This window comes from Spirillospora sp. CA-142024, from assembly GCF_050942325.1.
Taxonomy (GTDB): Bacteria; Actinomycetota; Actinomycetes; order Streptosporangiales; family Streptosporangiaceae; genus Spirillospora.
Genome location: NZ_CP192077.1, coordinates 8,451,120 through 8,565,003, shown reverse-complemented (window position 1 = coordinate 8,565,003; position 113,884 = coordinate 8,451,120). Strand labels below are relative to the sequence as shown.

Genomic DNA, 113,884 nt, shown 5'->3' with positions numbered 1-113,884 from the left:
AGCGTCCGGCTCACGGTGAACCCGTTCCAGCGCATGCTGGGGCTGGCCACCGTCCACGTGGACGCGCCCCCCGGGCCGGTCCAGGTCGCCGCGACGGACCGCGAACTCGGCGAGGCCCGGGCCATCGTCGAATCAACCGCCCGCCGCGCCCTCGCCGCCCGCCGGGGAGGCGGCGGAGACCCCACCCGCTGGGCCCGCTGACCCGCCTCCACAGGCAAGACCGGCGCCCTGACCTACGGCGTTCACCCGGACGACGAGCCTTCGACGGCCCCCTCTCCACATCCGGGGGCTGGAGCGGCATCGGTTATCCACAGAACGCGATTCTGTTCACCCTCCTCCCCGCCGCACCCCACGATGGATCCGGTCGGCCCGCCCAAGGGGGGAGGGCGGGCCGACCCAGGCACGGTAAAGGCCCCGTCTCCGCTTCCAGCCTGGAACGGGCGCCCGCATGCCGTCGGGCCGGTCGGGCACGCCTTCCCGACCAGCCGAGGCGATGGCCCGCTCGACCAGCAGAGGCGATGGCCTGCTCGACCAGCAGAGGCGATGGCCTGCTCGACCGGCCATGGTGAGGGCTGGCCAGCTCTCTGGAGTGAGTGGGCGCCCGGCTGGCCAGCTGAGGGGGGGCCAGTTGTCCGGGTGGGGGGTAGGCCCGCCGACGGGCCGGTCGGGCGCGCCCGCTCGACCGGCCGAAGGCGATGGCCTGGTCAACCGGCCATGGTGAGGGCTGGCCAGCTCTCTGGAGTGAGTGGGCGCCCGGCTGGCCAGCTGAGGTGGCCAGTTGGCGGGGTGGGGGTAGGCCCGCCGACCGGCCAGTTGAGGGGAGGTCGACCGGCCAGGGTGACGGGCGGGCTGGCTGGTGCCCGGCACCGAGGGTTTCGGCTTTTTTCGAAATGTATCGAGATGGTGCTCGCAAACGTAGGTCGTCTCGTGGAGCGGGGTCAACGGGGGTGTGTGGTGTCTGGGATTTGAGAAGGAAGCGCCTCGCGGCGTGAAGGGGCGCCAGCGTGGCGACGTGCGGTTCACGTGCTGCGAGAACAACGGGCCTGGGGATCTGCGGAACTCGCGGCTGGCTTGGAGTTCGAGGTTAGTCCAGGGTGCCGGGTCGGCCGTGTTGGAAGGCGTTTCGGTGAATCGTTCTTGACGTGGTGATCTCGGCGACGTACGTTCGGCCAGAAGTTCGAAAGAGTTCGAAAGTTTTCGAAGGTGTGGCCCTCGTTCGCTGAGTCGATCGGAGAGCTGTGGTGAGACGTCTTCCGCTTGTCCCTGTCCGGCGCCCAGGGCGGAGAACGGGTGCCCTCGCGCAGCGGGTGAACGGGATGCCTCCGGTCGCCAGGTCGGCCGCCGTCCTGGTGCTCGTGGCCGCCCTCGTCGCGGCATCGTTCTCGGTCGCCGCCACGGGTGCGGAGGGCGCGCCTCGCACGGCGGGCGGCCGGGCCGCACCGAAGATCGGCGGCCACTGGATCGGCAGCTGGGCGTCGATGCCGCAGCTGACCGAGCCCGGCAACATGCCTCCGCCCCCGTTCACCCAGGACGACGGGGTCTTCGACGACGCGACCCTGCGCCAGACCGTCCGGGTCTCGGCCGGCGGCCGGAACGTGCGCCTGCGGTTCTCCAACGCGTTCGGCGGGGCGCCGCTCCCGATCACCAAGGTGTCCGTGGCCCTGCCCGCCGGCGGGAAGGCGGGCGTCAGCGCGATCGAGCCGGGGACGTCCCGGCCCGTGACGTTCCATGGCCGCTCGGCGACGGTCATCCCGGTCGGCGCGCAGATGGTCTCCGATCCGCTGACATTCCCGGTGGCGCCCCGGTCCATCCTGACCGTGACGATCTACCTGGCGGACGGTCAGGCCTCGACGAACATCACGTCCCACCCCGGCTCCAGGACAACCTCCTACATGCTGGCGGGCGACCATCTCGGGGACACCGATCTGCCTGGGGCGACCCACACCGACCACTGGTACTTCCTCAGCGGACTGGAGGTGTGGGCCGCTCCCACCACCGCGACGGCCGCCATGCTTGGGGACTCGCTCACCGATGGACGCGGCTCCACGACCAACATGAACGACCGCTGGCCGGACCAGTTGCTGGACCGGCTGCAGTCCGGTCCGGCCACGAGCGGCATCGCCATCGTCAACCAGGCGGCAGGTGGCAACCGCGTCCTCAACGACGGTCTGGGCCCCAACGCGCTCGCCCGGCTGGACCGCGATGTGCTCGCCCAGAGCGGCGTCCAATGGCTGGTCGTGTTCGAGGGGGTCAATGACATCGGCACCGCCGAAGCCGCTCCAGCGCCGCAGAAGCAGGTCGCGGACGATCTCATCGCGGCCTACGACCAGATCATCGTCCGCGCGCACGCGCAGGGCATCCGGGTGTACGGCGCTACGCTCACCCCGTTCGGCGGCAACACCATGTACGACGACCAGGGCGGGTACCGGGAGGAGGCGCGCCAGACCGTCAACGCATGGATCCGCGTCGGCCACCGCTTCGACGCCGTCATCGACTTCGACCGCGCGGCCCGCGACCCGGCCGACCCGCGCCGGCTCCTGCCGTCCCTCGATGTCGGGGATCACCTGCACCTGAACCCGACCGGCTACAAGGCCCTCGCCGACGCCGTCCCGCCGACCCTTTTCCGCCGGGCACCGCTTCCTCCGACCTTCGGCTTCAACTGATGCCACCCACCGAGCGATTCGCAACGCGCCCCCGCCCGCTGCCCCGCCCGACACTCCAGCCGGACTTCACGCCGCCCCCCGCCGGAATATGAGCGCGCCGGTCGCCGGATCGTCCGCCGAGTAGTGGGAGCAGAACGAGGCATGGACGCCCGGCGGCCGGTGTCCGGTGTCCGGCCCAGGCCCTCCCCACGGGGGGCGGCATCGGCCTACCGCCGCGGGCCTCCAGGCCCTCTCGCCAATCGGGACCACGGTCCGCGTCGCTGGCGCCACGACCGGTATCGGCTGGACGGTGCAAGGGCCGAAGTCGGCCATGCGTTGCGACGGCTGGCCTCGGCTGGGCCGTGCTGAGAGCGGTGCCGCGAGTTGTCGGCCGGTGCCAAGAGCGGCCCCACGGGTGGTGTTGTGGGCGGTGCTATGAGCGGTGTCGGTGTGCCTTGTCGGGTGGGCGGTAGGGCGGTGGTTTCGGGTGTCTGGGCTGTGCTGGGTTTGTGGTGTGGTGGGCTGGGCGTGATGACGGTGGTCGTCAGGGGGTTCGGGTGGGGAAGGGGGCAGGTCCGCTGCGGCCTGGGGGCGGTGGTGTGGTGCCCGGCAGAGGTTTGTCTGGGTTGGGGCGACGTCCGTCAGTTGGTCAAGAGGTCGTGTAGGCGGGCTGCGAAGGCGTTTGGGTAGGCCGTGTTGCCGTTGTGGCCGCCCGGGAACTCGACGAGCGGTGTGTTGAGGGCGGCCGCCAGTTCTTGGGCGCACTGGTAGTTCCACGCGTGGATCGAGGCGGCGCCTGCGGCCGGGATGATGCGCGTCGTCGTGGCGGCGGTGGTGATCGCGGCGGCGCCGAGGGTGTCGCGGCGCAGGCCCGCGACGTCGTTGGTCAGGTAGTAGGTCATGTTGGCCGCGCGGTCCTCGGTCATGGGGACCGCGGTGACGCCGGACTCGGTCTTCATGCTCGCGGGATCGAGGCCGGTGGCGGCGGCGACCTTCGCGACGGCGGCGCGCCAGTCGCCGGTGCGGGCGGTGCTCTCGACGTCGGCGAGGAGGCGTTCGATCCGGGTGCGGTCGGCGGGCGGCAGCAGGCAGGGGGTGGCGGGATCGTGGGCGATGAGGGTGGCCAGTTGCCCGGGGTGGGCCGCCGCCAGGTGAAGGCCGTAGAGGGCGCCGAGGCTGCATCCGAGCATAAGAGCGAGTTCGTCAGTGAGGGCGGCCAGCAGGTGGTGGACGTCCTCGGCGTGCGTCTCCGGCGGGACGAAGGCGGACGGGTCGGAGACCTTCGTCCGGGACAGGCCGCGCCGGTCATAGGTGACGAGGGTGTAGTGCTCGACCAGGCGGTCGACCATGTCGGCGCTGCGCCGGGCATCGCCTTCGCCGCTCTGGCCGATGACCAGCATCGGTCCGTCGCCCCTGACCTCGACGTACAGGTCGGCGCCGGGAACGGGAAGCATCGTGGTCTTGACGGACATCAGGTCCTCCTTGAGGGGTGTGGGTCTTCGCGAGAGGCCGCCGGGGCGGTCCTCGCGGTCGGCCCGGGGGCTCGCGGGTGATGCCACCGTAAAGCATCGAAATAGATGTATCAAGTTAGATGCATCTAGAATGATGTAAGTTGAGGCCGTGAACGGAGTCGAGCTGTTCCTGCTGGGCCGGACGCTGATGAAGATCGGCGAGGAGGCCATGCCCTCCCCGCGTGACGGGAGGAGGGGCGGGACGCGCGCGGTCCTGATCGTGCTGAGCGACATCGTCGTCCACCCGGACAGCGCCGTCGGGGAGATCGCCGAGCGCACCGGGCTGCCGCAGAGCCAGGTCTCGACCGCGGTCGCGCGGCTGCGGGAGACGGGGTCGGTGGTGGCGGCGCCCGATCCGGACGACCGCCGCCGCTCGCTGGTTCGCGTCGCGGACGAGCCGTCTGAGCGCGTGGCCGAAGTGCGCGCGACCACGATCGACGTGGCCCTCGCGGCGGCCCTCGGCGGAGACGAGCACGTCGGTGAGGTGACGGCCGCGCTGGAGACGCTGGCGCGCCGCCTTTCGCCCGGTTCGGTGTCCCAGCTTCGCTCCGGATAAGTCCGGGATGCGAATATCGTCGGCACATGAGCGATTTGGCCTATGACCCCTGGTCCCCCGCGTTCGTGGCGGACCCGTATCCGGCGTTCGAGCGACTCCGCGCCGAGCGTCCGGTGTTCTTCCACGAGCCCACCGGCCAGTGGGTGATCAGCCGGTACGAGGACGTCGACGCGCTGCTGCGGGACCGGCGCCTCGGGCGGTCGTACCTCCACATCGCGGGCCACGAGGAGTTCGGCCAGGCTCCGGAGGCCGAGTTCCTCAAGCCGTTCTGGGATCTCATCCGCGCCGGGATGCTGGACGTGGAACCCCCCACGCACACGAGGCTGCGGCGCCTGGTGTCCAAGGCGTTCACCGCCCGCATGGTGGAGGGGCTCCGCCCAACGATCAGGCGCCTGGCCGGCGAACTGGCGGCGGCGCTCGCCGACAAGGGCGGCGGCGACCTGCTCGCCGAGGTCGCCGAGCCGCTGCCCGTCAACGTGATCGCGGAGATGCTCGGCGTCCCCGTCGAGGACCGTCACCTTCTGCGCCCGTGGTCGGCCGGCATCTGCGGCATGTACGAGCTGAACCCGTCCGAGGAGGCGCAGCGGACCGCCGTGCGCGCCGCCGTGGAGTTCTCGGACTACCTGCGCGGTCTCGCCCGCACCCGGCGGGACGAGCCGCGCGACGACCTCATCACCGCGCTCACCCAGGTCGTGGACGAGGGCGACCGGCTCACCGAGGACGAGCTGATCGGCACCTGCGTCCTGCTGCTCAACGCCGGCCACGAGGCCACGGTCAACGCGACCGGCAACGGCTGGTGGTCGCTGTTCCGCAACCCCGGTGAGTTGCAGCGGCTTCGCGCCCGGCCAGACCTCGTCCGCACCGCCGTGGAGGAACTGCTGCGCTACGACACCCCGGCGCCCATGTTCGAACGCTGGGTCCTGGAGGACATCACCGTCGCCGGCGTCGGCATTTCGCGCGGCTCCGAAGTGGCGCTGCAGTTCGCGTCCGCCAACCGCGACCCCGAGGTGTTCGCGGATCCGAATCGGCTCGACCTATCTCGCGACCCGAACCCGCACATCACGTTCGGCCTCGGGATCCACTACTGCCTGGGCGCGCCTCTGGCTCGCATCGAACTCGCCGAATCGTTCGGTGCGCTCCTACGTGTGGCCCCCGACCTGCGTCTCGCCGCCGAGCCGAAATGGAAGCCCGGCTATGTCCTGCGTGGTCTGGAAAGCCTCCACGTGGAACGCTGACCACTCCGGAAGCCCGAACAGGGAGCGGCGTCCGCTCAGGCCCTCTGGCAAGGCGTGAGGGCGGCGGGGATCGGAATGCCGACGGTCTGGGTGAGCCAGCCGAAGCCGCCCAGGCCGGACGGGTCGGTCAGCTCGGCGTCCTCCCCGGCGTGGCAGAGGGCGGCGAGGTAGGCGCCGGGATCACGGCGGGCGAGGTCCAGCGGCGGGCGGGTGCCGGACAGGCCGAGGGCGCGCAGGGCGTCGCGTTGCGTGGTCAGGAGGGTGGACGTCGCGCCGGCGCGCTCCCCGGCGACGCGGCAGGCGTCGAGCGCGACATGGGCGGTGACGTCGCACGATCCGTCCGGGACGGCGGGGACGGTCGCGCCGTCCCGGTAGCCGGTCAGCGTCCCGTACACGGGACGGGCCTCACGCGAATGCGAATAGTCGACCGCGAGCGCGAGACCGCGGGACATCCGTCCCACGACCGACGCCCACGCGGCGCAGCGCGGATGTCCGATCTCGGCGCGGTCGCCCGGTTCGCGCAGCGGCCACCAGCGCTCTAACCAGTCCCGGTCCTCGTCGGTCGGCGGGGGGCCGGGGCGTTCGGTGCCGGTGGACGGTTCGACGAGCACGGTCCGGACGCCGTCCGGGGTGCGTTCCACCACGTCCAGCGGCACGTTGTCGAGCCACTCGTTCGCGACGGCGAGCCCGGTGATGCGGCCGGGCAGGTCCGGACGCCAGATGATCTGGGACGGGATCCCGTCGGGCCGCGGCGCGATCTCCACCGCCGTCGGCACGAGGCGGGAGGCCAGTTCGGGAGGCACATCGGCAAGGACGCTGCTCAGCAGGCGTCCGGACCCGGCGCCGATGTCGACCACGTCCAGCCGCCCGGGACGCCCGAGGAGCGCGTCGACCTCGACCAGCAGCCGGGCGATGGCGGCGGCGAAGCGCGGCGAGGCGTGCACCGAGGTGCGGAAGTGCTCGGCGGGGCGTTCCCCGCGCCGGTAGAAGCCTTCCTCCCCGTAGAGCGCCCGTTCCATCGCGGTGCGCCATGTCAGCCATCCGGAAATCACCGACTCCACGACTGTGACGTTACCGTGGGCGAGGGCCTCGGGACGGGCACTGCGGGCCATCCCTGCGGTGGACGTGCGTCCGACCTGCGGCCGATCTCGGACCGACCGGCGGGTACGTACGCTGTTCGGCATGGTGGCGAGCGCATGGGAGTGGCTGCGGCGTAGGAGGCCGCTCGTCGACGCGTTCTTCGCGCTGCCGGTCCTGCTGGTGTCGCTGCCCTCGCTGCTGGGGGGCTCCGCCCAGATCGACAATGCACGCTACGTGCTGCTGACGGCGGCACTGGCAGCGCCGCTCGTGCTGCGCCGGACGCTCCCCAGGACGATGTTCGGCGTGGTCGCGCTGATCTCCTTCGTTCAGTGCGTGCTGGGGGTGATCCCGGTGCCCGCGAACATCGCCGTCCTGATGTGCCTCTACACGGTCACGGCCGGATTCACGTTCCGCTGGGGGCTCGCGGCCGCGCTGACCGCCGAGGCGGGCGCGGGGATGGCGACCTTCCGCTACCCGTCCGGCGCCGACGACCGGAAGTTCACGTTCGTGATGCTGACGGTCCTGGTGGCGGGTGTGTACATCCTCGGCATGCACATGCGCACGCGCCGTGCGTACCTGCGGTCGGTGGAGGAGCGGGCCGAGCGGCTGGAGCGCGAGCGCGACAACGAGGTCAAGGTGGCCATGGCGGCCGAACGCGCGCGGATCGCCCGCGAGCTGCACGATGTCGTGGCGCACAACGTCAGCGTCATCGTGGTGCAGGCGGACGGCGCGTCCTACGCGATCGACACCGATGTGGGACGGGCCCGGCAGGCGCTCGACACGATCTCCTCGACGGGACGGCTGGCGCTGGCGGAGATGCGGCGGCTCCTCGGCGTCCTGCGGGAGAACGACGACGCGGGGGTGTTCGCGCCGCAGCCGGGTGTGGCGCAGCTGGACGACCTGGTGGAACAGGTTCGCGCGTCCGGGCTGGCGGTGACGTACGAGGTGGACGGGACGCCCGCGGACATGTCGGAGGGACGCCAGCTCACCGTCTACCGGATCGTCCAGGAGGCGCTGACCAATACGCTCAAGCACGGAGGCCCGCGGGTGGCCGTGTCCGTCCGGCTGCGGTACGCGAAGGACGCGCTGGAGATCCGGGTGGACGACGACGGCCGCGGCGCCGCCGCCCCCGACGACGGGCGGGGCCACGGCCTCGCCGGGATGCGCGAACGCGTCGCCGTGTACGGCGGCACCGTCCGCGCCGCCCCGCGCGTCGGCGGCGGCTTCGAAGTGGTCGCCCGGATTCCGGTGCACGAGGAGGTCGCGGCATGAGCGGAGCCTGCAGGGAGGGTGCATGACGGAGGCCGAGGACGTGGCGGCGCCCATCCGGGTGGTGCTCGTGGACGATCAGGAGCTGGTGCGGGCCGGGTTCCGGATGGTGCTGGACGCGCAGCCCGACATCGAGGTCGCGGGCGAGGCCGGTGACGGCGTGCAGGCGCTGGAGCTGCTGCGCGGCACACGGGCCGACGTGGTGCTCATGGACGTCCGGATGCCGCGGATGGACGGGATCGAGGCGACGCGCCGGGTGGTGGCGCAGTCCGGGCCGAAGGTCGTCATCCTGACCACGTTCGACCTGGACGAGTACGCGTTCGCGGCGATCAAGGCGGGCGCGGGCGGGTTCATGCTGAAGGACGCGGGCCCGGCCCAGCTCATCGAGGCGATCAAGGCGGTGCACTCGGGGGACGCGGTGGTGGCGCCGAGCACGACGAAGCGGCTGCTGGACCGGTTCGCCGTGCATCTGCCGGACGCGGAGGAGAAGGCGGGCGGCGCGCTGGAGAGCCTGACCGAGCGGGAGGGCGAGGTGCTGCGCCTCGTCGCGCGGGGGATGTCGAACGCGGAGATCGCCGGCCGGCTGTACGTCTCCGAGGCGACCGTGAAGACCCACATGGGGCGGATCCTCATGAAGCTCGGCCTGCGCGATCGGGTGCAGGCCGTCGTGTTCGCCTACGAGACAGGCCTGGTGAAAAGCGGCCAAAGTGGCCACTAAGCGTAACGTATTGATTACTCCGTGGTGACTTTTTGCCTTCAGCGTGGTGTTCGCTATTGGTCTACCTGAGAGTAGCTGGGTAACTACCGTACGCGACGCCGTCTTAGCGGGCGGACGTCGGCAAATGTCAGATCGGGCCTGCTAAGCCCACGTACGGGAGGACTCTCGTGTTCAAGAAGCTTGCCGCCACCGGCATCCTCGGCTTCGCTGTCGCCGGCTCGGCCTTGGCCGCGACGCCCGCCTACGCCGCCGCCTACGGCGGTGGCGACGGCCACCACCACGGCAAGGGTCACGACGACCTGTTCAGCCACAACAAGACCAGCGACAACTTCGGGATCCTGAACGGGACCCAGGTGATCGCGCCGATCTCGGTGCCGGTGGACGTCTGCGGCAACGCCGTCGCCGTCATCGGCGGGGCCAGCGCCAAGTGCAAGGGCGGCTCGTCCGTCAAGTTCGGGCACTGACACGACACAGGACGGGCCTGAGGCCCGTCGCCGAGGCGCCGGAGACCTGCGTTGTCTCCGGCGCTTCGGCGTGTGCGGGCGACGGAGCCGCGATCCCCGCGCGCGCCGCCCGCGCGCCGGGGTCGGTGGGAGGGGGGACGGGTCCGTACGACTCAGGTCGTACGGGGGCCCGCTCGATAGTCGTGAGAGTGACGCGGAGCGTGGCCCGCGGGCCGATGGCAGGGACGGCGCCGGTTCCTAGCGTGGAGCCCGATCATCCACGACCGCGAAGGAGTCACCGTGACCAGCACGTTCGCCGAGCCGCCCGGGGGAGCCCCGGCCGCGGCGGTACCGCCGGCCGTCACCGCCGAGGGCGTGTCGAAGGTGTACGGGTCGGGTGACGCGGCCGTCCACGCGCTGCGCGGGGTCGGCGTCGGCTTCGCGCGGGGCGCCTTCACCGCGATCATGGGGCCGTCCGGGTCCGGGAAGTCCACGCTGATGCACTGCCTGGCCGGGCTGGACACCGTCACCGCCGGGCGGATCGTGCTCGGCGACGCCGAGATCACCGGGATGGGCGACCGGCAGCTGACGATGCTGCGCCGCGACCGCGTCGGGTTCGTGTTCCAGGCGTTCAACCTGCTGCCGACGCTCACCGCCGAACAGAACATCCTGCTGCCCATGGAACTGGCCGGGCGCAAGCCCGACCGGGCGTGGTTCGGCCGGGTCGTGGACACGCTGGGTCTGCGCGACCGGCTCGGGCACCGTCCGAGCGAGCTGTCGGGCGGCCAGCAGCAGCGGGTGGCGTGCGCCCGCGCGATCGTCGCCCGCCCCGAGGTGATCTTCGCGGACGAGCCGACCGGCAACCTCGACTCCCGTGCGGGCGCCGAGGTCCTCGGGTTCCTGCGCGCCTCGGTCCGCGAGATGGGGCAGACGATCGTGATGGTCACCCACGACCCGGTGGCCGCCTCGTACGCCGACCGGGTGGTCTTCCTGCGGGACGGGGAGATCGTGTCGGAGATCCTCCAGCCCACCCCGGACACCGTCCTCGACCGCCTCAAGAGCCTGGGGGCGTGATGCTGCGGACGACTCTCGCGGGCCTGCGCGCCCACAAGCTGCGGCTGCTGCTGACGGCGGTGGCCATCACCCTCGGCGTCGGCTTCATCTCCGGCACGTTCGTCCTGACGGACACGATGGACAAGGGCGTCGCCAAGACGTTCGCGAAGTCCGCCGACAAGGTCGACTTCGCGGTACTGCCCAATGACGACGACCCGGACAAGGGCGTCCCCACGCACCTGCTCGGCGAGGTCCGCGCCCTTCCCGGTGTGACGGACGTCCAGGGCCTGGTGCAGGGCGATGCCGCTCTGGTCGGCAAGGACGGCAAGGCGGTCGGCGACTTCCCCACGGTCGGCATGTCCGTGCCGTCGGGACGGCTGCTGCGCTACGACGTCGACAAGGGACGGCCCCCGTCCGGCGGCGGTGAGACCGTCCTGGACACCGAGGTCGCCAAGCGTGAGGGCTACACCGTCGGCGACACCGTGACCGTCCTCGACAAGAAGGAGCGGCCGCACAGGTTCAAGGTCGTCGGGCTGGTCGACTTCGGCATCGACCAGGAGGCGAGCTTCCGCGGCGCCGTGGGCTTCGACTCCGCGACCGCGATGCTGATGACCGGCGAGAAGACCTACCGCGAGCTCGACGTCGCGGGCGGGAGCGAGGCCGCCGTCAAGGCCGCCGCGGGCGGCTCGTACGAGGTGTACACGGGCGAGGAGCTGGGCGCGCGGCTCGCCAGGGCGGCGGGCGCCGACACGAAGATCATCCGAACTGGGCTGCTGATCTTCGGCCTGGTCGCGATGCTGGTCTCCGCCCTGGTCATCTACAACACGTTCTCGATCCTGATCGCGCAGCGGATGCGGGAGATGGCGCTGCTGCGCTGCGTCGGCGCGACCCGCAGGCAGGTGTTCGGCGGGGTGGTCGCCGAGTCCGCCGTGGTCGGCCTGGTCGGCTCGGTGCTCGGCCTCCTCGCCGGGGTCGGCCTCGGGGAGGGCGCGCTGGTCGCGGTCAACAGGCTGGACGCGAACGTGTCCGTCGCCGGGCCGTCCCTGGCGGTCCGGACGATCGTCATCGGCCTGCTGGTCGGCATCGTCGTGACCGTCCTGTCGGCGCTGCTGCCCGCCCGCGCCGCCACCCGGGTCGCACCGGTCGCCGCGCTGCGCGCCGACCTGGAGCCCGGCAGCGGACGGTTCCGGCTCGGCCTCCCGCGCACCGTGATCGCCGTTCTGCTCGGCGCCGCCGGCCTGGCCCTGGGGGTGCTCGGATCGGTCGTCATGGAGAAGGGCGAGACCGCGATGTACATGGTCGCGTTCTCCGGCGGCGTCTTCTTCCTCGCCGTGATCGCGGCGATGCCGGCGCTCGTCCGCCCGCTCGGGCGGCTCGCGGGCGCGGCGCCGGCGCGGCTCGGCGGCGTCCCGGGACGGCTGGCCGTGGCGAACGCGCAGCGCGCGCCACGCCGCACCGCGACCACGACGATCGCGCTGACCGTGGGAGTCGGGCTGATGAGCCTGTTCGCGGTGGTCGCGGCGAGCGGAAAGGCGACGGCGTCGCACAAGCTGGAGGAGCAGTTCCCCGTCCAGTTCCAGATCCGGACGCAGGACTTCGACGGGACGCTCCCGCACGCGCTCACCGAGGCGCTGCGCAAGCGGCCCGAGGTCACCGGCGTCGTGGAGACGCGCAGCGAGGACACCAAGGTCGGCGGTGACGACGAGGAGATCGAGACGATCACCACGTCGGCGCTCGGCACGATCCTGAAACCCGACATGGAGCAGGGGACGCTCGCCGCCGCGCTCAAGCCGGGGACCGCGATGGTGGACGCGGAGACGGCCAAGGCGGCCGGCCGGGGCCTCGGGCAGACCCTCCAGGTCAGGACTGCGCACGGCACCGTCCCGGTCAAGATCACCGCCGTGTACGCGGCGGGCGGCAACTTCGAGGGCGTCCTCGTCCCGGAGGCGGACTTCACCCGGTACTTCGGCGTGCGGGACCCGGCCGGGATCTACGTCAAGACCCGCGACGACATCCCCGCCGCCCAGGCCCGCAGGGCCGTGGACGAGGCGGCGCGCCCCTTCCCCGCGGCGAAGGTCGCGTCCTCCGCCGAGTTCGAGGAGACGATGACCAAGGCCATCGACATGATGCTGATGATCTTCGGCGGGCTGCTCGGCCTGGCGATCGTCATCGCGCTGTTCGGCATCGCGAACACGCTGACCCTGTCGGTCGTGGAGCGGACGCGGGAGTCGGCGCTGCTGCGCGCCCTCGGCCTCACCAAGCGCCAGCTCCGCCGCATGCTGTCCGTCGAGGCGCTGGTCATGGCGGTGATCGGCGCGTTCACCGGGGTCGTCCTCGGGGTGGCGTTCGGCTGGGCCGCGACGCACGCGATGGCGGCCGACTCGATCTTCGCGCTGCCCTACCTCCAGGTGACCGGGTTCGTCGTCCTCGCCGGCGCCGCCGGGACGGTCGCCGCGGTGATGCCGGCGCGGCGCGCCGCGAAGACGTCCATCGTGGAGTCCCTCGCGCATGACTGAATGGGGGGCGGGGTGACGATCGTCACCTACCGGGCCGCGTGGCCGGGTCCCGCGGGTACCCTGGTGCGCGCACGTCCGGTACCTACCTGAGGACTGGAACGAAACCGATGGACCCACAGGTCACGCCCCCTTCCGGCGCGCCCGGAAACGGGCCGGGCCCCGGTGGGGGGACGGCCCCCCACGGCGCCCGGAAGAACGAGCCGGAGAACCCGGCGGACCGGCCCGCCCGGCTCGCGGTCGGCGTCGTCGGCGCCGGCCGCGTCGGCACGGCGCTCGGCGCCGCGCTGTCCCGCGCGGGCCACCGCGTGGTCGCCGCGGCCGCCGTCTCCGAACGGTCGCGTGCCCGTGTCGAGGATCGCCTGCCCGGCGCGGACACGGCCCCGCCGCCGGACGTGGTCGCCGTCGCCGACCTGGTGCTGCTGACCGTCCCGGACGACGAGCTGCCCGAACTGGCCGCGGGCCTGGTCTCCGCGGGAGTCCCGGTCACCGGCAAGCTCGTCATGCACACGAGCGGGCGGTACGGGACCGCCGTCCTGGACCCGCTCACCCGTGCGGGCGCGCTGCCGCTGGCCCTGCACCCGGTGATGACGTTCACCGGACGTCCGGACGACGTGAACCGGCTCACCGGCATCTCGTTCGGCGTGACCTCCCCCGAGCCGCTGCGGCCGGTCGCGGAGGCGCTCGTCCTGGAGATGGGCGGCGAGCCCGTCTGGATCACCGAGGAGGCCCGCCCGCTGTACCACGCGGCGCTGGCCGGCGGCGCGAACCACCTGGTCACGCTGGTCATCGAGTCGATGGACCTGCTGGGCCGGGCCGGCGTCGCCGAACCCGGCAGGATGCTCGGCCCGCTGCTCGGCGCCGCCCTCGACAACGGGCTCCGGCTCGGCATCGACGGCCTCACCGGTCCGGTCGCCCGCGGCGACGCGGGCACGGTGGCCGGCCATGTCGCGGAGCTGGCCAAGGTGTCGCCGGAGAGCCGCCGCGCCTACGTGGCGCTGGCCCGCCTCACCGCCGACCGGGCCCTCGGCGCCGGACTGCTCAAGCCCGAGGACGCCGAACGGCTCCTCGAAGCACTGGCCGACTGACGAGGAAGGGGACGGACTTGACACCGGTCGTCGTGCGGACGCGGGAGGAGCTGGCCGAGGCCCGGTCGCGGGTCGAGGGCACGTTGGCGCTCGTCCCGACCATGGGTGCGCTGCACGAGGGGCACCTGTCCTTGATCCGCCAGGCCGGGCGGCGGGCCGGCACGGTCGCGGTCAGCATCTTCGTCAACCCGCTCCAGTTCGGTCCGGGCGAGGACTTCGACCTGTACCCCCGGACGTTCGCCGCCGACCTCGAAGCGTGCGCGGCCGAGGGCGTGGACCTGGTCTTCGCGCCGGGCCGCGAGGTCATGTACCCGGGCGAGCCGCAGGTCACGATCAAGTCGGGGCCGATGGGCGAGGTCGTCGAGGGCGCGGCGCGGCCCGGCCATTTCGACGGGATGCTCACCGTCGTGCTGAAGCTGCTGAACCTCGTCCGCCCCGATGTGGCGATCTTCGGGGAGAAGGACGCGCAGCAGCTCGCGATGATCCGCCGGATGGTCGCCGACCTGAACGTGCCGGTGGAGGTCGTCGGCGGGCCGACCGTCCGCGAGCCGGACGGCCTGGCCCTGTCGAGCCGGAACCGCTACCTCTCCGCGGCGGAGCGCGAGACGGCCCTGGCCCTGTCGCGCGCCCTGCGCGCCGGGGCGGACGCCGCCGCCGCGGGCCCGGACGCCGTGATCGCCGCCGCGAGCGCGGTCCTCGACAAGGCCACGGCCGCCGATCCCCCCCTCGGCCTCGACTACCTGGTCCTCGTCGACCCCTCGACCTTCAAGGCGGTCGCGGGTTCACACGCCGGGCCGGCCGTCCTCGCCGTCGCCGGCCGCGTCGGCGCCACCCACCTGATCGACAACGTTCCCCTCCAGTTCGGCAAGGAGCACTGATGTTCCGGACGATGTTCAAGTCGAAGATCCACCGCGCCACGGTCACCCAGGCGGACCTGCACTACGTCGGCTCGCTGACCATCGACCAGGACCTGATGGACGCCGCCGACCTGCTGCCCGGCGAGCAGGTCTCGATCGTGGACATCGACAACGGCGCCCGGCTGGAGACCTACCTGATCGCGGGCGAGCGCGGCTCCGGCGTCATCGGCATCAACGGCGCGGCGGCCCGCCTCGTCCAGCCGGGCGACCTCGTCATCATCATCAGCTACGCGCAGATGACCGATGCGGAGGCCCGCGAGTTCGTCCCCGCCGTGGTCCACGTCGACCGGTCCAACAAGATCATCTCGCTCGGCTCCGACCCTGCCGAGCCCGTTCCCGGAACCGGCACCACGCGCGGCGACCTCGTCCGCGGCTGACCCGTTCCGGCCGTAGGCGGGGGGCCGGGGGTTCGACCGTTCCGGGGTTAGAGTCATAATGACGAGAACCTCGACCCCGGAGGAGGGCCAAGTGATCCCTTCCGTTCTCCACGCCCCCGCACCCGGCTGGACCGCCGAAACCGACGTCGTCGTCATCGGGTCCGGCATCGCCGGCCTGGTCGCCGCGCTGCGCTGCCGTCCGCAGGGCCGCGTCCTGCTCGTCACCAAGGCCCTCCTGGACGCCGGGTCCACCCGCTGGGCGCAGGGCGGGATCGCCGCCGCGCTCGCGCCCGACGACACGCCGGAGGAGCATCTGGCGGACACCCTGACCGCCGGCGTCGGGCTGTGCGACGAGGACGCCGTCCGGACGCTCGTCACCGAGGGCCCGGACGCGGTCCGCGGGCTGATCGAGCTGGGCGCCGCGTTCGACCGCGCCGGCGACGGCATCGCGCTGACCCGCGAGGGCGGCCACCACCGGCGCCGCATCGCGCACGCCGGCGGCGACGCGACCGGCGCGGAGATCAGCCGCGCCCTCCTCGCCGAGCTCAAGGACTCCGGCGTCGAGGTCATCGAGCACGCGCTGGTCCTCGACCTGCTGAAGGACGCCGCCGGACGCGCCGCCGGGATCACCCTGCACGTCATGGGCGAGGGCCAGCCGGGCGGCGTCGGCGCCGTCCGGGCCCGCGCCGTCGTGCTCGCCACCGGCGGGCTCGGCCAGGTGTTCTCCGCCACGACCAACCCCGAGGTGTCGACGGGCGACGGTGTCGCGCTCGCGCTGCGCGCCGGAGCCGAGGTCGCCGATCTGGAGTTCGTTCAGTTCCACCCGACCGTGCTCTGGCTCGGCGAGGGCGCGACCGGGCAGCAGCCGCTGATCTCCGAGGCCGTCCGGGGCGAGGGCGCCCACCTCGTCGACGACGCCGGAGAGCGCTTCATGGTGGGGCGCCACGAGCTCGCCGAACTCGCCCCGCGTGACGTCGTCGCCAAGGGGATCATGAACCGGATGCACGAGACCGGCGCGTCCCGCATGTTCCTCGACGGCCGGCACTTCGGCGCGGCGATGTGGGAGACGCGGTTCCCGACCATCCTGGCCGTGTGCAGGCATCACGGCATCGACCCGGTGACGGAGCCGATCCCGGTCAGCCCCGCCGCCCACTACGCCAGCGGCGGCGTGCGCACCGACCTGTACGGACGCACATCCGTCCCCGGCCTTTACGCCTGCGGTGAGGTCGCCTGCACCGGCGTCCACGGCGCCAACCGCCTCGCCTCGAACTCCCTCCTGGAGGGCCTCGTCTTCGCCGGCCGAATAGCCACCGCCCTGGCCCGCGATCCAGCCGCCACCCTCCCCACTCCCGGTGAGCGTTTCGGGGCGGGCGGGCTGCTCGGGGCGGAAGCGCGGGGGGAGATTCAGCGGGTCATGACCTCCTACGCGGGGGTGCTGCGCGGAGCGGAAGGGCTGGAGAAGGCCGCCGCCGAGCTGGAGCGGCTCGGGGACGGCCGGAGCGCGGAGCCCGGCGTGGAGGCTTGGGAGGCCACCAACCTGCACACCGTCGCGTCCGCGATCGTGGCGGCGGCGCGGCGGCGGGAGGAGACGCGCGGGAGCCACTGGCGGGAGGACTTCCCCGAGCGTGCGGACGGGACGTGGCGCGGCCACCTCGTCACCCGGCTGGCGGGGAACGCCCTGACGACCACCTACGAACGTCTGGAAGGAAAGCGCTCATGACACCCGAACTCTCGCAGCGGCTGAGCGCCGCCGGGCTCGATCCACAGGCTGTGGAAAACCTCGTCCGGACGGCGCTGGCCGAGGACGGGGAGGTCGACGTCACCAGCACGCCGATCTTCGCACCGGACGACACCGCGGCAGGGGAGCTGCGGGCGCGCGAGGAGGGTGTCGTCGCAGGTGTTCCGGTCGCGTGCGTCGTGTTCGAACTACTGGACGTGGCGTACGAGGCAAGGGCGGCCGACGGTGACCGGGTCGTCCCCGGGCAGGTCCTCATCTCGGTCAGCGGACCGACCAGGGCCGTCCTCAGGGCGGAAAGGACGGCCCTGAACCTCCTCACACACCTGTCCGGAATAGCGACGGCCGCGCGCAGGTGGATGGACGCCATGGAAGGCACCAAGGCCAAAGTCCGCGATACCCGAAAAACCTTCCCCGGCCTGCGGGCCTTGCAGAAGTACGCCGTGCACTGCGGCGGCGGCGTGAACCATCGCATGGGCCTGCAGGACGCCGCCCTCATCAAGGACAACCACATCGCCGCTGCCGGAAGCGTCACCAAGGCGTACGAGGCGATCCGCGCCGTGTACCCGTCCCTGCACATCCAGGTGGAGTGCGACACTCTCGACCAGGTCGAGGAGGCCCTCGCGGTGGGCGCGACGAGCATCCTGCTGGACAACATGACCGACGCCGAGATGACCGAGGCGGTGCGCCTTGTGGCGGGGGAGGCGGAGCTCGAGGCCAGCGGTGGCCTTACCCTGGAGCGGGCCCGAGACGTCGCCGTGACCGGGGTGGACTACCTTGCCGTCGGCGCGCTGACGCACTCGGCGCGCGTGTTCGACATCGGCCTTGACTTCTCCTGACCAGCGGGGACCGGATGCTGCTCACCATCGACGTCGGTAACACCCAGACCGTTCTCGGCCTGTTCGAGGGCGACGAGGTGATCGAGCACTGGCGGATCAACACCGATCCGCGGCGCACCGCCGACGAGATCGCGGTGGTCCTGCAGGGTCTGGTCCAGCAGAGCCCGCTGCTGGCGGAGACCGACATCAGCGGCATCGCGCTGTGCTCCACGGTGCCGTCCGTCCTGCACGAGATGCGGGAGATGTGCCGCCGTTACTACGGCGACGTGTCCGCGGTGATCGTGGAGCCGGGCGTCAAGACCGGCGTCCCGGTCCGGATGGACAACCCCAAGGAGGTCGGCGCCGACCGCATCGTGAACGCGCTCGCGGCCGTCCACACCCACGGCGGTCCGGCGATCGTGGTCGACTTCGGCACCGCCACGACGTTCGACGCCGTCTCCGCCAAGGGCGAGTACGTGGGCGGCGCGATCGCCCCCGGCATCGAGATCTCGATAGACGCGCTGTCGTCGCGCGGCGCGCAGCTCCACAAGATCGAGCTGGCCAGGCCGCGCAACGTGATCGCGAAGAACACCGTCGAGGCGCTGCAGTCCGGGATCATCTTCGGTTTCGCCGGGCAGGTGGACGGCATCGTCGAGCGCATGTCCGAGGAACTCGCCGAGGAACCGGACGAGGTCACGGTCATCGCCACCGGCGGCCTCGCCCCGCTGGTCCTGGAGGAGTCCCGCAGCATCGACGTGTTCGAGCCGTGGCTCACCCTCATCGGCCTCCGCCTCATCTACGAGCGGAACACTCCGTGACGGCCGTCCGCGTCCCGTAGGAGACGTAGGCGAGGCACGCCGCGGCCAGCAGCGCCATGACGATCAGGGCCGCGGTGAGCGGGACGGCTCTGGCCACGACGGTCAGGAACAGCGGCGAGAACATTCCCGCATAGACCAGTGCGTAGGCGGCGGCCGTGAGAGCCGCCAGTTCGCTCGGCGCCGCGATGCGGGCGACCTCGCCGAGCCCGTAGGTCAGCACGAAGCCGTACCCGGTGCCGAGCACGACCGCCGTGACCGCGTTGAGGACGGGCAGATCCCCGGCGACGGTCAGCGCGGCGAGGAGCAGCCCGCCGGTGATCGCGCCGAGTCCCGCGCGGGCGACGAGCCGCGGGTGCCGTGCCTCCAGCCGGCGGGCCACCGGCTGCGCGGCCATGCCGGACGCGAGGGTGAGCGCGGTGATGACGCCCGCGTACACGATCGGCAGATGGCGGACGGGAACGAGCGTCGGCAGCAGCGCGAACGCGCTGACCGGTGCGGCGAACGTCCAGATCGCGACCGGCGCGATCGTCCGCCGGAACGCCGGATGCCGGACGCCCGACAGCCTGGAGGCCCCGGTTGCACCCTCCGGCGAAACGGCCCCTCCGTCCGGCCGGACGCGGGTCTCCGGCACGCGGAAGGCCGGCGGGACCGTCACCAGCATGATCAGCAGGTGCGGCAGATAGGCGGTGACCAGCGGATCCGGCGCCCACTGCGCGACGAGCGCGGAGACCAGCGGGCCCGCCCCGAACCCCGCCGAGACGGCGAGGGCGGTCATCCAGGTCCCCGACACCGGCGTCAGTTCCTTAACCCACGCGGTCCCCGCGGCGAGGACGGCGCCGGTGACGACGCCCGCGAGGAGCCGTCCCGCGTACAGCAGCCCCGGCGCCGCGACGCCCGCCATCAGCACCAGCGTGACCAGCGCGGACAGGCACGCGAACGGCAGCGCGACGCGGCGCCTGCCGTACCGGTCGGACGCGGGCCCGCCGAGGACGAGGCCGGGCACCAGCCCGAGCGCGTACACCCCGAACATCGCCTGCGCGGCGCCGCCGCCGAGGTGCAGCCGCTCGGTGTAGAGGCCGAGCAGCGAGGCGAACTGGTTGGCGCCCCAGCCGACCCCGAACATGATCGACGCGATCGGAAACCACCGGGTCTCTGCCATGACCTCCTGTTTAGGACCCCGCGAAGTGATCCCCGCCGCCGCTTCGCGATTCGTGAACGGCCCCCGGCGGACAAGAGCGGACGAACCGCCAGTTACCGTGACGAACATGGAATTGCGCGAACTGGCCTCCTTCCTCGCGGTCGTGGAGGAGGGGCAGTTCGCCCGGGCGGCGGCACGGCTGTTCCTGTCCCCGCCCGCGGTCACCGCGCACGTCCAGCGGCTCGAACGGGAGCTGGGCGTCCGCCTGCTGGAACGCTCCCCGCTGCGGCTCACCGAGGCGGGCGAACGGCTCGTCCCGCACGCGCGGGCGGCCCTCGCGGCCGTGGACGCCGCCGCGGTCGCCGTCGCCGGCCCGCGCGAGGACGACGATCCTGCGCTGCGCGTCGGCGTGATGGGCCACGGCTCGGCCGAGCTGACCCCGGCCATCGTCCGCGCGTTCCGCCGGGCGTGGCCGCACACCCGGCTGACCATCGCGCCGCTCGACTTCACCGAGCACGTCTCGGCACTGGTCGAGCGCAAGGTGGACGTCGCCTTCGTACGCCCCGCGCCGGACGACGACCGGGTCGAGTGCGACGTGCTCACCACCGAGCCGCGGATCGTCTGCGTCCCGGCGGACGGCCGTTTCACCGAGGCCGGCGCGCTGCGGCTCGCGGACGTCCTCGACCTGCCGATCGTCGCCGTCCCCGACGGCACGCCGGCCGTGTTCACCGACTACCTGTACTTCACCACCGCCGTGAACGGCGAGCTCGGGCGGCGCGGCCCCGACCTGGCGCGCACCCCGCAGGACGTGCTGCACAGCGTCGCCGCCGGCCGCGGCGTCGGGTCCGCGCTGCGGTCGTTCGCGCGCTTCTACCCGTGGCCGGGCGTCCGGTTCCTCCCCATCGTGGACGCGCCGTGGGACAGCAGCGTCCTCGCGACGCGCCGCGGCGACCCCGATCCGCGGGTCCGCGCCTTCCGATCCCTCGCCGCCGCGCTCGCCCGCGATCTCGGCCCCGTCGTCTCCGGCGGACCGCAGCCCGGACCGGGCGACAGTGCGCAAGTCGTTCGCGGGGCACCGGACGGCCTGGATAGCCTTGCGATGTGAGTGACGAGACCTTCGACGAGCTCCCGGAGCAGATGCGCGTGCGCCGGGAGAAGCTCGACCGGCTCCGCGAGAGCGGGATCGACCCCTACCCGGTGACCTTCCCGCGGACGGCGACGACCGCCGAGATCCGCGCGAAACACACCGGCCTGGAGCCGGGCACCGAGACGGGCGAGAAGGCCGGCGTCACCGGACGCGTCATGCTGGTCCGCAACACCGGGAAGCTGTGCTTCGCCACCATCCGCGACGGCTCCGGCGACATCCAGGTCATGCTGTCGCTGGCCAAGGTCGGGCAGGAGCAGCTCGACTTCTGGAAGCGCGAGGTCGACCTCGGCGACCACATCGGCGTCGAGGGCGAGATCATCACGTCCCGCCGCGGCGAGCTGTCGATCATGGCGGACCGGTTCGCGATCACGTCCAAGTGCCTGCGGCCGCTGCCGGAGAAGCACGCCGGGCTGACCGACCCGGAGGCGCGGGTCCGGCAGCGCTACGTCGACCTGATCGTCAACGACGAGGCCCGGAAGACGGCGCGGATCCGCAGCGCCACGGTGCGCGCCGTGCGGGACTTCTGGCACGAGGAGGGCTACCTCGAGGTCGAGACGCCGATGCTCCAGCCGATCCACGGCGGGGCGGCGGCGCGTCCCTTCAAGACGCACATCAACGCCTACGACATGGACCTCTACCTGCGCATCGCGATCGAGCTGTACCTGAAGCGGCTCGTCGTCGGCGGCATCGAGAAGGTCTTCGAGGTCAACCGGAACTTCCGGAACGAGGGCGCGGACTCCACGCACAACCCCGAGTTCACGATGGTGGAGGCGTACGGGACGTACCTCGACTACAACGACATGGCCGACCTGACCCAGCGGATGTACCAGAAGGCGGTCGTCGCCGCCCTCGGCACCACGGTGGTCGTCCATGACGGAACCGAGATCGACCTCGGCCTGGCGGAGTGGCCGCGGATCACGCTGTACGGGTCGGTGTCGGAGGCGCTCGGCGAGGAGGTCATCCCGCACACGCCGATCGAGGCCGTGCGCAAGCTCGCGGACGCCCGCGACATCTCCTGGGACCCCAAGTGGGGGCAGGGCAAGCTCGTCCAGGAGATCTTCGAGGCGCTCGTCGAGCACACCCTAGTCCAGCCCACGTTCGTCATGGACTACCCGGTCGAGACGTCCCCGCTGACCCGCCAGCACCGGGAGGAGCCCCTCCTCACCGAGAAGTGGGACCTGATCGGGTTCGGGACGGAGCTGGGCACCGCCTACTCCGAGCTGGTCGACCCCGTCGAGCAGCGCCGCCGCCTCACCGAGCAGTCGCTGCTCGCCGCGGGCGGCGACCCCGAGGCCATGCAGCTGGACGAGGACTTCCTGCGCGCCCTGGAGTACGCCATGCCGCCCACCGGCGGGATGGGCGCCGGCATCGACCGCATGATCATGGCGTTCACCGGCAAGGGCATCCGCGAGACGATCCTGTTCCCGCTGGTCAAGCCCGAATAGTGACCGGAAGGTCACGCAGCCCGCGCAGGACGAGGTTGTCCCGGTAGACCAGATCGCCGGTGGCGAGGGCCAAGTCGCGTTCGAACAGCTTGCCGAGCGCGACTTGGCCCTCCAGCCGGGCCAGGGGCGCGCCGAGGCAGAAGTGGACGCCGTGGCCGAACGACAGGTGCTTCGGGGTGTCGCGTCCCTCGGTGTAGCGGAGCAGGTCGAGCCGGTCCGGATCCTCGAAAACGGCCGGATCGCGGTTGGCGGCACCGGTCAGGAGCAGGATGAGCTTGCCGCGCTCTAGGAGCGTCCCGTCCAGGTCCACGTCTTCCAAGGCGGACCGTAGCGTGAGCTGGACCGGCGGGTCGTAGCGCAGCAGTTCCTCCACGGCCGCTTGTACGTTCCCGGGCTGCTCCCTGAACAGTGCCAATTGGCCTGGGTCGCGAAGCAGCGCCAACGCGCCGTTCCCGATGAGGTTCACGGTGGTCTCATGTCCCGCTACGAGCAGCAGGACGCACGTGGCGAGTAGTTCCTCCTCCGTGAGGGCGTCTTGGCCGTCAGAGACGCTCACAAGCGCGCTCAGGAGGTCGTCCTGCGGCTCGGCACGGCGCTTCGCGGCCAGTTCCTGGAAGTACGCCCCGAATTGCGCGCGGGCCGCCTCTCGCTGCGCGATCTCGGCCTCCGGCAGCAGGAAGTCGGGGTCGAGCCCGCGCGCGAGGCTGTCCGACCAGCCCTTGAACAGGTCGCGGTCCTCGGGCGGGACGCCGAGCATCTCGCTGATCACGATGACGGGGATCGGATACGCGAGGGTGGCGATCAGGTCGACCTCGCCGGAGACGTCCTCCAGCAGTTCGTCGACGAGCTCCTCGACCCGGGGCCGGAGCCTCTCCACGAGGCGGGGCGTGAACGCCTTGCTGACGAGCCGCCGCAGCCGGGTGTGATCCGGCGGATCCATGGTCAGGAACGACCTGTTCCGCGCCACGGAGCCGCGCCACGGCTCGCCGCCCTCCGGACGGTGCCCGAACCGCGGGTCGCGCAGCACCCGCTCGCTCAGTTCGTAGGACGTGGTGACGCGCAGCCCGACGTCCGTTCGCGTCAGACTCCGCCCGCCCGCCGCGAGCGTTCGGTAATGCGCGTACGGGTCGGCCCGGAAAGCCGGATCGCCCGGATCGAACCCGAGAATCGCCGCCGCACCCGCCTGTCCCGTCCCATCGGCCATGTCCCCAGGGCACCCGAATCTCAGACGGACTGTCAATAGCGTCGGCGGACGGAACCGCTAGGCGCTCTCCCGGATCACGAGATCGGGCCGCTGGACGACCTGCCGGTGCTGGTGCGACTCGCCCTCGCTCATCTCGGCCATCGCCAGCTCGGCGGCCTCCCAGCCGAGCTCGCGGCGCGGCTGCCGGATCGTGGTCAGCGGGACGGCGGCGCTCGCGGCCAGCTCGATGTCGTCGTAGCCGATCACGGCGATGTCCTCGGGGACGCGGACGCCGAGCCGGGTCAGTTCGTTGATCAGGCCGATGGCCAGCAGGTCGTTGGCGCAGAACACGCCGTCCGGCCGCGGCGACAGCGCCATGATCTGGTGCGCCGCCGCCTGGCCCGCGGTCGGGCTCAGCCCGTCCCGGATCACGGTCGAGGGCTTGCCGAGGCCCGCCTCGGCGATCGTGCGGGCCGCTCCGGCGCGGCGCTCGACGCAGGGCTGCGGCTCCGGAACGCCGGTCACGAAGGCGATCCGCCTGCGGCCGATGCCGAGCAGGTGCGCGGCGGCGATCTCACCGCCCGCGACGTGGTCGACCTGGGCGGAGCAGGCGTCGGACGCGTCCCGGTCGATCAGCACCACGCTCATGCCCGCGGCACGGAGCCGGGAGATGTCGCGGCCGCCCAGCCCGACCGGGATGATCAGGACCCCGGCGGCGCGCTGCTCCTGCAGGATTTCCAGCGAACGGCGCTCCTTGGCGGCGGAATGGTCGCTGGAGAACCACAGGGCGTCGTGGCCCGCCGCGTTGAGCGCCGCCTCGGCGCCGTAGGCGACGTCGGTCGCGTACGGATTGGTCAGGTCCTCGACGACGACGCCGAAGGCCCGGCGCGGCTGATCGCCGAACTCGCCCGCGGTGCGTTCCGGCCCCCTGCGGAGCCGGCGCGCGGATTCGTTGCGGACGAATCCGAGCTCCTCGATCGCCGCGCGAACACGGTCACGGGTAGCTTCGGCCACGAGATCTGGCCGGTTTAGGACATTCGAAACGGTCCCAACTGAGACTCCAGCCCGCCTCGCGACCTCACGAATACTGGTCTGTGGCAACTTGCTCCTCGTCCCGGCCCAGGGGCGTTTTCCCAGGTAGTGGAGTTTTGCATGTTGTGGCGCCGAATGCACTGTCACGCATTGTGACCAATCGGGCGCATATTGCCGTTGAATGGCGCTTGACGGGCCGGATCCGGCCGCCTAGCGTTCCGAGCCGAAGCGTAGCTTGAAACGATTCACGATCTTCGTTCACTGGGAGATCGGCGGGTCCGGCGAGAAGGGGCGGGTGCGGATGGCTGGCGACCTCATCCCGTCTCCCTCGGCAGGCCAACGCCTGAATCGTCACCCGGAGTTCCCCCGTACACCCCTGCAATCGGCCATGCGGCCACCTCCGGCCAAGCTCGTGAGACAGAAAAGGAACCCGATGATCTAAGTCCGGAGGGCTCCGGACCCGGCAACCCAACGCGCGTACAGATCAAGGCCAACCCCGTGCCTGTGCAGCGGACGGCTGCATCCCCGCGGTCATCACCACGGACGAGGGAGGACGGAGTGGAAACAGCCACACTCGCACGTCGTGGCACCGACGATTTCGGGCTGAACGAGGAGGAGATCCGGCTGCTCGCCCAGATCGCCAGCGGTGTCACCGCCGATGTGGCGGCACGCAAGCTGGAATTGAGCGCCCGGACCTTGCGGCGCCGGTTGCGGACGATCTGCGACCGGCTGGAGGTCAACACCCCTATCGAGGCCGTGGTGTGGGCGGCCCGAAGGCAGCTCATCTAGCTGTGACACCCCCGACGCTCGCCAGGGGACGGGCGGGCGTCACTCGAAAACCAGGCGGCTCATCCGAATCCCGTCCGACCCCGCAGCGGCGGCGCCGGCAACCTGACAGGTAGGTCCCTGCAGGGGGCGTCGCCGCGGACGGCATTCGGGTCAGAGATCCTGGTCATCCGGGCGCTCAGGACGGACGCGCTCAGAACGGACGCACCCGGTCCCGGTCGCTCGGCTCGGGCGGGCGGGACGATGCCCGCTTCCGGCGGAGGTCCGGGGGTCAGGCCACGCGCACGCCGCCGGCGAAGGGGCGCCCGTCCATCGGAGCGATCTTCACGACGTCGCCGGTCTGCGGCGCGTGCAGCATCTTGCCGTCGCCGACGTACATGCCCATGTGGTGGAGGTCGGAGTAGAAGAACACGAGGTCGCCCGGCTGGAGCTCGCTGCGCGACACGTGCGTGCCGGCGTTCCACTGGCTGCCGGTGTAGTGCGGCAGATTGATGCCGACCTGCTTGTAGGCCCACATCGTCAGGCCGGAGCAGTCGAAGGTGGTCGGCCCGGCGGCGCCCCACACGTACGGGCGGCCGATCTTGCCCATCGCGTACCGGAGCGCCTGCGCCGCCTTGCCGGTGCCGACGACGGGAAGCTTGGTCAGCTGGGTGGGGTCCTTGTCGACGAGCTTGCCGCGGACCTTCTCGTAGGTGTCGGTGACCTTCTTGCGCTGCGACTCCAGCTGCGTCCGCAGGCCCTTCACCTGCGAGGCGCGCGCCTCGGCGGACTTGCGCGCCCGCTGCGCGGACTGCATGGCCTGCATCAGGCCGAGCACCTGGGTGCTGTCCTGCTTGGCGAAGTAGTGGAGGGTGGCGGCCTGGTCGAGGACGGCCTGCGGGTCCTGCGAGGCGACGAAGGAGACCGCGGGGTCGGAGCCGCCCTGCATGTAGCTCGTCGCGGCGAGCGAGCCGACCTTCTGCCGGATCGCCTCCAGCGACTTCTCCTGCCGCTTGGCGTTCTCGGTGGCGACCTTGGCCGCGCGCTGCGACTGCGCGAGCTTGACCTTCAGCCCGTTGTACTGCTCGGTGAGCTGCTCCAGCTGGTCGGCGAGCTTGAGGGCCTTGGACCTGAGCTCCTTGGTGGACGGCTCGGGGTCGGCGTGCGCGACGGCGATCGTGTGCGGGGCGATCGCGTGGGGGGCCGCTGAAAGAACGATGAACGCGCCGGCCAGGGTGGCCGCGCGGCCGCGGAATCGTGAACGGGAAGCAGTCCGCGATCGCTCCACGAATTCTCCTCTCCTTGTCCGCCTACCGGGTTAGCTGACGGGTTCGGGCCGGAGGAGCCCGTCCGCGGGCGCGCGAATACTTCACACGCGGCTGCGGATTCACCCCTTTCGGTTCGTCCGCTCGGGGGCGATCCCCCGAACGTTCCGAAAGTGGGTCCCCGGCTCCCCGGGGCGCTGGTTGCGTCCCGCGGACTCGGCGGTTCGGCCTCGGTGCTGCGGTCGGCCGACGTCAGCGATGGACACTAACGGAACCCGCATTGGATGCCAACCAGAACATGCGAAATTGCAGGTCGTGAGGATGCTGGACGACGGATGCGCCGGGTCCGTCCCGGCTGGTCCCGCGGTGTTCGATAATCTCGTTTGTTTGTGGAAGTCGTGATCCGGCGTGCACGTACCGCCGACGTCCAGGAGATCCGCAGGCTCGTCGACCTGTACGGGTCGGGACGACGCCTGCTGAAGAAGACGACGGTCAAGCTGTACGAGGACGTCCAGGAGTTCTGGGTCGCCGAGGACCTCCAGCACGGGTCGCCCGGGCGGGTCATCGGATGCGGCGCCCTCCACATCATGTGGGAGGACCTGGCGGAGGTCCGCTCGGTCGCCGTGGACAAGGGCTGCGGCGGACGCGGAATCGGGCACCGGATCGTGACCCGCCTCCTGGAAACCGCACGGGAACTCGGTGTGCGAAGGGTGTTCTGCCTTACCTTCGAAGTGGAGTTCTTCGCCCGCCACGGCTTCCAGCCGATCCTGGGGACTCCGGTGGCGCCAGAGGTGTACGAGGAACTTCTCCGCTCCTACGACGAAGGCGTGGCAGAGTTCTTGGACCTCGACCGGGTCAAGCCGAATACGTTGGGCAACACCCGGATGTTGCTTCGCCTGGAGGACTGACCCAAATGAGCGATTCCCCCAACCGCGGGCGGCCCCGTCGGCCCCGACTGCCGCAGCAGGGGCAGGGTTCCTACGGCCCGCCGCCTCCGTACCAAGGTTCGCAATGGCAGCAGCCCCAGCAACAGCAGCAGCCGTCCCAGCAACAGTGGCAGCAGCAAAGGCAGGAGCCGCAGACGCAGCAGTGGGGCGGGCAGCCCTCCTATGAACCCGCCTACGACGAGTACGGCTCCTACGGCGACTCCTACGGCGATGCCGACCTGGCGCTGGCCCCGATCTACCGGCGGGCGGGCGCCCGGATCATCGACAACGCGCTCGTCGCGGTCTTCGGCTTCGCCCTCGTCCTGCCGGTGACGATCGGTGCGTTCGGTCTGGGCAAGCCGGGCAGCAAGACAGAGGACGAGGGCGGTGTGTGGAACTGGCCCATCATCTTCACCCTGTTCTGCGTCCTGTCCGTGCTTCCTTTCATATACGAGGCAGTCCAGTTGTCCATGTGGGGGCGGACGCTTGGTAAGCGCGTCCTGGGTCTCGGCATCGTGCAAGCGCGCCCTGCGGGGAGCCCGCTCACCACGACGCAGGCCGTCTGGCGCGCTGGAATCACCCATGTCGCCTACCAGCTCGGCGTCTTCTTCTTCCTCGTCTTGGCGGTGATGGTGTGGGACTACGCCGCGTACGGGATGGTGCTGGTCTGGGCGGGCGCGCTGATGGCCTACCTGTGGGCGATCTGGGATCAGCCCCTGCACCAGGCGCTGCACGACCGCTTCGCCGGCACGCTCGTCATTGACGAGCGGGTCGGATATGACGAGTACACCGAGTACTCGGAGTAGGGCCGCGATGGCGGCATCGCTCGCCGAGCCCGGCCAGCGCCTTCTGGCCCGCGTTACCGACACGCTCGTCGTCGGTGTGCCCGTCATCGTCGTGGTGCGCGCCCTCGTGTCCGGGCACACCGTGGACATCGTCGCTCCGCCCGCCGTGGCCGGATGCATGCTGCTGTACGAGGCGGTCCAGCTCGCCCTCTGGGGCCGGACGCTCGGCAAGCGCCTCGCCGGCATAGAGGTCGTCGCGACGGCGTCTCAGACGACCGATCAAGCCGTCCCAGAGGGCGCTGCGGAGCCCGGCGGCGCGGAGCCCGAGGGTCTGGAGCCCGATGGCGCGGGGTCCGGTGGTGGTTGGGTGCTGCCCACCTCCGTGCCGGGATTCGTTCCCGTGGCGGCCGTCGCGCCGGAGGAGACCGGGACGTCCGCGGCGGAGAGTGAGAAGTCCGTGGCGGAGGCGCCCGCCGCGCACGCGCGCCCGGACGTCCTGCGTTCGGTTCTTCGCGCCGCCGTCTATTCACTGCCGGTCGCGGTCCGGCCGATTCCCGTTCTCGGTGTGCTCGCGAGCATCTTCTGGGTGGCGAACGCGGGCATGTTGTTCGAGGGGAACCGCCGCCAGGCGATCCATGACAGGCTGGCCGGGACGCTCGTGGTAAAAAGCACGCGTCCCGATTCATCGGCCTTCTGAGGCGCTCTCAGACGCGCCCGGAGGCGCTCGCGAGATCTTGATACCGCCCACTGCGGTGGGCGGCCTGCCGCGCGGCCCGGGATCGTTCAGGTGCACCCTGCGCGTTTTCCGCTGAGATGCCCGCTCTGTTTCGGACGCCCGGGCCCTGACGGCGAATGCCTGCTCCTTCCGGTTACGGTCCCGAATCGGGCCGGGATGTGTCTCGTCCCGGACGCCGCCTCCGCTTTGGAAGTTGCTGATGAACCGTTGCCATGGCTTCTCCATAGCCGCTTGTTAGGTACCGGTGGACTTACCTCGGGCGGGATACGGCCGCGCTTCGAACGGACCTTTCGCGCCGCATGCCCCGCTCCGTGGGAGGGGAGGCGGGAGCGGGCGGGCTCGCGGATCTCGGGCGTCAGGTTGAAGAAGCGGGGCAGGGGGTGGGATTGTGCCTCAAACTCCCGTTTTCGGGATGAAGGGCAGCGGGCGGCTTCCGCACGGGGAAGCGGGTCGCCGACTTCTCGTCCCCGGGTCGCGGCAACAGATTTCGTGGCCGGCCCGCTCCCGGTTATCCGTCGACATCGGCCGGTCGGAGCGCTGATCACGTGCCGCGGGCCACCCGGGCATTACCGGTGGGAGGCGGGGTTACCGCCGTTACGCCAGGGTTAATCGGCGGTGCCGGCGGCGCCGCCCGCAAACCCGGGTCAATGTGCGGACGCCCGCCCAGGTCAGCACGGTGCGGCGTGACAGCGGTCACTCATGAAAACTCGGACGGTGTCCGGTGAGGTTGGAAATTCATGGAACCCGTGCCCGGCGCCGACCACGACCTGCGGTCAGGTCGCGCCGGAAACGACGAGGTCGATTACGCCGGGTCACGGGCGGAAGGTGACTTCGGGTCGGGCGCCGGTTCATCGGGTGCGTTGGAATTGTCATCGGCGAAGTTCTCGGTATATCTTTGTCAACCGATTGAAGTTTGCTCCAGCTGAAAGGTCTGTCCCCATGGCACAGAAGGTTCAGGTGCTTCTCGTCGACGACCTCGACGGTGGCGAGGCGGACGAGACCGTAGCGTTCTCGATCGACGGCGCCTCCTACGAGATCGACCTGAGTGGCCCCAACGCGACGAAGCTGCGGGAATCGCTGCAGCCGTTCGTCGACAAGTCCCGTAAGGCGGGCACCGTCTCGCGCCGCCGCCGGCAGCGCGGCGCGTCCAGTCGCGAACGCAGTGCCGAGATCCGCGCCTGGGCCAAGAACAATGGCATCAAGGTCAATGAGCGCGGCCGGATCCCGGCCCACGTGATCGAACAGTACGAGGCGGCCAACTGACCCGCACGGCCACCGGCGGCCCGTCTCCGTTCGTGAGACGGGCCGTTCGCTGCTCGCAGTGACGCGCCGCGGATTCGCCGGCGTTCAACACCGATGCGAAGAGCCGTTCGCTTGTGGCGTAGCGCCCGTGCGGTTCGCCGCGTCCGCGGTGAGGTACACAGGCCGCGCGGGTGGAAACTCCATCCCCATTCGGCACTCTCGGCCCGCGCCCTGACCGACCTGCGGAAAGCCCCTCGTTCGCTTGGGGCGTAGCGGGAACATGACGCACCGATGCGGTAGTTGGATGAGACTGAACAGCGCATAGCTGGGGAACGTCTCCTGGTGGGAGTGCACCGGGCGGCCTCCTCGGGGCGGGCTAGCATGCGGAAGGACAGTTCCGGACGTTCCGGACTCTGCCCAACCGCTCTGTGAGGAGCGACGAGATGTTCGAGAGGTTCACCGACCGCGCGCGGCGCGTTGTCGTCCTGGCTCAGGAAGAGGCCAGGATGCTCAACCACAACTACATCGGCACCGAGCACATCCTCCTGGGTCTGATCCACGAGGGTGAGGGTGTGGCTGCCAAGGCTCTGGAGAGCCTCGGCATCAGCCTTGAGGCCGTGCGCCAGCAGGTCGAAGAGATCATCGGCCAGGGCCAGCAGGCGCCGTCGGGCCACATCCCGTTCACTCCGCGCGCCAAGAAGGTCCTTGAGCTGTCGCTGCGCGAGGCGTTGCAGCTCGGCCACAACTACATCGGTACCGAGCACATCCTGCTCGGCCTGATCCGTGAGGGCGAGGGCGTCGCCGCCCAGGTCCTGGTGAAGCTTGGCGCCGACCTGAACCGGGTGCGCCAGCAGGTCATCCAGTTGCTGCACGGCTACCAGGGCAAGGAACCGGCCGCCTCCGGCGGTCCCTCCGAGGCGGCTCCGTCCACCTCCCTTGTGCTCGACCAGTTCGGCCGCAACCTGACGCAGGCCGCGCGGGAGAGCAAGCTCGACCCGGTCATCGGCCGGGACAAGGAGATCGAGCGGGTCATGCAGGTGCTGTCCCGCCGCACCAAGAACAACCCCGTCCTCGTGGGCGAGCCCGGCGTCGGCAAGACCGCCGTCGTCGAGGGCCTCGCGCAGAAGATCGTCAAGGGCGAGGTGCCGGAGACGCTCAAGGACAAGCAGCTCTACACCCTCGACCTCGGCGCGCTGGTCGCCGGCTCCCGGTACCGCGGTGACTTCGAGGAGCGCCTGAAGAAGGTGCTGAAGGAGATCCGCACCCGCGGCGACATCATCCTGTTCATCGACGAGCTGCACACGCTCGTCGGCGCGGGCGCCGCCGAGGGCGCGATCGACGCCGCGTCCATCCTCAAGCCGATGCTGGCGCGCGGTGAGCTGCAGACCATCGGCGCGACCACGCTGGACGAGTACCGCAAGCACCTGGAGAAGGACGCCGCGCTGGAGCGCCGCTTCCAGCCGATCCAGGTCGCCGAGCCGTCGCTGTCCCACACGATCGAGATCCTCAAGGGCCTGCGGGATCGCTACGAGGCGCACCACCGCGTGTCGATCACCGACAGCGCGCTGGTCGCGGCCGCGCAGCTCGCCGACCGCTACATCAGCGACCGGTTCCTGCCCGACAAGGCGATCGACCTGATCGACGAGGCCGGCTCGCGGATGCGCATCCGCCGCATGACCGCACCGCCGGACCTGCGCGAGTACGACGAGAAGATCGCCGACGTCCGGCGCGACAAGGAGTCCGCGATCGACGCGCAGGACTTCGAGAAGGCCGCGGCGCTGCGCGACTCCGAGAAGCAGCTGCTCGGCCAGAAGGCGCAGCGGGAGAAGGAGTGGAAGGCCGGCGACATGGACGTCGTGGCCGAGGTCACCGACGAGCTGATCGCCGAGGTCCTCGCCACCGCCACCGGCATCCCGGTCTTCAAGCTGACCGAGGAGGAGTCGACCCGGCTGCTGCGCATGGAGGACGAGCTCCACAAGCGCGTCATCGGGCAGGAGGACGCCATCAAGGCGCTCTCCCAGTCGATCCGGCGCACCCGCGCCGGGCTGAAGGACCCGAAGCGTCCCGGCGGCTCGTTCATCTTCGCCGGCCCGTCCGGCGTCGGTAAGACGGAGCTGTCCAAGACGCTCGCCGAGTTCCTGTTCGGCGACGAGGACGCGCTGATCCAGCTCGACATGTCCGAGTTCATGGAGAAGCACACCGTCTCGCGGCTGTTCGGCTCCCCGCCCGGCTACGTCGGGTACGAGGAGGGCGGCCAGCTGACGGAGAAGGTCCGCCGCAAGCCGTTCTCGGTCGTCCTGTTCGACGAGATCGAGAAGGCCCACCAGGACATCTTCAACTCGCTGCTGCAGATCCTGGAGGACGGCCGCCTCACCGACGCGCAGGGCCGTGTCGTGGACTTCAAGAACACCGTCATCATCATGACGACGAACCTGGGGTCCAAGGACATCTCCAAGGGCGTCTCCATGGGCTTCGCCCGGCAGAACGACGAGCAGGGCTCGTACGAGCGGATGAAGGCGAAGGTGTCGGAGGAGCTGAAGCAGCACTTCCGCCCCGAGTTCCTCAACCGCGTCGACGACACGGTGGTGTTCCACCAGCTCACCCCGAAGGAGATCATCCAGATCGTCGACCTGATGATCGCCAAGGTGGACGACCGGCTGCACGACCGCGACATGGGCATCGAGCTGCGGCAGGAGGCCAAGGACCTGCTGGCGCTGCGCGGCTACGACCCGGTGCTCGGCGCCCGGCCGCTGCGCCGCACGATCCAGCGGGAGATCGAGGACAGCCTGTCCGAGAAGATCCTTTACAACGAGCTCAAGCCCGGGCAGATCGTGATCGTCGGTACCGAGGGCTTCGACCCGGAGAACACGGACTCGGCGGAGAACGCCAAGTTCACGTTCAAGGGCGTCCCGAAGCCGTCCACCGTCCCGGACAGCCCGCCGCCCATCGAGGGCGCGGTCAACTTCAACAAGGACTGACGTCCTGCGCGAAGGCCCGCGGCCGGATCCGTCCGGCCGCGGGCCTTTCGCATGCGCGGGGCCTCCCGCGGCCGCCTCCATCCCGAAGTGTCATAGCCGACGCCTAGCATTCGAACATGCATTCGAATGCGATCGGATCGGCGGCGGAGTTCGGCCGCCGGGCAGGCGAGGCCCACCTGGCGCACGCGTTCCTGCGGGATGTGCGGGCCCGCGCGCCGGCCCGGCTTCCGATCTTCCGGTCGCAACTGCAGGGCGAGCTGCTCGCGCGGCTCCTGCTGGGGCCTGCCCGCGAGGTGTCGATGCTCGACCTCGCCGTTATGCTCCGGACCGATCTGGCGTCGGTGATGCGCGAGGTGGAACGGCTGGCGCGCGCCGACCTGCTCACGCTTCGCCGGACCCTGGCCGGCCGCCTCGTGGCCAGGAACACAGCGAGCCCCTTGTACGAGCCGCTCGCACGCCTCCTGATGCTGACGTTCGGCCCGGCGGCGGTGATCGAGGAGGAGTTCGGGCGTCTCCGGGGCGTCGGCGAGATCTACCTGTTCGGTGCCTGGGCAGACCGTCATGCCGGCAGGCCGGGCGATCAGCCGGCGGACGTGGAGGTCCTGGTCATCGGCGAGCTCTCACCCGACATCGTCCACGACGCGGCGCAGGAGGCCGCGGCACGCCTGGGCCTGCCGGTCCACCCCGTCGTGCGGGCACCGTCGGAATGGGAGGACGACACCGACCCCTTCCTACGCGAGATCCGAAGCGGCCCCCTGACGAGGCTCTGAGAACCATGCCGGAACGTCTTCGAGGCGGCCGCCTTAAGGCGCGTTGACGCGCGTCGCGCGGCTGAAGGGGCACCACAGGCGCCACGGGGGACGGCAGGGCGCGCACAGCGCATGGGCACGCGTAGGGGGCAGGGGCGTGGGTCAGGGGGTGTTGGGTTGGGCTGGGGTGGTCAGCCAGGTGTTGATCTCTTTGTGCAGGCGGGTCTTGGTCGGTGTCGGGGCGAAGGAGGCTTCGGTGGCGGCGTGGGCCAGGTCGGCGAGGGTCGCGTCGTCGTAGCCGAAGGTGTCGCGGACGCGGGCGTACTCGGTGGTGAGGGGCGTGCCGATCAAGGAGGGGATGTCGGTGTTGAGGGTGACGACCAGGCCCGCGTCGCGGAGTCTGGGGAGGGGGTGGGTGTCGAGGGCCGAGGCGAAGCCCAGGGCGACGTTGGAGGACGGGCACACTTCGAGCGGGATCCCGCGTTCTCGCACCTCCGCCACGAGGTCCGGGTCGTCCAGGATGCGTATGCCGTGGCCGAGCCGCTCGGTGCGGCCCGGACCGAGCGCCTGCCGGATGCTGGCCGGGCCCTCGCCCTCGCCCGCGTGGTGGACGACGTGGAGCCCGGCGTCCCGGGCGGCGGCGAACACCTCGGTGAACGGGTCCCCGGGGTGGGCCTCGTCGCCGGCGAGGCCGATGGCGACCACGCGGTCATGGCGGCGGGCGAGGTCGAGGGTCCGCCAGGCACGGTCCACCGAGCGGCGGCGGGAATGGTCGAGGATGAGGCGGCACTCGATCCCGAAGGAGTCCTGACCGGCCTCCAGGCCCTCCAGGACGGCCGCGAGCGGCATGCCCATATCGCCGAGGCGCTCGCCGTGCGCGGCGGCCGTGAAGGAGACCTCGGCGTAGCGGGTGCCCTGGGCGGCCTCGTCCTCGCAGTACTCGTAGGCGATCCGGCGGAAGTCGGCGGGCTGCCGCAAGCACGCGCGGACGACGTCGTTCTGCGCGAAGAAGGAGGCGAAGTCGCCGAACCGGCCGACATTGTCAGGGATCTGTACGCCGTTGGCCGTGCCGATCTCGCGGAGCGTGCTCCACCGCACGGTGCTTTCCAGATGGACGTGCAGGTGGGCTTTGGGCAGGGTCAGTAGATCGCGCACGGCCGTACGGTACGGGCCCGTCGGCGGGCTGACCAACCATTATTCGGGTTGACCTCACGCCACCGGCGACGTCGCCGTGCACGATGTGCTCACGGCGACCGGATGGAACCGCTCGCGCGTCTGGATCGCCCAACGGTCGAAGTCCAGCCCACCGGCCGGCATCCGGCGAGGAGCCCACGAGCATCGTGTTGAACAGAATCCACCGCATCGAGGACGGGCGGCGCATCGAAGGGGTCGTGCGTCCCGTCTTCATCCACAACTTCTCGTACCACCTCACGAACCTGCTGGTGTTCGCGGACGGTGCGATCAACTGCTGGGAATGGGTCGACCTGGACGGCCTGCGCGAGAAGCTCGAATGCGGCTGGGTGGTGACGGAGGTACCCGAGGGCGGTGAGATCAGCGCGTTCGAACTGGGCCGCTGGAAGGTCTCGGAGCCCATGTTCGGCCTCACCGCGGAGATGCTTCTGGGGGAGGTGGCCGACGACATCGAGAAGCTGAACGACCGTCCCGACTCCACGGACCGCTGCATGGCGGCGCTGGACCGGTACCTGGAGTCGCGCGACGAGGCCGACCGGCTGGCGCTGCGGGAGGCGTACCTGGCCATCCCCGAGCACAAGCGCCATTATTCGCTCGGCGACATGAACTACAAGGACCGGCCGCTGGTGTTCCTGTGCACCGATATCGGCGAGCGTCCCATAGGCGGATGGTTCGACGATGACGAGATCACCGAGGACATGCGCGAATGGGCCCTTGCGTACTTCGCCGACCAGGGCCGGGCCCGTGCCGAGTACGAATCCAAACGCCCGGCGGACGACCCTGCCGAGCCGGTGGAAGGGACGATCCACCTCGGCGGACGCGTATTTCCGAAAGGCTGGCCCGAGGACGCGGGAATCGACGCGCTGCAGAACGACTGCCCGGCCCCGGTCGAGGTCGGAGAGGTCGTCTACCCGTCGGTCGTGCACGCCTACTGGGCCCTGTCCACCGCCGATCCCGAGGCGCGGGACCGGATCCGCGCGGCCGGGCGCCCCTACGACGCCCAGCAGATCGCCGAGGGGGTGCCCCGCGTGCAGGACTGGCCGCAGATCCGGACGGCGGTGATGGCAGGCCTCCTGCGCGCCAAATACACACAGCATCCTGACCTGGCGGAAGTGCTGCTCGGAACTGGCGACGCACCGATCGCTTACACCGGGACGGAGTCCGACCACTGGATCACGCGTGGTGAAAAGGGGCGCAACTGGGTGGGGCGGCTTCTCGAACTGGTCCGCTCCGAAATGCGGGCCCAAAAATCCGGCATTCCCTTTCCCTGACGCGCCGCCGCGCCTAGGCTGATCAACTCTGTCATCGGGGAAGGGGAAATGCTGTGAAGCAGAGGGTTGTGCACGGTGCGGTCGGGTTAATGACCGCGGCGGCGCTGGCGGGCTGCAGTGCCGTGCCGGGACGGACCGAGGCGGCGCCGGTCGCCGACGTGCGGAGGACGAGCAAGGTCGCGGAGCAGTTGCGGCAGGTCATGGACCGGCTCAGGTTCCAGGAGGTGCTCGACACGGCGCCGCCGACCACGGCGCAACTCCGCTCGACGCAAAACCCCGTCGACAAGGAGGCTCAGCGTACGCGCCCGTTCGCCGCGGCCGACCCCAAGCCGATCGTCCAGCAGCCGCAGATGGACGCGACGATCATCGAGCTGGACGAGCGCGGCCGTCCCGTCTCGTCCGGCACCGTTCTGATGAGCCCGCGCTACCAGCACGGCGTCGTCGTGCCCGTGGACCGGAACCTGTCCACGACGAGCGTGCGCTGGCGCCAGTGGGACGATGCCGGGTGGTACAAGAACAAAGGCCAGGGCACGATCGACGTGGTTCCGGGCAGGGAGAACGCGCCCCTCGACCACATGCTCGACTATCCCGCGTCCGTCCTGAAGCTCATGGTCAACTTCGGGGTCCTGCGGCTCGTCGACCAGGGCGAGATCAAGCTGGACGACACCTACTCCTACGCGCCGACCGAGATCAGCCCCCTGTGCGGCGAGGCCACCAGCAACACCGTCCGCAAGTACATGGACGCCTCGCTGACGATGTCGTCCAACGCCGCGTCCTGCGCGCTGGTCAAGCTGCTGCACGACCACCATGCCGTCGACTCGCTCAACCAGGCGTTCCAGGACCTCGGCCTTGAGACTCTCCAGCTCAAGGGCACCAGGGCCTCCAACGGCGGCCGCTGGTCGAACGAGATCACGATGAGCTCGCTCGACACCGCCAAGCTGCTGACCCTCGTCAACGGCGCACCCGGCACCGTGTGGAGAGCGCCGAACGGCAAGCCCGTGAAGAGCGACGACGTGCTGAGCCCGGCGTCGCGCAAGTTCTTCCGTGCGGAGCTCGCGCAGCAGGGCTTCAACGACATGCTGTCGACGACGAACTGGTGCGGCGGGACGTATCCGGCGGCCGGCCTGCCGAACGCCGCCCCGAAGCGCTGGATCGGCGCGGACGGCACCGTGACCGTCGACGGCAACAAGTTCGGCCGCGACGTCCGTCCCTGCAACAAGAGGGCCGAGGTCACGTTCGCGCACAAGACGGGCTGGGTGAACAACTCGGGGGCCGACGCGGGAATCGTCCGTGCCCTGCCCGGCAAGGGCGGCCGGAGCTACGTCATCGTCGTCTTCTCGAACCTCGGAACGCAGTACGTCGACGCCCGGCGCCCCAAGACGCCCCCCGGCATCTTCCCGTTCTCGTTCACCGAGAAGTTCGCGAAGCTCGGCCGGACCATGGACTCCTACGAGAAGCGCCGCGCCGGTCACTGAGGGAGGGCGTAGCGGCCGTCCTCCAGCGGGTCCACCAGGCCGTCGGCGATGAGGGCGTCCAGGGCGCGTTCGCGTTGGACGGCGTCCGACCAGACGACGTCGAGGGCCGGTTTCGGCACCGGGCCCTCGGCGTCGCGCAGGACGGCGAGGATTCGGCCGCGGCACTGGCGGTCCGTGCCCGCGTACGTCTGGCCTCGGCGCGGCGGGCCGTCGTAGGCGGGGCGGCCCGCGAGCTGCCACGCGCATTGGCCGACCACCGGGCAGTCGACGCAGTGCGGGGTGCGGGCGGTGCAGACCAGCGCGCCCAGTTCCATGACGGCGACGGCCCAGCGCGCGGCGGTCGCCGGATCGGCCGGCAGCAGGCGCTCGGCGCGTTCGACCTCGGCCTTCGTCTGCGACTTCGGCGGGTACTCGTCCCCGGACAGCAGCCGGGCCAGCACGCGCCGGACATTGGTGTCCAGGACGGTGTGCCGCTGCCGGAACGCGAAGCTCGCGACGGCGGCGGCCGTGTAGGCGCCGATGCCGGGAAGCGCAAGCAGGTCCGCATGCGACGACGGCACCTCGCCGCCGTGCCGTTCGGTGATCGCCCGGGCGCTCTCGTGCAGCCGCAGCGCGCGCCGCGGGTAGCCGAGCCGCCCCCACGCCCGGACGGCCTCGCCGGACGGTTCGGCGGCCAGCGCCGCGGGCGCCGGCCAGCGGGTCAGCCACGCCTCCCACACGGGCAGGACGCGGGAGACCGGCGTCTGCTGAAGCATGATCTCGCTGACGAGGACGCCCCAGGGGGTCGCGTCCGGCGCCCGCCACGGGAGATCCCGGGCGTTCGCCTCGTACCAGTCGAGGATCGGGGCGGTGTACACGGAGTTGAGGTTCATGGCGCGCCGCCATTGTGGCACGCGGCGGGTCGGCCCCTCTTTCCGGTTCGGTGAATGCATACTGACCGCATGGGGGCGAGCACTGAACGTGACCGGGCCGGTTCGGGACTCGATCAATACTGGCGGCGGCGCGCGGTGGCCCTCGGCGGCGTTCTCGGCGCCGTCGGACTGCTGGCCTGGGCGTGCACCGGAGGCACCGGCGGCGCGGGGGAGGACGAGCCGATCCGGAACGCGGGCGCCGCGGACAGCGCGAGCCCTCCTCCGCCGCCCAGCGCGATGCCGACGGTCACCGTCACCACGACGACCACACCCGAGCCGCCGGAGCCGGCCGACGGAGGTCCCTGCGACGACAAGGACCTCGTCGTCAGCATGTCCGTCCCGAAGAACACCTACCAGGGTTCCGAACGGCCTGAATTCCGCATCACGGTCGTCAACACGGGCAAGGGTTCCTGCGCGTTCGACACGGGGTCGCTGGACGTCCGCATCACGTCGGGTGCGGATCGGATCTGGTCGTCCGACGGGTGCCGCAAGGGCAAGGCGCCGAAGGAGACGCTCCGGCGCGGCATCCCCTACGTCGACAACGTCGCCTGGGGCCGCCAACGCGGCTGCGAAGCCGCCGCCCATGCCCGTCCCGGTACCTACGTGGCCGCCCTGAAGGGCGCGAAGGTCAAGAAACTGATCTTCAGTCTCCGCTGAGCCGGGCACGCCGTGCCCGGATTCGGGGTCACACGTAGCGTTCGAGGATGGACGACTCGGCCAGGCGGGAGAGGCCCTCCCGGACGCTGCGGGCACGCGACTCGCCGACACCGCCCACGGCCTGGAGGTCGTCGATGCTGGCGGCGAGGAGCTTCTGCAGGCCGCCGAAGTGCTCGACGAGGCGTTCGACGACCATGCCGGGCAGCCGGGGCACCTTGGCGAGCAGCCGGAAACCCTTGGGGCTGACGGGAAGGTCGAGAGCGTCCGGGCCGGAGAAGCCCATCACCTCGGCCACCGTGGACAGGTCCAGGAGGTCGTTGGCCGACAGGGTGTCCAGCGCGGAGAGGATGGCGTCCACGCCGCGGGCGCGGGTGTCGTCGGACGGGTAGTCGCGGACGATCAGTTCCCGGTCGGCGTCGACGCCGGACACCAGCTCGTCCAGCTGGAGGGAGAGGAGCCGGCCGTCGGTGCCGAGCTCGACGACATAGCCCTCGATCTCGTCGGCGATGCGGCGCACCATCTCGAGGCGCTGGACGACGGCGCTGACGTCCCGGACGGTGACGAGGTCCTCGATCTCCAGCGCGGACAGGGTGCCGGACACCTCGTCGAGCCGGAGTTTGTAGCGTTCGAGCGTCGCCAGGGCCTGGTTGGCCTTGGACAGGATGGCCGCCGAGTCCTCCAGGACGTAGCGGATGCCGTCCAGGTACAGCGCGATGATGTGCATCGACTGGCTCACCGAGATGACCGGCAGGCCGGTCTGGCGGGCCACGCGTTCCGCGGTGCGGTGGCGGGTGCCCGACTCCTCGGTGGGGAGGGTCGAGTCCGGCACGAGGTGGACGGCGGCGCGGACGATGCGGGTGTGGCTGTCGTCGAGGACGATCGCGCCGTCCATCTTGGCGAGCTCGCGCAGCCGGGTGGCGGAGAACTCGACGTCGAGCTCGAAACCGCCCGTGCAGAGTTCCGCGACCGGCTTGTCGTAGCCGAGCACGATCAGGCCGCCGGTGTGGCCCCGCAGAATCCGTTCGAGCCCGTCGCGGATCTGGGTGCCGGGAGCCACCGCGGCCAACGTGGCGCGGCGTCGTTCGTCATGACCCTTGTCGTGTGATGGCACCTGACCCCCGGAGGTCGCTGGACGGCGTCAGTTTACCGAGGCGGGCAGCGCCTCGGTTCCTCCCCAGGTCGCATGCCCGAGTTGTGTGCAGTAATACTCTGGCGTGACTTCCGTCAGGGTGCCGTAAACGAGACCTGGAGCGCCTGTTTCAGGCTGTCGACCTCCATCACCTTCATGCCCTCGTAGCTGCTGAGCTGCGGATCCGCGCGTTTGAGCGGCGACCCGTCGGCGAGTTCGAGGGAGCCGCGCGGGACCACGGCGTGCTTGAACCCGAGCCGGGCCGCCTCGGCGAGCCGCCGCTGGACGCCGGGCACGACGCGGACCTCCCCCGCGAGGCCGACCTCGCCGAGCGCGATCAGGCTGTTGGAAAGCGCCTGCTCGACCGTGGACCCGGCGACGGACAGCGCGAGCGCCAGGTCGACGGACGTCTCGGCGAGCCGCACCCCGCCGACCGTCGAGACGTACACGTCCTGCTCGTGCATGGAGATCTTGCAGCGCTGCGCGAGGACGGCGAGGACCATCGCGACGCGGGACGTGTCGAGCCCGGACGTCGCCCGCCGCGGCGCCGGCAGATGCGACTTCGCGACCAGCGACTGCACCTCCGCGACCAGCGGCCGCCGCCCCTCCAGCGTCACGGTCACGCACGTCCCCGGCACGGGCTCCTCGCGCCGGGTCAGGAACAGGCCGCTCGGATCGGGCAGCCCGACGATGCCGACCTCGGACAGGTCGAAGCAGCCCAGCTCGTCCGTCGGCCCGTACCGGTTCTTCACCGCGCGGATCATGCGGAGCCGGGAGTGCCGGTCGCCCTCGAAGTACAGGACGACGTCGACCAGGTGCTCCAGCAGCCGCGGCCCGGCGATCGCGCCCTCCTTCGTGACGTGGCCGACCAGCACGACGGTGATGCCGCGCTCCTTCGCGACCCTGATCAGGTTGGCCGCGACCTCCCGGATCTGGGTGACGCCGCCGGGCGCGCCGTCCACCTCGGACGTGCCGATCGTCTGGATCGAGTCGACCACGAGAAGCGTCGGCTCCACCGAGTCGATGTGCCCGAGGACGGCGGACAGCTCCATCTCCGCCGCCAGGTACAGGTGGTCCGTGATCGCCCCGACCCGGTCGGCGCGGAGCCGCACCTGCTCGGCCGACTCCTCACCCGTCACGTACAGGACGTTCCTGCCCGCGCCGTCCGAGCCCGTCGAGGCGAGCGCGGCGACCTCCAGCAGCAGCGTCGACTTCCCGATGCCCGGTTCGCCCGCCAGCAGCAGGACGGCCCCCGGCACGATCCCGCCCCCGAGCACCCGGTCCAGCTCGTCCAGCCCCGTCGGGCGCGTCTGCGACGTCCGGACGTCGACCTCCCCGATCGGACGCGCCGGCGAGCTGACGGGCCCGGCGGACACGACCCGCGCCGGAGTCGCGGACGCCGCCTCGGTGACCGTCCCCCACGTCTGGCACTCGCCGCAGCGCCCCACCCACTTGGACGTCTGCCACCCGCACTCCGAGCACCGGTAGGCGGCCTTAGCCGTCTTAGCCTTCGCCATGACGCGAAAGCGTAGAGCCCCCCACCGACAGTGGTCGCCCTGAGCGAGCGGGACCAGTCACGATGTGGACGGCGTCGGAGCAATCCATTCGGTGATCAGCCCAGCCGTTGCCTCAGCCACGCGACGGCCTCAAGCATCGCGATCGCGTCCGAAGGCAGTTTCGAGCCTGCGAGAAACTGATCGCGCAGCGAGCCGCCAGGCGAGACGGAGCGATGCAGCGATCGCACGCAATGCTGTGGCGTGAGGCGCCCCAGGCGCCTCACGCCACAGCATTGCCATGAACACGTGCGCGTTCTACGAGGTCGCCTAGGTGGTCGGAGACGGTGCTGGGGCGTTCGAGCATGGCCATGTGGCCGGCGGTGGGGATGATCTCCAGGCGGCCGGACGGGACGCGGGAGGCGATCTTGAGGCTGTGCTCGACCGGGGTGAGCCTGTCGTTCTCCGCGCCGATGACGAGGGTGTCGGCGGCGCCGAGGGACGCGCAGTCGCTGATCACCTCGGTCGTGATCATCGAGCGGAAGAAGTCGACGAAGGCGTCCATCCGGGTCTCGGTCATCATCTGCTCGGCGAACGCGACCGCGGCGGGGCCGGCGTCCGGGCCGAAGGCGATGAGGTCCTCGATGAGCGTGGCGGCGTCGCGGCCGAGGTGGCGGACCCGCTCGACGGCGCCCGAGCCCGCGCCGAGAGCGCCGAGCGCGTGCGGGAGGACGCGTTGCGTGCTCCGCGCGACCAGCGTCGGCAGGCCGAGCGTGACCTCGCCCAAGCCGCCTGACGACGTGCACAGCAGCCCCGTCGCGAGGATCTTGCGTCCGAGGAGTCCGGGGTTCTCGTCGGCGTACCGCAGGACGGTCATGCCGCCCATGGAGTGCCCGACGAGGACGACGGGCGTCTCGGCGGGGACGGTCGCGTCGATGACGGCGGCGAGGTCGCGGGCCAGGCGGGGGACGGCGTAGCCGTCGCGGGCGCCGCCGTCGGAGCGGCCGTGGCCGCGGTGGTCCCAGAAGACGAGCCGGCCGAGGCCGCGCAGGGCCTTGCGCTGGAAATGCCAGGAGTCCTGGGTGAGCGTCCAGCCGTGGGAGAACACGACGGCGAGGTCAGTGCGGTCCTCGCCGTCGATCTCGGCGTACAGGCGCGTGCCGTCGTCGGCGCGGACGGGGCGGGGACGGCCGCGCAGCGATCCGAAGGGCTCGCCGGCGAACGGGTCGGGCCGCAGCTGCAGGCGGCGCATGGCGCGGCGCTGGGCGACCAGCCCGGCGCCGGCGCCCGCGGCGCCGAGGGCGGTGGCGGCGAGAGCGCCGCGAAGCATGGACGCGGTGACGGGAGTCGTCTTGGCGGTGCGGCCCATGGTCCGTCCCTCCTGTGACTAACTAGTCAGTAACTCAGGGGCAACGCCACCACAAATTCACGGCATAGTCCACCTCAAGCCCGGGGTGATCGCGCAGGCAGGCGTCGGCGAGATCGGGCGGGAACTCGATCCCGAGCACCGCGGCCAGATCCTCCCTGTTCTGGAACGACCAGCGGATCAGCAGGGGTTCGCGGGAGAAGCCGCGGCGGGTCCAGAACCGCTCGACCGCGTCCGGGTCGTACTTGGGCAGGCTTTGCCGGAACCAGCGGCCGAACGTGGAGCGGGTCGCGTCGTTGTCGATGATGAAGATCGCGCCGCCGCGCCGGACGACCCGGTCGAGTTCGCGCAGGCCCGGCTCGCAGCCCGGCCCGAAGAAGTACGCCCAGCGGACGTGGACGACGTCGATCGAAGCGTCCGGAAGCGGCAACGACTGGGCGGCCCCGACACGGACGGTGACGTTGGGAAGGTCCCGCGTCCGGCGCGCGGCCGCCGAGGCGAGGCCCGCATGCGGCTCGACGCCGATCACGCGGCGGGCGTCCGCGGCGAAGAACGGCAGGTGGAATCCGGTGCCGCAGCCGAGGTCCAGGACGTCCGACGCCGTCCAGGGACGGATCGCCCGCATCGCGTCGGCCAGCACGCCGTCCGGGTCGACGGCGCGGTTCTCCAGCTCGTAGACGTGAGGGGAGTTCCAGATGTTGGGACTGGGCACGGCGCCCGGAGCGATCTCGGCCACGGGGACAGAGAGTAGCCGCGCCCGCGGCGGAGAAACCCAGATCACCGCGGGCGAGTGTTTCATCACGGCCGCCGCCGCATAGGCTTTCCTTGCGTACACTGCCGAGCGATCATTCCTGGCGAGGAAGCCTTGACCCCGCAGCACAACGGCGTCTCTTCACCCGTGCTCCGCGTGCCGGACGCGCCGATCACGCTCTCCACCGCGTCGGTCTACCCGGAGAAGGTACCGAGCGCCTTCGAGATCGCCGCGCTGCTGGGGTACGACGGTATCGAGGTCATGGTCTCCACGGACGCCTCGTCCCAGGACCTGAACGTCCTGCGTCGCCTGTCCGACTACCACCAGGTCCCGATCAAGTCGATCCACGCGCCCTGCCTGCTGCTCACCCAGCGGGTGTGGGGGCGCGACCCGTGGGGCAAGCTGGTGCGCTCCAAGGACGTCGCCGAGGAACTGGGCGCCGAGGTCGTCGTCGTCCACCCGCCGTTCCGCTGGCAGCGCGACTACGCCAAGGAGTTCGTCGAGGGCCTCGCCCGCATGCAGGACGAGACGGACGTCCTGTTCGCGGTCGAGAACATGTTCCCGCTCAAGGCTCGTGGCGCGGAGGCGGGCATGTACCTGCCCGACTGGAACCCCGTCGACCAGGACTACCCGTACGTGACGCTCGACCTGTCCCACACCGCCGTTTCGGGTTCCGACGCCATCGACATGGCCGAGAGCTTGGGCGACCGTCTGCGGCACATCCACTTGGCCGACGGCGTCGGCGTCATGAACAAGGACGAGCATCTCGTTCCGGGCCGGGGCAACCAGCCGTGCGGGCCGATGCTGGAGAACCTCGCGGAGGGCGGCTTCCGGGGGCACGTCGTCCTGGAGGTCAACACGCGGCGCGCGTCCAGCCGGGTGGAGCGGATGGAGGATCTCGCCGAGGCCCTGGCGTTCGCCCGCCTGCACCTCGCCGCGGCCGACCACACCTGGGAGGTCACCTCGGCGGGCGAGATCACCCGCCGGGGCGTGCGGCGGTGACGGACCCGAAACCCGCCGGAGGCCGGACGCGGGGGCCGGGCCGCCGGCCCGGCCCGACCGAGACCCGCGAGAAGATCCTGGCCGAGGCGCGCGACCTGTTCGCCGAGAAGGGCTACGACGGGGCGTCGCTGCGCGCCATCGCCCGCGCCGCCGGCGTCGACCCCGCCCTCGTCCATCACTTCTTCGGCAACAAGGAGGGCGTGTTCATCGAGGCGATGCGCTTCCCGGTGGACCCGTCCGTCCTGCTGCCGCGCATCCTGTCGGCTCCCCGGGACGGTCTCGGTGAGTTGATGGTCCGCACGTTCCTGGACGTCTGGCGGGACGCCGACCGCCGGGCGCCGATGCTGGCGATGCTCCGCTCGGCGATGACGAACGAGCGGGCGGCGGCGCTGATGCGCGAGTTCGTCGCGTCCGCGCTGTTCGGGCGGGCCAGGCAGGCCACGGACGCGTCGCCGCTCGGGATCCAGGCGGCCGCCGGCCAGATGATCGGCCTGATGATCCTGCGGTACGTGCTCTGCATCGAGCCGCTGGCCTCGGCCTCCGAGGACGAGCTGATCGAGCTGGTGGCACCGACCATCCAGCGCTACCTCACGTCCTGACCTTCGCGAGAACCCCTTGACCCGGCCCCCGTGTCGGCTTAAATTCAACACATGATGAGTTCTAGTCCGGCGAGCACCGCCGACGCGGCGGTGGACGTGCGCGACCTGCGGGTCGTCCGCGGCGGCCGGGAGGTGCTGCACGGGCTCACCTTCCAGGTCCCGCACGGCTCGATCGTGGGGCTGCTCGGCCCGAGCGGCTGCGGGAAGACCACCCTGATGAGGGCGCTCGTCGGCGTCCAGATCGTGCGCAGCGGCACGGTGACCGTGCTCGGCGACCCCGCGGGATCGCCCGGCCTGCGGCGCCGCGTCGGGTACGCGACGCAGCGGCCGGCCGTCTACGCCGACCTCACCGTCGCCGAGAACCTGCGCTACTTCGCGTCCGTCCTGCGGGCCCCGCGCTCGGACGTCGACCGCGTCATCGACGAGGTCGGGCTCGGCCGGAGCCGCGACCAGACGGCGGCGACGCTGTCCGGCGGGCAGCTCAGCCGCGCCAACCTCGCCGTCGCGCTGCTGGGCGCGCCCGAGCTGCTCGTCCTGGACGAGCCGACCGTCGGCCTCGACCCGGTGCTGCGGCAGGAGCTGTGGGAGCTGTTCCGGGAACTGGCCGAACGGGGCGCCACCCTCGTCGTGTCCAGCCACGTCATGGACGAGGCGGGCCGCACCGACCGGCTGCTGCTCATGCGCGAGGGCGTCCTCCTCGCCGACGGCACCCCGGACGGGCTGCGCTCTCGCACCGGGACGCCCGACCTCGAAGCGGCGTTCCTCCACCTGATCACCGAGAAGGCCGGGAGCCCGACATGAGCGCCGCCGTCACCCTCGCCACGATGCGGCGCATCCTGGCGCAGCTCAAGCACGACCACCGCACCCTCGCGCTGCTGATCGGCGTGCCGACGCTGCTGATGATCCTGCTGCGGTACGTGTTCGACCAGCCGGCCGTCTTCGACCGGATCGGGCCCATGCTGCTCGGCCTCTTCCCGTTCATCGTGATGTTCGTCGTGGCCAGCGTCGCCACCCTCCGCGAGCGGACGAGCGGCACCCTCGAACGGCTGATGACCATGCCGCTCGGCAAGCTGGACCTGCTGCTCGGCTACGCGTTCGCGTTCGGCCTGCTCGCGCTGGTCCAGGTCGCCGTCGTGCTGGCCATCTCGCTGACCTGGCTCGACCTCGACCTGGACGGCTCGCTCGGCTCGCTGGTCCTGGTCTCCCTGCTGGACGCGCTGCTCGGCATGGCGCTCGGCCTGTTCGCCAGCGCGTTCGCCCGGACCGAGTTCCAGGCCGTCCAGTTCATGCCGGCGTTCGTCCTGCCCCAGCTGCTGCTCTGCGGCCTGATCGTCCCGCGCGAGAACATGGCGGGCTGGCTCCAGGCGACCGCGGACGTCCTGCCGCTGTCCTATGCGGTCGAGGGCATGCAGGAGATCAGCGCCAGCCCCGACTTCACCGGCACCCTTGCCCTCGACGTCTCGGTGATAGCCGCCTTCGCCGTCGTCGCCCTCCTCCTGGGCGCGATAACCCTGAGGCGCCGCACGGCATGACCCTTTGGGGGCGGGTTGGGTTTACCGGGTGGGCTGCTTCCGCCTTAATCGGACAGGTGGGTCGAAGTGGGCTATCCCCGCCCGAGGGGGCTGGTAGTTTCGCGCCATGACCTCCCCAGATCTTTCCGGTTCACAGGCGTCGCAGGGGCCCGACGAGGCCTCGCGGCCGCCTGCGGGGGCCCAGGCCACCGAGGCGCCGGGTGCCCCCGGGGCGGACGCCGAGAACGCGTTCTGGGGCGGCGGCGACGGGGACGGCGGGGAGCGTGCGCGCAAGCGCCGGTGGCCGCGGATCCTGATCGCGGTCGGGGTGTTCCTGGCGCTGGTCGTGGCCGGGCTCGGCGGGCTCGTGTGGCAGCGGCAGTCGTCCTACAACGGCAACATCGACCGGATCAAGGGCGTGATGCCGGACGACGGCTCGAAGCGCCCAGGCCCGAGCGCCGCGGGCACCGAGAACTGGCTGCTCGTCGGGTCGGACTCGCGCGCCGCGGCCACGACAGGGGAGGGCAACAACGTCTGGAAGCCGGGGCAGCAGCGCACGGACACGATCATGCTGCTGCATCTGCCGGCGGACCGGAAGAAGGCGTACATCGTCTCGTTCCCGCGCGACTCGTGGGTGGAGATCCCCGGCTACGGCCGGCAGAAGATCAACGCGGCGTTCTCCTTCGGCGGGCCGAAGCTGCTGATCGAGACGATGGAGAACCTCACCGGGATCCGCATCGACCACTACGGCGCGATCGACTTCGAGGGGTTCAAGTCGATGACGGACGCGCTCGGCGGCGTCACCGTCAACATCAGGCAGAGCGTGTACGACCCGGCGCGCAAGAAGCAGTGGGCGGCGGGCAGGCAGAAGCTGAACGGCGAGGAGGCGCTGCTGTTCGTCCGGCAGCGCTACAACCTGCCGAACGGCGACTTCGACCGGATCAAGCGGCAGCAGGCGTTCCTCGGCGCGCTCGCCAAGCAGGCCGCCGACCGCGGCACCCTCACCAACCCGCTCAAGCTCGATCGGTTCCTGTCGGCGCTCACCAAGTCGATCAGCGTGGACGAGGGCGTGTCGGCGGGCGACCTGCGCTCGCTGGCGCTCAGCATGCGGAACGTGCGGGCCTCGGACGTGATGTTCATGACGCTGCCGCACAAGGGAACCGGCATGCGCAACAAGCAGAGCGTCGTGTTCCTGGACCCGACGAACGCGAAGGCGCTGTTCGAGGCCGTCAAGACCGCGCAGATGGCGGAGTACGTGAAGCAGCACGGCGCCGGCAACAGCCTCGGCACCGTGTCGTGATCGCCGGCGGCCGGGGCGGGCATAACCTGGGACGGTAAGGCCCAGGGACAAGGGGTTCGCACAGTGCTTCGTCAGGCGTTGCTCGTCGCGTCGCGCAGCGGTGGCGCACGCAAGGTCATGGAGACCGCTCCGTTCACCGGTGACGTCGTCCGCCGCTTCATCGCCGGGGAGACGATCGAGGACGCGGCACGCGTCACGAACGACCTGACCGGTGAGGGCCTGCTCGTCACCTTGGACGTCCTGGGCGAGGACACGCACGACGAGGCGCACGCCGAAGCGAACGTCACGCACTACGTCGAGCTTCTGGAACGACTTGGTGCCGCCGGTCTCGGCACACGCGCAGAGGTGTCACTGAAGCTCTCCGCCATAGGGCAGACCTTCGACGCAGACCTCGCCGTGGAGAACGCAAGGCGGGTCTGTTCCGCCGCCCGTTCCGCCAGTACGACGGTCACCCTCGACATGGAGGAGCACACGACCGTCGACTCGACGTTGGGTGTCGTCCAGGAACTACGGCGAGACTTCCCGGACGTGGGCGCGGTCGTCCAGGCGTACCTGCGGCGCGCTGAGGAGCACTGCGCGGAACTGGCCTACGAGGGTTCGCGCGTAAGGCTGTGCAAGGGCGCCTACGCGGCACCGGCGGCGGTCGCCTTCACCGACAAGGAAGAGATCGACCGGTCGTATGTGCGGTGCATGAAGGTCCTGATGGCAGGCAAGGGCTACCCGATGCTCGCCACGCACGACCCACGGCTCATCGACATCGCGGGTGCGCTGTCCACCCTGAACGAGCGTGACGCCGACACGTTCGAGTACCAGATGCTCTACGGGATCCGCCCGCAGGAGCAGCGCCGTCTCGCCGCCCAGGGCGCGCAGGTCCGCGTCTACGTCGCCTACGGCCGCGAGTGGTACGAGTACTTCATGCGCCGCCTCGCGGAGCGCCCCGCCAACCTGCGCTTCTTCATGCGGTCCCTCGTCGGGCGGTCCTGACCCCCGGCTATAGGCTGGACCGGTCGTTGAATCCCCACGTCAAGGTATGCCGATGATCGCGATTCTGGGTGCCGGGAAGATGGGCGAGGCGCTGCTGTCCGGGGTGCTCCGGGCCGGCCGCCGCCCGTCCGAGCTGATGGCGACCGCGCGCCGGGAGGAGCGCGGCGCGCTGCTCCGCGAGCGGTACGGCATCGAGATCGTGTCGAACGCGGACGCCGCCGCCAAGGCCGGGACGCTGGTCCTCGCGGTGAAGCCGCAGGACATGGGCGCCCTGCTGGACGAGGTCGGCACGCACGTCCCGGCCGGCCGGCTGGTGATCTCGATGGCGGCGGGCATCACGACCGGGTTCATCGAGGCGCGGCTGCCGGAGGGCGTGCCCGTCGTCCGCGTCATGTCGAACACGCCCGTCCACGTGGACGAGGCGATGAGCGTGATCTCGCCCGGGTCGCACGCGGGCGAGGAGCACCTGAAGCTGGCCGAGGAGCTGCTGTCCCCGGTCGGCAAGGTGCTGCGCATCCCCGAGTCGCTGCAGGACGGCGCGACGGCCCTGTCCGGCAGCGGCCCCGCCTACTTCTACTACCTGGTCGAGGCGATGGTGGACGCGGGCATCCTGCTCGGCATGCCGCGCGCCGCCGCCCTGGAGATGGTCATCCAGTCGGCGGTGGGCGCCGCCGTCATGCTCCGCGACTCGGGCGAGCACCCGGTGCTGCTGCGCGAGGCGGTCACGTCCCCGGGCGGGACGACCATCGCGGCGATCCGCGAGCTGGAGCGGCACGGGGTGCGCGCCGCCGTCCTGGAGGCCATCGAGGCGGCCCGCAACCGGGGGCGCGAGCTGGCGGGCGGCTGACCGGCCGCCGGGATGCGGCACCCCGGGACAAAGTTCATCTTTGAACATTGATCCGGCACGGGGGGTTCGTCCGTGTAAGGAATATGGGACTCATACTCCGCCTGATCGTCGCCGCCGGACTGGCCGCCGACGCCATCGTGCACTGGAAGTTCGCTCCCGAGATGGCCTTCGTGCAAGGCGGGTCCATCGACGGAGACCTGCTGTTCCGCATCCAGGCCGCGGTCGCCGGCGTCACCGCCGTGGTGATCCTCACCTACGCGACACGCTGGGCGTACGCGGTCGCGTTCCTCGTCGCGGCGAGCGCGGTCGGCGCCCTCGTGCTCTACTACTACGTCGACATGGGCGCGCTCGGCCCGCTGCCGGACATGCACGAGCCCGTCTGGTACACGGAGAAGACGATCAGCCTCGCCGGTGAGGGCGGCGCCGCGCTGGCCGCGGTGGTCGGCTTCCTCACCGTGAAACGCGGCAGGCGCCGGCAGGAGGACGAGGTCTACGAACGCGAGCCCGCGAGCCGCTTCTGACCCGTGTCACGATTCGCCCGCCGATTCCGGCCCCACCCGGTTAACATCCAGTTGATCTTGGAGTGTGGGGGCCCCTGGATGGAAGACCGGCGCGAACGTCCGACCGAGATGCCGAGGGCGGCGTCCGCCCTGCGCAAGGCGCTGCTCAAGGCGCGCGTCCCGCGCTTCATGGCCGAGCACGCCGCCGCCCTGCTGGCGGGGCTGCTGACGAAGCCGAAGGACCGCCGGGACTGACTAGGCGGCCCTGGTCCGCTTCCCGGCCGTGCGGGTGACGGTCCGGACGAAGCGGGCGGCGTCGTCCATCGCGGCGCCGGCCTCGGGCAGCACGCGGTTCAGGATCTGGAAGACGTGCATCTGCCCGTTCCAGACCTGCAGTTCGCAGTCGGCTCCGGCGCTCTCCAGGGCGTCCGCGAACGCCTCGGCCTCGGCGCGCAGGACCTCGGCGCCGCCGACCTGGATCAGGACGGGCGGCATGTCCGTCCAGGCGCAGGAGAGCAGGGCCAGCCGCGGGTCGTCGAATCCGGCCGGCCCCACGACCAGGCGGGCGACCCGGCGCACCGACGATGCGCTGATGTACGGGTCGTGGGCGAGGTGCTGCGTGCGGATGGAGAGTTCGCAGGTCAGGTCCACCCAGGGGGAGAACAGGACGAGCCCGGCCGGGTTCGGCAGGCCGAGCCGGCAGATCTCGCCGGCCAGCACGGCGGACAGGTGCCCGCCGGCCGAGTCGCCCGCGAGGACGATGCGGGACGCCGGTATGCGCCGCGCGAGCAGCCACCGGTAGGCGGCGACCGCGTCCTCCAGCGGCGCGGGGAACTGGTGTTCGGGCGCGAGCCGGTAGCGGGGGACGAGGACGGGCAGGCCGGTGTCGAGCGCCAGCCGCGACGTGATCGGGCGGTGCGTGCGCGGCGAGCAGAAGATGTAGCCGCCGCCGTGCAGATAGAGGACGGCGCCCCGCGCCTTCTTCCCGGTGACCTCCCGGGAGATGATCCACTCGCCCTTGACCGGCCGGTCACCGCCGTCCTTGGGCGGTGGGTCGTCCACCGAGTCGACCCGCACGTGCGGGCTGTGCCGTAGCAGCAGGGCCGCGGCGTCCATGGTCGACCGCGCGGTCCGGATGCCGGTGGCATGGCCGGGGAGGTAGTTCAGGAACGGGCGAACGCCGAGGCGAAGCGCGTTGCTTATCGCGCGGCTGCGAACGCTCGGGCCGTCCATCTACCCCCCAGTTGGAGATTTCGCCTGCTAGCGGTATGCCCGTTTCTGAGGAGTAATTCACGTCACACATCTGTAGCGGGGTTCGTCCCACTCTCGACCACTGTGGGGCGCGTCACGTGATCCGCGCGATACCGTGAGGCCATGAGCAGTCCCGATTCGTCCCCGCCCTCCGGTCCCGAGAGCTGCGGACTTGAGATTTTCTGGGACGAGCGGCTCATCTCCTACGACTTCGGCCCCGGGCATCCCATGAATCCCGTTCGGGTCGAGCTGACGATGGCGCTGGCACGCGCGCTCGGCGTCCTGGACCGCCCCAACGTCCGGGTCTCGGAGTTCGAGGCGGCGGACGACAAGCTGCTCCGGCTCGTCCACGAGGAGTCCTACATAGCGGCGGTCAAGCACGCCGGCGCGACCGGCCTGCCCGAGATCGCGTACGGCCTCGGCATTCCCGACAACCCGGTGTTCCTCGGCATGCACGAGGCGTCCGCGCTGGTCGCGGGCGCGTCGGTCGCCGCCGCGGAGGCGGTGTGGACGGGGAGCGCGGAACACGCCGCGAACATCTCCGGCGGCCTCCACCATGCGCTGAGCGGCGCCGCGAGCGGGTTCTGCGTCTACAACGACCCCGCCATCGCGATCGCGTGGCTGCTGGAGAACGGCGCCGAGCGCGTCGCCTACGTCGACATCGACGTGCACCACGGCGACGGCGTCCAGGCGGCGTTCTACGACGACCCCCGTGTCCTGACGATCAGTCTGCACGAGACGCCGCGGACGCTGTTCCCCGGCACGGGCTTCCCGAACGAGACGGGCGCGGCGGGCACGTCCGTCAACATCTCGCTGCCGCCCGGCACCGGAGACCGGCCGTGGCTGCGCGCGTTCGACGCGATCACCCCGCCGCTGCTGCGCGCGTTCCGCCCGGACGTCCTGGTCACCCAGCAGGGCGCGGACGGCCACGCCCTCGACCCGCTCGCGCACCTGATCCTCAGCGTGGACGGGCAGCGGACGGCGTACTCGATGCTGCACCGGCTCGCGCACGAGACGGCGGGCGGGCGCTGGGTGCTGACCGGGGGCGGCGGCTACGAGCTGGTCCAGGTCGTCCCGCGGGCGTGGACGCATCTGCTGGCGGAGGCCGCCGGCGGGCCGATCCCGCCGGACACCGAGACGCCGGAGGAGTGGCGCGACCTCGTCCGGCGGCGGACCGAGGAGATCGCCCCCCGCCGCATGACGGACGGGACGGACGCGGTGGAGGTCGGCAGGTGGGGCGACGGCTACGACCCGGCGAACCCGGTGGACCAGGCGATCCTGGCGACACGCCGGGCGGTGTTCCCCGAGCACGGCCTCGACCCGATGACGGACGAGTGACCGCGCCGACGCGCGACGAGCTGCGCGCCCACCTCGTCCGCACGATGATCGCGGGCGACGTCGCCACGCCGCGCCAGAACAACCTGCTGCACTACCGGCGGATGGCCGCCGGGAACCCGTACTACCAGTTCGGCCTGGAGCTGAAGCCGTCGTGGACGGAGCGGGACGTCCTGGAGATGATGGTCGAACGGTGCGGCGTCGACCCCGATCCCCGGCACATCTACGGGGACGACACCATCGACCCCGACATCACCCTCGACACGCTTGAGGCGATGGGCGACCGCATCGGTCTCGCGGCCCGCCGCGGGGAGAACGTGGTGATCGCGACCGGGCATCCGGCCACGCTGACGCCGCTGTACCAGGCGGTCGCGCGGGCGCTGGAGGGCGCCGGCTGCCGGCTGCTGACGCCCGCGGCCGGCTGGACGTACGAGATCGAGACCGGCTACGGCGGCTCGGAACCGCGCCGGATCGTCTACGCCCGGCCGGGTGTCGCGATGCTGGAGGGCGACGACCTCCGCACGCACCACACGCACGATCCGCACCCGATGGAGGCCATGCTCCGGGAGCTCGCCAGTACCGGTTCTGAGAGCGGGGCGGAAGTTAAACCCGATATCTGGCCGGATCTGGCCATCGCCGATCACGGCTGGGCTGGGGCCGCCGGGCAGGCGGGCATCGACACCGTCGGCTTCGCGGACTGTAACGACCCGGCGCTGTTCGCCGGGGCCGCCGAGGGCAAGATCGACGTGGTCGTCCCGCTCGACGACGGCGTCTCCCCGCACCACTACGCGCCGCTGACCGCCTACATCCTTGATCGCGCGGGCCTGTACCTGTCCGATTGATCCTGCTTACTCCGGAGTTAGGGTCGGGTCGCCGCCGACCGGCCTGTCACGGCGTGTGACAGGGCTGCCATAACGAGGCGCATGGGCTTGCCGGATGCTGTCGGGAGCGGCGGAACCGCAGGTCAACGCGGGGTTTCGGTTGACAACCGTTCGTCGCGCCACGCGTTGTGCCGTCACGTCCACGCTCCGTACGACATCAGGACTGTATCCACCCGGTCAGGTCGGGATACGGAAATGTGCGGAACTCCCCTCTTGCGACTGCCGATACGCGATTTACGCTGGAGGAAGTACACGTGCGTGATCAAAGTCACCCAAAGGGCCGGTGCGCGGCACGTGTGGAAGAGGGCGTCCGATGACCTCAGGCGAGCGACCTCTGAGCGAGGTCAGGTTCCTGACCGTTGCCGAAGTGGCGGCGGTGATGCGGGTGTCCAAGATGACCGTCTACCGTCTCGTCCACTCGGGCGAGCTTCCCGCGATCCGCGTGGGCCGCTCGTTCCGGGTCCCCGAGCAGGCCGTTCACGATTACCTGCGCGACGCGTACATCGAAGCCGGATAACGGGTAGGGGCGGGGCATGACCCCGCCGCGAACTCCATACCCGGCCGTGCAGGGGGCGTCGGGAAGGTCCCGAGGGACCGTCCCGAAGCTGGGGAAGCAGGACGAGGACCGGCAGAACGGTCCGGACACCGAGCGGACGGGCGGTGGCCCGAGGCCACGCCCGCCCGGGCGGAACGGTGCCCGGCGCCGTGCGACGCGCGGTGCCGGCCGCCGTCCGTCAGGCCGTCCGTGCGGCCGAACCCGTGGCCGCAGGGCAGGCCGCGGCATGATCTCCACCGCCACGGCGGTAGTCTTGTGCGTCGGACCGTGCGCGCTTTTCGAGTCATGCTCGCCTGCGGCACGTTCGTCTCCTGCACATCACCCGATTCGCCGAGCGAGGTCCCGTGGGCTCTGTCATCAAGAAGCGCCGCAAGAGGATGGCCAAGAAGAAGCACCGCAAGCTTCTCAAGAAGACGCGCATCCAGCGCCGCAACAAGAAGTGATCACACCGGCCGTCAAGCCGTAAGGGGTGGGGCGCACAGTGTCCTCCATACCCGCCGCCGCGGCCCGTGTCGTCCTCGTCACCGGCGTCTCCCGTTTCCTGGGGGCGCGGGTCGCGAACACCCTGCAGGCCGACCCGGGCATCGAGCGGGTCATCGGGGTGGACACGGTGCCGCCGGCCGAATCGCTCGGCCGCACCGAGTTCGTCCGGGTCGACATCCGCACGCCCGACATCGCGAAGATCATCGCATCGGCGGGGGTGGACACGGTCGTGCACCTCAACCTGGTGACCTCCTCGTCCGTCCCGCGGGCGAAGGTCAAGGAGCTCAACGTCATCGGGACGATGCAGCTGCTCGCGGCCTGCCAGCGCTCGTCCGACATGCGCAAGCTCGTGGTGCGGTCGTCGGCCGCCGTCTACGGCTCCTCGCCGATGGACCCGGCCGTCTTCACCGAGCGGGACGAGCCCGCCGAGGCGCCCAAGAGCGGCTACGCCAAGGACGCGGTCGAGGTCGAGGGCTACGTCCGCGGTCTGATGCGGCGCCGCTCCGACCTGACCGTGTCGGTGCTGCGGTTCGCGAATTTCCTCGGCCCGGGCGTCGACTCGCCGCTCACCCGGTATCTGCACCTGCCGGTCGTCCCCACCGTGCTGGGCTTCGACCCACGGCTCCAGTTCGTCCACGAGGACGACGGTGTCGAGGTGCTGCGCCGCATGACGGTGGAGAGCCATCCCGGCTGCTACAACGTCGCCGGGGACGGCGTGCTGCTCCTGTCGCAGGCGCTCCGCCGCGCCGGGCGGCCGTACCTGCCCGTCCCGTCGCCGTCGATCTCGGTGCTCGGCGACATGGGGCGCCGGTTCGCCGGCCTGTCGGGGTTCTCACCGGAGCTGCTGCGCTGGCTGACGTACGGCCGGGTCATCGACACCACCGCCCTGGAGGACGAGCTGTCCTGGCGTCCCAAGTACAGTTCCGAGGCCGCGTTCGCCGACTTCGCCGCCGCGCAGGGCCTCGGCCACAGCAGGCTGACCGCGTTGCTGGGACGTGCCTGAAAGCCGCAGGGACGCGCCTGAGAGGGGAGCCGAGATGATGAACGCGCACCACGAGGACGACGAGGGCGCGCAGGTCATCCGGCTCGCCACCGCCCGCCAGGACTCCGGCGACCCCGGTGGCTCCGCCGCGGGCGACCCCGGCTCGGGTGCCTCCGGAGGTTCCGCCGAGTCCAGCTCGCTGGAGCGAGGCATCGCCTCCGGCCTGGCGTTCCTCAGACGCCGGATGGCCGGCGACTACGAGGTCGACGAGTTCGGCTTCGACCCCGAGTTCAACTCGACGCTCCTCCTGCCGCTCGCCCGCGCCCTCTACGAGCACTGGTTCCGCGTCGAGCTGGACGGCCTGGACAATCTTCCCGAGGGCGGCGCGCTGCTCGTCGCGAACCACTCCGGCACCATCCCGATCGACGCGCTCATGCTGACGGTCGCGCTGCACGACCACGCCGACCGGCAGATCCGCCTCCTCGGCGCCGACCTCGTCTACCAGATCCCGCTGTTCGGGCACCTGGCCCGCAAGGCCGGCCACACCCTCGCCTGCCAGGCCGACGCCGCCCGCCTCCTCGGCAAGGGCGAGCTCGTCGGCGTCTTCCCCGAGGGCTTCAAGGGGGTCGGCAAGCCCTTCGCGGACCGCTACAAGCTGCAGCGCTTCGGCCGCGGCGGCTTCGTCGGCACCGCGCTGCGCGCCGGCGTCCCGATCGTCCCGTGCGCCATCGTCGGCGCCGAGGAGATCTACCCCAAGATCGCCGACCTGCGCCCGCTGGCGCGGCTGCTCGGCCTCCCGTACTTCCCGATCACCCCGACGTTCCCGCTGCTGGGCCTCGCCGGGCTGGTCCCGCTGCCGTCCAAGTGGATGATCCAGTTCGGCGAGCCGATGACGCTGGAGGAGTACGACGCCGGCGCCGCCGACGACCCCATGACGGTCTTCAACATCACCGACCACGTCCGCGAGAACATCCAGCAGATGCTGCACGAGACGCGGCTCCGCCGGGGCCCCGCCTTCCTCTGACCGTTCTCCGCCCGTCCTAGAGTGAGCGCATGCTGCCGCTCCGAAGCCGCATGGGCCCCCGCGACCTGGGCGAGCCGCACCGCGCCTCCAGCCCGCTGGAGCTGCTGTTCGACCTGACCTTCGTCGCCGCGGTGTCGCAGGTCGCCGGACGGCTCGCCCACGCCACCGAAGAGGCGCACGTGGGCGGCGCCATCGCGCCGTTCCTCATGGTGTTCTTCGCGATCTGGTGGGCGTGGATGAACTTCACGTGGTTCGCGTCCGCGTACGACACCGACGACGTCCTCTACCGCGTCATGACGTTCGTGCAGATGGCGGGCGTCCTCGTGCTCGCGGCCGGGGTGCCCGCCGCGTTCGACGGCGACTTCACCACCGTGACCATCGGCTACCTCGTCATGCGCGTCGGCTTGGTGAGCCTCTGGGTGCGCGCCGCCGTCGCGCATCCCGCCGGACGCGCCACGGCCCTCCGCTACGCCGCCGGCCTCTCCGTCGTCCAGGTGTTCTGGGTGTCGCGGCTCGCGCTCCCGGACGGCGGCCCGATGTGGCTGTTCTTCGTCCTCGCGGCGCTCGACCTGTCCGTCCCGCTGATCGCGGAGCGGCCCGGCATGACGACCTGGCATCCGCATCACATCGCCGAACGGTACGGGCTGTTCACGATCATCCTGCTGGGGGAGAGCGTCCTCGCCGCGACGAACGCGGTGCAGGACGCCGTGGCGCACGGCGTGAGCGGCGAGCTCGTCACGATCGCCCTGGCGGGCCTCGCCATCCTGTTCGCGCTCTGGTGGCTCTACTTCTCCGAACCCGCCGGCGAAGGGCTGGAACGGCGCCGCGACCGGTCCTTCATCTGGGGATACGGCCACTACCTCATCTTCGCCGCGCTCGCCGCCATCGGCGCCGGCCTCGAAACGGCGGTCGTCTCGGCGGGCGACCACATCGAGGCGAGCACGCGGACGGTGGTCGCCTCCGTCGCCGTCCCGATCGCCGTCGTCCTCGTCATGCTGTGGGCCCTGCACGCACCGTTGCGCCGGACGACCATCCGTCCGGAGCTCATCGGTGCGACGGCCGTTCTGATCCTCCTCACGATCCTTGCCGCCCCCACCCTCGGCGTAGCGGCGACCCTCATCGTCATGGCCGTCCTCCTGTCCCTCCTCCTCGCCGCGACCCTCACCCGCGAGGCACCCGGGGCCGGTGGCGCGGGTTCGGCCTGAACTTGCACCAGTGACGCCCGAATTGCGCTCTGACAAAGGTTTCGCGCAGCAATAAGTAAACCTGGCTCTGTTCAAGGTCCGCGGACATTTCGCGCTCCCGCGATTACTTATCGTTCGCGGTCAATTGCCATGGGAGTTTCCAGCACCGAGACCGTGGATCTCGCCACCGCCAGGGGCTTTTGCGTATGATCCTTAGGGTTGTCCGCCGCCGAGCTGGAGGCACAATGGCCTTGGAGACAGTGCCCGCCGGCGTCGATGCCACGACCCCTAACGTCGCACGTATTTATGACTACTTCCTCGACGGGAAGGACAACTACGAAGTCGACCGGGAAGCCGCCGAGCAGATCATGCGGAAGGCGCCGGCGACGCGCGCGACCGCCCAGGCCGGCAGGCACTTTCTTGCGCGCGTGGTCCGATTCCTCGTCGTCGAAGCGGGAATCGACCAGTTCCTGGATATCGGGTGCGGGCTGCCGACCCAGCAGAACGTGCACGAGGTGGCGCAGGCGGCGCGTTCTGACGCGAGCGTGGCCTACGTCGACAATGATCCCGTCGTCCTCGCGCACGCGCGGGCACTGCTCGCGAAACAGCCGCGGACCACGGTCATCGAGGGAGATGTCCGCGATCCAGAGTCGATCCTGCGGAATCCGGACCTGACGGACGTCCTCGACCTGGAGCGTCCGGTCGGCGTGCTGATGTTCTCCGTCCTGCACTGCGTGGCCGATGAGGAACTGGTGCAGGACGCGGTCCGGCGGTTGCGTGGCGCGGTCGCTCCGGGCAGCCACCTGGCGATCTCGCACATCACCCGGCCGCCCGCGGCGTCCACCTACCGCGACGCCGCCGAGGAGGCGGCGCGGACGTACCGGGACCGGGGCGTCAACACCACCATGACCTTCCGCGACCGGGAGCAGATCGCCGGGTTCTTCGGCGGGATGGAGGTGCTGGCGCCCGGGCTGGTCCAGCTGCCCGACTGGCGGCCCGATCCGGAACTGGGGCCGGTGTCCGGGCACGGCCTCCCCGCCACCTACCTGTGCGGTGTCGCCCGCAAGGACGCACGGTGAACGCGCCACACGTCCCGTTCGACCCGTTCGCCGGGCAGGGACCTGCCGGACGAACCCATCCGCACTTGGACGAGCTGCGCGAACAGCATCCGGCGTTCCGCAGCACCGTCGGCCACGGCTTCTGGGTGCTGACGCGCTACGACGACATCCTCGCCGCGCTCCAAGACCCGGAGACGTTCTCCAGCCGCGCGATCGCCGTCATCGACCCGAACCCTGGGTACCAGTGGATCCCCGTCATGCTGGATCCGCCGCTGCACACGACCTGGCGGAGGCTCCTGCGGCCGTTCTTCACACCCACGGCCGCCGCCGTCCTGCGGGACCGCATCACCCGGCACTGCGTCGCGCTGATCGACGACCTCACGCCCAGGAACGAGTGCGACTTCGTCGCCGACTTCGCCCGCCTCTACCCCACGACGATGTTCCTGGAACTGATCGGCCTCCCCGCCGAAAGGCTGCTGGAGTTTCTGGCCTGGGAGTACGCGATCCTGCATCCGCCGCCTTCCGGCGCCGGAAGGGGCGAGGCCATGGCGGCGCTGACGGCCTGCTTCACCGAGCTGATCGAGGACCGCCGGGCGCGTCCGCAGGAGGACCTGATCAGCGCCGCGACCTCCTTCGCCGTCGACGGACGGCCGGTCACCGACGACGAGCTGTTGCAGCTGTGCATCCTGCTGTTCCTCGCCGGTCTCGACACCGTCACCGCTCAGCTGTCCTACGTCTTCTGGCATCTGGCCCGGCACGACGCCGACCGGGCCCGCATCACCGGCGACCCGGACGACATCCCCGACGCGATCGAGGAGCTCCTCCGCGTCTACTCCATCGTCCTCCCGGCCCGCAAGCTCACCCGCGACGTCGTACTGCACGGCTGCCCGATGAAGGCCGGGGACATGGTCATGCTCCCGCTCGCCATGGCGACCCGCGACCCCCGCGCCGTACCCGCCGCGTCGGCCGTCGAGCTGGACCGCCCGCCGACCCGCCACCTGGCGTTCGGCGCGGGCCCGCACCGCTGCCTCGGCGCGCACCTGGCCCGCCTCGAACTCCAGATCGCCCTGCGCGAATGGCACGCCCGGATTCCGGACTACCGCATCACCCCAGGCGCCCAACCCCGTGAGCACGCCAGCCTCGTCCTAGGCCTGGACACGCTCCCCCTGAGCTGGTGACCGTCACCAGGCCGACGGGGCGGTACCTGAGGAGCCGGTTGATCTGCGCAGTGGCCGTTACCGCCGTCTGAGACCCGATCGTCGCCAGGCAGCCGCGCCCGGAGACGATGAGCCGCCCCCTGCAAAGTTGGCTCTTCGCGCCGTGCCGTTCGGGAAAGACATTCCGAACGCCGCAGCCAAAGCGACGAACGGGTGGACGCTCAACGCAGGCAGCGTTAGAGAGCAGCACCGTGTTCGACGCCGCCGGACTCCTGCCCGTGGAATGTCACAGCGTGCTTGGGCGGGTTGCAGCCGACGATGTGGAGAGGAACGCCCGTCTCGATCCCGCTCAGCGGTCAACTGCGCGACGAGTCACCGCCGCGGCTGCAGGCGGCCTGCCGGACGCCGTCTCTCCGCGCCGTCATCGGCCGGGCTGCGCGCACCGACCTGGGGGCGGCGGCAAGGGTGAGGGCGCTCGTACAACTCGACGGACCCCGGCCCGGGAGCTGGGCGATGGTGGCGATGCCGATGGTCGAGCGTCGCCGCCGTAGGGCTTCGCCCGGGCCTCGTTACGCCTGCGCGCAGTCGTACTTCTCGACCGCGTCGAAAGCGGCGCTGTTCTCCTTGCCATACACGGGCTCCACGACGTCGCGGACCTTCGATCCGTCCTTTAGCTTGCTCGACGAGGTCTTGATCGCCTTGAGGACCGCACGGAACTGTTCGCCGATGTCCGGTGGGGCGCTCGCCTCCATCTCCTCGCCCCAATGGAGGACCAAGGCGGCCTGCCTCCGCAGTTCCTTGAAATCCAGCGGTTGCCCGCTGATCGCCTTGCCCACATCTGAGCGGAATGAGAGGACGCCGACCTGGAACGTGGACAGATCCAGGCAGAAGGCGGACGTGGGCGATGGAGTCGGCGACGCGGGTGCCTTCGAGGACGACGGTGAAGCTGCGGACGACGCGTTTTCCGAGGTCGAACAGCCCGTGGCGATTAGCGCGGCCGCCAGCATCAAGGCCCACGTACGGGGAGCGCTCATGGACGGAGGGTAAAGGGCATGTCGCGGGAGGGGTCCTGAGACCCGGAGCCGACAAGCAATCGGTCACCCGTCCTCTGCTGGAGTGCCAACCCACCGCGCCACCGACCTGTCGAACGGGGCCGACCAGAGGCCGGCGTTCTCCCCGCAGGCGCTCGCGACCGCAGCGGCCGTCAGGACCGGCAGGCTCAGGCCGCAGCCAAGGCTTGTAACCAGCATGCCCGCGAGGATTCCGCCACAGGGCTATGCGACGCAGGCCTTGAGCGGGCCGTAGCGAGCACGTTTGCAGGTGGATCATCAGCAGGAAGGCCACCGCGTAGAGGGCGGCGGAGAACGGCAGGCCCATGTCGCCGGCCACGAGCAGGTCCGCAAGGAGAGGAAGGACAGCGGCACCAGCGGTTCGGCCGTCTGCCACTTGTTGGCGGCCATGACGTTGGTGACACACCTCAGCCGACGGATGTGAGCCCGCTCAAGCGAGCCCCCTGGCCAAGGCTCACGCCGGTCTTCCTTCTCACCGGCTTGACCTTCACGCTGATGTGAACCCCTACCGTCCTGCAGCATGACACCAGGAACGACCCAGCGGCGTGCCTCGATCATCCACGGCTATGGCGCAACCCCCGAAGATCACTGGTTTGGCTGGCTGGGCGAGCAACTCAGCGCGGCGGGCATCCCGGCCACGATCCCGGCTCTTCCGAACCCTCAAGCCCCAGATCCCGCACTGTGGACGGGAGCCGTACGCGCCGACTTGGGGACCCCTGACGAGAACTCGATCGCCGTCGCGCACAGCCTGGGCTGTCTGACGGTGCTGCGCTGCTTGCGAGCACTTCCGGACCCTTGGCAACTTGGCACCCTCGTGCTGGTCGCCGGATTCGTTGACCAACTGCCCGCGCTCCCGGAACTGAACTCCTACATCGGCGACGGATGCGACGTGAAGCAGCTCATCAACAACATCGGTCGACTCACGATCATCCGGTCGGACGCAGACCCGTTCGTCCCCCTGGGGCACACTGACCGTCTCGCCGGCCTGCTCGGGGTCTCAACAGAGGTGGTCCCCGGAGCCGGTCACTTCCTCGCTTCCGACGGCGTCACATCGCTACGCGAAGTTCTTGAAGCGATCGCGCCGTAGCCGTCATGCACCACCAGATCCACCCGGCACACACCCCGCCGCAACGGGAAAGGCGAGCGCTACAACCGGATCTTGGCGGAGGAGTCCCTCTACGCCAGACTCTGGGCATCCGAGACTGACCGTGTGGCGGTCAGGATCCAATGAACGTCACGGTTTCTGTCATGTCCGCCCGCCCGGTACGGAGCCGTGGCACGTCTTCCTTCTCGAATCCCACCGAGACGCCGCAGAGCAGCAGGTGTCCGTCTTCGGCGCTGACCATCTGGCTGACGGTCTTGCGATACATCGTCCACATCACCTGGGGGCAGCTGTGCAAGCCTTCCGCTCTCAGCAGCAGCATGACGGTCTGCAGGTACATCCCCGCGTCCGCCCACTGTCCGGGCCCCATCGTCTGGTCGAGGTAGCAGAACAGTACGGCCGGCGCACCGAACGCCTCTGAGTTCAAGGCGGCGATCTTCCTGGGCCGGTCGGGGTCGTCACGCTCGATCCCCAGCGCTTTGTATCGCTGGGCGGCCGCGGCGGAAAAGCGGTCCAGATACGGCGAGTTCAGTTCGGCCGGGTACATCGGGTATTCCCGTTCATCACCCGGATCCCCGGCCAGTGCCCTGGCCGTCGCGCGCTTCTTCAGTTCGGCCAAGGGCTCGCCGGTAACGACATATGCGTGCCATGGCTGAAGGTTTCCGCTGGAGGGGGCCCTGGTCGCTGCAGTCAGCACTCGTTCGAGTGTCTCCTTGGGTACCGGCTTGTCGCTGAACGCCCGCACGGCCCGGCGGCTGTCCACGGCTTCGTACACATCCACGTGTTCCGTCCTCTCATTCAACGACAACCACTTCTCTACCGTCTTCACTGCGCACAGACGACAAACGGTGATCCTTATCGCGTGCAGGGGCATGCCTGTCGGACCTTGATCTATCGGACCGGTAGTGGTTAGTCGGTGACGCGGCGGTTCGAGTTGACTGATGCGAAGTGAGAGCGGCTTGCACTGCTCCTGCCGCCTCCTGGTGGTCGTGGTGGCCAGTGGGTCGAGCACCGGCAAGTGGTGTCGGGCATCTTGTACCGGGTTCGGACGGGGCTGCCGTGGCGGGACCTGCCGGAACGGTTCGGGCCGTGGAAGACCTGCTACGAGCGACATCGCCGCTGGTCAGCGGACGGAACCTGGCGCCGGATCCTGAACGAGTTACGGATCGGGGCCGACTTCGCCGAGGGCGATGATTGGACGGTCGGGATCGCGGAGCATGGCGAACAGCACGTCGGTGCGTCGGCGTGCCAGGCACGTGATGGCGGCGACGTGGTGTTTGCCCTCGCTCCGTTTCTAGAAGGCGCGTTTGAGCTGCCGGTTGCCGCGCCGGGGCGGCCTTTCACCGCGGATGGAGGAGCCCGAGGTCCGGGGGGCGGGGGCCAGTCCGGCGTAGGCGGCCAGGTGCCCGGAGGTGGGGAAGCGGCTTGCGTCGCCGACGTCGATGAGGATGCGGGCGGCGGTCCTGACCCCCACGCCGGGCAGGGAGGTCAGGAGCGAGCGCGCCAGGCTCGGGGTGATCAGTGCGGCGCCGTCGGTGCCCGGCACCGTGACCGTCTGCTCTTGCAGCGCGGCGAGGACATCGTCGGCCAGCCGCTCGGCCATGCGCGGCGCCTTGGGCCGCAGCGCGCGAACCAGCCGGCCGCGCCCGGCCTGTCGCAGCTGTGCGGGGGGCCGAAGCGTTCCAGCAGGGCGCGGACGGCGGGATGATCCAGACGCGGCCCCAGCACTCGCTCCAGGGCGGGATGGACCTGAGTGAGCAGACCGCGCAGCCGGTTGGTCAGGCGTGTGGACTCCTGGGCCAGGTCGTCGGCGAACCCGACGAGCATCTGCAACTCGGCAACGGCCTGGTCATGAAGGGCGAGCTGGCGCAGGGCTGCGGCATGGTGCGGGCCGCGTCGGCGATGATGACCGCATCACGACCGCGAGGGGGGCGTGCGGTCGTGCGTCAGTGGCCCCGGGCCCATGGGGTGATTGCGCGCTGCGGCGGAACGGCAGTGTCTTGTCAGGGGGCGCCGGGCGGGTGGTTGACCTTGGTGGGACGCCCATGGGCGTGTGGCGTTTGCCGAGTAGAGATGTCACCTGGGTGAGGGGCTGTGATCGTTTTGGGTTCCACGATCCAGGGGGCCGGACTGTGGCGGCCGGGAAGCTGCGACGCGTGGGTGCGAGAGGCGCCGCCGGGTGTGAGAAGTCGGTAGGTGTAGCAGCCGCGGTCGCTGGTCTTGGTGATCTGGAGCCGCTCTGGGTTGGTGTGTTTGTAGCGGTTGTGCCAGCCGCAGCAGAGGGCGAGCTTGTCGATGTCGGTGGGGCTGTTGCCCAGGGCCCATCCGTGGACGTGGTCGATTTCGCACAGTGTCCCGGGGACTTCGCAGCCTTGGACGGCGCAGGTCGGGTAGAGGGTTTCCAGGACCTGGCGCTGGGGGCTGGTGGCGAATCGGACCTTGTGGCCGAGGTAGAGGGGATGTTTCCCTTGCCGAGTAGGAGGGGTGAGACGCCTGCGTTGAGGGCGATGCGGCGGGCTTGGGCGGCGGGGATGGGGGTGCCGTCGGTGAGGCGGGCGGGGGCTTGGGCGCCGGTGAGGGTGTCCAGGTCGCAGATGAGGGTGACTTTGGTGGCGCGGTGCCCGTCCGACAGGACGCAGGTGAGGGCCGCCGCGGTGCGTTCGGACAGGTCTCGCTGGTCGTCGGTTCCGGCGGGCTTGGCCAGGGGGCCGAGTGTCCCGTCCCAGATCGCGGCGTCTTCGGCGTTCAGCCAGCCCTTGATGTAGCGGCCACCGTCCAGCGAGCGGGTCGAGTCGACCCAGGACCGCTCGTACCCGCGCTTGGCATCCTCGGGGACCGCTTCGACGCCGTCGCGTTCGGCGATCACATCCCGGATCCGTTTGCCGAAGGAGGCGACCTTCCCGGCGGAGAAATCCTGATCGACCATGCCCAGGAGGATTTCTTCGGCAGCGGCGCAGTCTTCATCGTCGAGGCGGGCGACCGCGCCCGCGATGGTGACGGCGTATCCGAACGACAACTCGCCTGCGGTCCACCGATCGGTCACCTCGGTGAGCCGGTGCCGCTGGCGCGCCAGGGCGAGGCGTTCCTTGGCCCGGCTGTCGCGCATGCCGAGCCGGTTGCGCAGCCACGACTGGGTGGACGGGAAACCCCATCGCTGAACCTCGCGCCCGGTGTCGACGACACCGATGAATCCGGCGAGTGCGGCTTCGTGCATGTCGGTGGCGGCGGCAAGGGTTTCAGTGAGTTCCAGGCACGCCGCCGCTGATTCGGGAGCGGTGCGGCGTGCGAGCTCGGCCGCGATCGCAGACGCGGCGTTCACCAATTCCATGGTGGACGCCGCATCAAGATCGATCGCGACTGTTTGCATGATTCCATAATATGTGATCCAAGACGCTTGGGCTTTATGTTTCTGGCTGGAATATTGTCACCCTCTGGCTATGTCGGAGTTTGACGAAGTTTCGTGCCCTCGCGGCCCCGGCACTTCGCGAACCTCACAGCCCCTCATGTTTGATGTACGGCGCCGCTCCGCGCATTTTAAGACCCTCCGAATTGTCCGTCTTCGGCTCGTGGAGAGCGGTGGGGGCGGCGCGTCGGGCAGAGGGCAGGCGGAGCCTGCCCGACGAAAGCCGCACTCAGGGCGGCCCCGTACGCAGCGCCGCCGTCACCGCCCGCCGACGAACCACGAACACCGGAAATACGAACGCCGGAAATACGACACGGGAAAGCACGTGCTTGAACCCAGAATGGCGAGAATCGCGCATCGAAATCAGGTGCATGTCGAACCGGTCAACGCGGATCCTGTCCATAGGAGGGACGGCGGTTTCACTCCCGGACATGACCTGAAACCCGGGTGAAAGCGGGCTGAAGGCGGGGGCGCGCACGCTTCATCACATGAGCACAGAAGCAAGGCAGACGGCCATCCATGCGACCGGTCTGCGGAAGGCGTTCGGGGACAAGGTCGTCCTCGACGGAATCGATCTGGATGTGCCGCGCGGGACGACCTTCTCGCTGCTCGGGCCGAACGGGGCGGGGAAGACGACGGCGGTGCGGATCCTGTCCACGCTGATCCGCGCGGACGCAGGCGACGTGCGCGTCGCCGGGCGCGATCTGGCGAAGGACCCCGACGGGGTGCGCAGGGCGATCGGAGTGACCGGGCAGTATTCGGCGGTCGACGGGCTGCTCACCGGCCGGGAGAACCTGATCCTGATGGCGGACCTGCACCGGCTCGGCAAGACCGGCGGACGCCGGGCCGCCGACGTCCTGCTGGAGCGGTTCGACCTGGTGGAGGCGGCGAACAAGACGGCCGCCACGTACTCGGGCGGGATGCGGCGGCGGCTCGACATCGCGATGACGCTGATCGGCGACCCCCAGATCATCTTCCTGGACGAGCCGACGACCGGGCTCGACCCGCGGAGCCGGCGGACCATGTGGGAGATCATCCGCGAGCTGGTCAAGGGCGGCGTGACGATCTTCCTGACGACGCAGTACCTGGAGGAGGCGGACCATCTCGCCGACAAGATCGCCGTGCTGGACGGCGGCCGGCTGGTCGCCGAGGGCACGGCGGACGAGTTGAAGCGACTGGTTCCGGGCGGGCACGTCCGGCTCCGGTTCGCCGACCTGGCAGCGCTGGACGCGGCGGCGCGCACGCTCGGCGTGGTGACCCGAGACGACGAAGCGCTCGCGCTGCAGGTGCCCAGCGACGGCGGCGTCCGCTCGCTGCGGGCGTTGCTCGGCCGCCTGGAGGACGCGTCCATCGAGGTCGACGAGTTCTCCGTGCACACCCCCGACTTGGACGACGTCTTCCTCGCCCTCACCGGCCAGAGCAAGGCGACCACCGGCCAGACCAAGCCCCTCACCGGCCAGACCGAGAACGAGAAGGTGACCTCCCGATGACCACGTTCACGCTCGCGGCGACGGACTCCGCGACGATGCTGCGCCGCAACCTGCGCCACGCCCTCCGCTACCCGTCCCTGACGATCGGCGGGATGATGACGCCGATCCTGATCCTGCTGCTGTTCGTCGGCGTCTTCGGCAATGCGCTCGGCGACGGCGTCGGCGGGACGGCCAAGGGCGACTACATCGGCTACGTGACGCCAGGGATCATCCTGATGGCCATCGCGTCCGGGTGCATGTCGACGTCCGTCGCCATCTGCATGGACATGACCGAGGGCATCGTCGACCGGTTCCGGACGATGGCGATCTCGCGGTCGTCGCTGCTGACCGGGCACGTCGTCGGCAGCATGATCCAGACGATGATCAGCACCGCCGCGGTCATCGGCGTCGCGGTGGCGATGGGCTTCCGGACGCACGGGAGCGTCCTCGACTGGCTCGCCGCCATCGGCCTGATGCTGCTTCTCACGTTCGCGCTGACCTGGGTGGCCGTGACGCTCGGGCTGCTGGCGAAGAACCCGGAGGGCGCCAGCAACACGCCGCTGATCATCCAGTTCCTGCCGTTCATCGGCAGCACGATCGTCCCGCCGGAGTCGATGCCGACCGGGGTGCGGTGGTTCGCCGAGTACCAGCCGTTCACCCCGATCATCGAGGCGATCCGGGGACTGCTGACGGGCTCGCCGAACGGACACGACGCCGCCCTCTCGGTGGCGTGGTGCGTGGGACTGGCCATCGTCGGCTACATGTGCTCGAAGGTCCTCTTCAACCGAAAGGCGCCCCGCTGACCGGGGGGCCGCTGATCAGGGGCCACCGGCCGGGCGTCGCTACCCGGGCCGGTCGGCCCGGCACCGTTAGGCGGACGCCGGCGGCCAGCCCTGTTGGCTGCGCGCTTTGGCGGGTGCCGTTGGGCGGGCGGTGCTAGGTGGGTGCCAGTTTTCTTGCGGCTTCTCGTAGTTCGGTGCGGCTCAGGCCGGCGTAGGCCGATACCGCGTCGGCGTACGCCGGTCCGTCGGCGTTCTCGGCCGCGCGGCGGACGAGCGCGGACGACATGGTCGGCTGGAACGCCCGGACGTGGTGCAGCCGTTCCGCCAGCGCGATCGTCCGTGCCGCCCGTCGCCGGACGTCCGGGGACGCGCCGGGACGGGCGAGGTCGACCATGGCCAGCGCCAGCAGCAGCCCGCCGCTGAGGGGAAGATCCATGAAGAAGGACGGCATCGGGATCTCAGGCTCGGCGAGCAGGGCCGACAGCTTGGCGGGCAGCCCCGCGACGATGTCCTCGACGAGATCGACGCGGCCGTGCCGGGCGTGGGCGACCACGGTGACGCAGTGGGCTTCGAGGGTCCACGGGTCGAGGCCGGGCGCCGACATCGGGTTCTCGTCGTTCGCGAGCCGCTCCACCGCCTGCCGCCACAGCCGCAGGCCGGTGTCGACGTCGCCGCGTCCGAACGCGATCTCCGCGCGCGCACCGAGATTGAACGAGGCCGTGCCGAACGACTCGTCAGGTCCCTGCGCGAGGGACTTGTCGAGCCATTCTTCCGCCTCGTCGACCTCCCCGAGTGACTGGTGGACGGACGCGAGCGCCCACAGGAGCCCGAACACGTCGGGCCAGCTGTACTGTTCGAGCAGGTCGAACGCCACTCGCAGGTGGTGCAGGGCCCGCTCGCCCTTGTCGAGTTGCATGAGCAGCTCGCTGAGGCGGGAGTGGGTGACCAGCCGCAGCCAGGGGATCCCCGACGCCTCGGTCGTCGCCACCATCGCCTCGGTGGCCGCGAGTGCGCCGTCCACGTCGCCGTCCCGCTCGCGGATGTAGCCGAGGACGCAGTTCGCGATGGCCGCGAGGGACGGCTCGTCGCTCGCGCACATCCCGGCGAGGACGCGTGAGTCCGGCCCGAGGATTTCCGGCACGGCGGCCACGACCGTCGCCATGGCCCGGACCAGGCTCGTCGGCGGCGCGGGCGGCAGGCGGCGCAGCGCGACGAGTGTCCGCGTCGCCTGCGCCCCCTTGAACAGGAGCGTGGTCATCGTGCCCAGCGCCAGCGCCGTCCGGGTGATCTCGACGTCCTCGGGCCCCGGCCGGAAGCGGGTCAGCAACCCGGCGGTCTCCTCCGTCAGGACGATCATCCGGCTGTAGGCGGATTCGAGCATCCACAGGCCGCCGAGGACGGCGGCGACCGCCGCGACGGCCGGGCCGTCCTGCCGGGCGAGCCCGTGGCGGAGCGCCTGGAGGAGGTTGTCCTGCTCGTCCCGGACGAGTTCCACGTGGACGAACGGGTCCGCCCCGAACAGCGGCTCCTGGTGCGCCGCGCCGAGCTCCCGTGCCCAGTTGAGGAGCCCGTCGACCGCGCGCCCGGTTTCGCCTTCCGCCTCCCGGTGGGACGCGCTGAACTCGCGGACGCTCTCCAGCATCCGGAACCGTGTCGTCGGCCCGCCCTCGACCACTTCGAGAAGCGACTGGCCGACGAGGTCCTCCACGACCTCCAGTACGTCGTCGCCGACCACGAGATGTCGCGCCGCCTCTGCGGTGAACCCGGCGGAGAACACCGACAGCGACCGCATGGCCGCCCGGCCGGACGGGGTGAGCAGGTTCCAGCTCCAGTCGACGACGGCCCGCATCGTCCGGTGCCGGGACGGCGCGTCGCGCGCGTTCCCGCGCAGCAGCGTGAACCGGTCGTCCAGGCCGCGGGCGATCTCCGGCACCGACATGACCCGGACGCGGGCCGCCGCCAGCTCGATCGCGAGCGGCAGGCCGTCGAGGTGACGGCACAGTTCCTCCACCGGCCCTGACGGCAGGTCGACGCCGGGACGCGCCGCCTGCGCCCGCTGGCGGAAGAGCTCGACGGCGGTCGGCGGGTCCAGCGCGGGCAGCGGGTACACCGACTCCGACGACAGGCCGAGCGGTGCGCGGCTCGTCGTGAGCACCCGGAGGTCCCGGGTCATCGAGACGAGGGCGCCGGCCAGCGCGGCGGCGCCTTCGACGACGTGTTCGCAGTTGTCGAGGACGAGCAGGACGGGCCCGGTCCCGAGCACCTCTGCGATCCCGGAGACCAGGTCGCCGGGACCGCCGCGGCGTCCGTGCGTCCGCGGGGGCTCGCCGACGCCGAGCAAGGACGCGACCTCGCCCGCCACGTCCTCGTCCCGCGCGACGCCGGCGAGCGCGACGAGGTGCACGGCCCGCTGCGGGGCGTCCCGAGCGACCGTGTTGGCCAGCCGGGTCTTGCCCAGCCCGCCCGGCCCGACGATCGAGGTGATGCGGGACGTGCGCAGCAGGTCCAGCACGGCGGCGAGGTCACCGGCGCGGCCGAGCAGCGGGTTCGGCTCGTGCGCGACGCCGCGCCGGACGGGGGGCGCCTCGTCCTGGAGCAGCTCCTGCTGGACGTGCTGGAGGACGCCGCCCGGATCGGTGCCGAGCTCGTCCCGCAGCGCGCGCCGGTAGGACTCGTACCGCGTCAGCGCGGCCGGCGGTCCCGCCGTCGACGCCTCGCAACGCAGCAGCTCGGCGAGCACCTCCTCGTCCCGGGGATGTTCGCGGGCCACGGCGGTGAGCGCGTCGAACCCTTCCGCGTGCCGCCCGAGCCGGGCCAGGGCCAGCGCACGGGCGCGCATCAGCGTCCAGTACGTGGAGACCCGTTCCGCGCGCAGGACGGACACCGGGTCGTCCGCATCGTCGGGTTCCGGCGGGCCGTCCCACAGCGCGAGCCCCTCCTCGGCGTGGACGAGGGCGCCCGCGTGGTCGCCTTCACGAGAGGACCGGGCGCTCGCGGACGCGGCGAGGACGACGGCCGAGGCGTCCACCGCGGACTCGTCCAGGCCCAGCCGGTATCCGGCCGGAGTGCTCGCGATGACGTCCGCGCCCAGCTGCGATCTGGCCCGGGAGACCACGACCTGGAGCGCCTTGGCGGGGTTCTCCGGACGGCCGTCCGGCCACAGCCCCTCGACCAGGCGCACGACGGGCACGCCCGCCCGCGGCTCACCCGCGAGGAGCGCGAGCAGCCCGCGCAGGCGCGGGCTCGTGACGTCCCGCCCACGGCAGGCGACCCGCGACAGCAACGTCAGCTCGACGGTCACGGGGACAGGTTAGAGCGTGCGCGGAGCGCACCGGTGGGCCGCGGACGAGCCGCCGATCAGTTCGCCCGGTAGTGGCGGCGGAGCGCGATGCCGGCCGCGACGCCGCCCGCGATCGCGCCCGCGCCGGCGGCGGCGGGCAGCGCGACCATCGTGACCTTGCGTCCGGTGCGGAAGTCGTGGATGGGCCAGCCGTGGTCCCTGGCGTGCGCGCGCAGCTCCGCGTCCGGGTTCACCGCGTGCGGGTTCCCGACCGCGGTCAGCATCGGCAGGTCGTTGATCGAGTCGCTGTAGGCCGAGCAGCGCGCCAGGTCGAGCCCTTCGCGCTGCGCCAGCGCCCGGACGGCCTCCGCCTTCGCCGGCCCGTGCAGCAGGTTCCCGACGAGCCGCCCGGTGTAGACGCCCTCGCGGGTCTCGGCGACGGTGCCGAGCGCGCCGGTGAGCCCGAGCCGGTGCGCGATCGTCCGGGCGACCTCGACGGGCGTCGCGGTGACGAGCCACACCTGCTGCCCGGCGTCGAGGTGCTGGAGGGCGAGGGTGCGGGTGCCGTGCCAGATGCGGTCGGCCATCACCTCGTCGTAGATCTCCTCGCTGAGCTTGACGATCTTGTTGACCCGCTGCCCGGCGACGAACGCGAGTGCGGCCTCCTTGGCGCTGCCGATGTGCTCGGAGTTCTCGGTCCCGCGCAGCCGGAACGCGGCCTGCCCCCACGCGAACATCGCGAGGTCGCGCATGGTGAACAGCTTGCGGGCGGCGAGACCGCGCGCGAAGTAGTAGATGGACGCGCCGCGCATCATCGTGTTGTCGACGTCGAAGAAGGCCGCGGCGGCGGGGTCGGGCGCCGGGAGCGGGCCGAGTTCGGCGGCCGCGGCTGCGGCCTCCCCGGCGCTCTTGTGGTCCTCGTCCCTGCCGCGTCCCCAGAATTCGCGCTGCCAGAATCGCCGCATGAGGCGAAGCCTAGTCAACCGCCTCCCCGCCGCCGTCTCCCCGGCCGCGATTGCGACAGTCCTCACTCCGGACGCTCGCGGCCGCCACGAGCCGCTCGCGCAGCACGGCGCGGAACCGCGGGTCCGGTCCCGTCTCGCTCGCCCGCAGCCGGGCCAGCGCGTTCCCCCGCTCGCTGATCTTTCCTCGCTTTGTCTTCACTGCCCGGTTCTCACTGGCCGCTCCCTTGCGGACTCCAGGCGCGAACGCGCTCTTGCCCGCACAAACGATCGGACACTGGGCCGGGTTACGGCCCGGAAGTTAATTGTTAAACAATCCAATGCGCTTCACGCGGGCGACGTCAACCGTTCGGGCAGGCCGCACAGTACGGAGAGGGTGGTGCGGAGGGTCAGCCGCGCAGGTCGTCCGGGAGCATACGGCCCAGCGACCGGACGGCGCGGTACTGAAGCGCCTTGATCGCGCCCGGCTTCTTGTCCATGACCAGCGCGGTCTCGGCGACCGTCAGCCCGTGCAGGAACCGCAGCACGACGCACTCCTGCTGCTCGGAGCCGAGCCGCTGGACGGCGAGGAGGAGCGTCCGGTTGGTCATCGCGTCCAGGACGGCCCGCTCCGGCCCCTCCTGCGGACGGTCGGGCTCGACCAGCTCGGCGGTGCAGACCTCCAGCCGGTAGCGGCCGGACTTGAAGTGGTCGGCGACCAGGTTCCGGGCGATCGTGACCAGCCAGGCCCCGAAGTCCTTGCCCTGCCAGTGGAAGTCGCAGATGCGGCGGAGGGCGCGCAGGAACGTCTCGCTGGTCAGGTCCTCGGTGAGCGAGTGCGTCCCGACCCGGTAGTACACGTACCGGTAGACGAGCTCGACGTAGTGGTCGTAGAGAGAACCGAACGCTTCGGCGTCGCCTTCCCTTGCCCGCAGCACCAGCGCCTTGAGCACCTCGGCGCGGTCTGCCCCCCGCTCCGGCGCGCGCTGCACGGGACGCACGAGGGTCCCACGGGAATGCCGAGGAAGCGGGACGAGCCCGGCGTCGAGGGTCAAGCTGCTCATGCAGTTCTCCTCGGGGCGTACGCGACCTCCGGCGTGATCTGCCACTCTAGAGACCGAAAGGTATGAGAGCAATGAGTGCTTTTCATCCACTGCGTATCACGAGCCCCGCACGGCCCGGCCCGCCGAGGAGGAGCGCGCGCACCGGTGCGTTCCCGGGGAGCGGTTACCCGTCAGCCCCCCGCATCGGGCACCATTGAGCGCGATGGTTGCTCTTCTCGCGCTCCTGGCGACCCTCGGCGCCTTAGCCGCCACAGGGTTGCTGGTTCAGCGTGCCTACAAAGAACGGCTGCTGTACCTCATCGCGTGGTCGTTCACCCAGGTCGGGCTGACGCTCGCGCTCCTGTGCATGGGCCTCGGCCTCATGATGGGGTTCAACGGCCCGCTGTTCCGCGTCATGGAACTCGGCGCCGCGCTGATCGGGCCGGTCTGGCTCGCGCTCGGCATGATCGAGCTGATCGCGCGGTACGTGCAGGTGCGGTTCGCCGCCTGGCTGTTCGCGATCTCCTACACGGTCGTCGCGATCGTCATCCTGATCCTGGACCCGCTCAAGGGCTCGCTGTCCAAGAGCCTGCCGAAGCCGAGCGCCACCTACGACGCGCTGCCGCTGCTGCTGATCGACGGCGCGCACGTCGTCGCGGTGATCGCGCTGGCGGGATGCACCGGCGTGACCGCGTGGCTGGCCAGCAAGCGCGACCAGGAGGCGGCGGAGCTGCTCATCCCGGTCGCGCTGGTCGCGCTCGCGGGCGTCCTCGTGGTCAGCGGCACCCGCGGGTTCCTGCCCGCGCCGCTCGCGGCGATCGCGCTCGGCGCCGCCGCCGGCCTGGTCTGGTACGGCTCGATGCGCACGATCCCGGTGTACGAGGAGGGCGAGGGCTACGACGAGTACGGGGACGAGCCCGCGACCGGCTACGAGGAGCAGGGCTACCCGTCCGCCGCCAAGGCGGAGCCCGTCCCGGCGCCGACACCGCCGCCGGATTCCAGACGCGGCGAGCTGCGCTTTCCCGAACCGGTCGCCGAGGAGTTGCGTTACCCCGTGAACACCAGCATCCCGGAACAGCCCCAGCAACCGGCCCAGCCGGCCCAGCCCGCCTACCCCGATAACCCGGCCGGTCCGACGGCGATCGACGGGATCGGGAACGTGCTGGAGCAGGCGGCGCTCGGCAGGGCCAGGCCGGGCGCGCCCGGCGGGGAACTGGCGAACGCGTGCGGGCAGATCACCGTCTACACGCTGCTGGACGGGCGCGAGGACGCCTTCGACCGGCTCGCCACCGACCTGGTGAAGGCGGCGCTGGCCGCCGAGCCGGACACGCTGGTCTTCGCCTCCCACGATGTGGTCGGCGCCCCCACGCAGCGGATCTTCTACCAGCTGTTCCGGGACGAGGCGGCGTTCGCCGCGCACCGCCGCCAGCCGCATCTGCAGCGGTTCCTGGCGGAGTCGCGCACCCATGTGCTCGCCACGAACGTCATCGAGCTGAAACTCGGCCCGGCCAAGATGCCGCTTCCCGCGCCGGAGTTCCCGGGGAGGTGACATGGCGGCGAACATCATGATCACGCTGCTCGGGAAGCCCGGCTGCCACCTGTGCGAGGACGCCCGCGCGGTGATCGAGCGCGTCGCCCGCGACCTGGACGTGCCGTGGGAGGAGCGGGACATCACCCGCTCCGAGGAGGACACCGAGCGGTACTGGGAGCAGATCCCGGTCACGCTGATCAACGGCGTCCAGCACGACTTCTGGCGCGTCGACGAGGACCGCCTCCGCGCGGCGATCGCGAAGCTGCGCTAGCCCGGTATGTCTGGTCGGTCACACCCGCTCTCCGCCCGGTGCCCGGCCCGTAGGCTGGGAAGTCCCTGATGGACGGGCTTTTCGCGGCGTCGTCCGGGGCGGCCGCGGACCGCGGGACCGGGGGGTGACTTTGTGCGCGTATTCACAAAGGCTTAACCTGGTGGACAGCCCTGCGGCGGTCAGGCCGCGGCCGTCCGGCCACCACCTGGTCGCGCACGCCGAGGGTCAGGGGACTTGCGTGCCCCGTCCCCAGCGTCGAGCCCGAAGAGCAGGCCGTGACACCTCGACAGAACCGCCACCGCGATCGTGCGGGCCGCGGCATCCCCGAAGCCACCGTGGCGCGGCTGCCGGTCTACCTGCGCGCCCTCACCGGGCTGCAGGAGCGCGGCGTCGCGACCGTCTCGTCCGCGGAACTCGCCGCGGCGGCCGGCGTCAACTCGGCCAAGCTGCGCAAGGACCTGTCCCACCTGGGCTCCTACGGGACGCGCGGGGTGGGTTATGAGGTCGAGTACCTCGTCTACCAGATCTCCCGCGAGCTCGGCCTCACGCAAGACTGGGTCGTCGCGATCATCGGTGTCGGTAACCTTGGCCGTGCCCTGGTCGGCTACGGCGGTTTCGCGTCCCGCGGCTTCCGCGTCGCCGGCCTGCTCGACGCGGACGAGTCCATCGTCGGACAGGAGATCTCCGGCATGACGGTGGAGCACATCGACAGGCTCGAGGACATGATCGCCGGGCACGGCGTGTCCATCGCCGTGATCGCCACCCCGGCGGGCGCCGCCCAGGGGGTGTGCGACCGCGTGGTGGCCGCCGGCGTGACGAGCGTCCTGAACTTCGCGCCCGTGGTGCTCTCGGTTCCCGACGGTGTCGACGTCCGCAAGGTCGACCTGTCCATCGAACTGCAGATCCTCGCGTTCCACGAGCAGCGCAAGGCCGGCGGGCCGGACGGCTTCGCGCCGCTGGCCGCCGGTGACGCGCCGCCGGGCACCGCTCATTACGTAGAGACGGTGGAAGCATGAGCGGAGCAGGCAGAGACGCGGGAGACGGCAGATGAGCATTCTGGTCGTGGGGCTCAGCCACCGGAGCGCGCCGGTGGCGGTGCTGGAGCGGGCGGCGGTCGCCGGGGACGACCTGGTCAAGCTGCTGCACGCGGTGCACGACTCCGCGAACGTCGTCGAGGCCGCGATCGTCTCGACGTGCAACCGGGTCGAGATCTACGCGGTCGTCGACAAGTTCCACGGCGGCGTCTCGGCCGTCTCCGACCTGCTGGCCCTGCACTCCGGCGTCCCGATGGACGACCTGTCCCGGCACCTCTACGTCCACTACGAGGAGCGGGCCGTCCAGCACGTGTTCGCGGTGGCGTGCGGGCTGGAGTCGATGGTCGTCGGCGAGGGGCAGATCCTCGGGCAGATCCGGCAGGCGTTCCGGCTCGCGCAGGACGAGGGCACGCTGGGCCGCGATCTGCACGACGTCCTCCAGCAGTCGCTCCGGGTGGGCAAGCGCGCCCACCACGAGACCGGGATCGACAAGGCGGGCGCGTCGCTGGTCAGCGTGGGGCTGGACGTCGCCGTCCGGCATCTCGGGCCGCTGGAGGACGCGCGCGCGCTGGTGGTCGGCGCCGGCTCGATGAGCTCGCTGGCCGCGGCCACGCTGAGCCGGGCCGGAGCGCGCGAGGTGGTGGTGGCCAACCGCACCCACGAGAAGGCGGTGCGTCTCGCCGAGTCGCTGGACGTCCCGTCCCGCGCGATCGAGCTGTCCGTCCTGGACGCGGCCGTCGCCGAGGCCGACCTGGTGGTGTCGTGCACCGGCGCCGCCGGCCTGGTGATCACCGCGGCGCGGCTGGCGGCGCGCGGCGTCGGCTCCGACGGCCGGCCCCGCTTCTTCCTCGACCTGGCGCTGCCGCACGACGTGGAGCGGGCCGTCCGCGACCTGCCGGGCGTCGGGCTGGCCGGGCTGGACGACCTGCGGACCGCGCAGGAGGCCGCGCACGCGATCGGCCCGGAGGCGGTCGAGGCCGTCCGGCGGATCGTGTGCGAGGAGGTCGAGGCGTTCCTCAGCGCCGCCCGCGCCGCCGCCGTCGCCCCGACCGTGGTCGCGCTGCGCAGCAAGGCGGCCGAGGTGGTGGAGGCCGAGCTGACCCGGCTGACCGGGCGGGTGCCCGAGATGGACGGCAGGGCCCGCCGGGAGATCGAGCAGACGGTCCGGCGCGTGGTGGACAAGCTGCTGCACGCGCCGACCGTCCGGGTGAAGGAGCTGGCGGCGGCGCCGGGCGGCGACTCCTACGCCGACGCGCTCCGCGAGCTGTTCGACCTGGATCCGAAGGCCCCCGAGGCCGTCGCCCGCGCGAACATGGGTGAGACCGACACGCGGGACGTGGACGCGGGGTGCGACGACGCCGACTGTGTCAGTCCGGCCTCCGCACCGGGGGACGTCCCCGTGTCGGACGTCCCGGTGTCGGATGTCCCCGTGTCAGATGTCACGGTGTCGGACGTCCCGGACGGCGACGTCGCGGTGCCGGACGGCGTGAATGTCGAGACGGTGAACGCGCAAGCCGCCAGCGTCCGGGCGGTCAGTGCCCGCGACGCGGTCCCGGCGCGCGAAGGAGACGAGAAGTGAGTACGGCGAGCAGGGGCCCGCTCCGGCTGGGGACCCGCAAGAGCCTGATGGCGACGACCCAGTCGCAGGGTGTCGCGGACACGTTGTCGCGGCTGACGGGGCATGCCGTCGAACTGGTCGGGGTAACGACGCAGGGTGATGTCTCCAAGGCCCTGCTCGCCCAGATCGGCGGCACGGGCGTGTTCGTCAACGCGCTCCGCGACAAGGTGCTGTCCGGCGAGGTGGACTTCGCGGTGCACTCGCTGAAGGACCTGCCGACGTCCGAGACGCCCGGGATCGTCCTCGCGGCGACGCCGCTTCGCGACGACCCCCGCGACGCCTTGTGCGGCCCGTCGAAGCTCGCCGACCTGCCGCGTGGCGCGCGGATAGGCACCGGGTCGCCGCGCCGGGTCGCGCAGCTGCGCGCGCTCCGCGCCGACTTGGAGATCGTCCCGATCCGCGGCAACGCCGACACCCGGCTCCGCAAGGTCACCGACGGCGAGCTGGACGCCGTGGTGCTGGCGAACGCCGGCCTGGCGCGGATCGGCCGGCTGGACGCGGTCGGGGAGGTCTTCGACCCGGACCAGATGCTGCCCGCCCCCGGGCAGGGCGCGCTCGCCCTCGAATGCCGCGCCGACCGGGCCGACCTCCGCGCCCTGCTCGAAGCGGTCGACGACCCCGCCACGAGGCGCTCCGTCGTCGCCGAGCGGACGGTGCTGAAAGTGCTGGAGGCGGGTTGCTCCGCGCCTGTGGGAACATACGCTGCCGAAGTAGATGAAAGGCTGCATCTTACGGCGACCGTCGCGGCGTACGACGGAAGCCGGCAGGTGCGGCTGTCCGCAAGCGGCCACCCGGACGCCGCTGAGCAGATCGGACGCGACCTCGCGGACCGGCTGCTCGCGCAGGGGGCCGACCAGTTGATGGGGGAGCGCGATTGAGCCCCGCCGCGAAGAGCACGCCCGCCGAGAGCACGAAGCCCGCCGCCGCGAAGTCCGCCGCGTCGAAGTCCGCCGTGAAGTCCACCACGAGGAAAGAGCCGCCGCCCGTGCAGGCGCCCGCCGGAACCGGCATCGTCGTGATCGTCGGCATCGGCCCGGGTGATCCCGGGCTGCTGACCCTGCGCGCCGCGACCGAGCTGGGGCGCGCCGACACGGTGATCGTCAGCCGGGTGCACTGCCCGGACGAGATCCTGGCGCACTGCCGCCCCGACACGGAGATCGTCGACGTGTCCGAGGGCGACCCGGTCAAGCTCGCCGTGCGGGCCGCCAGGCAGGGCCGCCGCGTCGTCCGGCTGAAGCGCGGCGACCCCGGGCTGGCCTGCGGCCTGGCCGACGAGGGCGGCGCGCTGCACAAGGCCGGCGTTCCGTTCGAGGTGGTCCCGGGCGTGTCGTCGGTGACGGCCGTGCCGGGCTACGCCGGCATCCCGCTGACGGACGCCTCGCACCGCGAGGTCCGCGTCATCGACGCCTCCGAGGGCGGCGTCGACTGGGAACGGTTCGCCGAGCCGGACGTCACCCTCGTGATCCTCGGCGTCGAGGGCGCGGTCGCCGAGGTCGCCAAGGGCCTGGTGGCGGCGGGACGTCCCGACTCCACCCCGGCCGCGATGACCAGCCTCGGCACCACCACCGACCAGGAGACCGTCGTCTCCACGCTGGGCCGGCTCGCCTCCGCCACCAAGGGCATGGAGACGCCCGCCCTGATCATCGTCGGGGACGTGGTGAACTGGCGCGACAAGCTGTCCTGGTTCGAGACGAAGCCGCTGTTCGGCTGGCGGGTCCTCGTGCCGCGGACGAAGGAGCAGGCCGCGTCGCTGTCGGACCAGCTGCGCGGGTACGGGGCCGTCCCGGACGAGGTACCGACGATCTCCGTCGAGCCGCCGCGCACCCCGCAGCAGATGGACCGCGCCGTGAAGGGCCTGGTCACCGGGCGGTACGAGTGGGTGGTGTTCACCTCCACCAACGCGGTGAAGGCCATCCGGGAGAAGTTCGTCGACTACGGCCTCGACGCCCGCGCGTTCGCCGGCCTGAAGGTCGCCGCCGTCGGTGAGCAGACCGCCGCCGCGCTGGTCGCGTTCGGGATCCAGCCCGACCTCGTCCCGTCCGGGGAGCAGTCCGGCGAGGGCCTCGCCCGCGAGTGGCCGCCCTACGACGAGGACCTCGACCCGATCAACCGGGTGCTGCTGCCGCGCGCCGACATCGCCACCGACGTGCTCATCGCCAGGCTGACCGAGCTCGGCTGGGAGTGCGAGGACGTGACCGCCTACCGGACGGTGCGGGCCGCGCCGCCGCCCGCGCCGATCCGCGAGGCGATCAAGGGCGGCGGGTTCGACGCCGTGCTGTTCACCTCGTCGTCCACGGTGAAGAACCTGATCGGGATCGCCGGCAAGCCGCACAACGTGACGGTGATCGCCGTGATCGGCCCGCAGACGGCGAAGACGGCGGAGGAGTACGGCCTGCGCGTCGACGTCATGGCCGAGAAGCCGTCGGTGTCCGCCCTCGCGGAGGCGCTCGCGGAGTACGGTGCCAGGCGGAGGGCGGCCCAGATCGAGGCGGGGGACCCGCTCCGCAAGCCAAGCCAGATGCGCCGGGGGGCCCGGCGCCGGAAGTAGCTCACACAGAGGGATCATGTCTGCTCAGTTCCCCGTCGCCCGCCCGCGGCGGCTGCGCCGTACGCCCGCCCTGCGCCGGATGGTCGCCGAGACCCGGCTCCGCCCGGCCGAGCTGGTGCTGCCCATGTTCGTCAAGGAGGGCATCACCGAGCCGCAGCCGGTCGCGTCCATGCCGGGCGTGTACCAGCACACCCGCGACAGCCTGCGCAAGGCCGCGCACGATGCGGCCGAGGCCGGCGTCGGCGGCCTCATACTGTTCGGCATCCCGGCCGAGAAGGACGGGACCGGCTCCGCCGCCGACGACCCGGACGGCATCGTCCAGCTCGCGCTGCGCGACCTGTCGTCCGACCTGGGCGACACCACCGTGATCATGACGGACCTGTGCCTGGACGAGTACACCGACCACGGGCACTGCGGCATCCTCACCCCGTCCGGCGAGATCGACAACGACGCCACGCTGGAGCGCTACGCCTCCATCGCGCTCGCGCAGGCCGAGGCGGGCTCCGCCGTCGTCGGCCCGTCCGGGATGATGGACGGCCAGGTCGGCGCGATCCGGGCGGCCCTCGACACGGCCGGCCACACCGACACCGCGATCCTGTCGTACTCGGTGAAGTACGCCTCCGCCTACTACGGCCCGTTCCGCGAGGCCGCCGAGTGCGCCCCGCGGTTCGGCGACCGCTCCACCCACCAGCAGGATCCGGCCAACGCCGACGAGTCGCTCCGTGAGGTCTTCCTCGACATCGACGAGGGCGCGGACATGGTCATGGTGAAGCCCGCCGGCGCCTATCTCGACATCGTCCGCCGCGTCCGCGACGCCGTGGACGTCCCCGTCGTCGCCTACCAGGTGAGCGGCGAGTACGCGATGATCGAGGCCGCGGCCGAGAAGGGCTGGATCGACCGCGAGCGCACGATCATGGAGTCCCTGGTGTCCATCCGCCGCGCCGGCGCGGACATCGTCCTCACCTACTGGGCGACCGAAGTGGCCCGCCTGCTGTCCTGAGGCACCTGTCCCAGGACACATCTCTCTAGTCACTTAGGGTTGTTTTCCGGGGGTTGCCGTGTCCGCGGTTCGGTCCGGCGGGCATCATCGGTAACCAGGAACTCACGGTGCGACCTGGTGCTATGGGGGGCGGAGATGCTGGCGGTCTCGGGGAGCAGGCGGCAGAAGGCGGCGCGTGACCGGATGGCGGCGGCGGCGCGGGACTACGCCGATCTGGGGTGGCCCTGCTATCCCGGCGCGCATCCTCCGGCGGGCGGTGACAGGGCGTGTTCGTGCGACCGGATCGGCTGTCCGGATCCTGGCGCGCATCCGGTGTCGGCGGCCTGGGCGCACCAGGCCAGCGTGGACGCCGACGTGATCAAACGGTGGTGGTCGGAGCGTCCGCAGGCCAACATCATCCTGCCGACCGGCCGGGTCTTCGACGTGTTCGACGTCCCGGCCGCGGCCGGGACCATCGCCCTCGACCGGATCGCCCGGGACGACGTTCCCGTCGGTCCGGTCGCGTCGTTCGGGGACGACCGGCACCTGTTCTTCGTCGCCACGCGCGGCGCCCCCGTCGACGAGGACGAGTGGTGGTCCTGCCACCTCGACACCTCGCCCGAGGACGTCGTCGAGACGCCGGGGATGCGGTGGCACTGCCGGGACAGCTATGTCGTCGCGCCGCCGTCCGTCCTGCCGTCCGGGCGTGAGGCCGCCTGGCTGCGCCCGCCGTCCCGCGACCCGCTCCCGGACCCGCTGCGGCTCCTTGAGCTCCTCTCGGACGCGTGCGAGGACGCGTAGGCCCTAGCGGGGCGGGCGGGCCCTAGCGGGGCGCCTTGACGGCGGGCTTGCGGCCCCACTTGTCGTAGGAGCCGTGCTGCATCTGGTTGCGGCCCTTCTCCGGCCCGGCGCGGACCCAGAACTTCACGGGACGGTGGCCCGCGTCGAGCTTGATGGCGAACGCGATCTGCTGGGCGCCGGTCTCCTGCGACATCCGCGCGTACATCGGGCCGACGCCGGGGGCCTGCGCCAGCTTCGCGGCCGGGGCCTCGCCCTCGTAGATCGAACCGGACCTGGTGAGCCTGGTCGCCGCGCGCAGCAGCGCCGTCAGGTTGGCGACGGAGCCGCCCTGGCGCACCTGGTCGCCCGCCGCCGGGTAGCCGCGCCCGCCGAGCGCCGACGACCGCCACTTCTTCCCGGCACGGACGTACAGCCGGTCCTGGACGATGACGGCCCGCACCGGTTTGCGGGCCGAGCCGGTCCCGGCGAGCGTCATCGTGAAGGACGGCGAACCGCCCTCCACCAGGCCGATCGTCCCCTTGCCGGTGACGGGGAAGCCGCAGCAGCCCGTCTGCCGGTAGCTGAACGCGGCGCCCGGCGCCCCGGCGACCGCCTGCTCGATCTGCGCGATGAGCGGTGCCGGGTCGACGCCTCCGGCCGGCAGCGTCGGCTGCGGGGTGCTGCTCTGCGCCGGGGTCGGCGTCGGCGGGTCGTCGTCGTCCTTCTTCAGTACCACCGCCGCGGCGGCCACGGCCCCGGCGACGACGAGGACGGCGATGACCGCGAGGACCCAGCGCATCCGGGACCGGCCGCGCCGCGGCCCGCCGGTGACGACCGGGTTGCGGCCGCTGCTGCGGGACGACTTCGGCTTCGGCCTCGGCGGTTCCGGCTGCTGCGCGGCCTGCGCGGCGAGCTCGGTGAGGCGGCCGCGGCCCTGCGCCTCCCAGGACGGCCCGTAGGCGGAGACGGCGGCCTCCTCCAGGGCGGCCAGGTAGTCGGCGGCCGACTTCGGGCGGTGCGCCGGGTCCTTCGCGAGGCCCTGGTGGATCAGCGCGCGCAGCGGCCCGGGCACCTCGTCGGCCGGGATGGGCGCCTCGCGGTGCTGCCGGGCCATGTTCCGGCCCGTGTACGGGGGATGGCCGGTGAGGCACTCGTAGAAGACCGCGGTGGCGGCGTACAGGTCGGTGGCGACGGTGGCGGGCGCGCCGTCCCACAGCTCGGGCGCCGCGTACTGCGGGCCGTGCTGCGCCTCGGTGCCCGCGGGCGCCGTCGCGAAGTCGGCGAGCCGGGCGTTGCCGTCGCCGTCCATGAGGATGTTCGCCGGGCGCATCGAGCCGTGCACGATGTCGTGTTCGTGCGCCGCCGCGAGCCCGAGGAGCGTTCCGCCCAGCACCGACAGGGCCGCGAGCGGTCCTGTCGGGCCCTGCGCGGCGAGGACGCGGCGCAGGCTGACGCCCTCGATGCTCTGCATCACGATCGCCACGCCGTCCGCGGTCTCCACGAAGTCGTAGAAGTCGACCACGTTCGGGTCCTCGAGCTGCGACAGGTTCCGGGCGGCCGCCCGGAACCGCGCCAGAAACGCCTCGTCGGCGCCGAGCGCGCCGTCGAGGTACTTGATCGCAACCCGTGTGCTGGTGAGGTCGTCGACCGCCAGCACCACCCGGCCCGAGGCGCCGCCACCCAGCTCCCGCTCGTGGGTGAAGCCCGGGACCGTCCAGCCGTCAACCACGGTGAAAGCCATCCCTCCGATGTCGTACTTGGTGGAATATCGGCCCGTACGCCGTGAGGTCAAGGCAAGTCGCCGAACTGCAACTGAGAGACTGGAAAAGTGACTGGTATCGATCACTCCCAGCAGCTGTTCGACCGTGCCGCCGCGGTGGTCCCCGGCGGCGTCAACTCGCCGGTGCGGGCGTTCGGCGCCGTCGGCGGGACGCCCCGCTTCATGGAGTCGGCGCGCGGCCCGTACCTGACGGACGCCGACGGGAACACCTACGTCGACCTGGTGTGCTCGTGGGGGCCGCTGATCCTCGGCCACGCCCACCCGGCCGTCGTGGAGGCGGTGCGGGACGCGGCGGGCCACGGCACCTCCTACGGCGCGCCGACGCGCGGCGAGGTCGAGCTCGCCGAGGAGATCGTCGCCCGGACGCCGGCGGCGAAGGTCCGGCTGGTCAACTCGGGCACCGAGGCGACGATGTCGGCGATCCGGCTGGCCCGCGGGTTCACCGGCCGCACCAAGATCGTGAAGTTCGCGGGCTGCTACCACGGGCACGTCGACTCGCTGCTCGCCGCGGCCGGCTCCGGCGTCGCCACGTTCGGGCTCCCCGACACCCCGGGCGTGACCGGCGCGACCACCGCGGACACGCTGATCCTCCCCTACAACGACGTCGCGGCGGTGGAGACGGCGTTCGACGAGCACGGCAACGACATCGCCTGCGTCATCACCGAGGCGGTGCCGTGCAACATGGGCGTCGTCCCGCCGCTGGCCGGGTTCAACGCGCTGCTGAAGCGGCTCTGCGAGCGGTACGGCGCGCTGCTGGTCGTCGACGAGGTGCTCACCGGCTTCCGGGCGTCCAGGTCCGGGTGGTACGGGATCGAGGGGGTGCCGGGCGACCTGATGACGTTCGGGAAGGTGATGGGCGGCGGGCTGCCCGCCGCCGCGTTCGGCGGGCGCGCCGACATCATGGACCACCTCGCCCCCGCCGGGCCCGTCTACCAGGCCGGGACCCTGTCGGGGAACCCGCTCGCCACCGCCGCCGGGCTCGCGACGCTGCGGCACGCCACGGACGAGGTGTACGCCGCGATCGACCGGTCGGCGGAGATCGTGTCGAAGGCCGCGTCCGAGGCGCTGGCGCGGGAGGGCGTCCCGCATTCGGTGCAGAACGCCGGCAACCTGTTCTCGGTCTTCTTCAGCGAAGGGCCGGTGGGCGATTTCGCCGCCGCGCAGCGCCAGGACTCCAAGGCGTACGCCGCCTTCTTCCACGCCGCCCTGGAACACGGCGTCTACCTTCCGCCGTCCGCGTACGAGGTGTGGTTCCTGTCGTCCGCGCATGACGAGGAGGCTCTGGGCCGCGTCCTGGACGCCCTCCCGCACGCCGCCCGAGCCGCGGCCCAGGCCGCGTCCTAGAGGCGTTCCAGGGCAGTCCTAGGCGGGCAGGGAACGGAACGCCTTCATTGCGGCAGAGACCGATTCGGGACGCGGAGCGTGCAGGGGAGCGCGCACCGCGGGCTCGTCGATCAGCCCTTCCTCCGCCAGGCATGCCTTGAGGACCGCCGGGGACGGTTCACCGAACAGCGCCTCGGCCATCGGCAGCAGTCCGTTGTGGAACGCCAGTGCGCGCGCCGCGTACCCGTCGCGTGTCGCTCGCGCCATCGCGGCGTAGGCGGCCGGTGCGAGGCACGCGCACGCGGCGACGCCCCCGGACGCGCCGAGCTGGAGCATGGGGTAGATGTACGCGTCGTCCCCCGACAGGATCGACTTGCCCGGGTTGGACGCCAGCATGGCGAGGGTGTCCTGGTCGATCGCGCCCGCGCAGTGCTTCATGGCGACGACGCAGTCGAGGGCGAGGATCTCCACGAGGGTGGAGGCGGGCAGCTGCCTCCCCGTCCGGTACGGGACGTTGTACGGGACGAGCGGGACGTCAACGGCGGCGCCGACCGCGGTGAAGTGGTCGACGATCCCCTCGTCCGACGGCCGCAGGTAGTACGGGACGACGACGAGCAGCGCGTCCGCCAGCGGCGCGCGCTCGCGGGCCTGCCGGATCGAGTCCTCGGTGCCCATCGTCCCCGCGCCGACGGTCAGCGGTGTCCCGTGCTCGATGGAGACGGCGCGGCACACCTCCAGCACCGTCCGCTGCTCGGCGGCGCTCAGCAGGGCCGCCTCGCCGGTCGTGCCAAGCGCGACCAGTCCCGCCGCGCCGTTCTCCAGGCAGTGGACGGCGAGGCGTTCGAGCGACTTGGCGTCCACGTCTCCCGAGCGGGTGAACGGCGTGACGAGCGACGCGTGGATTCCGTGCATGGGTCTCACCTCGTTCGGACGGGTTCCCCGGCGACCGGGGCGATGTCGATGCGGGAGCGCAGGCGGATGCTGCCGGCGGCGACGCCCGCGATGATCAGGGCGGCGCCGGTGAGCCGCGTCGCGTCCACGTGCTCGTCCAGCAGGAGGGCCGCCGAAAGGAGCCCGAACGGCGGGACGAGCAGCGAGTACATGGCGACCGTGCTCGCCTCGTACCGGCGCATCAGCCAGCCCCAGGCGCCGAAGCAGAACAGCGTGGAGACGTAGGCGATGAACGCCATCGAGCCGAGGCCGGCGAGGGACAGGTCGCGCACCGCGTCCGGCGCGGCCCCCGGCCCCTCGAAGACCAGCGACAGGGCGAGGAGCGGGAGCGGCGGCACCAGCGACATCCAGACCATGAACCCGAAGGCGTCGACCGGCTCCCCGGCGGACTGGTTCATCCGCCGCATGGCGACGTTGGCGAGCCCCCAGCTCGCCGCCGCGAGCAGGCAGATCAGGAACGCGCCGACCGGGCTGCCGCCCTCGGCCTGGGCGACGCCGAGCAGCGCGACGCCGCCGAACGCGACGACCATGCCGGCGATCTGCCGGGCGCCCGGGCGCTCGCGCAGCAGCAGGCCGGCGAACAGCGCCGTGAAGATCGCCTGGATCTGCAGCACGACCGACGCCAGGCCGGCGGGCATGCCCATGCTCATGCCGAGGAACAGCAGGCCGAACTGCCCCACGCCGAGCGGCAGGCCGACCAGCAGGAGCCAGCGCGCGGCGACCGGCGGCCGGCGGACGAAGAAGACCGCGGGCACCGCCGCGGCCGTGAACCGCAGCGCGGCCATCAGCAGCGGCGGGAGGTCGTCCAGGGCCACCTTGATCGGTACGAAGTTGAAACCCCACAGCGCGGCGATCAGGGTGGCCAGCAGGACGTGGCGCGATCTCATGTCTCGATCGTGAGGAAACTCTCGCTTTAGGACAAGCGAGAACTTCTTGACACCTCGTTTTAGTATTGCTTCATGCTTGATCTGGAACGGCTGCGCGCCCTGCACTCCGTCGCGACCTACGGCTCGGTCAGCGCCGCCGCGGACGTGCTCCACGTCACCACCTCGGCCGTCTCCCAGCAACTCGCCAAGCTGGAGCGGGAGACCGGCCAGAAGCTCCTCGAACGCAACGGCCGCGGCGTCCGCCTCACCGACGCCGCCGAACTGCTCGTCGCGCACGCGGAGCGGATCCTGTCGCTCGTCGAGCAGGCGCAGGCCGACCTGGAGGCGCACCGCGGCTCCGTCGTCGGCCGGCTCACCGTCGCGGCGTTCCCCACCGCGATCCGCGGGCTGATGCCCGCCGGGCTGCGCGCGCTCCGCACCGACCATCCCGACCTGCGCGTCCTGCTCCGCGAGGAGGACCCGATGCGCAGCATGCCGCTCGTGCTGCGCGGCGACTACGACATGGCCGTCGTCCAGGACTGGAACAACGAGCCGCTCCCGCTCCCGGAAGGCCTGCACAAGGGCGTCATCTGCGACGACGTCGCGGACGTGGCGCTGCCGTCGGGGCACGATCTGGCCGGACGCGACACGATCGACCTCAAGGACCTGGCCGGCGACCCGTGGATCAGCTCCTCACCCGACAGCATCTGCTGCGACTGGCTCATGCGGACGCTCCGCGCCATCGACAGCGAACCCAGGATCGACCACATGGCCTACGAGTTCGCCACGCAGCTCTCCCTGGTGGCCGCCGGGCTCGGCAACGTGATCCTGCCCCGCCTCGGCCGCTGCGACGTCCCGCCCGGCGTCGCGATCGTCCCGCTGTCGGCCCCGCTGTCGCGCCGCGTCTACGCCGTGTGGCGGGAGGAGGCGGCCCGCCGCCCCGCGATCCGCGCCGTGGTCACCGCGCTGCGCTCCGCCGTCCCGGCGGGTGCTCAGGCGCTTGCGGGCGTGCCCGGCTGAACAGTCCGAACCGCCCGCCGGAAACGACCGTCATATCGGTCGGTTTCGTGATCGGAATGTGGCGGAGGGTACGTGGACGACGCGTGGCGGGTCGACGGATTCGCGGAGGTGCGGGAGCTCGGCGCGGGCGCCCAGGGACGGGTGGTGCTAGCCCGGCACGAGGCGTCCGGGACGCCCGTCGCGATCAAGTACCTGGCCGCACGGGCGGACGAGGACGACCAGGAGCGGCTGCGGCACGAGGCCCGGATGCTCGGCCAGGCGGACAGCCCGCACGTGGCGCGGCTCTTCCAGCTCGTCGAGGGGCCGGACACCGCCGCGATCATCATGGAGGCCGTCGACGGGGTCTCCCTCAAGGAACTGCTGGAACGGCACGGGGCGCTCGCCCCCGAGGCGGCGCTGAGCGTCCTCAAGGGCTCCCTGCTGGGCCTCGCGGCCGCGCACGGGGTCGGCGTCGTCCACCGCGACTACAAGCCCGCGAACGTCGTCGTCCCGGCGGACGGGCGCAGCCGCCTCGTCGACTTCGGCATCGCCACCCCGGCCGGGCAGGAGGCGGGCGGCGCCGGCACCCCGTACTACATGGCGCCGGAGCAGTGGAGCCGGCACGTGCCGACGCCCGCGTCCGACGTGTACGCGGCCACGTGCGTGTTCGTGGAGTGCGTCAGTGGACGGCGGCCGTACACCGGGGGCCGGGCGGAGCTGATGCGGGCCCATCTGACCGGCGCGGTGCCGGTCGAGGCGGTGCCCGAGCCGCTGCGTCCGCTCGTCATGCGGGGCATGGCCAAGGCGGTGGAGGACCGTCCGGACGGCGCCGCGGCGTTCGTGGAGGATCTGGAGCGCGTCGCCGGCGAGGCCTACGGCCAGGAGTGGGAGTCGCGGGGCGTCAGGGCCCTGTCCGCTTCCGCCGTCGCCCTGGCCGCGCTGTTCCCGCTCGCCGCCTGGATGATGCCCGGCGTGGCGGGCACCGCCTCCGTCGCGGGGACGGCAGCGGGCTCGGCGGCGGGCGTGACCGGCACGGCGTCCGCGGCCGGGCAGGCGGCCGGGCACGTCGCCGGGCACGCGGCCGGGGCGGGGAAGCTCGCCGGGGCCTCCGCCGTGAAGGCGTTCCTCGGCAGCGGCGCGGGCATGACGGCCGCCGCGGTCGGGACGGTCGTGGTCGTCGGGGCCGGCGCCGTCGCCGTCCAGGAGGTCACCGAGAAGGACCCCGCGCCGAGGCCGACGGCGAGCGTCGCCGTCAGGACCGTGGCGGACGTGCGGCCGTGCCCCGCCACCGGCCCGGCCGGCGAGGTCCTGACGACACCGGCCGGGCCCGCGAAGGTGACGCTCCCGGCGCAGGTGAAACTGCCGAAGGACACGACCGTGTACCGGACCGGCGAGGGACTGGTGATCGGTCCTTCGAACGTCCGGTGCGAGTCGTCGATGGGGGCGAACGGGGGCGGCACCACGATCGGCGATTTCCGCACGGCGCAGGTCGTGCAGTTCTGGCAGGGGTCGGTCGGCGGGATCAGAACGCAGCTCTGCGAGTACTTCCCGGACTCGCCCCAGGCGCAGAAGGAACGCGCGGAGGGCAACGAGTGCACGTCCACGGTGTCCTCCCGGCAGGCGCTGCCGACCGGGGTGCCCGGCATCCAGGCGGTCCTCACGCGCGGGCCGGCGACCGACGACCTGCCGCCGTCGCCCGCGGTCCAGGCGCAGGTGGTCGTCCTGACGTCGCGCGGGCTCGCGTGGCCCCTCACCTGCACGGCTCCCCTGTCCCACGCCGACATCTGCAACGCCACGCTGACCTACTGGTTCGTCCAGGGACTGGGGAACGCCAAGCCCGCCAAGGCCGACCTCGACCGGGCCGCCGAGCGCATCGCGGCATACGTCGCGTCCACCCGCATATGACCGCCCCGGAGCCGCAACCGGAGGGCACGCCCGGTGGACGGGACGACCGGGCCGCGCGGGTAACCTGGCGAGGCGATGACTGACACGACTACCGTTCACCTGCTGCGGCACGGTGAGGTGCACAATCCCGAAGGCATCCTCTACGGGCGGCTGCCCGGCTATCGCCTCAGCGAGGACGGCGTCCTCATGGCGAAGGCCGCCGCCAGGTGGTTCGCCGAGCGGGACGTCACCGCACTGTTCTCGTCGCCGATGCAGCGGGCGCTGGAGACGGCCGCGCCGCTCGCGGACGCGCTGGACCTGCCCGTGACGGTGGACGACCGGCTGATCGAGGCGGGCAACCACTTCGAGGGGCTGACGTTCGGGGCCGGGGCCGGCTCGCTGCGCCGCCCGGAGCACTGGCGGCATCTGGTCAACCCGTTCCGGCCGTCGTGGGGCGAGCCCTACCGGGAACTCGCCGCCCGGATGCGCGCGGCCGTGATCAGGGCGCGGGGGGCTGCGCGCGGACACGAGGCCGTGTGCGTCAGCCACCAGCTGCCGATCTGGATCCTGCGGAGGCACGCCGAGCGCCGCCGGCTCTGGCACCACCCGAGCCACCGGGAGTGCTCGCTGGCCAGCCTCACGAGCCTGACGTTCGAGGGCCATCGGCTGGTCGAGGTCGCCTACTGCGAGCCCGCCGCCGGGATCGCGAAGGGACCCAGTGTCGCGGGCGCCTGACCGCACCGCTAAGTTGTACTACGTCCCGTAGTAGTAGGAGGAGGGGCACGTGAACCCCCGCCGAATCGCCCTGCCCCGATCCCGCGCCGCCGCCGCCGTCACCGCGGCCGTCGCGCTCGGCGGGCTGCTGGCCGGCTGCGCCGGGACGAACGCCTCCGGGAGCGGCCCGGACGGCGGCGACAACCGCTTCATCTCCGGCGACGGGAACGTGACGCAGTACGAGCCGGCCCGGCGCAAGACCGTCCAGAACGTGACCGGGGAGCGGCTCGACGGCAAGGCGTTCAAGCTGGCCGACTTCAAGGGCAAGGTCGTCGTCGTCAACTTCTGGGCGTCGTGGTGCGCGCCCTGCCGCGGCGAGGCGCCGTCCCTTGAGCACGTCTACGACGAGAACAAGGCGCAGGGCGTCGAGTTCCTCGGCGTCAACTTCAAGGACTCCAAGGCCAACGCGCAGGCGTTCGAGCGCAAGTTCAAGGTCGCCTACCCGAGCCTGTTCGACGCGGACGGCCAGGTGACGCTGGCGTTCCGGGAGGTTCCGCCGAGCGCGATCCCGAGCACGCTCGTCCTCGACCGGCAGGGCCGCGTCGCCGCCCGCGTCATCGGCGCGACGACGTACTCCAAGCTGAACCCCCTGGTCGCCAAGGTCCGCGCGGAAAAGTGAGCACGTCGCGGAGGAACGCCTGCCCGCCGCCGAGCGGAGCGACGCCATGAGCACGGTCGGCGAGACGGTCGTGAGCGGGTCGCTCGTGGCGGCGGCGCCGCTGGCGGCCCTCGCCGGGCTCGTCTCGTTCGCCTCGCCGTGCGTCCTGCCGCTGGTGCCCGGCTACCTGTCGTACGTGACGGGCATGACCGGCGTCGACCTCGCCGAGCAGCGGCGCGGACGGCTCCTCGCCGGCGTGCTGCTGTTCGTCGCGGGCTTCAGCGCCGTGTTCGTCAGCTACGGGGTCGTCTTCGGCGGCCTCGGCCGGTGGCTGCTGGAGTACCAGGACACGATCACCCGCGTCCTCGGCGTCGTCACCATCCTGTTCGGTCTCGCGTTCATGGGGTTCGTCCCGGGCCTGCAGCGGACGCTGAAGTCGGGCCGCCTCCCGGCGGCCGGGCTCGCCGGGGCGCCGCTCCTCGGCGTCCTGTTCGGGCTCGGCTGGACGCCGTGCATCGGGCCGACGCTCGGGGCCGTACAGGGGCTCGCCATCACCGAGGCGAGCGCCGGGCGGGGCGCGCTGCTCTCACTGGCGTACTGTGCGGGTCTCGGACTGCCGTTCGTGGCCACCGCGATCGCCTACCGGCGGGCGCTCGGCGCGTTCGGCGCCGTGAAGCGCCACTACCCCCTGGTCATGCGGATCGGCGGGGGGATGCTCGTCCTCATCGGGGTGCTGCTCGTGAGCGGCCTGTGGGGTGACCTGACCATCGAGCTGAGGTCGTGGATCAGCGGCTTCGAACCGGTGATTTGAGATGACTACCGACCACGTCAAGGAATCCGGCACCGAGGCGCCCGCCGCGCGGCAGGCGCCCGAGGAGGTGCCGCGCCCCTCGGGCATCGGCCCGCTCGGCTGGCTGCGCTGGGGCTGGCGGCAGCTCACCACGATGCGGACCGCGCTGATCCTGCTGTTCCTGGTGGCGCTCGGCGCGGTGCCGGGGTCGATCCTGCCGCAGCGCGGACAGGCCCCCGAGAAGGTCGCGGCCTATCTGGACGAGCACAAGACGCTCGGGCCGTGGCTGGACAAGCTCTCGATGTTCGACGTGTTCGCCGCGCCCTGGTTCGCGGCGATCTACATCCTGCTGTTCGTCTCGCTGGCCGGCTGCGTCGTCCCGCGCGCGGTCAAGCACTACCGGTCGATGCGGGCCCGGCCGCCGGCGGCGCCCCGCAACCTCGGCCGGCTGCCGCAGTCCGCGACGTACGAGACGGACGCGGCCCCGGACGACGTCCTCGCCGAGGCCCGCAATGTCCTGCGCGGGCGCCGGTTCCGGGTGGACGTCGCCGACGGCGCCGCGTCCGCCGAGAAGGGCTACCTGGGCGAGTCGGGCAACCTGCTCTTCCACCTGGCGCTGCTGGCGTTGCTGTTCGCGCTCGGCCTGGGCAACCTGTTCGGCTACCGCGGGGACGTGCTCCTGACCGAGGACAAGACGTTCGCCAACTCGCTCAGCCAGTACGACCAGTTCACTCCGGGACGTGCCTTCAAGGGCGGCGAGCTCGCCCCGTTCACGATCACGCTGGACGACTTCAAGGCGGCGTACGAGACCAAGGGCGACAAGCGCGGCCAGGCGACCGCGTTCGACGGCCACATCCGCTACCGGGCCGCCCCGGGCGGCAAGGAGAAGCGCTACGACCTGCGGATCAACCATCCGCTGAAGGTCGGCGGCGCGAAGGTGTACCTGCTCGGCCACGGCTACGCGCCGGTGTTCACGGTGCGGGACGCCAAGGGCGATATCGCCTTCCAGGACTCGGTGCCCTTCCTGGAGATGGAGCCGCGGAACATGACGTCCGAGGGCGTCATCAAGGTCCCGGACGCGGAGCCCGACCAGCTCGCCTTCTACGCGATCCTGTGGCCGACCGCCGTCGCCGGCGAGGACGGCAAGCAGATCGTCTCGGCGTTCCCCGCGCCGATCCGCCCGGTCGTCACGATCTCCTCGTTCAAGGGCGACATCGGCCTGGACTCCGGAGCCCCCCAGTCGGTCTACAAGCTGGAGGGCATCGGCAAGACCCTGCAGCCGATCAAGGGCGGGCAGAAGCTGCTGGAGCCGGGGGAGACGTTCCGGCTGCCCGGCGGCGCCGGCTCGGTCAGGTTCGACGGGCTCAAGGAGTACATGACCATGTCGGTCAACCACGACCCGGGACGCATCCCCGCGCTGATCGCGGCGGTCCTCGCGGTGCTGGGCGTGGCGACCTCGTTCATGGTCCGGCGGCGCAGGGTGTGGGTCCGTGCGAGCGCCGCAGAGGGCGGGCGTACGGTGGTGGAGGTCGGCGGCCTCACGCTGGGGAACCCGACCTCGGAGTTCGACGACATCGTGGCCGCGCTGCGCGGACCGGAGGACGGGCCCGGATCCGAGCCCGGTGAGACCGAGCCCCCGACCGATCGGGATTCCGGGTCGGCCGACGAACCTAAGGAGTGACGAGGTGAGCAACGCCGACCTCGCGAACCTGAGCGACAAGCTCATGCTGACCACCGTGGTGATGTACATCGTCGCGCTGGTCGCCTACGCCGCCGACCTGGGCTTCGGCCGCAGCCGCGGGGCGGCGGAGACCGTCGCCGCGAAGGCGGACGCGAAGGTGCTGGTGGGCGCCGCGGGGGCCGAGGCCGCGGACGGCGCCGCCGCGAAGGACGACGTCCCCGCCGCCGCGCAGGACGCGGCGGACGAGCGGGCCCGGGTCGACTGGATCCGGCTCGCCGTCCTGCTGAACGTGCTCGGCTGGGGCGCGCACCTCGGCGTCCTGGTGACCCGCGGGCTGGCCGCGAACCGGTGGCCGTGGGGGAACATGTACGAGTTCCTCACCGCCATCTCCTTCGCCGCCGTCACCGCGTTCATCGTCGTGATGCTCCGCTACAAGGCGCGGTTCCTCGGCGCGTTCGTCATGGCCGCCGCGGTCATCGCGCTGGGGGTCGCCAACATCTGGCTGTACGACTCGGTGGGCCCGGTCAGCCCGGCGCTGAACTCCTACTGGATCGCCATCCACGTCACCGCCGCGATCACCGCGACCGGCTCGTTCACGGTCGCGGGCGCCGCCACGATCCTGTACCTGGTGAAGGAGCGCGCCGAGTCGCGCGGGAAGGTCGCGGCGGACGGCGTGCTGTCCCGCATCCCGTCGGTGGAGAGCCTCGACCGGCTGTCGATGCGGGTCACGATGTTCGCGTTCCCGATCTGGACGGCCGCGATCATCATGGGCGCCATCTGGGCCGACCAGGCGTGGGGCCGCTACTGGGGCTGGGACCCGAAGGAGATCTGGTCCTTCGTCACCTGGATCGTCTACGCCGCGTACCTGCACGCCCGCGCCACCGCCGGCTGGAAGGGCCGCAAGGCCGCGCTCCTGTCGCTGCTCGCCTTCGCCGCGCTGCTCTTCAACTTCTTCGGCGTGAACTACATGTTCTCCGGCCTGCACTCCTACGCCTGACGGAGGCCGGACCGCCGGCGGCCCGTGACTCCCGGGGATGACGGCATGTCGGGTTCCGGCTTACCCTGCCTCCGGGACCCGGTCCAGCGGCGAGGGCCGCTCGATACCCCCGCGGGTCCCGCTGACAGAGGAGCCCGATGCGCTTCAAAGGCGTGCACCGCAAGCCCCGGGAGCTGAGACCCCGGGAGGCGTTCCGCGGCGGCCGGGTCCGCGCGGACGCGGCCGGGGACGAGGTGTCGTACAGCCCGTCCCCGCCCGACTCGGGGCAGGTGCGGCCGCGCAGCAACCAGCCGCGCGACCGGTTCGGCCGGTTCCGCAAGGCGGGCCGCGACGACGACTACGCGCTCCGCCCGGACCGCCAGGGCGACGGCCCGGTCGACACCGCGGGCGGCCCGCGCGGGCTCACCGGCCGGTTCGGGCGGCGCGGGCACGGTAAGCCGCGGGCGGGCGACTACTCGTGGCGCGACTTCGAGCTCGACGACGACCGGCTGCGCGTGGAGCCGTACCCGCCGGGCATGCCGCACGCCGCCGACGGCCGCCGGAACTGCGGCGTCCTGGAGAGCATCCTCTACCGGCAGTGGGACGTCCGGGAGGGCCCGCCGACACCCGAGGTGATCGGCGCGGTGGACAGCCTGGCGTCGCTGCCCGAGCCGCTGAAGGAGAAGCTCGCGAGCGGGCTCGACGGCATCTACGTCGGGCCCGGCGGCGTCCCGCAGCTGGACGACATGGGCCACCTGCGCGACCGTCCGCTGCCCTCGGGCCGCGCCACCTGGGACATCTGCGCCGGCGCCTACGGCGACCGCAAGATCGTCGTGGGGGACCGGCCGTCCCCGACCCCGGACGTGATGCTGCACGAGGTCGGCCACGCGCTCGACGACATCGACGGCGACGACGGCGAATGGACGTCCGACAGCCCCGCCTTCCGGAAGCTGTACGAGGAGTGCCGTCCGCACCTCGCCAGCGAGTTCCACAAGCAGCCGGACGCGCTCGGCCGCCGCGAGTTCTTCGCCGACGCGTTCGCCGCGATCTCGTCCCGGCAGCGTCCGGCGCTGGTGGATATGCTCGCCGGCGACATCCGGCAGGCCCTTGAGGTCATGCTCTTCTTCAACCGCAGGTACGGGATCTAGGACACCCTGATGGCAGGACGCGCGGCGACAGACGGCGAAGGTGGACGACGATGCACGTGATCCGGCTCCCCGACGGCACGCTCCTCGTTCCGCACAGCGTCCTCTCCGACGCCGGCGAGTCCGGGCCCGAGGCGCGCGGCGAACAGATCATCGCCGACGCGTACGTCGAGATCGGGCCGGACGACCCGGACTACGAGCGGCTTCTCCCCGGGTCGGTCACCGCGGAGGAGATGGAGGCCGCGCGGCGCCGCTGGCGGGACGAGGACGCGGAGCTCGCGCGCCTGTTCGAGGAATGGGAGGCGGGTAACGCCCAAGAGGAGTGAGCGGGAAGGAGCGAGACCGCGGGGTGTGGGAGGAGACGCCCCGGCCGCCCGGGCGAGGACTGCCTTCGGCGCGGCGGTCCGGGCGGCTCAGGGGCCTGCTAGCGGGCCGAATGCTCGGCGACGGGCTCCTCGCCGCGCAGCAGCGCGTGCACCTCGGACTCGCGGAAGCGCCGGTGGCCTCCCGGAGTGCGGATGCTGCTGATCCGGCCCGCGGCGGCCCACCGGGTGACCGTCTTCGGGTCGACCCGGAAGAGGGCGGCGACCTCTCCTGGGGTCAGCAGGCGCTCGCTCGTGCTCTCCACGTTTTCTCTCCCCCTTTGTCCCGCTCTCGGCGCGGGTGGACTGTTTAACAGTGTGGCGGGTCAAGACCGATTTCTCCCTTGTTTTCGCAAAAGATCACCGACGGTAATTCACCGAGCTGGAGCGATGACGGACGGTGATCGCGGCATGGGTCACTGTGATCACGCTGACCCCGTTTGACCTGCCATGTCACGCCTGGAAGGCCCCTGCGGACCGCCGCTCGAAGTAGTCTCCGACCATGTCCGATCTTGTTTCGCTGCCGGAGATCGAGCGGGCCGCCGAGCGCATCGCGGGCGTCGCCGTCCGGACGCCGCTCGTCCCGTTCCCGCGCGACCCCGCCCCCGCCGGAGCCGGCGGGCCGGCGCTGCTGGTGAAGGCCGAGTCGCTGCAGCCGATCGGCGCCTTCAAACTGCGCGGCGCGTACTCCGCCATCTCCTCCCTCGACCCGGAGGAGCGTGCCCGCGGCGTGGTGACGCACTCCAGCGGCAACCACGCGCAGGCCGTCGCCTACGCGGCCCGCGCCCTCGGTACCAAGGCCGTCCTGGTCATGCCGCACACGACCCCGGGCGTGAAGGTCGACGCGTGCATCGCGCTCGGCGCCGAGGTCGTCTACGTCGAGCCGACCTCGCGGGCCCGCGCCGAGACCGCGGGCAAGCTCGCCGCCGCGCACGGCTTCACGATGATCCCGCCCTACGACGACGCGCGGATCATCGCGGGCCAGGGCACCACCGGAATGGAGATCGTCCAGGACCGCCCGGACGTGGACGTCGTGCTCGTCCCGGTCAGCGGCGGCGGCCTCATCGCCGGTGTCTCCGCCGCGGTCAAGGCGCTGCGCCCGGAGGCGAAGGTGATCGGCGTCGAACCGGAGCTCGCCGCGGACGCCCGCGACTCGATGGCGGCCGGACGCCCCGTCTCCTGGGGAGCGGAGGAGACCGGCCGCACCATCGCCGACGCCCTGCGCGTCCAGCAGGTCGGCGACCTGCCGTTCGCACACATGCGCGCACATGTGGACGGCATCGTCACCGTCACCGAGGACGAGATCCGCCGGACCATGCGCCGCCTCGCCCGCGAGGCCCGCCTCATCGCCGAACCGGCCGGCGCCGTCGCCACCGCCGCCTACCTCCACCACCGCGAGGATCTCCCCGAGGGCCGCACCTACGTCTCGATCCTCTCCGGCGGCAACGTGGACCCGGCCCTCTTCCTGGACGTGCTGCGTTAGCCCGGAGACGACCCCGCGGAGAGATCGTTGACGTGCGGGGTTAGGCTCGGGGGGTCATGCGTTCCGTCATTCTCTACACCGCCGCGCGCCTCACGATCTTCGCGGCGACCGCGGGCGTGCTCGCGCTCTTCGGGGCCCGCGGGTTCCTGCTTCTGCTGCTGGCCCTGCTGATCAGCGGGATCGTCAGCTACGTTCTGCTGTCCGGGCAGCGTGACCGGATGTCCGCCGTGGTCGTCCGGGGCGTCCGCGCCCAGCGGGAGAGGTTCGAGAAGTCGGTCAGCAAAGAAGACGGGGTGCGTCCCCGCACGGACTGACCCGCGAGCCCGCGCGCCCGGGGCTCCCCGCTTGCTTCTAGGGTGGGGTCATGACCCGCGCTTCACTCGACAAGCAGCCCGCCGACGTCGCGGCGATGTTCGACGGCACCGCCGAGCGGTACGACCTGCTGAACACGCTGATGACCGGTGGGCAGGACCGGCGGTGGCGGCGGGAGGTCGTCCGGGCGCTGGAGGCCAGGCCGGGTGAGCGGATCCTCGATCTCGCGGCCGGGACGGGAACCTCGTCGGTCCCGTTCGCCGAGGCCGGCGCCGACACGGTGGCGTGCGACTTCTCGCTCGGCATGCTGCGCGTCGGGGTGCGGCGGCAGACGGGCGTCCGGGGGCTGAGGTTCGTGGCGGGGGACGCGCTGCGCCTCCCCTTCGCGGACGGCTCGTTCGACGCCGTCACGATCTCGTTCGGGCTCCGCAACGTCGCCGACACCGGCCGTGCCCTGCGCGAGCTGCGCAGGGTCGCGAAGCCCGGCGGGCGGCTGCTGGTCTGCGAGGTGAGCCACCCCCCGAACGCGCTGCTGGCGCTCGGCCACAAGGCGCATCTCCGGTACGGGCTGCCGCTGCTGGCGCGGGTCAGTTCCAATCCCGGCTCCTACCGGTACCTGGCCGAGTCGACGCTGGCCTGGCCCGACCAGGCGGCGCTGGCGCGGCTGATCCAGGACGCGGGCTGGGGCGATGTGCGCTGGCGCGATCTCACGTTCGGGGTGGCCGCGATGCACCGTGCCGTCAACCCCGGCTGACATTCCGCGGCCGGTGGGTCCGGACCGGTCCAAACTTGGACCACCCCAGAAGTACCCACCAGTCGTGATAAAGGAATAGACTCCCCACCGGATCCTTGTGAAGTACTTCACAAGCGAACGAGCGAAGAGGACCACCGTGACCGACTCCACCCGACACGCGGACGTCATCGTCGTCGGGGCAGGCCCCGCCGGATCGTCGACCGCCTACTGGCTCGCGCAGGCCGGCCTGGACGTCTTCCTGCTGGAGAAGGCCACCTTCCCGCGCGACAAGATCTGCGGCGACGGTCTCACCCCCCGGGCCGTCCGCGCCCTCATCGGCATGGGCGTCGACATCAACGACCCCGGCTGGGGACGCAACAAGGGGCTGCGCATCTACGGCGGCGGCGTGAAGGTCGAGCTGCCCTGGCCGGAGCTCGCCTCGTTCCCCGACTTCGGGCTCGTCCGCAAGCGCACCGACCTCGACCAGCTGCTCGCCGAGCACGCCGCCAAGGCCGGCGCGCAGCTGCTCCAGGGCTGCACCGTGACCGGCCCGATCGTGGACGAGCGCACCGACCGCATCATCGGCGTGACCGCCGACTACGAGGGCGGCGAGATCGAGTTCCGCGCCCCGCTGGTCGTCGCGGCCGACGGCAACTCCACCAGGCTGTCGCTCGCCATGGGGCTGCGGCGGCGCGAGGACCGGCCGATGGGCGTCGCGGTCCGCCGCTACTTCCAGACCCCGCGCCACGACGACGACTTCATGGAGGCGTGGCTGGAGCTGTGGGACGGCCAGCGCCTGCTGCCCGGATACGGCTGGGTGTTCGGCGTCGGCGACGGGACGTCCAACGTCGGGCTCGGCCTGCTCAACACCAGCAAGGCGTTCCAGAACGTCGACTACCGGGGCATGCTGAAGCGCTGGTGCGCGCAGATGCCGGAGGACTGGCGGTTCGACGAGGAGCACGCGACCTCCAGGATCCGCGGCGCGGCGCTGCCGATGGGCTTCAACCGGCAGCCGCACTACACCCGCGGGATGCTGCTCGTCGGCGACGCCGGCGGCATGATCAACCCGTTCAACGGGGAGGGCATCGACTACGCGCTGGAGTCCGGCCGGCTGGCCGCCGACATCATGGTGCAGGCGCTGGCACGCCGCACCCCCGCGCAGCGCGAGCGGACGCTGTACGAGTACCCGCGCATCCTGAAGGACGAGCACGGCGGCTACTTCACCCTCGCCCGCGTGTTCGTCCAGGCGATCGGCGACCCGCGGGTCATGAAGTTCCTGACCGCGCACGGCCTGCCGCACCCGACGCTGATGCGGTTCACGCTGAAGCTGCTCGCGAACCTGACCGACCCGAAGGGCGGGGACGCGATGGACCGGGTCATCAACGCGATGCAGAAGGTGGCGCCGACGGCATGAGACACCACCCTGTGAATTTCAAGCTTCCGCTGGTGAGCGGACTAAAGTGCAGTACCCGACCCCCTGAGGGGAGCTCTATTGATCACCTTGGTTAGGGTGGCGGGTCGCGGACGGCCCGTCCCGTACAACGTCGTACGTCCCGAGGAGAGGCTGTAGAGACATGGATCTCTATATTCCGATCATCGTGCTGGGGGTGCTCGCCTTCGCCTTCGCCGCCGGCTCGGTGGCGATGGCCGCGCTCACGGGGCCCAAACGGTGGAACCGTGCCCGGCTGGACGCCTACGAGTGCGGCATCGAGCCGACGCCGCAGCCGGTCGGCGGCGGGCGTTTTCCGGTCAAGTACTACCTGACGGCGATGCTGTTCATCGTCTTCGACATTGAGATCATCTTCCTTTATCCCTGGGCGGTCGCTTTCGACCGGATGGGGCTGTTCGGCCTTGTCGAGATGGTTCTTTTCATCGTCACCGTGCTCGTGGCGTACGCCTACATCTGGCGGCGCGGCGGTCTGGAGTGGGACTGACATGGGCCTAGAGGAGAAACTTCCCAGCGGCTTCCTGCTGACCACGGTCGAGCAGGTCGCGGGGTGGGCGCGCAGCAGTTCGGTGTGGCCGGCGACGTTCGGCCTGGCGTGCTGCGCGATCGAGATGATGGCGACCGGCGACCCGCGGCACGACTTCTCCCGGTGGGGCATGGAGCGTGCCTCGGCGACGCCGCGGCAGGCCGACCTGATGATCGTGGCGGGCCGGGTGAGCCAGAAGATGGCGCCGGTGCTGCGGCAGATCTACGACCAGATGACCGAGCCGAAGTGGGTCATCGCGATGGGCGTGTGCGCCTCGTCCGGCGGCATGTTCAACAACTACGCGATCGTGCAGGGCGTGGACCACATCGTCCCGGTGGACATCTACCTGCCAGGCTGCCCGCCGCGCCCGGAGATGCTGCTGGACGCGATCCTGAAGCTGCACGACAAGATCAACAACACCAAGCTCGGGCCGCAGCGCGCCAAGCAGATCGCGGAGCTGGAAGAGGCCAAGCGCCGCCAGCTGCCGTTGCTCGGACAGGGAGCGTGACACATGAGTTCCCAGAATCCTGAGCAGCAGGCCGAGCAGGGCGCCGACCAGCTCCCCGCGCAGGCCGAGGAGGAGCGCCGGGAGCAGCCCGTCGCCCGCAAGGGCATGTTCGGCGCGAAGACGACCGGCGACACGTCCGGCTACGGCGGCCTGGTCATCCGGCAGAGCCCGAAGGTGTCCGCGCAGCGCCCGTACGGCGGGCCGGGCGGCGCGGCGGAGGCCGGCGAGTTCGACGAGATCGCCGACGAGCTGGAAAGGGCTTTCCCCGCCTTTGGGGACGCGGTCGAGCGGGTCGTCGTCGATCGCGGCGAGATGACGTTCTTCGTCAAGCGCGAGCACCTGGCCGAGGTCGCGAAGACCATGCGGGACGAGCCGTCCCTGCGCTTCGAGCTGTGCTCGGGCGTGTCGGGCGTGCACTACCCGAAGGACGAGGGCGCCGAGCTGCACTCGGTCGTCCACCTGCTGTCGATCACGCACAACCGGCGGGTCCGGCTGGAAGTGACCTGCCCGGACGCCGACCCGCACGTCCCGTCGCTGGTGCCGGTCTACCCCACGAGCGACTGGCACGAGCGGGAGACCTACGACTTCTTCGGGATCGTCTACGACGGCCACCCGGCGCTGACGCGCATCGAGATGCCCGACGACTGGGTCGGCCATCCGCAGCGCAAGGACTACCCGCTCGGCGGCATCCCCGTCGAGTACCGAGGTGCGGAGATCCCGCCGCCCGACGAAAGGCGGTCGTACGTATGAGTTCCACGAAGTACACCGAGTACGACGCCTACGCGGCGGAAGAGGCGGCCGAGGGCAGGGTCTTCGACGTCAACGGGCAGGACTGGGACCAGGTCGTCGCCGGTGCGGAGGACCTCGGTGACGAGCGGCTCGTCGTCAACATGGGCCCGCAGCACCCGTCCACGCACGGCGTGCTCCGGCTGATCCTGACGCTCGACGGTGAGACGGTGAACGAGGCCCGCGTGGGCATCGGGTACCTGCACACCGGCATCGAGAAGAACATGGAGTTCCGCACCTGGACGCAGGGCACCACGTTCTGCACCCGGATGGACTACCTGGCGCCGATCTTCAACGAGACGGCGTACTGCCTGAGCGTGGAGAAGCTGCTCGGCGTCACCGAGCAGGTCCCGGAGCGGGCCCAGATCATCCGCGTGATGATGATGGAGCTGAACCGCATCTCCTCGCACCTGGTCGCGATCGCCACGTTCGGGCTGGAGCTCGGCGCGACGACGGTGATGCTGAACGGGTTCGTCGAGCGCGAGTACACCCTCGACCTGTTCGAGGAGATCACCGGGCTGCGGATGAACATGGCCTACGTCCGCCCGGGGGGCGTCGCGCAGGACCTGCCGAGCGGCGCGACCAGCAAGATCCGCGACTATCTCGACCGGATGCCGAAGCGGCTCCAGGCGATGCGCAAGCTGATGGACGACAACCACGTCTACAAGGCGCGCACGCAGAACATCGCGTACCTGGACCTGACCGGCTGCATGGCGCTCGGCGTCACCGGCCCGGTCCTGCGCGCGACCGGCCTGCCCTGGGACCTGCGCAAGTCGCAGCCCTACTGCGGCTACGAGAACTACGACTTCGAGGTCGCGACGCAGGACACCTGCGACGTGTACGGCCGCTACCTCGTCCGGATGGACGAGATGGAGGAGTCGCTGAAGATCGTCGAGCAGTGCCTGGAGCGGCTGCAGTCCGCCAAGGGCCCGGTGATGATCGAGGACAAGAAGATCGGCTGGCCGGCGCAGCTCGCGATCGGCGCGGACGGCATGGGCAACTCGCCCCGGCACATCGCGCACATCATGGGCACCTCGATGGAGGCGCTGATCCACCACTTCAAGCTGGTGACGGAGGGCTTCCGGGTGCCGGCCGGGCAGGCGTACGCGCCGATCGAGTCGCCGCGCGGCGAGCTGGGCGCGCACGTCGTCAGCGACGGCGGCACCCGCCCGTACCGGGTCCACTTCCGCGAGCCGTCCTTCGTCAACCTGCAGGCCACCCCGGCGATGGCGGAGGGCGGCATGGTCGCCGACGTCATCGCGGCGGTCGCCAGCATCGACCCGGTCATGGGGGGAGTGGACCGATGACGTACGAACCGGAGATTCGGGAGCGGCTGGAGGCGGACGCCAAGGCGATCATCGGCCGGTATCCGCGGCCGAGGTCGGCGCTGCTGCCGCTGCTGCACCTGGTGCAGTCGGCCGAGGGCCACGTCACCGAGGACGGGATCGAGTTCTGCGCGGAGCAGCTCGGCATCACCCCGGCGCAGGTGACGGGCGTCGCGACGTTCTACACGCAGTACAAGCACGCGCCCGTCGGCGAGTACCACGTCGGCGTCTGCATCAACACGCTGTGCGCGGTCATGGGCGGCGACCAGATCTGGAACGAGCTGAGCGAGCACGCCGGGGTGGGCCACGACGAGGCGACCGCGGACGGCAAGGTCAGCCTGGAGCGGATCGAGTGCAACGCGGCCTGCGACTTCGCGCCGGTGATGATGGTCAACTGGGAGTTCTTCGACAACATGACTCCCGAGAAGGCGAAGCAACTGGTCGATGACCTGCGCTCGGGTAAGCAAGTGCTTCCTTCGCGTGGCCCCGAGCACCTGGCCACGTGGAAGGAGGCGTCCCGCGTGCTCGCCGGGTTCCCGGACGGACGCGCGGGCGAGGGCGTCCAGGCCGGGCCCGAGTCGCTGGTCGGCCTGAAGCTCGCGCAGGAGCGCGGCTGGACGGCTCCGTCGGCGGACGCCGACCGGGAGCGCCCGGAGGAGCCGGTGAAGCCGGAGCAGATCGCCGAGCCGCCGCACGAGCCGGGCAAGCCCATCCCGGGCGAGGCGAAGCCCGGAACCCAGGAGGGGCGGAACAAGTGACCACGCTGACCCCGATCCTCACCAAGAACTGGGATCAGGCCGACTCGTTCACCCGCGAAGGGTACGAGCGCGACGGCGGCTACCGGGCACTGCGCAAGGCGCTCGGCATGGAGCCCGACGAGATCGTCCAGGCGGTCAAGGACTCCGGCCTCCGCGGCCGCGGCGGCGCCGGCTTCCCCACCGGCATGAAGTGGGGGTTCCTGCCGCCGACCAGCCCGAACCCGCGCTACCTGGTGGTGAACGCGGACGAGTCCGAGCCGGGCACGTGCAAGGACATCCCGCTGATGATGGCCAACCCGCACGTGCTCGTCGAGGGCGTCGTCATCAGCTCGTACGCGATCAAGTCGAACCTCGCGTTCATCTACGTGCGCGGCGAGGTCCTGCACGTGATCCGCCGGCTGCACCAGGCGGTGGCGGAGGCGTACGAGGCGGGCTACCTCGGCAAGGACATCCTCGGGTCCGGGTACGACCTGGACGTCGTCGTCCACAGCGGCGCCGGGGCCTACATCTGCGGCGAGGAGACGGCGCTGCTGGACTCCCTCGAGGGGTTCCGCGGACAGCCCAGGCTGAAGCCTCCCTTCCCGGCGGTGGCGGGCCTGTACGGCGGGCCCACCGTCATCAACAACGTCGAGTCGATCTCCTCGGTTCCCGCGATCATCGGGAACGGTCCGGAGTGGTTCGCCGCGATGGGCACCGAGAAGTCCCAGGGATTCGGGATCTTCTCGCTGTCCGGGCACGTCACCCGGCCCGGCCAGTACGAGGCGCCGCTCGGCATCACGCTCCGGGAGCTGCTCGACATGGCGGGCGGCATCCGGGAGGGGCACCGGCTGAAGTTCTGGACGCCCGGCGGGTCGTCCACGCCGATCTTCACCGAGGAGCACCTGGACGTGCCGCTGGACTTCGAGTCCGTCGGCGCCGCCGGGTCCATGCTCGGCACCCGGGCCCTGCAGATCTTCGACGAGACGACCTGCGTCGTCCGGGCGGTGCTGCGCTGGTCGGAGTTCTACGCGCACGAGTCGTGCGGCAAGTGCACGCCGTGCCGCGAGGGCACCTACTGGTACAAGCTCATGCTGAAGCGGCTGGAGGCCGGCCAGGGCACCGAGGAGGACCTGGAGACCCTGCTGGACATCTCCGACAACATCCTCGGCCGCGCGTTCTGCGCCCTCGGTGACGGCGCGACGAGCCCCGTCGTCTCGTCCATCAAGCTGTTCCGGGACGAGTACCTCCAGCACTTCGAGCAGGGCGGCTGCCCGTTCGACCCGGCCAAGTCCACCCTCTGGGGAGGTGCCAAGTGACCGTCACCGACGACAAGTCGGCGGTGGAGAAGCCCGTGGAGATGGTCTCCTGCACCATCGACGGCTTCGAGATCGAGGTGCCGAAGGGCACGCTGATCATCCGGGCGGCGGAGCTGCTCGGCATCCAGATCCCCCGGTTCTGCGAGCACCCGCTGCTCGACCCGATCGGCGCCTGCCGGCAGTGCCTGGTGGAGATCCCCGACGCCGGCAACGGCCGCGGGATGCCGAAGCCGCAGGCGTCCTGTACCACCACCGTGATGCCGGGCATGGTCGTCAAGACCCAGCTCACCTCGCCGGTGGCCGACAAGGCCCAGCACGGCATCATGGAGTTCCTGCTCATCAACCACCCGCTGGACTGCCCGATCTGCGACAAGGGCGGCGAGTGCCCGCTGCAGAACCAGGCGATGTCCAACGGGCGGGGCGAGTCGCGGTTCGCGGAGACCAAGCGGACCTGGCCGAAGCCGCTCCCGCTGTCCAGCCAGGTGCTGCTCGACCGGGAGCGGTGCATCCAGTGCACCCGCTGCACCCGGTTCTCCGAGCAGATCGCCGGCGACCCGTTCATCGACCTGTTCGCGCGGGGCGCGAAGGAGGAGGTCGGGACGGCCGACGGCAACCCGTTCCACTCCTACTTCTCCGGCAACACCGTGCAGATCTGCCCGGTGGGCGCGCTGACCGGCTCCGCGTACCGGTTCCGGTCCCGCCCGTTCGACCTGGTGTCGCAGCCGAGCGTGTGCGAGCACTGCGCGTCCGGCTGCGGGCTGCGCACCGACCACCGGCGCGGCAAGATCACGCGGCGGCTGGCCGGGGACGAGCCGCAGGTCAACGAGGAGTGGAACTGCGACAAGGGCCGCTGGGCCTTCACCTACGGGACGCAGCCCGACCGGCTCACGCACCCGCTCGTCCGGGGCGAGGACGGCGAGCTGGAGCCGGCGTCGTGGCCCGAGGCGCTCACCATCGCGGCACGCGGCCTCGCGGCGGCGCGCGGCTCCGCCGGCGTGCTGACCGGCGGCCGCGTCACCCTTGAGGACGCCTACGCCTACGCCAAGTTCGCCCGGATCGCGCTCGGCACCAACGACGTCGACTTCCGGGCCCGCCCGCTGTCGGACGAGGAGTCGCGGTTCCTCGCCTCGTCGGTCGCGGGACGGTCCATCGAGGTGTCCTACTCCGATCTGGAGAAGGCGCCGGTCGTCCTCCTCGCCGGCTTCGAGCCGGAGGAGGAGTCGCCGATCGTGTTCCTGCGGCTGCGCAAGGCGTTCCGCAAGAACCGGCTGAAGGTGTACGCCGCCGCCCCGTTCGCGACCCGCGGGCTGGAGAAGGTCGGCGGCTCGCTGCTGCCGACGGCGCCCGGCGCGGAGGCCGAGACGCTCGGCTCGCTGATCGGGGACGACGCCCGCTCCGACATCCGCACGCTGCTGGAGACCCCGGGCGCCGTCATCCTGGTCGGCGAGCGGCTCGCCACCAGCCCCGGCGCGCTGACGTCCGCGGTCCGGGTGGCGCAGGTGACCGGCGCCAGGCTGGCGTGGGTGCCGCGCCGGGCCGGGGAGCGCGGCGCGATCGAGGCCGGGGCGCTGCCCGGGCTGCTGCCGATCGGCCGCCCGGTCACCGACCCGGAGGCGCGCGCCGAGGTCGCCCGCACGTGGAACGTCGCCGAACTGCCCGCCGGGCCCGGCGAGGACGCGGACGGCATCATCGCGGCGGCGGCGGCGGGCCGGCGCGGCGCCCTGCTCGTCGGCGGCGTCGACCCGGACGACCTGGCCGACCCGGAGGCGATGCTGCGGGCGCTGGCGGCCACCCCGTTCGTGGTCAGCCTGGAGCAGCGGCCGAGCGCGGTCACCGACCGCGCCGACGTCGTCCTGCCGGTCGCGGCGGTCGCGGAGAAGTCCGGGACGTTCGTCGACTGGGAGGGCCGCGGCCGCCCGTTCGACGTGGTGCTGAAGTCCGCCGGGCGGATGTCCGACCTGCGGGTGCTGGACGCGCTGGCCGACGAGATGGACGTCCACCTGGGGCTGCCCGGGCCGGACGCGGCGCGCCGCGAGCTGACCGCCCTCGGCGCCTACCGCGGCGAGCGTCCGGACGCGCCGAACGTCGCGCAGGCGCTGCCGCCGCACCCCGAGCAGGGCGAGGCGCTGCTCGCGACGTGGCGGCTGCTGCTGGACAAGGGCCGCATGCAGGACGGCGAGCCGTTCCTCGCGGGCACCGCGAAGCCCGCGGCCGCCCGGCTGTCGCCCGCGACGGCCGCGGAGATCGGCGCGACCGGCGCGGTGACGGTGTCGGCGGCGCGCGGCGAGGTCACGCTGCCGCTGGAGATCACCCCCGACCTGCCCGACCGGGTGGTGTGGCTGCCGACGAACTCGGCCGGCTGCGCCCTGCACCGGGACCTGGGCGCGGCCGCGGGAGGCGTCGTCAAGATCGCGAGCGGAGTGCTCGCGACCAGTGAACAGCACGCTGGAGGTGGGAAATGATCCCGCTCGCCGCGGCCGCGCCGCCCCTGGCCGAGCCGGCGCCCGGAACCGGGGTGCCGGGCTTCGGCACCGACCCGTGGTGGCTGATCGGCGGCAAGGTCCTCGCCATCTTCGTGTTCCTCGTCGTGACCGTGCTCATGACGATGTGGATCGAACGCCGCGTCATCGGCCGGATGCAGCTGCGCGTCGGCCCGAACCGGGCCGGGCCCTTCGGCCTGCTGCAGGGCCTCGCGGACGGCGTGAAGCTGGCGCTGAAGGAGGACATCGTCCCCCGCCAGGTCGACAAGGTCGTGTTCGTCCTCGCGCCGGTCATGGCGGCGGTTCCCGCCTTCATCTCCTTCATCATCATCCCGTTCGGGCCGCGGGTGTCGATCTTCGGGCACGAGACGGCGCTGCAGGGCACCGACCTGCCGGTCGCGGTGCTGCTCGTCCTCGCGATGTCGTCGATGGCCATCTACGGGATCGTGCTGGCCGGCTGGTCGTCGATGTCGCCGTACTCGCTGCTCGGCGGGCTCCGCTCGTCCGCGCAGATGATCTCCTACGAGATCGCGATGGGCCTGTCGTTCGTGGCCGTGTTCATGTTCGCGGGCTCGATGTCCACCTCGCAGATCGTCGCGGCGCAGCACGACAAGTGGTTCGTGGTGCTGCTCGCGCCGTCCTTCGTCGTGTACGTGATCACGATGATGGGCGAGTCGAACCGCATCCCGTTCGACCTGCCGGAGGGCGAGGGCGAGCTGGTCGGCGGCTTCCACACCGAGTACTCGTCGCTGAAGTTCGCGATGTTCTTCCTCGCGGAGTACATCAACCTCGCGACGCTGTCGGCGCTCGCCACCACGATGTTCCTCGGCGGCTGGCGGGCTCCCGCGCCGATCTCCACGGTGTGGGCGGGCGCCAACTCCGGCTGGTGGCCGGTGCTGTGGTTCCTGATCAAGATCTTCCTGTTCATCTTCTTCTTCATCTGGCTGCGCGGCACGCTGCCGCGCGTCCGCTACGACCAGCTGATGAAGCTCGGCTGGAAGGTGCTGATGCCCTTCTCGCTCGGCTGGATCCTGCTGGTCGCGACCATCCGCGCGCTGCGCAACGACGGCTACGACATGCGGCAGATCGTCATCGTCGCCGCCGTGGCCGCCGCGGTGGTGCTGGTCGCCACGGTGATCTGGGAGATGGTCCGCGGCGGTGAGGGCGAGAAGGAGATCGTCCCGGACGCCGCGCAGGGGCCGCGCACCGACCCGTCGGCGGGCGGGTTCCCGGTTCCGCCGATGGACGCGCCCCACTACCACGGCCGCGCCCGCGAGCCGAGCCGGCAGGCCACGATCGAAACGCCCTCCGAGGAGGTCACCAGTGGGACTCACTGATTTCCTGAACCCGGTCAAGGGGTTCGGGGTCTCGTTCCACCAGATGTTCATGAAGAGCGAGACCGTTCAGTACCCCGAGGTGAAGAAGCCGACGGCTCCCCGCTTCCACGGCCGGCACCAGCTCAACCGGTGGCCGGACGGACTGGAGAAGTGCGTCGGCTGCGAGCTGTGCGCGTGGGCGTGCCCCGCGGACGCGATCTTCGTCGAGGGCGCCGACAACACCGCGGACGAGCGGTACTCGCCCGGTGAGCGGTACGGCCGCACCTACCAGATCAACTATCTGCGCTGCATCCTCTGCGGACTCTGCATCGAGGCGTGCCCCACCCGGGCGCTCACGATGACGAACGAGTACGAGCTCGCCGACGACAGCCGCGAGAGCCTGATCTACACCAAGGAGATGCTGCTGGCGCCGCTGCGCGAGGGCATGGAGGCGCCGCCGCACGAGATGCGGCTCGGCGACACCGAGGAGGACTACTACCGCCTCGGCCTCCAGCCCGAGGACGCGCCGAACGTCCCCGCGGAGGGCGGCGGACGGGCGAGCGCCGACCGGGCGGTGAAGGCGGAGAAGCGCCGCAAGGGCGGTGACGGCAGGTGAACACCGCGCATGTTCTCGCCGCGGAGGTCGCGGACAAGCAGTCCGGCGAGCCGTTCTTCTTCTGGCTGCTCGCGGTCGTGTCGGTGCTCGCCGCGCTCGGCATGATCTTCGCGCGGAAGGCGGTGCACTCGGCGCTGCTGCTGGCGACCGTGATGCTCTGCCTCGCCGCGCTGTACGCGATCCAGAACGCGCCGTTCCTGGCGTTCGTGCAGGTGATCGTCTACACCGGCGCGGTGCTGATGCTGTTCCTGTTCGTGCTGATGCTCGTCGGGGTCAGTTCCACCGACTCGCTGGTGGAGACGATCCGGGGGCAGCGCTTCTGGGCGGTGATCGCCGCGGTCGGCTTCATCGTCCTGCTGGCGGTCGGGCTCGGCAACGCGTCGCTCGGCGACTCGGCCGGGCTGAACCAGGCCAATTCCGAGGGCAACATCATCGGGCTGGCCCGGCTGCTGTTCTCCAAGTACGTGTTCGCGTTCGAGGCGACCAGCGCCCTGCTGATCACCGCGGCGCTGGGCGCGATGGTGCTCGCGCACCGGGAGCGCACGGAGCCGAAGCCGACGCAGAAGGACCTGTCCAAGGAGCGGTTCCTGTCCGGCGACCACCCGGGCCCGCTGCCCGGTCCCGGCACCTACGCCCGGCACAACGCCGTCGACATGCCGGCGCTGCTGCCGGACGGGACGCCCTCGGAGCTGTCCGTCAACCCGGTCATCGCGGCCCGCACCGACACCGCGGAGCGGCACGCCGACCTGTACGGCGGGACCGAGGAGGAGGCCGTCGAGCGGGACGTGGCCGCGGTGAAGGCGGTCACCGAAGAGGCCAAGGACGCGGACGCCGAGTCACGCGTCGTCAAGTCCGGATCGCAGGCCGCCGGCGGCATCGCGGGCGGCCCGGCGGGCGGCAGCGAGCGTGAAGGCGAGGCTGGTCAATGAGTCCGGGGCACTACCTGGCGCTCTCGGCGATCCTGTTCACCATCGGAGCGCTCGGCGTCCTCGTGCGCCGCAACGCCATCGTGGTGTTCATGTGCGTCGAGCTGATGCTGAACGCGACGAACCTGGCGTTCGTCTCGTTCTCCCGCATGCACGGCAACCTGGACGGCCAGATCATCGCCTTCTTCGTGATGGTCGTGGCCGCGGCGGAGGTCGTGGTGGGCCTGGCGATCATCATGACCATCTTCCGGACCCGCAGGTCCTCGTCGGTCGACGACGCGAACCTGCTGAAGTACTGAGAGGTCGGGGATGAAAGCGGAAGGTGTCCAGGCCGCGTCCTGGCTTCTCATCGCGCTCCCGCTCGCGGGCGCCGCGATCCTCCTGCTCGGGGGGAGGCGCACCGACAAGTGGGGCCATCTGCTCGGCGTCACGATGTCGCTCGCGTCGTTCGCGGTGGGCGTCGCGATGTTCGTCCAGATGCTCGGGTACGACGCCGAGACCCGGCGCCGCACCCTGCACCTGTGGGACTTCATCGACGTCGGCTCGTTCAAGATCGGCGTGAACCTGCTGGTGGACCCGCTGTCCATCAGCTTCGTCCTGCTGATCACCGGGGTGGGCTCGCTCATCCACATCTACTCCGTCGGCTACATGGCCGACGATCCCGACCGGCGCCGGTTCTTCGCCTACCTGAACCTGTTCGTCGCGGCGATGCTGCTGCTGGTGCTCGGCGACAACTTCCTGATCATGTTCCTCGGCTGGGAGGGCGTCGGTCTCGCCTCCTACCTGCTGATCGGGTTCTGGCAGCACAAGCCGACGGCCGCGACCGCGGCGAAGAAGGCGTTCGTCGTCAACCGCGTCGGCGACATGGGGCTGATCATCGCGATCGCACTGATGTTCGCCACCTTCGGCACCATCGACTACGAGCCGATCCTCGGCACCGGCGCCGAGCACGTGGGGCTCGCGTCCCACCTCGGCACCGGCACCGCCACGGCGATCGGGCTGCTGCTCCTGGTCGGCGCGTGCGGCAAGTCGGCGCAGCTGCCGCTGCAGTCCTGGCTGCTGGACGCGATGGAGGGCCCGACCCCGGTGTCGGCCCTCATCCACGCGGCGACGATGGTGACCGCGGGCGTCTACCTGATCGTCCGGTCCGGGCCGATCTTCGAGATGTCCGACACCGCGCAGCTGGTGGTGACGATCGTCGGCGCGGCCACGCTGCTCGCCGGTGCGATCATCGGGTGCGGCAAGGACGACATCAAGAAGGCGCTGGCCGGGTCGACGATGTCGCAGATCGGCTACATGCACCTCGCCGCCGGCCTCGGCAAGCCCGGTTACGTCCTCGCCATCGCGCACCTCATCGCGCACGGCTTCTTCAAGGCGGGCCTGTTCCTCGGCGCCGGCTCCGTCATGCACGGCATGAAGGACGACGTGAACATGCGCCACTACGGCGCGCTCCGCTCGGTGATGGTGCTCACCTACGTGACGTTCGGGCTCGGCTACCTCGCGATCATCGGCTGCCCGCCGTTCTCCGGCTTCTTCACCAAGGACGGCATCATCGAGGCCGCGTACGACAAGGGCGGCACGTCCGGGATGATCCTCGGCTCGTGCGCGCTGATCGGCGCCGGCATCACCGCGTACTACATGTCGCGGGTCATGTTCATGACGTTCTTCGGTGAGAAGCGCTGGGAGGAGGACGCCCACCCGCACGAGTCACCGGCCGTCATGACCTGGCCGCTGATCCTGCTGGCCTTCGGGTCCGTCTTCGCGGGCGGGTACCTCGTCCTCGGCCCGTTCGCCGACTTCCTCGAACCGGTCGTCGGGAAGCCCGAGCACGAGCACGAGTTCGCGTGGATCACCGCGCCCGGCGTCGCCACCTTCGTGCTGATGATCGTCGGCGCCGGGATCGCCTGGGCGCAGTACGGGGCCCGGAAGGTGCCGCGCGAGGCGCCCAAGGGATCCTTCGTCACCGTCGCGGCCCGCAAGGACCTCTACGGCGACGCGCTCAACGAGTCGCTGCTGATGCGTCCCGGCCAGTGGCTGACCAGGCTGGCGGTCTGGTTCGACGGACGCGGCGTCGACGGCGCCGTCAACGGAACGGCCGCCGGCGTCGGCGGCAGCTCCGGCCGGCTCCGCCGCGTCCAGACCGGCTTCGCCCGCTCCTACGCCCTCTCGATGCTGGGCGGCGCGGCCCTCGTGGTCGCGGCGCTCCTGGTGGTGAACGTGTCATGAGCGACTTTCCCTGGCTGAGCGTGCTCATCGCGCTGCCACTGGCGGGCGCGGTGCTGCTCAGCGCCATCCCGCGCGAGCGGGAGGCGCTGGTCAAGCAGTTCGCGC

At 71.1% G+C, this 113,884-nt stretch carries 106 protein-coding genes, 4 pseudogenes and 1 riboswitch (2 of these 111 only partly in view); of the genes and pseudogenes, 85 read left to right on the top strand and 25 right to left on the bottom strand.

Going from position 1 to position 113,884, the window contains the following annotated elements; translation table 11 throughout:
* On the top strand, positions 1-201 hold the end of the coding sequence (locus ACQPZP_RS40500; RefSeq protein ID WP_433474903.1) for a PH domain-containing protein. The gene continues 1,131 nt to the left of window position 1, outside the view; the window shows 201 of its 1,332 coding nt (coding positions 1,132-1,332); the start codon falls outside the window, past its left edge; the stop codon is at positions 199-201.
* A 1,115-nt stretch (positions 202-1,316) separates the two neighbouring features.
* Positions 1,317-2,663 (top strand): SGNH/GDSL hydrolase family protein, encoded by a 1,347-nt coding sequence (locus tag ACQPZP_RS40495; RefSeq protein WP_433474902.1) that lies wholly within the window; start codon positions 1,317-1,319, stop codon positions 2,661-2,663.
* A 620-nt stretch (positions 2,664-3,283) separates the two neighbouring features.
* On the opposite strand, the gene ACQPZP_RS40490 is transcribed toward ACQPZP_RS40495, so the two are convergent.
* Positions 3,284-4,114, bottom strand: coding sequence for an alpha/beta fold hydrolase (locus ACQPZP_RS40490; protein WP_433474901.1), 831 nt, complete (start codon positions 4,112-4,114; stop codon positions 3,284-3,286).
* Between the two features lie 148 nt (positions 4,115-4,262).
* Here ACQPZP_RS40490 and ACQPZP_RS40485 point away from each other — a divergent pair, with 148 nt between their 5' ends.
* Together ACQPZP_RS40485 and ACQPZP_RS40480 are read left to right on the top strand one after the other, a co-directional pair.
* Positions 4,263-4,709, top strand: coding sequence for a MarR family transcriptional regulator (locus ACQPZP_RS40485; RefSeq protein ID WP_433474900.1), 447 nt, complete (start codon positions 4,263-4,265; stop codon positions 4,707-4,709).
* A 26-nt stretch (positions 4,710-4,735) separates the two neighbouring features.
* Entirely contained in the window at positions 4,736-5,944 is a 1,209-nt protein-coding gene (locus ACQPZP_RS40480; protein ID WP_433474899.1) for a cytochrome P450, read from the top strand.
* A gap of 35 nt (positions 5,945-5,979) precedes the next feature.
* Here the strand turns inward: ACQPZP_RS40480 and ACQPZP_RS40475 are convergent, their stop codons facing one another.
* A complete protein-coding gene (locus ACQPZP_RS40475) occupies positions 5,980-7,005 on the bottom strand; it encodes an SAM-dependent methyltransferase (RefSeq protein ID WP_433474898.1) in 1,026 nt (341 codons plus the stop codon).
* 121 nt (positions 7,006-7,126) lie between these two features.
* On the opposite strand from ACQPZP_RS40475, the gene ACQPZP_RS40470 reads away from it, so the two are divergent.
* The 11 genes from ACQPZP_RS40470 to ACQPZP_RS40420 all read left to right on the top strand — a co-directional run bounded on the left by ACQPZP_RS40470 (position 7,127) and on the right by ACQPZP_RS40420 (position 18,773).
* Positions 7,127-8,296 carry a sensor histidine kinase gene (locus ACQPZP_RS40470; RefSeq protein WP_433474897.1) on the top strand — a complete coding sequence of 390 codons (1,170 nt, stop codon included), beginning with the start codon at positions 7,127-7,129 and terminating at the stop codon, positions 8,294-8,296.
* Positions 8,297-8,318: 22 nt separating this feature from the next.
* Positions 8,319-9,011 (top strand): response regulator, encoded by a 693-nt coding sequence (locus tag ACQPZP_RS40465; protein ID WP_433474896.1) that lies wholly within the window; start codon positions 8,319-8,321, stop codon positions 9,009-9,011.
* Between the two features lie 167 nt (positions 9,012-9,178).
* Entirely contained in the window at positions 9,179-9,475 is a 297-nt protein-coding gene (locus ACQPZP_RS40460; RefSeq protein WP_433474895.1) for a chaplin family protein, read from the top strand.
* A gap of 279 nt (positions 9,476-9,754) precedes the next feature.
* Positions 9,755-10,528, top strand: coding sequence for an ABC transporter ATP-binding protein (locus ACQPZP_RS40455; protein ID WP_433474894.1), 774 nt, complete (start codon positions 9,755-9,757; stop codon positions 10,526-10,528).
* Complete coding sequence (locus ACQPZP_RS40450) at positions 10,528-13,023, top strand: ABC transporter permease (protein WP_433479758.1); 2,496 nt, start codon at positions 10,528-10,530, stop codon at positions 13,021-13,023. The genes ACQPZP_RS40455 and ACQPZP_RS40450 overlap by 1 nt, the downstream gene beginning before the upstream one ends.
* Positions 13,024-13,130: 107 nt before the next feature.
* Positions 13,131-14,108: a Rossmann-like and DUF2520 domain-containing protein gene (locus tag ACQPZP_RS40445; RefSeq protein ID WP_433474893.1), complete on the top strand. Its 978-nt coding sequence runs from the start codon at positions 13,131-13,133 to the stop codon at positions 14,106-14,108.
* 17 nt (positions 14,109-14,125) lie between these two features.
* Positions 14,126-14,986 (top strand): pantoate--beta-alanine ligase, encoded by an 861-nt coding sequence (gene panC / locus ACQPZP_RS40440; RefSeq protein WP_433474892.1) that lies wholly within the window; start codon positions 14,126-14,128, stop codon positions 14,984-14,986.
* Positions 14,986-15,402, top strand: a complete 417-nt coding sequence (panD, locus tag ACQPZP_RS40435; protein WP_433474891.1) for an aspartate 1-decarboxylase — start codon at positions 14,986-14,988, stop codon at positions 15,400-15,402. Before panC ends, panD begins: the two co-directional genes overlap by 1 nt.
* 91 nt (positions 15,403-15,493) lie before the next feature.
* On the top strand, positions 15,494-17,122 hold the full coding sequence (locus ACQPZP_RS40430) for an L-aspartate oxidase (RefSeq protein ID WP_433474890.1): 1,629 nt from the start codon (positions 15,494-15,496) through the stop codon (positions 17,120-17,122).
* Positions 17,119-17,976 carry a carboxylating nicotinate-nucleotide diphosphorylase gene (gene nadC / locus ACQPZP_RS40425; protein ID WP_433474889.1) on the top strand — a complete coding sequence of 286 codons (858 nt, stop codon included), beginning with the start codon at positions 17,119-17,121 and terminating at the stop codon, positions 17,974-17,976. Before ACQPZP_RS40430 ends, nadC begins: the two co-directional genes overlap by 4 nt.
* Positions 17,977-17,990: 14 nt before the next feature.
* Positions 17,991-18,773 (top strand): type III pantothenate kinase, encoded by a 783-nt coding sequence (locus tag ACQPZP_RS40420; RefSeq protein WP_433464914.1) that lies wholly within the window; start codon positions 17,991-17,993, stop codon positions 18,771-18,773.
* Here ACQPZP_RS40420 and ACQPZP_RS40415 read toward each other — a convergent pair.
* A complete protein-coding gene (locus ACQPZP_RS40415; protein ID WP_433474888.1) occupies positions 18,748-19,932 on the bottom strand; it encodes an MFS transporter in 1,185 nt (394 codons plus the stop codon). The genes ACQPZP_RS40420 and ACQPZP_RS40415 overlap by 26 nt on opposite strands.
* A gap of 106 nt (positions 19,933-20,038) precedes the next feature.
* On the opposite strand from ACQPZP_RS40415, the gene ACQPZP_RS40410 reads away from it, so the two are divergent.
* Together ACQPZP_RS40410 and lysX are read left to right on the top strand one after the other, a co-directional pair.
* Positions 20,039-21,016 (top strand): LysR family transcriptional regulator, encoded by a 978-nt coding sequence (locus tag ACQPZP_RS40410; protein WP_433474887.1) that lies wholly within the window; start codon positions 20,039-20,041, stop codon positions 21,014-21,016.
* A 32-nt stretch (positions 21,017-21,048) separates the two neighbouring features.
* Positions 21,049-22,503: a bifunctional lysylphosphatidylglycerol synthetase/lysine--tRNA ligase LysX gene (gene lysX / locus ACQPZP_RS40405; RefSeq protein ID WP_433479757.1), complete on the top strand. Its 1,455-nt coding sequence runs from the start codon at positions 21,049-21,051 to the stop codon at positions 22,501-22,503.
* Here lysX and ACQPZP_RS40400 read toward each other — a convergent pair.
* Entirely contained in the window at positions 22,490-23,707 is a 1,218-nt protein-coding gene (locus ACQPZP_RS40400; protein ID WP_433474886.1) for a cytochrome P450, read from the bottom strand. The genes lysX and ACQPZP_RS40400 overlap by 14 nt on opposite strands.
* Before the next feature lie 57 nt (positions 23,708-23,764).
* Positions 23,765-24,859: a LacI family DNA-binding transcriptional regulator gene (locus ACQPZP_RS40395; RefSeq protein WP_433474885.1), complete on the bottom strand. Its 1,095-nt coding sequence runs from the start codon at positions 24,857-24,859 to the stop codon at positions 23,765-23,767.
* 417 nt (positions 24,860-25,276) lie between these two features.
* On the opposite strand from ACQPZP_RS40395, the gene ACQPZP_RS40390 reads away from it, so the two are divergent.
* Positions 25,277-25,507: a LuxR family transcriptional regulator gene (locus tag ACQPZP_RS40390; RefSeq protein ID WP_067629094.1), complete on the top strand. Its 231-nt coding sequence runs from the start codon at positions 25,277-25,279 to the stop codon at positions 25,505-25,507.
* A 268-nt stretch (positions 25,508-25,775) separates the two neighbouring features.
* On the opposite strand, the gene ACQPZP_RS40385 is transcribed toward ACQPZP_RS40390, so the two are convergent.
* Positions 25,776-26,771 (bottom strand): NlpC/P60 family protein, encoded by a 996-nt coding sequence (locus ACQPZP_RS40385; RefSeq protein WP_433474884.1) that lies wholly within the window; start codon positions 26,769-26,771, stop codon positions 25,776-25,778.
* 3 nt (positions 26,772-26,774) lie between these two features.
* Positions 26,775-26,980, bottom strand: a riboswitch (cyclic di-AMP (ydaO/yuaA leader).
* 157 nt (positions 26,981-27,137) lie between these two features.
* On the opposite strand from ACQPZP_RS40385, the gene ACQPZP_RS40380 reads away from it, so the two are divergent.
* The 6 genes from ACQPZP_RS40380 to ACQPZP_RS40355 all read left to right on the top strand — a co-directional run bounded on the left by ACQPZP_RS40380 (position 27,138) and on the right by ACQPZP_RS40355 (position 34,185).
* Entirely contained in the window at positions 27,138-27,656 is a 519-nt protein-coding gene (locus tag ACQPZP_RS40380) for an amino-acid N-acetyltransferase (protein WP_433474883.1), read from the top strand.
* Between the two features lie 5 nt (positions 27,657-27,661).
* Positions 27,662-28,480 carry an RDD family protein gene (locus ACQPZP_RS40375; RefSeq protein ID WP_433474882.1) on the top strand — a complete coding sequence of 273 codons (819 nt, stop codon included), beginning with the start codon at positions 27,662-27,664 and terminating at the stop codon, positions 28,478-28,480.
* Positions 28,481-28,487: 7 nt separating this feature from the next.
* Positions 28,488-29,156, top strand: a complete 669-nt coding sequence (locus ACQPZP_RS40370; protein ID WP_433474881.1) for an RDD family protein — start codon at positions 28,488-28,490, stop codon at positions 29,154-29,156.
* A gap of 978 nt (positions 29,157-30,134) precedes the next feature.
* On the top strand, positions 30,135-30,458 hold the full coding sequence (locus tag ACQPZP_RS40365) for a histone-like nucleoid-structuring protein Lsr2 (RefSeq protein WP_433464905.1): 324 nt from the start codon (positions 30,135-30,137) through the stop codon (positions 30,456-30,458).
* A gap of 422 nt (positions 30,459-30,880) precedes the next feature.
* Entirely contained in the window at positions 30,881-33,415 is a 2,535-nt protein-coding gene (locus ACQPZP_RS40360) for an ATP-dependent Clp protease ATP-binding subunit (RefSeq protein WP_433474880.1), read from the top strand.
* Positions 33,416-33,531: 116 nt separating this feature from the next.
* Positions 33,532-34,185: a hypothetical protein gene (locus tag ACQPZP_RS40355; protein ID WP_433474879.1), complete on the top strand. Its 654-nt coding sequence runs from the start codon at positions 33,532-33,534 to the stop codon at positions 34,183-34,185.
* Between the two features lie 141 nt (positions 34,186-34,326).
* On the opposite strand, the gene add is transcribed toward ACQPZP_RS40355, so the two are convergent.
* The gene (add, locus tag ACQPZP_RS40350; RefSeq protein ID WP_433474878.1) at positions 34,327-35,319 is read right to left on the bottom strand and encodes an adenosine deaminase; all 993 of its coding nucleotides are present in this window, start codon (positions 35,317-35,319) and stop codon (positions 34,327-34,329) included.
* Between the two features lie 185 nt (positions 35,320-35,504).
* Here add and ACQPZP_RS40345 point away from each other — a divergent pair, with 185 nt between their 5' ends.
* Positions 35,505-36,626 (top strand): NADAR family protein, encoded by a 1,122-nt coding sequence (locus ACQPZP_RS40345; protein WP_433474877.1) that lies wholly within the window; start codon positions 35,505-35,507, stop codon positions 36,624-36,626.
* Between the two features lie 89 nt (positions 36,627-36,715).
* Positions 36,716-38,101 (top strand): serine hydrolase, encoded by a 1,386-nt coding sequence (locus ACQPZP_RS40340; protein ID WP_433474876.1) that lies wholly within the window; start codon positions 36,716-36,718, stop codon positions 38,099-38,101.
* Here the strand turns inward: ACQPZP_RS40340 and ACQPZP_RS40335 are convergent.
* Positions 38,095-38,973, bottom strand: coding sequence for an A/G-specific adenine glycosylase (locus tag ACQPZP_RS40335; RefSeq protein WP_433474875.1), 879 nt, complete (start codon positions 38,971-38,973; stop codon positions 38,095-38,097). The two genes, ACQPZP_RS40340 and ACQPZP_RS40335, sit on opposite strands and share 7 nt — an antisense overlap.
* Positions 38,974-39,042: 69 nt before the next feature.
* Here ACQPZP_RS40335 and ACQPZP_RS40330 point away from each other — a divergent pair, with 69 nt between their 5' ends.
* On the top strand, positions 39,043-39,669 hold the full coding sequence (locus ACQPZP_RS40330) for a hypothetical protein (protein WP_433474874.1): 627 nt from the start codon (positions 39,043-39,045) through the stop codon (positions 39,667-39,669).
* 28 nt (positions 39,670-39,697) lie between these two features.
* Here ACQPZP_RS40330 and disA read toward each other — a convergent pair whose 3' ends face one another.
* The 4 genes from disA to ACQPZP_RS40310 all read right to left on the bottom strand — a co-directional run bounded on the left by disA (position 39,698) and on the right by ACQPZP_RS40310 (position 44,393).
* Entirely contained in the window at positions 39,698-40,780 is a 1,083-nt protein-coding gene (disA, locus tag ACQPZP_RS40325) for a DNA integrity scanning diadenylate cyclase DisA (RefSeq protein WP_433474873.1), read from the bottom strand.
* 113 nt (positions 40,781-40,893) lie between these two features.
* Complete coding sequence (radA, locus tag ACQPZP_RS40320) at positions 40,894-42,315, bottom strand: DNA repair protein RadA (protein WP_433474872.1); 1,422 nt, start codon at positions 42,313-42,315, stop codon at positions 40,894-40,896.
* Positions 42,316-42,574: 259 nt separating this feature from the next.
* Complete coding sequence (locus ACQPZP_RS40315; protein ID WP_433474871.1) at positions 42,575-43,660, bottom strand: alpha/beta fold hydrolase; 1,086 nt, start codon at positions 43,658-43,660, stop codon at positions 42,575-42,577.
* 34 nt (positions 43,661-43,694) lie between these two features.
* Positions 43,695-44,393 carry a class I SAM-dependent methyltransferase gene (locus ACQPZP_RS40310; protein ID WP_433474870.1) on the bottom strand — a complete coding sequence of 233 codons (699 nt, stop codon included), beginning with the start codon at positions 44,391-44,393 and terminating at the stop codon, positions 43,695-43,697.
* Between the two features lie 129 nt (positions 44,394-44,522).
* Between ACQPZP_RS40310 and ACQPZP_RS40305 the strand changes: the two genes are divergently transcribed.
* The 9 genes from ACQPZP_RS40305 (at position 44,523) to ACQPZP_RS40265 (ending at position 51,406) form a co-directional block, all read left to right on the top strand.
* On the top strand, positions 44,523-45,410 hold the full coding sequence (locus tag ACQPZP_RS40305) for a sugar phosphate isomerase/epimerase family protein (RefSeq protein ID WP_433474869.1): 888 nt from the start codon (positions 44,523-44,525) through the stop codon (positions 45,408-45,410).
* Positions 45,407-46,009, top strand: coding sequence for a TetR family transcriptional regulator (locus ACQPZP_RS40300; RefSeq protein ID WP_433474868.1), 603 nt, complete (start codon positions 45,407-45,409; stop codon positions 46,007-46,009). Before ACQPZP_RS40305 ends, ACQPZP_RS40300 begins: the two co-directional genes overlap by 4 nt.
* A 51-nt stretch (positions 46,010-46,060) precedes the next feature.
* Entirely contained in the window at positions 46,061-46,810 is a 750-nt protein-coding gene (locus tag ACQPZP_RS40295; RefSeq protein ID WP_433474867.1) for an ABC transporter ATP-binding protein, read from the top strand.
* Positions 46,807-47,541 (top strand): ABC transporter permease, encoded by a 735-nt coding sequence (locus tag ACQPZP_RS40290; RefSeq protein WP_433474866.1) that lies wholly within the window; start codon positions 46,807-46,809, stop codon positions 47,539-47,541. The genes ACQPZP_RS40295 and ACQPZP_RS40290 overlap by 4 nt, the downstream gene beginning before the upstream one ends.
* Before the next feature lie 106 nt (positions 47,542-47,647).
* Positions 47,648-48,820, top strand: a complete 1,173-nt coding sequence (locus ACQPZP_RS40285; RefSeq protein ID WP_433474865.1) for an LCP family protein — start codon at positions 47,648-47,650, stop codon at positions 48,818-48,820.
* A 63-nt stretch (positions 48,821-48,883) separates the two neighbouring features.
* Entirely contained in the window at positions 48,884-49,804 is a 921-nt protein-coding gene (locus ACQPZP_RS40280) for a proline dehydrogenase family protein (protein WP_433474864.1), read from the top strand.
* A gap of 52 nt (positions 49,805-49,856) precedes the next feature.
* Positions 49,857-50,651 (top strand): pyrroline-5-carboxylate reductase, encoded by a 795-nt coding sequence (gene proC / locus ACQPZP_RS40275; protein ID WP_433474863.1) that lies wholly within the window; start codon positions 49,857-49,859, stop codon positions 50,649-50,651.
* Positions 50,652-50,734: 83 nt separating this feature from the next.
* Positions 50,735-51,172 (top strand): hypothetical protein, encoded by a 438-nt coding sequence (locus ACQPZP_RS40270; RefSeq protein ID WP_433474862.1) that lies wholly within the window; start codon positions 50,735-50,737, stop codon positions 51,170-51,172.
* 78 nt (positions 51,173-51,250) lie between these two features.
* Complete coding sequence (locus ACQPZP_RS40265) at positions 51,251-51,406, top strand: hypothetical protein (protein ID WP_433464885.1); 156 nt, start codon at positions 51,251-51,253, stop codon at positions 51,404-51,406.
* On the opposite strand, the gene ACQPZP_RS40260 is transcribed toward ACQPZP_RS40265, so the two are convergent.
* Positions 51,407-52,384: an alpha/beta hydrolase gene (locus tag ACQPZP_RS40260; RefSeq protein WP_433474861.1), complete on the bottom strand. Its 978-nt coding sequence runs from the start codon at positions 52,382-52,384 to the stop codon at positions 51,407-51,409.
* A gap of 141 nt (positions 52,385-52,525) precedes the next feature.
* Here ACQPZP_RS40260 and ACQPZP_RS40255 point away from each other — a divergent pair, with 141 nt between their 5' ends.
* From ACQPZP_RS40255 to ACQPZP_RS40215, 9 genes are all read left to right on the top strand, one after another.
* Positions 52,526-53,740: an acetoin utilization protein AcuC gene (locus tag ACQPZP_RS40255; RefSeq protein ID WP_433474860.1), complete on the top strand. Its 1,215-nt coding sequence runs from the start codon at positions 52,526-52,528 to the stop codon at positions 53,738-53,740.
* Positions 53,737-54,579, top strand: coding sequence for a phosphatase (locus ACQPZP_RS40250; protein ID WP_433474859.1), 843 nt, complete (start codon positions 53,737-53,739; stop codon positions 54,577-54,579). Before ACQPZP_RS40255 ends, ACQPZP_RS40250 begins: the two co-directional genes overlap by 4 nt.
* Positions 54,580-54,931: 352 nt before the next feature.
* A complete protein-coding gene (locus ACQPZP_RS40245) occupies positions 54,932-55,135 on the top strand; it encodes a helix-turn-helix domain-containing protein (RefSeq protein WP_021591693.1) in 204 nt (67 codons plus the stop codon).
* A 383-nt stretch (positions 55,136-55,518) separates the two neighbouring features.
* Complete coding sequence (locus ACQPZP_RS40240) at positions 55,519-55,617, top strand: 30S ribosomal protein bS22 (RefSeq protein WP_018654693.1); 99 nt, start codon at positions 55,519-55,521, stop codon at positions 55,615-55,617.
* A 47-nt stretch (positions 55,618-55,664) separates the two neighbouring features.
* Complete coding sequence (locus ACQPZP_RS40235; protein WP_433479756.1) at positions 55,665-56,660, top strand: NAD-dependent epimerase/dehydratase family protein; 996 nt, start codon at positions 55,665-55,667, stop codon at positions 56,658-56,660.
* Positions 56,661-56,694: 34 nt separating this feature from the next.
* The gene (locus ACQPZP_RS40230) at positions 56,695-57,663 is read left to right on the top strand and encodes a lysophospholipid acyltransferase family protein (RefSeq protein WP_433474858.1); all 969 of its coding nucleotides are present in this window, start codon (positions 56,695-56,697) and stop codon (positions 57,661-57,663) included.
* 29 nt (positions 57,664-57,692) lie between these two features.
* On the top strand, positions 57,693-58,868 hold the full coding sequence (locus ACQPZP_RS40225; RefSeq protein ID WP_433474857.1) for a low temperature requirement protein A: 1,176 nt from the start codon (positions 57,693-57,695) through the stop codon (positions 58,866-58,868).
* A gap of 224 nt (positions 58,869-59,092) precedes the next feature.
* Entirely contained in the window at positions 59,093-59,926 is an 834-nt protein-coding gene (locus tag ACQPZP_RS40220; protein ID WP_433474856.1) for an SAM-dependent methyltransferase, read from the top strand.
* Entirely contained in the window at positions 59,923-61,083 is a 1,161-nt protein-coding gene (locus ACQPZP_RS40215) for a cytochrome P450 (RefSeq protein ID WP_433474855.1), read from the top strand. The genes ACQPZP_RS40220 and ACQPZP_RS40215 overlap by 4 nt, the downstream gene beginning before the upstream one ends.
* A gap of 548 nt (positions 61,084-61,631) precedes the next feature.
* Here ACQPZP_RS40215 and ACQPZP_RS40210 read toward each other — a convergent pair.
* Positions 61,632-62,096, bottom strand: a complete 465-nt coding sequence (locus tag ACQPZP_RS40210) for a hypothetical protein (RefSeq protein WP_433474854.1) — start codon at positions 62,094-62,096, stop codon at positions 61,632-61,634.
* 556 nt (positions 62,097-62,652) lie between these two features.
* Between ACQPZP_RS40210 and ACQPZP_RS40205 the strand changes: the two genes are divergently transcribed.
* Entirely contained in the window at positions 62,653-63,219 is a 567-nt protein-coding gene (locus ACQPZP_RS40205) for an RBBP9/YdeN family alpha/beta hydrolase (RefSeq protein ID WP_433474853.1), read from the top strand.
* A gap of 15 nt (positions 63,220-63,234) precedes the next feature.
* Positions 63,235-63,342 (top strand): annotated as a pseudogene (locus ACQPZP_RS40200) (IS481 family transposase); the annotation flags it as partial.
* A gap of 7 nt (positions 63,343-63,349) precedes the next feature.
* Here ACQPZP_RS40200 and ACQPZP_RS40195 read toward each other — a convergent pair.
* Complete coding sequence (locus tag ACQPZP_RS40195) at positions 63,350-64,015, bottom strand: nitroreductase (protein WP_433474852.1); 666 nt, start codon at positions 64,013-64,015, stop codon at positions 63,350-63,352.
* A gap of 183 nt (positions 64,016-64,198) precedes the next feature.
* Between ACQPZP_RS40195 and ACQPZP_RS40190 the strand changes: the two are divergent.
* Positions 64,199-64,438 (top strand): annotated as a pseudogene (locus ACQPZP_RS40190) (transposase); the annotation flags it as partial.
* Here ACQPZP_RS40190 and ACQPZP_RS40185 read toward each other — a convergent pair.
* A pseudogene (locus tag ACQPZP_RS40185) lies at positions 64,394-65,153 on the bottom strand (transposase); the annotation flags it as partial. The pseudogenes ACQPZP_RS40190 and ACQPZP_RS40185 sit on opposite strands and share 45 nt — an antisense overlap.
* Positions 65,154-65,779: 626 nt before the next feature.
* Positions 65,780-66,448: pseudogene (locus ACQPZP_RS40180) on the bottom strand (DUF222 domain-containing protein); the annotation flags it as partial.
* A gap of 677 nt (positions 66,449-67,125) precedes the next feature.
* Here ACQPZP_RS40180 and ACQPZP_RS40175 point away from each other — a divergent pair.
* Complete coding sequence (locus ACQPZP_RS40175) at positions 67,126-68,127, top strand: ATP-binding cassette domain-containing protein (RefSeq protein ID WP_433474851.1); 1,002 nt, start codon at positions 67,126-67,128, stop codon at positions 68,125-68,127.
* Entirely contained in the window at positions 68,124-68,909 is a 786-nt protein-coding gene (locus ACQPZP_RS40170) for an ABC transporter permease (protein WP_433474850.1), read from the top strand. Before ACQPZP_RS40175 ends, ACQPZP_RS40170 begins: the two co-directional genes overlap by 4 nt.
* A gap of 133 nt (positions 68,910-69,042) precedes the next feature.
* Here the strand turns inward: ACQPZP_RS40170 and ACQPZP_RS40165 are convergent, their stop codons facing one another.
* The 4 genes from ACQPZP_RS40165 to ACQPZP_RS40150 form a co-directional block, all read right to left on the bottom strand.
* Positions 69,043-72,189 (bottom strand): ATP-binding protein, encoded by a 3,147-nt coding sequence (locus ACQPZP_RS40165; protein WP_433474849.1) that lies wholly within the window; start codon positions 72,187-72,189, stop codon positions 69,043-69,045.
* Positions 72,190-72,245: 56 nt separating this feature from the next.
* Positions 72,246-73,133, bottom strand: coding sequence for an HAD family hydrolase (locus ACQPZP_RS40160; RefSeq protein ID WP_433474848.1), 888 nt, complete (start codon positions 73,131-73,133; stop codon positions 72,246-72,248).
* Positions 73,134-73,143: 10 nt separating this feature from the next.
* A complete protein-coding gene (locus ACQPZP_RS40155; RefSeq protein ID WP_433474847.1) occupies positions 73,144-73,332 on the bottom strand; it encodes a hypothetical protein in 189 nt (62 codons plus the stop codon).
* A gap of 187 nt (positions 73,333-73,519) precedes the next feature.
* Positions 73,520-74,173 carry a sigma-70 family RNA polymerase sigma factor gene (locus tag ACQPZP_RS40150; RefSeq protein ID WP_433474846.1) on the bottom strand — a complete coding sequence of 218 codons (654 nt, stop codon included), beginning with the start codon at positions 74,171-74,173 and terminating at the stop codon, positions 73,520-73,522.
* Positions 74,174-74,375: 202 nt separating this feature from the next.
* Here ACQPZP_RS40150 and ACQPZP_RS40145 point away from each other — a divergent pair, with 202 nt between their 5' ends.
* The 8 genes from ACQPZP_RS40145 to ACQPZP_RS40110 all read left to right on the top strand — a co-directional run bounded on the left by ACQPZP_RS40145 (position 74,376) and on the right by ACQPZP_RS40110 (position 82,934).
* Entirely contained in the window at positions 74,376-75,701 is a 1,326-nt protein-coding gene (locus ACQPZP_RS40145; protein WP_433474845.1) for a putative quinol monooxygenase, read from the top strand.
* 1 nt (position 75,702) lies between these two features.
* The gene (locus ACQPZP_RS40140; RefSeq protein WP_433474844.1) at positions 75,703-75,954 is read left to right on the top strand and encodes a glutaredoxin family protein; all 252 of its coding nucleotides are present in this window, start codon (positions 75,703-75,705) and stop codon (positions 75,952-75,954) included.
* A 275-nt stretch (positions 75,955-76,229) separates the two neighbouring features.
* Positions 76,230-76,970, top strand: coding sequence for a redox-sensing transcriptional repressor Rex (locus ACQPZP_RS40135; RefSeq protein ID WP_433474843.1), 741 nt, complete (start codon positions 76,230-76,232; stop codon positions 76,968-76,970).
* Positions 76,971-77,001: 31 nt separating this feature from the next.
* Entirely contained in the window at positions 77,002-78,567 is a 1,566-nt protein-coding gene (locus tag ACQPZP_RS40130) for a glutamyl-tRNA reductase (protein WP_433474842.1), read from the top strand.
* A gap of 47 nt (positions 78,568-78,614) precedes the next feature.
* A complete protein-coding gene (hemC, locus tag ACQPZP_RS40125) occupies positions 78,615-79,484 on the top strand; it encodes a hydroxymethylbilane synthase (protein WP_433479755.1) in 870 nt (289 codons plus the stop codon).
* A gap of 74 nt (positions 79,485-79,558) precedes the next feature.
* Positions 79,559-81,154 carry a uroporphyrinogen-III synthase gene (locus ACQPZP_RS40120; protein ID WP_433479754.1) on the top strand — a complete coding sequence of 532 codons (1,596 nt, stop codon included), beginning with the start codon at positions 79,559-79,561 and terminating at the stop codon, positions 81,152-81,154.
* A 16-nt stretch (positions 81,155-81,170) separates the two neighbouring features.
* Positions 81,171-82,154, top strand: coding sequence for a porphobilinogen synthase (hemB, locus tag ACQPZP_RS40115; RefSeq protein WP_433474841.1), 984 nt, complete (start codon positions 81,171-81,173; stop codon positions 82,152-82,154).
* A 135-nt stretch (positions 82,155-82,289) separates the two neighbouring features.
* Positions 82,290-82,934: a bifunctional DNA primase/polymerase gene (locus ACQPZP_RS40110; RefSeq protein ID WP_433474840.1), complete on the top strand. Its 645-nt coding sequence runs from the start codon at positions 82,290-82,292 to the stop codon at positions 82,932-82,934.
* Between the two features lie 22 nt (positions 82,935-82,956).
* On the opposite strand, the gene ACQPZP_RS40105 is transcribed toward ACQPZP_RS40110, so the two are convergent.
* Positions 82,957-84,654, bottom strand: a complete 1,698-nt coding sequence (locus ACQPZP_RS40105; protein ID WP_433474839.1) for a serine/threonine-protein kinase — start codon at positions 84,652-84,654, stop codon at positions 82,957-82,959.
* An 87-nt stretch (positions 84,655-84,741) separates the two neighbouring features.
* Between ACQPZP_RS40105 and hemL the strand changes: the two genes are divergently transcribed.
* On the top strand, positions 84,742-86,037 hold the full coding sequence (hemL, locus tag ACQPZP_RS40100; protein ID WP_433474838.1) for a glutamate-1-semialdehyde 2,1-aminomutase: 1,296 nt from the start codon (positions 84,742-84,744) through the stop codon (positions 86,035-86,037).
* An 18-nt stretch (positions 86,038-86,055) separates the two neighbouring features.
* Here the strand turns inward: hemL and ACQPZP_RS40095 are convergent, their stop codons facing one another.
* Together ACQPZP_RS40095 and ACQPZP_RS40090 are read right to left on the bottom strand one after the other, a co-directional pair.
* Positions 86,056-86,928: a dihydrodipicolinate synthase family protein gene (locus ACQPZP_RS40095; protein WP_433474837.1), complete on the bottom strand. Its 873-nt coding sequence runs from the start codon at positions 86,926-86,928 to the stop codon at positions 86,056-86,058.
* A 5-nt stretch (positions 86,929-86,933) separates the two neighbouring features.
* Positions 86,934-87,854: an EamA family transporter gene (locus ACQPZP_RS40090; RefSeq protein ID WP_433474836.1), complete on the bottom strand. Its 921-nt coding sequence runs from the start codon at positions 87,852-87,854 to the stop codon at positions 86,934-86,936.
* Positions 87,855-87,926: 72 nt separating this feature from the next.
* Here ACQPZP_RS40090 and ACQPZP_RS40085 point away from each other — a divergent pair, with 72 nt between their 5' ends.
* The 9 genes from ACQPZP_RS40085 (at position 87,927) to ACQPZP_RS40045 (ending at position 97,006) form a co-directional block, all read left to right on the top strand.
* Positions 87,927-88,853, top strand: a complete 927-nt coding sequence (locus tag ACQPZP_RS40085; RefSeq protein WP_433474835.1) for a LysR substrate-binding domain-containing protein — start codon at positions 87,927-87,929, stop codon at positions 88,851-88,853.
* Positions 88,854-88,925: 72 nt separating this feature from the next.
* The gene (locus ACQPZP_RS40080; protein ID WP_433474834.1) at positions 88,926-90,737 is read left to right on the top strand and encodes a serine/threonine-protein kinase; all 1,812 of its coding nucleotides are present in this window, start codon (positions 88,926-88,928) and stop codon (positions 90,735-90,737) included.
* A 75-nt stretch (positions 90,738-90,812) separates the two neighbouring features.
* Positions 90,813-91,451 (top strand): histidine phosphatase family protein, encoded by a 639-nt coding sequence (locus ACQPZP_RS40075; RefSeq protein WP_433474833.1) that lies wholly within the window; start codon positions 90,813-90,815, stop codon positions 91,449-91,451.
* A 49-nt stretch (positions 91,452-91,500) separates the two neighbouring features.
* Positions 91,501-92,109, top strand: coding sequence for a TlpA family protein disulfide reductase (locus tag ACQPZP_RS40070; RefSeq protein ID WP_433474832.1), 609 nt, complete (start codon positions 91,501-91,503; stop codon positions 92,107-92,109).
* A gap of 46 nt (positions 92,110-92,155) precedes the next feature.
* Positions 92,156-92,899, top strand: a complete 744-nt coding sequence (locus ACQPZP_RS40065; protein WP_433474831.1) for a cytochrome c biogenesis CcdA family protein — start codon at positions 92,156-92,158, stop codon at positions 92,897-92,899.
* A 1-nt stretch (position 92,900) separates the two neighbouring features.
* Positions 92,901-94,559 (top strand): cytochrome c biogenesis protein ResB, encoded by a 1,659-nt coding sequence (gene resB / locus ACQPZP_RS40060; RefSeq protein WP_433474830.1) that lies wholly within the window; start codon positions 92,901-92,903, stop codon positions 94,557-94,559.
* Positions 94,560-94,563: 4 nt separating this feature from the next.
* Positions 94,564-95,556 carry a c-type cytochrome biogenesis protein CcsB gene (ccsB, locus tag ACQPZP_RS40055; RefSeq protein WP_433474829.1) on the top strand — a complete coding sequence of 331 codons (993 nt, stop codon included), beginning with the start codon at positions 94,564-94,566 and terminating at the stop codon, positions 95,554-95,556.
* A 137-nt stretch (positions 95,557-95,693) separates the two neighbouring features.
* Positions 95,694-96,683 carry a hypothetical protein gene (locus ACQPZP_RS40050; RefSeq protein WP_433474828.1) on the top strand — a complete coding sequence of 330 codons (990 nt, stop codon included), beginning with the start codon at positions 95,694-95,696 and terminating at the stop codon, positions 96,681-96,683.
* Positions 96,684-96,733: 50 nt separating this feature from the next.
* Positions 96,734-97,006 (top strand): hypothetical protein, encoded by a 273-nt coding sequence (locus tag ACQPZP_RS40045; protein WP_433474827.1) that lies wholly within the window; start codon positions 96,734-96,736, stop codon positions 97,004-97,006.
* A gap of 98 nt (positions 97,007-97,104) precedes the next feature.
* Here ACQPZP_RS40045 and ACQPZP_RS40040 read toward each other — a convergent pair whose 3' ends face one another.
* Positions 97,105-97,308 (bottom strand): BldC family transcriptional regulator, encoded by a 204-nt coding sequence (locus tag ACQPZP_RS40040; protein WP_021593176.1) that lies wholly within the window; start codon positions 97,306-97,308, stop codon positions 97,105-97,107.
* A 236-nt stretch (positions 97,309-97,544) separates the two neighbouring features.
* Here ACQPZP_RS40040 and ACQPZP_RS40035 point away from each other — a divergent pair, with 236 nt between their 5' ends.
* The 17 genes from ACQPZP_RS40035 to ACQPZP_RS39955 form a co-directional block, all read left to right on the top strand.
* Complete coding sequence (locus ACQPZP_RS40035) at positions 97,545-98,525, top strand: threonine ammonia-lyase (protein ID WP_433474826.1); 981 nt, start codon at positions 97,545-97,547, stop codon at positions 98,523-98,525.
* 56 nt (positions 98,526-98,581) lie between these two features.
* Positions 98,582-98,839, top strand: coding sequence for a DUF4229 domain-containing protein (locus tag ACQPZP_RS40030; protein WP_433464848.1), 258 nt, complete (start codon positions 98,582-98,584; stop codon positions 98,837-98,839).
* Positions 98,840-98,889: 50 nt separating this feature from the next.
* Positions 98,890-99,591, top strand: a complete 702-nt coding sequence (locus tag ACQPZP_RS40025) for a demethylmenaquinone methyltransferase (RefSeq protein WP_433474825.1) — start codon at positions 98,890-98,892, stop codon at positions 99,589-99,591.
* A gap of 136 nt (positions 99,592-99,727) precedes the next feature.
* Entirely contained in the window at positions 99,728-100,984 is a 1,257-nt protein-coding gene (locus ACQPZP_RS40020; RefSeq protein ID WP_433474824.1) for a geranylgeranyl reductase family protein, read from the top strand.
* 160 nt (positions 100,985-101,144) lie between these two features.
* Positions 101,145-101,504, top strand: a complete 360-nt coding sequence (locus ACQPZP_RS40015) for an NADH-quinone oxidoreductase subunit A (RefSeq protein WP_433464845.1) — start codon at positions 101,145-101,147, stop codon at positions 101,502-101,504.
* Between the two features lies 1 nt (position 101,505).
* Positions 101,506-102,051, top strand: coding sequence for a NuoB/complex I 20 kDa subunit family protein (locus ACQPZP_RS40010; protein ID WP_433474823.1), 546 nt, complete (start codon positions 101,506-101,508; stop codon positions 102,049-102,051).
* A gap of 3 nt (positions 102,052-102,054) precedes the next feature.
* A complete protein-coding gene (locus tag ACQPZP_RS40005; RefSeq protein ID WP_433474822.1) occupies positions 102,055-102,801 on the top strand; it encodes an NADH-quinone oxidoreductase subunit C in 747 nt (248 codons plus the stop codon).
* Entirely contained in the window at positions 102,798-104,144 is a 1,347-nt protein-coding gene (locus tag ACQPZP_RS40000; RefSeq protein ID WP_433474821.1) for an NADH-quinone oxidoreductase subunit D, read from the top strand. Before ACQPZP_RS40005 ends, ACQPZP_RS40000 begins: the two co-directional genes overlap by 4 nt.
* Positions 104,141-104,920 (top strand): NADH-quinone oxidoreductase subunit NuoE, encoded by a 780-nt coding sequence (gene nuoE, locus ACQPZP_RS39995; RefSeq protein WP_433474820.1) that lies wholly within the window; start codon positions 104,141-104,143, stop codon positions 104,918-104,920. Before ACQPZP_RS40000 ends, nuoE begins: the two co-directional genes overlap by 4 nt.
* Entirely contained in the window at positions 104,917-106,215 is a 1,299-nt protein-coding gene (gene nuoF / locus ACQPZP_RS39990; protein ID WP_433464840.1) for an NADH-quinone oxidoreductase subunit NuoF, read from the top strand. The genes nuoE and nuoF overlap by 4 nt, the downstream gene beginning before the upstream one ends.
* Positions 106,212-108,677 carry an NADH-quinone oxidoreductase subunit G gene (locus ACQPZP_RS39985; RefSeq protein WP_433474819.1) on the top strand — a complete coding sequence of 822 codons (2,466 nt, stop codon included), beginning with the start codon at positions 106,212-106,214 and terminating at the stop codon, positions 108,675-108,677. Before nuoF ends, ACQPZP_RS39985 begins: the two co-directional genes overlap by 4 nt.
* The gene (nuoH, locus tag ACQPZP_RS39980) at positions 108,674-110,032 is read left to right on the top strand and encodes an NADH-quinone oxidoreductase subunit NuoH (protein WP_433474818.1); all 1,359 of its coding nucleotides are present in this window, start codon (positions 108,674-108,676) and stop codon (positions 110,030-110,032) included. The genes ACQPZP_RS39985 and nuoH overlap by 4 nt, the downstream gene beginning before the upstream one ends.
* A complete protein-coding gene (gene nuoI / locus ACQPZP_RS39975) occupies positions 110,019-110,627 on the top strand; it encodes an NADH-quinone oxidoreductase subunit NuoI (protein WP_433474817.1) in 609 nt (202 codons plus the stop codon). The genes nuoH and nuoI overlap by 14 nt, the downstream gene beginning before the upstream one ends.
* A complete protein-coding gene (locus ACQPZP_RS39970) occupies positions 110,624-111,556 on the top strand; it encodes an NADH-quinone oxidoreductase subunit J (RefSeq protein ID WP_433474816.1) in 933 nt (310 codons plus the stop codon). The genes nuoI and ACQPZP_RS39970 overlap by 4 nt, the downstream gene beginning before the upstream one ends.
* Complete coding sequence (gene nuoK / locus ACQPZP_RS39965; RefSeq protein WP_021593191.1) at positions 111,553-111,852, top strand: NADH-quinone oxidoreductase subunit NuoK; 300 nt, start codon at positions 111,553-111,555, stop codon at positions 111,850-111,852. Before ACQPZP_RS39970 ends, nuoK begins: the two co-directional genes overlap by 4 nt.
* 10 nt (positions 111,853-111,862) lie before the next feature.
* On the top strand, positions 111,863-113,779 hold the full coding sequence (gene nuoL / locus ACQPZP_RS39960) for an NADH-quinone oxidoreductase subunit L (RefSeq protein WP_433474815.1): 1,917 nt from the start codon (positions 111,863-111,865) through the stop codon (positions 113,777-113,779).
* Positions 113,776-113,884, top strand: the 5' portion of a protein-coding gene (locus tag ACQPZP_RS39955; RefSeq protein ID WP_433474814.1) for an NADH-quinone oxidoreductase subunit M. Its footprint extends 1,472 nt past the window's final position; only the first 109 of its 1,581 coding nucleotides appear in the window; it begins with the start codon at positions 113,776-113,778; its stop codon lies beyond the right edge, outside the window. The genes nuoL and ACQPZP_RS39955 overlap by 4 nt, the downstream gene beginning before the upstream one ends.

Excerpts from the sequence above, each read along its gene's own strand:
- ACQPZP_RS40495 (WP_433474902.1), top strand. The coding sequence starts at position 1,317 with ATGCCTCCGGTCGCCAGGTCGGCCGCCGTCCTGGTGCTCGTGGCCGCC.
- ACQPZP_RS40490 (WP_433474901.1), bottom strand. The coding sequence starts at position 4,114 with ATGTCCGTCAAGACCACGATGCTTCCCGTTCCCGGCGCCGACCTGTAC.
- ACQPZP_RS40480 (WP_433474899.1), top strand. The coding sequence starts at position 4,736 with ATGAGCGATTTGGCCTATGACCCCTGGTCCCCCGCGTTCGTGGCGGAC.
- ACQPZP_RS40470 (WP_433474897.1), top strand. The coding sequence starts at position 7,127 with ATGGTGGCGAGCGCATGGGAGTGGCTGCGGCGTAGGAGGCCGCTCGTC.
- ACQPZP_RS40465 (WP_433474896.1), top strand. The coding sequence starts at position 8,319 with ATGACGGAGGCCGAGGACGTGGCGGCGCCCATCCGGGTGGTGCTCGTG.
- ACQPZP_RS40450 (WP_433479758.1), top strand. The coding sequence starts at position 10,528 with ATGCTGCGGACGACTCTCGCGGGCCTGCGCGCCCACAAGCTGCGGCTG.
- ACQPZP_RS40445 (WP_433474893.1), top strand. The coding sequence starts at position 13,131 with ATGGACCCACAGGTCACGCCCCCTTCCGGCGCGCCCGGAAACGGGCCG.
- panD (WP_433474891.1), top strand. The coding sequence starts at position 14,986 with ATGTTCCGGACGATGTTCAAGTCGAAGATCCACCGCGCCACGGTCACC.
- nadC (WP_433474889.1), top strand. The coding sequence starts at position 17,119 with ATGACACCCGAACTCTCGCAGCGGCTGAGCGCCGCCGGGCTCGATCCA.
- ACQPZP_RS40420 (WP_433464914.1), top strand. The coding sequence starts at position 17,991 with ATGCTGCTCACCATCGACGTCGGTAACACCCAGACCGTTCTCGGCCTG.
- ACQPZP_RS40415 (WP_433474888.1), bottom strand. The coding sequence starts at position 19,932 with ATGGCAGAGACCCGGTGGTTTCCGATCGCGTCGATCATGTTCGGGGTC.
- ACQPZP_RS40410 (WP_433474887.1), top strand. The coding sequence starts at position 20,039 with ATGGAATTGCGCGAACTGGCCTCCTTCCTCGCGGTCGTGGAGGAGGGG.
- lysX (WP_433479757.1), top strand. The coding sequence starts at position 21,049 with ATGCGCGTGCGCCGGGAGAAGCTCGACCGGCTCCGCGAGAGCGGGATC.
- ACQPZP_RS40400 (WP_433474886.1), bottom strand. The coding sequence starts at position 23,707 with ATGGCCGATGGGACGGGACAGGCGGGTGCGGCGGCGATTCTCGGGTTC.
- ACQPZP_RS40375 (WP_433474882.1), top strand. The coding sequence starts at position 27,662 with ATGAGCGATTCCCCCAACCGCGGGCGGCCCCGTCGGCCCCGACTGCCG.
- ACQPZP_RS40370 (WP_433474881.1), top strand. The coding sequence starts at position 28,488 with ATGGCGGCATCGCTCGCCGAGCCCGGCCAGCGCCTTCTGGCCCGCGTT.
- ACQPZP_RS40365 (WP_433464905.1), top strand. The coding sequence starts at position 30,135 with ATGGCACAGAAGGTTCAGGTGCTTCTCGTCGACGACCTCGACGGTGGC.
- ACQPZP_RS40360 (WP_433474880.1), top strand. The coding sequence starts at position 30,881 with ATGTTCGAGAGGTTCACCGACCGCGCGCGGCGCGTTGTCGTCCTGGCT.
- ACQPZP_RS40355 (WP_433474879.1), top strand. The coding sequence starts at position 33,532 with ATGCATTCGAATGCGATCGGATCGGCGGCGGAGTTCGGCCGCCGGGCA.
- ACQPZP_RS40340 (WP_433474876.1), top strand. The coding sequence starts at position 36,716 with ATGACCGCGGCGGCGCTGGCGGGCTGCAGTGCCGTGCCGGGACGGACC.
- ACQPZP_RS40335 (WP_433474875.1), bottom strand. The coding sequence starts at position 38,973 with ATGAACCTCAACTCCGTGTACACCGCCCCGATCCTCGACTGGTACGAG.
- ACQPZP_RS40330 (WP_433474874.1), top strand. The coding sequence starts at position 39,043 with ATGGGGGCGAGCACTGAACGTGACCGGGCCGGTTCGGGACTCGATCAA.
- radA (WP_433474872.1), bottom strand. The coding sequence starts at position 42,315 with ATGGCGAAGGCTAAGACGGCTAAGGCCGCCTACCGGTGCTCGGAGTGC.
- ACQPZP_RS40315 (WP_433474871.1), bottom strand. The coding sequence starts at position 43,660 with ATGGGCCGCACCGCCAAGACGACTCCCGTCACCGCGTCCATGCTTCGC.
- ACQPZP_RS40295 (WP_433474867.1), top strand. The coding sequence starts at position 46,061 with ATGATGAGTTCTAGTCCGGCGAGCACCGCCGACGCGGCGGTGGACGTG.
- ACQPZP_RS40290 (WP_433474866.1), top strand. The coding sequence starts at position 46,807 with ATGAGCGCCGCCGTCACCCTCGCCACGATGCGGCGCATCCTGGCGCAG.
- ACQPZP_RS40285 (WP_433474865.1), top strand. The coding sequence starts at position 47,648 with ATGACCTCCCCAGATCTTTCCGGTTCACAGGCGTCGCAGGGGCCCGAC.
- proC (WP_433474863.1), top strand. The coding sequence starts at position 49,857 with ATGATCGCGATTCTGGGTGCCGGGAAGATGGGCGAGGCGCTGCTGTCC.
- ACQPZP_RS40270 (WP_433474862.1), top strand. The coding sequence starts at position 50,735 with ATGGGACTCATACTCCGCCTGATCGTCGCCGCCGGACTGGCCGCCGAC.
- ACQPZP_RS40265 (WP_433464885.1), top strand. The coding sequence starts at position 51,251 with ATGGAAGACCGGCGCGAACGTCCGACCGAGATGCCGAGGGCGGCGTCC.
- ACQPZP_RS40260 (WP_433474861.1), bottom strand. The coding sequence starts at position 52,384 with ATGGACGGCCCGAGCGTTCGCAGCCGCGCGATAAGCAACGCGCTTCGC.
- ACQPZP_RS40255 (WP_433474860.1), top strand. The coding sequence starts at position 52,526 with ATGAGCAGTCCCGATTCGTCCCCGCCCTCCGGTCCCGAGAGCTGCGGA.
- ACQPZP_RS40245 (WP_021591693.1), top strand. The coding sequence starts at position 54,932 with ATGACCTCAGGCGAGCGACCTCTGAGCGAGGTCAGGTTCCTGACCGTT.
- ACQPZP_RS40230 (WP_433474858.1), top strand. The coding sequence starts at position 56,695 with ATGATGAACGCGCACCACGAGGACGACGAGGGCGCGCAGGTCATCCGG.
- ACQPZP_RS40225 (WP_433474857.1), top strand. The coding sequence starts at position 57,693 with ATGCTGCCGCTCCGAAGCCGCATGGGCCCCCGCGACCTGGGCGAGCCG.
- ACQPZP_RS40220 (WP_433474856.1), top strand. The coding sequence starts at position 59,093 with ATGGCCTTGGAGACAGTGCCCGCCGGCGTCGATGCCACGACCCCTAAC.
- ACQPZP_RS40210 (WP_433474854.1), bottom strand. The coding sequence starts at position 62,096 with ATGAGCGCTCCCCGTACGTGGGCCTTGATGCTGGCGGCCGCGCTAATC.
- ACQPZP_RS40205 (WP_433474853.1), top strand. The coding sequence starts at position 62,653 with ATGACACCAGGAACGACCCAGCGGCGTGCCTCGATCATCCACGGCTAT.
- ACQPZP_RS40175 (WP_433474851.1), top strand. The coding sequence starts at position 67,126 with ATGAGCACAGAAGCAAGGCAGACGGCCATCCATGCGACCGGTCTGCGG.
- ACQPZP_RS40170 (WP_433474850.1), top strand. The coding sequence starts at position 68,124 with ATGACCACGTTCACGCTCGCGGCGACGGACTCCGCGACGATGCTGCGC.
- ACQPZP_RS40160 (WP_433474848.1), bottom strand. The coding sequence starts at position 73,133 with ATGCGGCGATTCTGGCAGCGCGAATTCTGGGGACGCGGCAGGGACGAG.
- ACQPZP_RS40150 (WP_433474846.1), bottom strand. The coding sequence starts at position 74,173 with ATGAGCAGCTTGACCCTCGACGCCGGGCTCGTCCCGCTTCCTCGGCAT.
- ACQPZP_RS40145 (WP_433474845.1), top strand. The coding sequence starts at position 74,376 with ATGGTTGCTCTTCTCGCGCTCCTGGCGACCCTCGGCGCCTTAGCCGCC.
- ACQPZP_RS40140 (WP_433474844.1), top strand. The coding sequence starts at position 75,703 with ATGGCGGCGAACATCATGATCACGCTGCTCGGGAAGCCCGGCTGCCAC.
- ACQPZP_RS40130 (WP_433474842.1), top strand. The coding sequence starts at position 77,002 with ATGAGCATTCTGGTCGTGGGGCTCAGCCACCGGAGCGCGCCGGTGGCG.
- hemC (WP_433479755.1), top strand. The coding sequence starts at position 78,615 with ATGGCGACGACCCAGTCGCAGGGTGTCGCGGACACGTTGTCGCGGCTG.
- hemB (WP_433474841.1), top strand. The coding sequence starts at position 81,171 with ATGTCTGCTCAGTTCCCCGTCGCCCGCCCGCGGCGGCTGCGCCGTACG.
- ACQPZP_RS40110 (WP_433474840.1), top strand. The coding sequence starts at position 82,290 with ATGCTGGCGGTCTCGGGGAGCAGGCGGCAGAAGGCGGCGCGTGACCGG.
- ACQPZP_RS40105 (WP_433474839.1), bottom strand. The coding sequence starts at position 84,654 with ATGGCTTTCACCGTGGTTGACGGCTGGACGGTCCCGGGCTTCACCCAC.
- ACQPZP_RS40095 (WP_433474837.1), bottom strand. The coding sequence starts at position 86,928 with ATGCACGGAATCCACGCGTCGCTCGTCACGCCGTTCACCCGCTCGGGA.
- ACQPZP_RS40090 (WP_433474836.1), bottom strand. The coding sequence starts at position 87,854 with ATGAGATCGCGCCACGTCCTGCTGGCCACCCTGATCGCCGCGCTGTGG.
- ACQPZP_RS40085 (WP_433474835.1), top strand. The coding sequence starts at position 87,927 with ATGCTTGATCTGGAACGGCTGCGCGCCCTGCACTCCGTCGCGACCTAC.
- ACQPZP_RS40075 (WP_433474833.1), top strand. The coding sequence starts at position 90,813 with ATGACTGACACGACTACCGTTCACCTGCTGCGGCACGGTGAGGTGCAC.
- ACQPZP_RS40065 (WP_433474831.1), top strand. The coding sequence starts at position 92,156 with ATGAGCACGGTCGGCGAGACGGTCGTGAGCGGGTCGCTCGTGGCGGCG.
- resB (WP_433474830.1), top strand. The coding sequence starts at position 92,901 with ATGACTACCGACCACGTCAAGGAATCCGGCACCGAGGCGCCCGCCGCG.
- ACQPZP_RS40050 (WP_433474828.1), top strand. The coding sequence starts at position 95,694 with ATGCGCTTCAAAGGCGTGCACCGCAAGCCCCGGGAGCTGAGACCCCGG.
- ACQPZP_RS40045 (WP_433474827.1), top strand. The coding sequence starts at position 96,734 with ATGCACGTGATCCGGCTCCCCGACGGCACGCTCCTCGTTCCGCACAGC.
- ACQPZP_RS40035 (WP_433474826.1), top strand. The coding sequence starts at position 97,545 with ATGTCCGATCTTGTTTCGCTGCCGGAGATCGAGCGGGCCGCCGAGCGC.
- ACQPZP_RS40030 (WP_433464848.1), top strand. The coding sequence starts at position 98,582 with ATGCGTTCCGTCATTCTCTACACCGCCGCGCGCCTCACGATCTTCGCG.
- ACQPZP_RS40025 (WP_433474825.1), top strand. The coding sequence starts at position 98,890 with ATGACCCGCGCTTCACTCGACAAGCAGCCCGCCGACGTCGCGGCGATG.
- ACQPZP_RS40015 (WP_433464845.1), top strand. The coding sequence starts at position 101,145 with ATGGATCTCTATATTCCGATCATCGTGCTGGGGGTGCTCGCCTTCGCC.
- ACQPZP_RS40010 (WP_433474823.1), top strand. The coding sequence starts at position 101,506 with ATGGGCCTAGAGGAGAAACTTCCCAGCGGCTTCCTGCTGACCACGGTC.
- ACQPZP_RS40005 (WP_433474822.1), top strand. The coding sequence starts at position 102,055 with ATGAGTTCCCAGAATCCTGAGCAGCAGGCCGAGCAGGGCGCCGACCAG.
- ACQPZP_RS40000 (WP_433474821.1), top strand. The coding sequence starts at position 102,798 with ATGAGTTCCACGAAGTACACCGAGTACGACGCCTACGCGGCGGAAGAG.
- nuoE (WP_433474820.1), top strand. The coding sequence starts at position 104,141 with ATGACGTACGAACCGGAGATTCGGGAGCGGCTGGAGGCGGACGCCAAG.
- nuoH (WP_433474818.1), top strand. The coding sequence starts at position 108,674 with ATGATCCCGCTCGCCGCGGCCGCGCCGCCCCTGGCCGAGCCGGCGCCC.
- nuoK (WP_021593191.1), top strand. The coding sequence starts at position 111,553 with ATGAGTCCGGGGCACTACCTGGCGCTCTCGGCGATCCTGTTCACCATC.
- nuoL (WP_433474815.1), top strand. The coding sequence starts at position 111,863 with ATGAAAGCGGAAGGTGTCCAGGCCGCGTCCTGGCTTCTCATCGCGCTC.